Origin of the sequence: Variovorax sp. PAMC28562 (genome assembly GCF_014303735.1) — a bacterium.
Classification (GTDB): domain Bacteria; phylum Pseudomonadota; class Gammaproteobacteria; order Burkholderiales; family Burkholderiaceae_C; genus Variovorax.
Genome location: NZ_CP060296.1, coordinates 1422781 through 1533547 on the forward strand (window position 1 = coordinate 1422781; position 110767 = coordinate 1533547).

General features: G+C 63.7%; 113 protein-coding genes, 1 tRNA gene and 2 riboswitches (2 of these 116 running past the window's edge). Of the genes, 74 read left to right on the forward strand and 40 right to left on the reverse strand.

Features of this window, described 5'->3' with window-relative positions:
- Positions 1-129, reverse strand: the 5' portion of a protein-coding gene (gene gatC, locus H7F36_RS06695; RefSeq protein WP_187053949.1) for an Asp-tRNA(Asn)/Glu-tRNA(Gln) amidotransferase subunit GatC. The gene continues 171 nt to the left of window position 1, outside the view; the window shows 129 of its 300 coding nt (coding positions 1-129); the start codon lies at positions 127-129; its stop codon lies beyond the left edge, outside the window.
- Between the two features lie 214 nt (positions 130-343).
- Between gatC and H7F36_RS06700 the strand changes: the two genes are divergently transcribed.
- The 4 genes from H7F36_RS06700 (at position 344) to mrdA (ending at position 5071) form a co-directional block, all read left to right on the forward strand.
- Entirely contained in the window at positions 344-1387 is a 1044-nt protein-coding gene (locus H7F36_RS06700; RefSeq protein ID WP_187053950.1) for a rod shape-determining protein, read from the forward strand.
- A 130-nt stretch (positions 1388-1517) separates the two neighbouring features.
- Positions 1518-2510: a rod shape-determining protein MreC gene (gene mreC / locus H7F36_RS06705; RefSeq protein ID WP_187053951.1), complete on the forward strand. Its 993-nt coding sequence runs from the start codon at positions 1518-1520 to the stop codon at positions 2508-2510.
- Positions 2507-3028, forward strand: coding sequence for a rod shape-determining protein MreD (mreD, locus tag H7F36_RS06710; RefSeq protein ID WP_187053952.1), 522 nt, complete (start codon positions 2507-2509; stop codon positions 3026-3028). Before mreC ends, mreD begins: the two co-directional genes overlap by 4 nt.
- A gap of 72 nt (positions 3029-3100) precedes the next feature.
- A complete protein-coding gene (gene mrdA / locus H7F36_RS06715) occupies positions 3101-5071 on the forward strand; it encodes a penicillin-binding protein 2 (protein WP_187053953.1) in 1971 nt (656 codons plus the stop codon).
- Positions 5072-5105: 34 nt separating this feature from the next.
- Here the strand turns inward: mrdA and H7F36_RS06720 are convergent, their stop codons facing one another.
- Complete coding sequence (locus H7F36_RS06720; protein WP_187053954.1) at positions 5106-6560, reverse strand: Dyp-type peroxidase; 1455 nt, start codon at positions 6558-6560, stop codon at positions 5106-5108.
- A 506-nt stretch (positions 6561-7066) separates the two neighbouring features.
- Between H7F36_RS06720 and H7F36_RS06725 the strand changes: the two genes are divergently transcribed.
- A complete protein-coding gene (locus H7F36_RS06725) occupies positions 7067-8302 on the forward strand; it encodes an ammonium transporter (RefSeq protein WP_187053955.1) in 1236 nt (411 codons plus the stop codon).
- A 14-nt stretch (positions 8303-8316) separates the two neighbouring features.
- A complete protein-coding gene (locus tag H7F36_RS06730) occupies positions 8317-8577 on the forward strand; it encodes a hypothetical protein (protein ID WP_187053956.1) in 261 nt (86 codons plus the stop codon).
- 7 nt (positions 8578-8584) lie between these two features.
- On the opposite strand, the gene H7F36_RS06735 is transcribed toward H7F36_RS06730, so the two are convergent.
- Both H7F36_RS06735 and H7F36_RS06740 read right to left on the reverse strand, forming a co-directional pair.
- On the reverse strand, positions 8585-10201 hold the full coding sequence (locus H7F36_RS06735; RefSeq protein WP_187054833.1) for a GMC family oxidoreductase: 1617 nt from the start codon (positions 10199-10201) through the stop codon (positions 8585-8587).
- A gap of 127 nt (positions 10202-10328) precedes the next feature.
- Positions 10329-11846 (reverse strand): CoA-acylating methylmalonate-semialdehyde dehydrogenase, encoded by a 1518-nt coding sequence (locus H7F36_RS06740; protein ID WP_187053957.1) that lies wholly within the window; start codon positions 11844-11846, stop codon positions 10329-10331.
- A gap of 140 nt (positions 11847-11986) precedes the next feature.
- Between H7F36_RS06740 and H7F36_RS06745 the strand changes: the two genes are divergently transcribed.
- The 5 genes from H7F36_RS06745 (at position 11987) to H7F36_RS06765 (ending at position 16683) form a co-directional block, all read left to right on the forward strand.
- Complete coding sequence (locus tag H7F36_RS06745; RefSeq protein ID WP_187053958.1) at positions 11987-12946, forward strand: LysR family transcriptional regulator; 960 nt, start codon at positions 11987-11989, stop codon at positions 12944-12946.
- 63 nt (positions 12947-13009) lie between these two features.
- Positions 13010-14176, forward strand: a complete 1167-nt coding sequence (locus tag H7F36_RS06750; protein WP_187053959.1) for an MlaE family ABC transporter permease — start codon at positions 13010-13012, stop codon at positions 14174-14176.
- Positions 14173-15003, forward strand: coding sequence for an ABC transporter ATP-binding protein (locus H7F36_RS06755; RefSeq protein ID WP_187053960.1), 831 nt, complete (start codon positions 14173-14175; stop codon positions 15001-15003). The genes H7F36_RS06750 and H7F36_RS06755 overlap by 4 nt, the downstream gene beginning before the upstream one ends.
- Before the next feature lie 20 nt (positions 15004-15023).
- Positions 15024-16010: an MlaD family protein gene (locus H7F36_RS06760; RefSeq protein WP_187053961.1), complete on the forward strand. Its 987-nt coding sequence runs from the start codon at positions 15024-15026 to the stop codon at positions 16008-16010.
- A gap of 10 nt (positions 16011-16020) precedes the next feature.
- Positions 16021-16683: an ABC-type transport auxiliary lipoprotein family protein gene (locus tag H7F36_RS06765; protein WP_187053962.1), complete on the forward strand. Its 663-nt coding sequence runs from the start codon at positions 16021-16023 to the stop codon at positions 16681-16683.
- Positions 16684-16713: 30 nt separating this feature from the next.
- Here the strand turns inward: H7F36_RS06765 and H7F36_RS06770 are convergent, their stop codons facing one another.
- Both H7F36_RS06770 and H7F36_RS06775 read right to left on the reverse strand, forming a co-directional pair.
- Entirely contained in the window at positions 16714-17358 is a 645-nt protein-coding gene (locus H7F36_RS06770) for a MarC family protein (protein ID WP_187054834.1), read from the reverse strand.
- Between the two features lie 14 nt (positions 17359-17372).
- On the reverse strand, positions 17373-18119 hold the full coding sequence (locus tag H7F36_RS06775) for an SDR family oxidoreductase (protein ID WP_187053963.1): 747 nt from the start codon (positions 18117-18119) through the stop codon (positions 17373-17375).
- A 75-nt stretch (positions 18120-18194) separates the two neighbouring features.
- Here H7F36_RS06775 and H7F36_RS06780 point away from each other — a divergent pair, with 75 nt between their 5' ends.
- Positions 18195-18818 (forward strand): 2-hydroxychromene-2-carboxylate isomerase, encoded by a 624-nt coding sequence (locus tag H7F36_RS06780; RefSeq protein ID WP_187053964.1) that lies wholly within the window; start codon positions 18195-18197, stop codon positions 18816-18818.
- Positions 18819-18820: 2 nt separating this feature from the next.
- Entirely contained in the window at positions 18821-19504 is a 684-nt protein-coding gene (locus H7F36_RS06785; protein WP_187053965.1) for a dienelactone hydrolase family protein, read from the forward strand.
- Between the two features lie 19 nt (positions 19505-19523).
- On the opposite strand, the gene H7F36_RS06790 is transcribed toward H7F36_RS06785, so the two are convergent.
- Positions 19524-20429, reverse strand: a complete 906-nt coding sequence (locus H7F36_RS06790; protein WP_187053966.1) for a LysR family transcriptional regulator — start codon at positions 20427-20429, stop codon at positions 19524-19526.
- Between the two features lie 222 nt (positions 20430-20651).
- On the opposite strand from H7F36_RS06790, the gene H7F36_RS06795 reads away from it, so the two are divergent.
- Positions 20652-21002, forward strand: coding sequence for an alpha/beta hydrolase (locus H7F36_RS06795; RefSeq protein WP_187053967.1), 351 nt, complete (start codon positions 20652-20654; stop codon positions 21000-21002).
- An 88-nt stretch (positions 21003-21090) separates the two neighbouring features.
- Here the strand turns inward: H7F36_RS06795 and H7F36_RS06800 are convergent, their stop codons facing one another.
- Both H7F36_RS06800 and hemB read right to left on the reverse strand, forming a co-directional pair.
- A complete protein-coding gene (locus H7F36_RS06800; RefSeq protein ID WP_187053968.1) occupies positions 21091-22275 on the reverse strand; it encodes a magnesium transporter CorA family protein in 1185 nt (394 codons plus the stop codon).
- Between the two features lie 4 nt (positions 22276-22279).
- On the reverse strand, positions 22280-23296 hold the full coding sequence (gene hemB, locus H7F36_RS06805; protein WP_187053969.1) for a porphobilinogen synthase: 1017 nt from the start codon (positions 23294-23296) through the stop codon (positions 22280-22282).
- A gap of 336 nt (positions 23297-23632) precedes the next feature.
- Here hemB and H7F36_RS06810 point away from each other — a divergent pair, with 336 nt between their 5' ends.
- From H7F36_RS06810 to H7F36_RS06920, 23 genes are all read left to right on the forward strand, one after another.
- Positions 23633-24061, forward strand: coding sequence for a CopD family protein (locus tag H7F36_RS06810; protein ID WP_187053970.1), 429 nt, complete (start codon positions 23633-23635; stop codon positions 24059-24061).
- Between the two features lie 2 nt (positions 24062-24063).
- Positions 24064-25176 carry a VanZ family protein gene (locus tag H7F36_RS06815; RefSeq protein ID WP_187053971.1) on the forward strand — a complete coding sequence of 371 codons (1113 nt, stop codon included), beginning with the start codon at positions 24064-24066 and terminating at the stop codon, positions 25174-25176.
- Between the two features lie 9 nt (positions 25177-25185).
- Entirely contained in the window at positions 25186-25545 is a 360-nt protein-coding gene (locus H7F36_RS06820; RefSeq protein ID WP_187053972.1) for a (2Fe-2S) ferredoxin domain-containing protein, read from the forward strand.
- A gap of 3 nt (positions 25546-25548) precedes the next feature.
- The gene (locus tag H7F36_RS06825; RefSeq protein WP_187053973.1) at positions 25549-26181 is read left to right on the forward strand and encodes an alpha/beta hydrolase; all 633 of its coding nucleotides are present in this window, start codon (positions 25549-25551) and stop codon (positions 26179-26181) included.
- Positions 26182-26206: 25 nt separating this feature from the next.
- Positions 26207-27376, forward strand: a complete 1170-nt coding sequence (locus H7F36_RS06830) for a D-alanyl-D-alanine carboxypeptidase family protein (protein WP_187053974.1) — start codon at positions 26207-26209, stop codon at positions 27374-27376.
- A gap of 177 nt (positions 27377-27553) precedes the next feature.
- Entirely contained in the window at positions 27554-27931 is a 378-nt protein-coding gene (gene rpsL / locus H7F36_RS06835) for a 30S ribosomal protein S12 (protein WP_013543948.1), read from the forward strand.
- A 145-nt stretch (positions 27932-28076) separates the two neighbouring features.
- Positions 28077-28550: a 30S ribosomal protein S7 gene (rpsG, locus tag H7F36_RS06840; RefSeq protein ID WP_068630557.1), complete on the forward strand. Its 474-nt coding sequence runs from the start codon at positions 28077-28079 to the stop codon at positions 28548-28550.
- Positions 28551-28633: 83 nt separating this feature from the next.
- Positions 28634-30733 carry an elongation factor G gene (fusA, locus tag H7F36_RS06845; RefSeq protein ID WP_187053975.1) on the forward strand — a complete coding sequence of 700 codons (2100 nt, stop codon included), beginning with the start codon at positions 28634-28636 and terminating at the stop codon, positions 30731-30733.
- 121 nt (positions 30734-30854) lie between these two features.
- The gene (gene tuf / locus H7F36_RS06850) at positions 30855-32045 is read left to right on the forward strand and encodes an elongation factor Tu (RefSeq protein ID WP_187053275.1); all 1191 of its coding nucleotides are present in this window, start codon (positions 30855-30857) and stop codon (positions 32043-32045) included.
- Between the two features lie 24 nt (positions 32046-32069).
- Positions 32070-32384: a 30S ribosomal protein S10 gene (gene rpsJ, locus H7F36_RS06855; protein WP_028250951.1), complete on the forward strand. Its 315-nt coding sequence runs from the start codon at positions 32070-32072 to the stop codon at positions 32382-32384.
- 128 nt (positions 32385-32512) lie between these two features.
- Complete coding sequence (locus tag H7F36_RS06860) at positions 32513-34150, forward strand: hypothetical protein (RefSeq protein ID WP_187053976.1); 1638 nt, start codon at positions 32513-32515, stop codon at positions 34148-34150.
- Between the two features lie 10 nt (positions 34151-34160).
- Positions 34161-34697, forward strand: coding sequence for a hypothetical protein (locus H7F36_RS06865; RefSeq protein WP_187053977.1), 537 nt, complete (start codon positions 34161-34163; stop codon positions 34695-34697).
- Positions 34698-34922: 225 nt separating this feature from the next.
- Complete coding sequence (gene rplC / locus H7F36_RS06870) at positions 34923-35600, forward strand: 50S ribosomal protein L3 (protein ID WP_187054835.1); 678 nt, start codon at positions 34923-34925, stop codon at positions 35598-35600.
- Positions 35600-36220 (forward strand): 50S ribosomal protein L4, encoded by a 621-nt coding sequence (gene rplD / locus H7F36_RS06875; protein ID WP_187053978.1) that lies wholly within the window; start codon positions 35600-35602, stop codon positions 36218-36220. The genes rplC and rplD overlap by 1 nt, the downstream gene beginning before the upstream one ends.
- Positions 36217-36555 (forward strand): 50S ribosomal protein L23, encoded by a 339-nt coding sequence (rplW, locus tag H7F36_RS06880; protein WP_187053979.1) that lies wholly within the window; start codon positions 36217-36219, stop codon positions 36553-36555. Before rplD ends, rplW begins: the two co-directional genes overlap by 4 nt.
- Positions 36556-36557: 2 nt before the next feature.
- The gene (gene rplB, locus H7F36_RS06885) at positions 36558-37382 is read left to right on the forward strand and encodes a 50S ribosomal protein L2 (RefSeq protein ID WP_187053980.1); all 825 of its coding nucleotides are present in this window, start codon (positions 36558-36560) and stop codon (positions 37380-37382) included.
- A gap of 10 nt (positions 37383-37392) precedes the next feature.
- Positions 37393-37671 carry a 30S ribosomal protein S19 gene (rpsS, locus tag H7F36_RS06890; protein WP_007838132.1) on the forward strand — a complete coding sequence of 93 codons (279 nt, stop codon included), beginning with the start codon at positions 37393-37395 and terminating at the stop codon, positions 37669-37671.
- A gap of 9 nt (positions 37672-37680) precedes the next feature.
- Positions 37681-38013, forward strand: a complete 333-nt coding sequence (gene rplV, locus H7F36_RS06895) for a 50S ribosomal protein L22 (protein ID WP_187053981.1) — start codon at positions 37681-37683, stop codon at positions 38011-38013.
- Positions 38014-38030: 17 nt separating this feature from the next.
- Positions 38031-38963: a 30S ribosomal protein S3 gene (gene rpsC / locus H7F36_RS06900; RefSeq protein ID WP_187053982.1), complete on the forward strand. Its 933-nt coding sequence runs from the start codon at positions 38031-38033 to the stop codon at positions 38961-38963.
- 55 nt (positions 38964-39018) lie between these two features.
- On the forward strand, positions 39019-39435 hold the full coding sequence (rplP, locus tag H7F36_RS06905) for a 50S ribosomal protein L16 (protein WP_028250943.1): 417 nt from the start codon (positions 39019-39021) through the stop codon (positions 39433-39435).
- A gap of 56 nt (positions 39436-39491) precedes the next feature.
- Positions 39492-39701 (forward strand): 50S ribosomal protein L29, encoded by a 210-nt coding sequence (rpmC, locus tag H7F36_RS06910; protein ID WP_187054836.1) that lies wholly within the window; start codon positions 39492-39494, stop codon positions 39699-39701.
- A 9-nt stretch (positions 39702-39710) separates the two neighbouring features.
- A complete protein-coding gene (gene rpsQ / locus H7F36_RS06915; RefSeq protein WP_187053983.1) occupies positions 39711-39980 on the forward strand; it encodes a 30S ribosomal protein S17 in 270 nt (89 codons plus the stop codon).
- An 82-nt stretch (positions 39981-40062) separates the two neighbouring features.
- Positions 40063-40569, forward strand: a complete 507-nt coding sequence (locus H7F36_RS06920) for a peroxiredoxin (RefSeq protein ID WP_187053984.1) — start codon at positions 40063-40065, stop codon at positions 40567-40569.
- A gap of 75 nt (positions 40570-40644) precedes the next feature.
- On the opposite strand, the gene H7F36_RS06925 is transcribed toward H7F36_RS06920, so the two are convergent.
- On the reverse strand, positions 40645-41229 hold the full coding sequence (locus tag H7F36_RS06925) for a GNAT family N-acetyltransferase (RefSeq protein WP_187053985.1): 585 nt from the start codon (positions 41227-41229) through the stop codon (positions 40645-40647).
- 71 nt (positions 41230-41300) lie between these two features.
- Positions 41301-41798 (reverse strand): TlpA disulfide reductase family protein, encoded by a 498-nt coding sequence (locus H7F36_RS06930; protein WP_187053986.1) that lies wholly within the window; start codon positions 41796-41798, stop codon positions 41301-41303.
- A gap of 146 nt (positions 41799-41944) precedes the next feature.
- Here H7F36_RS06930 and H7F36_RS06935 point away from each other — a divergent pair, with 146 nt between their 5' ends.
- Genes H7F36_RS06935 through ptsP form a run of 4 tightly spaced genes read left to right on the forward strand, consistent with a single transcriptional unit; the run spans position 41945 to position 45058 of the window.
- Positions 41945-42532 carry a hypothetical protein gene (locus H7F36_RS06935; RefSeq protein ID WP_187053987.1) on the forward strand — a complete coding sequence of 196 codons (588 nt, stop codon included), beginning with the start codon at positions 41945-41947 and terminating at the stop codon, positions 42530-42532.
- Between the two features lie 25 nt (positions 42533-42557).
- Positions 42558-43013, forward strand: a complete 456-nt coding sequence (locus H7F36_RS06940; protein WP_187053988.1) for a PTS sugar transporter subunit IIA — start codon at positions 42558-42560, stop codon at positions 43011-43013.
- Entirely contained in the window at positions 42982-43251 is a 270-nt protein-coding gene (locus tag H7F36_RS06945) for an HPr family phosphocarrier protein (RefSeq protein ID WP_187053989.1), read from the forward strand. The genes H7F36_RS06940 and H7F36_RS06945 overlap by 32 nt, the downstream gene beginning before the upstream one ends.
- 10 nt (positions 43252-43261) lie before the next feature.
- Entirely contained in the window at positions 43262-45058 is a 1797-nt protein-coding gene (ptsP, locus tag H7F36_RS06950; RefSeq protein WP_187053990.1) for a phosphoenolpyruvate--protein phosphotransferase, read from the forward strand.
- Here the strand turns inward: ptsP and H7F36_RS06955 are convergent.
- Together H7F36_RS06955 and H7F36_RS06960 are read right to left on the reverse strand one after the other, a co-directional pair.
- On the reverse strand, positions 45055-46698 hold the full coding sequence (locus H7F36_RS06955; protein ID WP_187054837.1) for a SulP family inorganic anion transporter: 1644 nt from the start codon (positions 46696-46698) through the stop codon (positions 45055-45057). The genes ptsP and H7F36_RS06955 overlap by 4 nt on opposite strands.
- A complete protein-coding gene (locus H7F36_RS06960; protein ID WP_261802516.1) occupies positions 46698-47393 on the reverse strand; it encodes a ParB-like protein in 696 nt (231 codons plus the stop codon). Before H7F36_RS06960 ends, H7F36_RS06955 begins: the two co-directional genes overlap by 1 nt.
- Positions 47394-47530: 137 nt before the next feature.
- Between H7F36_RS06960 and H7F36_RS06965 the strand changes: the two genes are divergently transcribed.
- The 6 genes from H7F36_RS06965 (at position 47531) to H7F36_RS06990 (ending at position 54654) form a co-directional block, all read left to right on the forward strand.
- Positions 47531-47986, forward strand: a complete 456-nt coding sequence (locus tag H7F36_RS06965; RefSeq protein ID WP_187053991.1) for a Spy/CpxP family protein refolding chaperone — start codon at positions 47531-47533, stop codon at positions 47984-47986.
- Positions 47987-48038: 52 nt separating this feature from the next.
- Positions 48039-48722, forward strand: a complete 684-nt coding sequence (locus tag H7F36_RS06970) for a response regulator transcription factor (protein WP_187053992.1) — start codon at positions 48039-48041, stop codon at positions 48720-48722.
- The gene (locus H7F36_RS06975; protein WP_187053993.1) at positions 48719-50017 is read left to right on the forward strand and encodes an ATP-binding protein; all 1299 of its coding nucleotides are present in this window, start codon (positions 48719-48721) and stop codon (positions 50015-50017) included. The genes H7F36_RS06970 and H7F36_RS06975 overlap by 4 nt, the downstream gene beginning before the upstream one ends.
- Positions 50018-50151: 134 nt before the next feature.
- Positions 50152-51192 carry an NADP-dependent oxidoreductase gene (locus tag H7F36_RS06980; protein WP_187053994.1) on the forward strand — a complete coding sequence of 347 codons (1041 nt, stop codon included), beginning with the start codon at positions 50152-50154 and terminating at the stop codon, positions 51190-51192.
- Between the two features lie 115 nt (positions 51193-51307).
- Complete coding sequence (locus tag H7F36_RS06985) at positions 51308-52282, forward strand: Bug family tripartite tricarboxylate transporter substrate binding protein (RefSeq protein ID WP_187053995.1); 975 nt, start codon at positions 51308-51310, stop codon at positions 52280-52282.
- Positions 52282-54654: a cytochrome P450/oxidoreductase gene (locus H7F36_RS06990; protein ID WP_187053996.1), complete on the forward strand. Its 2373-nt coding sequence runs from the start codon at positions 52282-52284 to the stop codon at positions 54652-54654. The genes H7F36_RS06985 and H7F36_RS06990 overlap by 1 nt, the downstream gene beginning before the upstream one ends.
- A 32-nt stretch (positions 54655-54686) precedes the next feature.
- Here H7F36_RS06990 and H7F36_RS06995 read toward each other — a convergent pair whose 3' ends face one another.
- The 7 genes from H7F36_RS06995 to H7F36_RS07025 form a co-directional block, all read right to left on the reverse strand.
- Positions 54687-55070, reverse strand: a complete 384-nt coding sequence (locus H7F36_RS06995; RefSeq protein WP_187053997.1) for a tautomerase family protein — start codon at positions 55068-55070, stop codon at positions 54687-54689.
- 91 nt (positions 55071-55161) lie between these two features.
- The gene (locus H7F36_RS07000) at positions 55162-56034 is read right to left on the reverse strand and encodes a DMT family transporter (RefSeq protein ID WP_187053998.1); all 873 of its coding nucleotides are present in this window, start codon (positions 56032-56034) and stop codon (positions 55162-55164) included.
- A gap of 75 nt (positions 56035-56109) precedes the next feature.
- A complete protein-coding gene (locus tag H7F36_RS07005) occupies positions 56110-57645 on the reverse strand; it encodes a class I adenylate-forming enzyme family protein (protein WP_187053999.1) in 1536 nt (511 codons plus the stop codon).
- A gap of 426 nt (positions 57646-58071) precedes the next feature.
- Positions 58072-59052, reverse strand: a complete 981-nt coding sequence (gene lipA, locus H7F36_RS07010; protein ID WP_187054000.1) for a lipoyl synthase — start codon at positions 59050-59052, stop codon at positions 58072-58074.
- 20 nt (positions 59053-59072) lie between these two features.
- Positions 59073-59792: a lipoyl(octanoyl) transferase LipB gene (gene lipB, locus H7F36_RS07015; RefSeq protein WP_187054839.1), complete on the reverse strand. Its 720-nt coding sequence runs from the start codon at positions 59790-59792 to the stop codon at positions 59073-59075.
- Positions 59793-59925: 133 nt separating this feature from the next.
- Entirely contained in the window at positions 59926-60207 is a 282-nt protein-coding gene (locus H7F36_RS07020; RefSeq protein ID WP_187054001.1) for a YbeD family protein, read from the reverse strand.
- A 24-nt stretch (positions 60208-60231) separates the two neighbouring features.
- Positions 60232-61104 carry a D-amino acid aminotransferase gene (locus H7F36_RS07025; protein WP_187054002.1) on the reverse strand — a complete coding sequence of 291 codons (873 nt, stop codon included), beginning with the start codon at positions 61102-61104 and terminating at the stop codon, positions 60232-60234.
- 176 nt (positions 61105-61280) lie between these two features.
- Here H7F36_RS07025 and H7F36_RS07030 point away from each other — a divergent pair, with 176 nt between their 5' ends.
- The 17 genes from H7F36_RS07030 to H7F36_RS07110 all read left to right on the forward strand — a co-directional run bounded on the left by H7F36_RS07030 (position 61281) and on the right by H7F36_RS07110 (position 78208).
- Entirely contained in the window at positions 61281-61766 is a 486-nt protein-coding gene (locus tag H7F36_RS07030) for an ATP synthase subunit I (protein WP_187054003.1), read from the forward strand.
- Between the two features lie 16 nt (positions 61767-61782).
- Positions 61783-62652, forward strand: coding sequence for a F0F1 ATP synthase subunit A (atpB, locus tag H7F36_RS07035; RefSeq protein WP_187054004.1), 870 nt, complete (start codon positions 61783-61785; stop codon positions 62650-62652).
- Between the two features lie 69 nt (positions 62653-62721).
- On the forward strand, positions 62722-62985 hold the full coding sequence (gene atpE, locus H7F36_RS07040) for a F0F1 ATP synthase subunit C (RefSeq protein ID WP_007830191.1): 264 nt from the start codon (positions 62722-62724) through the stop codon (positions 62983-62985).
- 86 nt (positions 62986-63071) lie between these two features.
- Positions 63072-63542 carry a F0F1 ATP synthase subunit B gene (locus tag H7F36_RS07045; RefSeq protein ID WP_187054005.1) on the forward strand — a complete coding sequence of 157 codons (471 nt, stop codon included), beginning with the start codon at positions 63072-63074 and terminating at the stop codon, positions 63540-63542.
- Between the two features lie 6 nt (positions 63543-63548).
- On the forward strand, positions 63549-64079 hold the full coding sequence (locus H7F36_RS07050; RefSeq protein WP_187054006.1) for a F0F1 ATP synthase subunit delta: 531 nt from the start codon (positions 63549-63551) through the stop codon (positions 64077-64079).
- A gap of 45 nt (positions 64080-64124) precedes the next feature.
- Positions 64125-65678 carry a F0F1 ATP synthase subunit alpha gene (atpA, locus tag H7F36_RS07055; protein WP_187054007.1) on the forward strand — a complete coding sequence of 518 codons (1554 nt, stop codon included), beginning with the start codon at positions 64125-64127 and terminating at the stop codon, positions 65676-65678.
- A gap of 33 nt (positions 65679-65711) precedes the next feature.
- A complete protein-coding gene (gene atpG, locus H7F36_RS07060) occupies positions 65712-66587 on the forward strand; it encodes a F0F1 ATP synthase subunit gamma (RefSeq protein ID WP_187054008.1) in 876 nt (291 codons plus the stop codon).
- 53 nt (positions 66588-66640) lie between these two features.
- Positions 66641-68053: a F0F1 ATP synthase subunit beta gene (gene atpD, locus H7F36_RS07065; RefSeq protein ID WP_187054009.1), complete on the forward strand. Its 1413-nt coding sequence runs from the start codon at positions 66641-66643 to the stop codon at positions 68051-68053.
- 12 nt (positions 68054-68065) lie between these two features.
- Complete coding sequence (locus H7F36_RS07070; RefSeq protein ID WP_187054010.1) at positions 68066-68485, forward strand: F0F1 ATP synthase subunit epsilon; 420 nt, start codon at positions 68066-68068, stop codon at positions 68483-68485.
- Positions 68486-68706: 221 nt separating this feature from the next.
- Positions 68707-69876, forward strand: a complete 1170-nt coding sequence (locus H7F36_RS07075) for an ROK family protein (RefSeq protein ID WP_187054840.1) — start codon at positions 68707-68709, stop codon at positions 69874-69876.
- A complete protein-coding gene (locus H7F36_RS07080) occupies positions 69873-71402 on the forward strand; it encodes a sugar ABC transporter ATP-binding protein (protein ID WP_187054011.1) in 1530 nt (509 codons plus the stop codon). Before H7F36_RS07075 ends, H7F36_RS07080 begins: the two co-directional genes overlap by 4 nt.
- The gene (locus H7F36_RS07085; RefSeq protein WP_261802517.1) at positions 71380-72396 is read left to right on the forward strand and encodes an ABC transporter permease; all 1017 of its coding nucleotides are present in this window, start codon (positions 71380-71382) and stop codon (positions 72394-72396) included. The genes H7F36_RS07080 and H7F36_RS07085 overlap by 23 nt, the downstream gene beginning before the upstream one ends.
- A gap of 85 nt (positions 72397-72481) precedes the next feature.
- On the forward strand, positions 72482-73453 hold the full coding sequence (locus tag H7F36_RS07090) for a substrate-binding domain-containing protein (protein WP_187054841.1): 972 nt from the start codon (positions 72482-72484) through the stop codon (positions 73451-73453).
- A 36-nt stretch (positions 73454-73489) separates the two neighbouring features.
- The gene (locus H7F36_RS07095; protein WP_187054013.1) at positions 73490-74656 is read left to right on the forward strand and encodes a Gfo/Idh/MocA family protein; all 1167 of its coding nucleotides are present in this window, start codon (positions 73490-73492) and stop codon (positions 74654-74656) included.
- 96 nt (positions 74657-74752) lie between these two features.
- The gene (locus H7F36_RS07100; RefSeq protein ID WP_187054014.1) at positions 74753-75283 is read left to right on the forward strand and encodes a DUF3617 domain-containing protein; all 531 of its coding nucleotides are present in this window, start codon (positions 74753-74755) and stop codon (positions 75281-75283) included.
- Between the two features lie 122 nt (positions 75284-75405).
- Entirely contained in the window at positions 75406-76548 is a 1143-nt protein-coding gene (locus H7F36_RS07105; RefSeq protein ID WP_187054015.1) for a ligase-associated DNA damage response exonuclease, read from the forward strand.
- A gap of 7 nt (positions 76549-76555) precedes the next feature.
- Positions 76556-78208, forward strand: coding sequence for an ATP-dependent DNA ligase (locus H7F36_RS07110; protein ID WP_187054016.1), 1653 nt, complete (start codon positions 76556-76558; stop codon positions 78206-78208).
- A 28-nt stretch (positions 78209-78236) separates the two neighbouring features.
- Here H7F36_RS07110 and H7F36_RS07115 read toward each other — a convergent pair whose 3' ends face one another.
- Positions 78237-79028, reverse strand: a complete 792-nt coding sequence (locus tag H7F36_RS07115; protein ID WP_187054017.1) for an HTH domain-containing protein — start codon at positions 79026-79028, stop codon at positions 78237-78239.
- Between the two features lie 122 nt (positions 79029-79150).
- Between H7F36_RS07115 and H7F36_RS07120 the strand changes: the two genes are divergently transcribed.
- Positions 79151-81838 carry a ligase-associated DNA damage response DEXH box helicase gene (locus H7F36_RS07120; protein ID WP_187054018.1) on the forward strand — a complete coding sequence of 896 codons (2688 nt, stop codon included), beginning with the start codon at positions 79151-79153 and terminating at the stop codon, positions 81836-81838.
- A 42-nt stretch (positions 81839-81880) separates the two neighbouring features.
- Positions 81881-82432, forward strand: a complete 552-nt coding sequence (locus H7F36_RS07125; protein ID WP_187054019.1) for a hypothetical protein — start codon at positions 81881-81883, stop codon at positions 82430-82432.
- On the opposite strand, the gene H7F36_RS07130 is transcribed toward H7F36_RS07125, so the two are convergent.
- Positions 82419-83693, reverse strand: coding sequence for a D-amino acid dehydrogenase (locus H7F36_RS07130; RefSeq protein WP_187054020.1), 1275 nt, complete (start codon positions 83691-83693; stop codon positions 82419-82421). The genes H7F36_RS07125 and H7F36_RS07130 overlap by 14 nt on opposite strands.
- 28 nt (positions 83694-83721) lie before the next feature.
- Positions 83722-83830, reverse strand: a riboswitch (glycine riboswitch).
- 13 nt (positions 83831-83843) lie between these two features.
- A riboswitch (glycine riboswitch) is annotated at positions 83844-83936 on the reverse strand.
- 122 nt (positions 83937-84058) lie between these two features.
- On the opposite strand from H7F36_RS07130, the gene pdeM reads away from it, so the two are divergent.
- Both pdeM and H7F36_RS07140 read left to right on the forward strand, forming a co-directional pair.
- A complete protein-coding gene (gene pdeM / locus H7F36_RS07135) occupies positions 84059-84784 on the forward strand; it encodes a ligase-associated DNA damage response endonuclease PdeM (protein ID WP_187054021.1) in 726 nt (241 codons plus the stop codon).
- A complete protein-coding gene (locus H7F36_RS07140; RefSeq protein ID WP_187054022.1) occupies positions 84781-85383 on the forward strand; it encodes a cyclic nucleotide-binding domain-containing protein in 603 nt (200 codons plus the stop codon). The genes pdeM and H7F36_RS07140 overlap by 4 nt, the downstream gene beginning before the upstream one ends.
- A gap of 35 nt (positions 85384-85418) precedes the next feature.
- Here H7F36_RS07140 and H7F36_RS07145 read toward each other — a convergent pair whose 3' ends face one another.
- From H7F36_RS07145 to H7F36_RS07160, 4 genes are all read right to left on the reverse strand, one after another.
- Positions 85419-85595: a DUF3606 domain-containing protein gene (locus H7F36_RS07145; protein ID WP_187054023.1), complete on the reverse strand. Its 177-nt coding sequence runs from the start codon at positions 85593-85595 to the stop codon at positions 85419-85421.
- Positions 85596-85702: 107 nt separating this feature from the next.
- Positions 85703-86233 (reverse strand): TPM domain-containing protein, encoded by a 531-nt coding sequence (locus tag H7F36_RS07150; protein WP_187054024.1) that lies wholly within the window; start codon positions 86231-86233, stop codon positions 85703-85705.
- 14 nt (positions 86234-86247) lie between these two features.
- Entirely contained in the window at positions 86248-87198 is a 951-nt protein-coding gene (locus tag H7F36_RS07155) for a TPM domain-containing protein (protein ID WP_187054025.1), read from the reverse strand.
- Positions 87199-87216: 18 nt separating this feature from the next.
- Positions 87217-87819, reverse strand: coding sequence for a LemA family protein (locus H7F36_RS07160; RefSeq protein ID WP_187054842.1), 603 nt, complete (start codon positions 87817-87819; stop codon positions 87217-87219).
- Between the two features lie 56 nt (positions 87820-87875).
- Between H7F36_RS07160 and H7F36_RS07165 the strand changes: the two genes are divergently transcribed.
- The 4 genes from H7F36_RS07165 to H7F36_RS07180 all read left to right on the forward strand — a co-directional run bounded on the left by H7F36_RS07165 (position 87876) and on the right by H7F36_RS07180 (position 90794).
- Positions 87876-88664: a hypothetical protein gene (locus H7F36_RS07165; protein WP_187054026.1), complete on the forward strand. Its 789-nt coding sequence runs from the start codon at positions 87876-87878 to the stop codon at positions 88662-88664.
- 84 nt (positions 88665-88748) lie between these two features.
- Positions 88749-89198 carry a YybH family protein gene (locus H7F36_RS07170; protein ID WP_187054027.1) on the forward strand — a complete coding sequence of 150 codons (450 nt, stop codon included), beginning with the start codon at positions 88749-88751 and terminating at the stop codon, positions 89196-89198.
- Positions 89199-89229: 31 nt separating this feature from the next.
- Positions 89230-90222, forward strand: a complete 993-nt coding sequence (locus H7F36_RS07175) for a YheT family hydrolase (RefSeq protein WP_187054028.1) — start codon at positions 89230-89232, stop codon at positions 90220-90222.
- A gap of 44 nt (positions 90223-90266) precedes the next feature.
- The gene (locus tag H7F36_RS07180) at positions 90267-90794 is read left to right on the forward strand and encodes a DUF2946 family protein (RefSeq protein ID WP_187054029.1); all 528 of its coding nucleotides are present in this window, start codon (positions 90267-90269) and stop codon (positions 90792-90794) included.
- Between the two features lie 63 nt (positions 90795-90857).
- On the opposite strand, the gene H7F36_RS07185 is transcribed toward H7F36_RS07180, so the two are convergent.
- From H7F36_RS07185 to H7F36_RS07200, 4 genes are all read right to left on the reverse strand, one after another.
- Complete coding sequence (locus tag H7F36_RS07185) at positions 90858-91505, reverse strand: c-type cytochrome (RefSeq protein ID WP_187054030.1); 648 nt, start codon at positions 91503-91505, stop codon at positions 90858-90860.
- Positions 91506-91570: 65 nt separating this feature from the next.
- Positions 91571-92986 carry an efflux transporter outer membrane subunit gene (locus H7F36_RS07190; RefSeq protein WP_187054031.1) on the reverse strand — a complete coding sequence of 472 codons (1416 nt, stop codon included), beginning with the start codon at positions 92984-92986 and terminating at the stop codon, positions 91571-91573.
- Positions 92979-96134 carry an efflux RND transporter permease subunit gene (locus H7F36_RS07195; RefSeq protein ID WP_187054032.1) on the reverse strand — a complete coding sequence of 1052 codons (3156 nt, stop codon included), beginning with the start codon at positions 96132-96134 and terminating at the stop codon, positions 92979-92981. Before H7F36_RS07195 ends, H7F36_RS07190 begins: the two co-directional genes overlap by 8 nt.
- A gap of 13 nt (positions 96135-96147) precedes the next feature.
- On the reverse strand, positions 96148-97437 hold the full coding sequence (locus H7F36_RS07200) for an efflux RND transporter periplasmic adaptor subunit (RefSeq protein ID WP_187054033.1): 1290 nt from the start codon (positions 97435-97437) through the stop codon (positions 96148-96150).
- 170 nt (positions 97438-97607) lie between these two features.
- Between H7F36_RS07200 and H7F36_RS07205 the strand changes: the two genes are divergently transcribed.
- Positions 97608-98282, forward strand: a complete 675-nt coding sequence (locus H7F36_RS07205; protein ID WP_187054034.1) for a TetR family transcriptional regulator — start codon at positions 97608-97610, stop codon at positions 98280-98282.
- 18 nt (positions 98283-98300) lie between these two features.
- Positions 98301-98375, forward strand: a tRNA-Arg gene (locus H7F36_RS07210).
- A gap of 193 nt (positions 98376-98568) precedes the next feature.
- On the opposite strand, the gene H7F36_RS07215 is transcribed toward H7F36_RS07210, so the two are convergent.
- The 10 genes from H7F36_RS07215 to H7F36_RS07260 form a co-directional block, all read right to left on the reverse strand.
- Complete coding sequence (locus H7F36_RS07215) at positions 98569-101724, reverse strand: efflux RND transporter permease subunit (RefSeq protein ID WP_187054035.1); 3156 nt, start codon at positions 101722-101724, stop codon at positions 98569-98571.
- A complete protein-coding gene (locus tag H7F36_RS07220) occupies positions 101721-103274 on the reverse strand; it encodes an efflux RND transporter periplasmic adaptor subunit (protein WP_187054036.1) in 1554 nt (517 codons plus the stop codon). The genes H7F36_RS07215 and H7F36_RS07220 overlap by 4 nt, the downstream gene beginning before the upstream one ends.
- Positions 103271-104503, reverse strand: coding sequence for a TolC family protein (locus H7F36_RS07225; RefSeq protein ID WP_187054037.1), 1233 nt, complete (start codon positions 104501-104503; stop codon positions 103271-103273). Before H7F36_RS07225 ends, H7F36_RS07220 begins: the two co-directional genes overlap by 4 nt.
- Before the next feature lie 77 nt (positions 104504-104580).
- On the reverse strand, positions 104581-104916 hold the full coding sequence (locus tag H7F36_RS07230; protein WP_261802621.1) for a hypothetical protein: 336 nt from the start codon (positions 104914-104916) through the stop codon (positions 104581-104583).
- Between the two features lie 66 nt (positions 104917-104982).
- Positions 104983-107199: a copper-transporting P-type ATPase gene (locus H7F36_RS07235; RefSeq protein WP_187054039.1), complete on the reverse strand. Its 2217-nt coding sequence runs from the start codon at positions 107197-107199 to the stop codon at positions 104983-104985.
- A gap of 72 nt (positions 107200-107271) precedes the next feature.
- Entirely contained in the window at positions 107272-107661 is a 390-nt protein-coding gene (locus H7F36_RS07240) for a DUF305 domain-containing protein (RefSeq protein ID WP_187054040.1), read from the reverse strand.
- A gap of 92 nt (positions 107662-107753) precedes the next feature.
- Positions 107754-108104 carry a copper-binding protein gene (locus tag H7F36_RS07245; protein WP_187054041.1) on the reverse strand — a complete coding sequence of 117 codons (351 nt, stop codon included), beginning with the start codon at positions 108102-108104 and terminating at the stop codon, positions 107754-107756.
- Between the two features lie 78 nt (positions 108105-108182).
- Positions 108183-108689, reverse strand: coding sequence for a plastocyanin/azurin family copper-binding protein (locus H7F36_RS07250; RefSeq protein WP_187054042.1), 507 nt, complete (start codon positions 108687-108689; stop codon positions 108183-108185).
- A gap of 45 nt (positions 108690-108734) precedes the next feature.
- Entirely contained in the window at positions 108735-110150 is a 1416-nt protein-coding gene (locus H7F36_RS07255; protein ID WP_187054043.1) for a multicopper oxidase family protein, read from the reverse strand.
- A 35-nt stretch (positions 110151-110185) separates the two neighbouring features.
- Positions 110186-110767, reverse strand: partial view of a TolC family protein gene (locus tag H7F36_RS07260; protein ID WP_187054044.1) — the final stretch only. Its footprint extends 846 nt past the window's final position; the window shows 582 of its 1428 coding nt (coding positions 847-1428); its start codon lies beyond the right edge, outside the window; it ends in the stop codon at positions 110186-110188.

Genomic DNA, 110767 nt, shown 5'->3' on the forward strand with positions numbered 1-110767 from the left:
GGCGCGCATCCGCTCGACCAGTTCGAAAAAGCCGTTGATCTGGCCTTGCAGGCGCTCGCTCTCGTCGGGGGCGAGTTGCAAGCGCGCCAGCGAAGCGATGCGCGCAATATCGGAAGCGGAAAGTGACATCGGGAGAGTGGCTTGGTCCGGTGAAAGCACCGGTGGCATTGCATCCTTCGGGGGCGTGCAAACGTGAAAAAGACAGGGGATTCGGTTATTATCCCGCCTTTGCCGCAACCCCCGCGAACGCGCCGGCATTTGCCGCAAAAGCCCTCAATTTCACCTGTCAAAACAAGGGCGATGCCATGCCGAAGCGCATGCCGTGCCCGCAGAGGACCCCTTCATGTTCGGTACTTTTCGTCGGTATTTTTCTACCGACCTCGCAATTGACCTCGGTACGGCCAACACCCTGATCTTCGCGCGGGGCAAGGGGATCGTGCTCGACGAGCCATCGGTAGTCGCCATCCGCCACGAAGGCGGCCCGCATGGCAAGAAGGTCATTCAAGCGGTCGGGCGAGAGGCCAAGGCCATGCTCGGCAAGGTGCCGGGCAACATCGAGGCGATCCGCCCGATGAAAGACGGCGTCATCGCGGACTTCGTGATCACCGAACAGATGATCAAGCAGTTCATCAAGATGGTGCATCCGCGCACGCTGTTCACGCCGAGTCCGCGCATCATCATCTGCGTGCCCTGCGGTTCGACCCAGGTCGAGCGCCGCGCCATCAAGGACGCGGCAGAAGCGGCCGGCGCCACGTCGGTCTACCTGATCGAAGAGCCGATGGCCGCGGCGATCGGTGCTGGCCTTCCGGTGTCGGAAGCGTCGGGCTCGATGGTCGTCGACATCGGCGGCGGCACCACCGAAGTCGGTGTGATTTCGCTCGGCGGCATGGTCTACAAGGGCAGCGTGCGCGTCGGTGGCGACCGCTTCGACGAGGCCATCATCAATTACATCCGCCGCAACTACGGCATGCTGATCGGCGAGCCGACGGCCGAAGTGATCAAGAAGACCATCGGGTCGGCCTTCCCGGGCTCCGAAGTCAAGGAGATGGAAGTCAAGGGCCGCAACCTGTCCGAAGGCGTGCCGCGCAGCTTCACCATCAGCAGCAACGAAGTGCTGGAAGCGCTGACCGATCCGCTCAACAACATCGTTTCGGCCGTGAAGAACGCGCTGGAACAGACCCCGCCCGAACTGGGCGCTGACATCGCCGAGCGCGGCATGATGTTGACCGGCGGCGGTGCGCTGCTGCGCGATCTTGATCGCCTGCTGGCCGAGGAAACCGGTCTGCCTGTGCTCGTCGCCGAAGACCCGTTGACTTGCGTGGTGCGCGGTTGCGGCATCGCCCTGGAGCGCATGGACCGTCTTGGAAGCATCTTCACGTCGGAGTGAGGTCGCTCGCGCCCAGGTCGCGCGCACTTCGTGTCGCGCTCCCACCCCCGGCCGGGGACGCTGCCAGCGTCACGGCAAAGCCGGTTCCACGGCAGCCCTGAAACCAGCCACTCGTGTGGCATAAAGCGCCATGCCGCTCGGTACCCTTGACCGCACCGCCCCGCCCCTCTTCAACCAGGGGCCGTCGGCACTCAGCAAGCTGGTCTTTTTCAGCGCGCTGTCGCTGTTCCTGATGGTGGCCGATGCCCGGTTCCACATCGTGCAACCGCTGCGCGCGGCCATCGGTGCCGTGCTGTATCCGGTGCAGTGGCTGGCACTGAAACCGGTGCAAGCGATGGTTGGCGGTGGTCGTTACCTCGAAGATCTGCAAACGGCGCAGAGCGGCGAATCCGATGCGCGTAAGGCGCTGGCGGTGCAGTCTGAGCGCGCCAGCCAGTCCGACACCCTGCTGCAAGAAAACTCGCGGCTGCGGTCGTTGCTCGAACTGCGCACGAGCACGCCGACGCCATCGCGTGCGGCCGAGGTTCTCTATGACGCAGCCGACCCCTACACCCGCAAAGTCGTGATCGACCAGGGCATGACGCACGGCATTGCCGCGGGCTCGCCGGTCATCGACGAGCACGGGGTGCTGGGTCAGGTCACGCAGGTGCAGCCCTTCACCAGCGAGATCACGCTGGTGATCGATCGCGACCTGGCGATTCCGGTGCAGAACACCCGTACCGGCGCACGCAGCGTGGCGTTCGGCGATGCCAATGCGCACGGCGGCGGGCTCGAGCTGCGCTTCATGGCCGCGAACTCGGACTTGCAAGAGGGCGATCTGCTGTCGACCAGCGGCGTCGACGGCGTCTATCCGGCGGGCTTGCCTGTCGCAAAGATCGACCGTATCGAGCGCCGCGCCGACTCCGCTTTCGCGCGCATCCATTGCCTGCCACTGGCCCATGTGAGCTCGGCGCGCTATGTGCTGGTGCTGGCGCCGACCGGTGCCAACACGCCGCCGAAGCCGGCACCGTCCGCCGCGCCGGCGGCTGCGGCGGCCGCGAAGAAAAAGGCCGACAAGGCAGCGGAAAAAGCAGCTGAGAAGAAGCCCGCCGCCAAGCCGAAACCCAAGGAACGCCAACCATGATCATGCGACCCGGCCAGCAGCAGTTGCTGCTCCCCCTCAGTCCGCTTTTCATGTGGACCAGCCTGTTCGTGGCGCTGCTGCTCAACATGATCCCGATTGGGCGCGCAGCCTGGACGCCCGACCTGCTGGCGCTTGCCATCGTCTTCTGGAGCGTGCACCAGCCGACCCGCATCGGCATCGGCGTCGCGTTCGCTTTCGGTCTGGTGATGGACGTGCATCAATCGGCGATGCTCGGCCAGCATGCGTTGTCGTACACCACGCTGGGCTACTTCGCGATCGCGATTCATCGGCGGCTGCTCTGGTATCCGGTGGCCTCGCAGGCGCTGCAAGTGCTGCCGCTCTTCGCGCTGTCGCACGTCATCGAACTGGCCATTCGCATGATCGGTGGCGGCGTGTTCCCCGGGTGGAACCTGATGGTGTCGCCGGTCATCGAAACCGTCCTCTGGCCGTTGGCGAGCGTGCTGTTGCTGGCGCCCCAGCGTCGCACGCCCGAGCCCGACGCCAACCGTCCGCTGTGAGCAACGCTCGAGCCTGTTCGATCTGCCTTCGATTTGCCCTGACGCGGCATCCCGCCTAAGCTCGTTTGCCCCATGACTGAAATACGCAACGTCGCTGCCGAGGTCGCGCGCTTCAAGCGCCGCGTCATCGTCACCGGGCTCGCGGTGCTGGTGGCTTTCGGCCTGCTGTGCATGCGGCTCGTGTACCTGCAAGTCGTGCGGCACGAAGACCTGGCCGAACAGGCTGAAAATAACCGCACGGCCGTTGTGCCGGTGGTGCCCAACCGGGGCCTCATCCTCGACCGCAACGGCATCATCCTGGCGTCGAACTACTCGGCCTACACGCTGGAGATCACGCCGTCGAAGGCTGTCGATGTCGACGCGACGATCGATGGCCTGGCCGAGGTGGTCGATGTCACGCCGCGCGACCGACGCCGCTTCAAGCGCCTGCGCGAAGACTCGCGCAGCTTCGATTCGGTGCCGATTCGCACACGCCTGAGCGACGAAGAGGTGGCGCGATTCGCGGCGCAGCGCTATCGCTTTCCGGGTGTAGAGATCAAGGCGCGGCTCTTTCGAAACTACCCCAACGGCGAGATCGCGAGCCACGTGCTCGGCTATATCGGCCGCATCAACCAGACCGAAAAAGCGGCGATGGAAGATTGGGAAGACGAGGACTTCGCCAACTACAAAGGCACCGAATACATCGGCAAGCTCGGCGTCGAGCAAAGCTACGAGAAAGAGTTGCACGGCCTGACGGGCGTCGAGCAGATGGAAACCTCGGCTGGTGGCCGCGCTGTGCGGCGATTGGCGGGCCATCCAGCCACGCCCGGCAACACCGTCATGCTGGCGCTCGACATCAAGCTGCAGAAGATGGTCGAGGACATGTTCGGTGACCGGCGCGGCGCGCTGGTGGCGATCGACCCCAAGACCGGCGAAGTTCTGGCCTTCGTCAGCAAGCCGACCTTCGACCCCAATCTGTTCGTCGAAGGCATCGACACCGAGAGCTGGAAAGAACTGAGCGAGTCGCTCGACAAGCCGCTGTTGAACCGTGCGCTGCGCGGCACCTACCCGCCCGGCTCTACCTACAAGCCCTTCATGGCACTGGCTGCTCTGCAGACCGGCAAGCGCGGGCCGAACGTGATCGTGAACGACCCCGGCTACTACAACTTTGCCGGGCACCGCTTCGGCAGCCCCGAGGGCAACCTGGGCGGCGTCGACATGCGGCGCGCCATCCAGCTGTCGAGCAACATCTATTTCTATTCGCTCGCCAACGATATGGGCGTCGACCTGATTCACGACTTCATGAAGCCACTCGGCTTCGGGCAGATCACCGGCATCGATCTGAGTGGCGAATTGCGCGGCGTGCTGCCGAGCCAGGAATGGAAGCGCAACGCCTACAAGCGGCCCGAGGCCAAGAAGTGGTATGCCGGTGAAACCATTTCGCTCGGTATCGGCCAGGGCTACAACAGCTTCACGATGCTGCAGCTGGCGCAGGCGACGTCGATCGTGGCCGACGGCGGCATCAAGCACCAGCCGCATCTCGTGCTGGGCACGCGTGACACGGTCACCGGCCAGATGACGTCGGTGGTGCAGCCGCCGGCCATCAACCTCGGCTTCAGCGCGGCCAACGTGTCGGTGGTGCGCGATGGATTGATGGCGGTGATCTCGGCCGGCACGGCGCGCAGTGTGTTCGGCGGCGCAGGCTACGTTGCAGCAGGCAAGACCGGCACCGCACAGGCCGTGACGCAGGCACAAAACACGAAGTACAACGCCAAGTCCCTCGAAGAGCACCAGCGCGACCACGCTTTGTTCATGGCGTTCGCGCCGGCCAATGACCCGAAAATCGCGGTGGCGGTGGTGGTCGAAAACGCAGGTTGGGGCGCCGGTGCCGCAGCCCCCATCGCGCGCCGGGTGTTCGACTACTGGTTGATGGACCAGTACCCGAGCGAAGCCGACATGGAAGCCATCAAGACCGGCAAGGCAGCGGCGCCCATGGGCAAGCCACGCGTCGCCAGCGAAGTCGCCTGGCCGACTGTGGCCGCGACGCCGGCGACTGCGCCCTGATCCACCGCTCCCTGCCACGTACCCAGAGGACCGCCTAGAGGTTCTTCAGGAAGGTCAGGCTGGGCGAAAAAAAGTACTCGCCGCCTTTCATTTTCACGAAACCTGCGAACGGCGCATTGTTGGCAAAGCCTTCCGCTGTGTCGTCCCAGGTCTTGGGCAGCTTTTGGTCGCCCGGATTGTTGGTTCCTTGGCCGATGACCGGATCGATACCGTGCGGGCTGCCGGGCTGCAGCGGAAACTGCGTGAGGTTGACCCAGGTTTGCTGGGTGAATTTGAACTGGTCGCCAATCTTGTGGTTGTAGGCCATGAACAGGAGGCCCACGCCACCTGTCGGCAACGAGGGCGCCACGTCGGCGGTGAACTCGGCCAGGCTGCCGGAATCGGGCAGCTCCGACGGATGCACATCGCGTTTGACGTCTTCGTACGGAATGCCGCGTCGCGCCATCAGGTGCATGCGTTCGAGCGCCGGCGTCTCGGCGTTGCCGCTGCCGCGCGGGTTGGTCTTGCGGATGTGACCATGAAACGGGCAACGCGCGCCGGCATCGCCGTCGTAGTTGAAGTTATTCGGCGGGTCGTCGCCCCGTGCGTCTTTGGAGAGCGTCACTGGCGTGCCGTCTTCGAAGCGGCCGACGATCATCGCGCCGGCGAGTTCACGGTCCTCGCCTTCGAGCTCCAGCACGTCCGCAATCTCCTGCTCTCGCGTCTTGAATCCGCGCACGTCCTGTTCGAGTTTGCGGAATACGAAGAAGCTGCCGAAGGAGAACGTGTCGGTCACGCCGGGGTCGTCGACCAGCGCCAGCTTGAGCGGAAAGCCCGGGTCCCAGCGCGATGAGCCGGTGGCGGAGGTCTCGGCGTCGATGTCTTCCTGCAGCATCAGGGGTTGGCTGCGGCCGTCGACGTACCCGAAGTTTTCAATGCCGTCCCCGCGCGCATTCTTCAGGGCGCGGCCATGCTGGACGTGGACGATGGTGCCGCCCGCGTCTTCGATGAGCCCTTTGACCTTTGCGGCCAGTGCGGCCGTCTTGCCCTCCGTTTCGTCGGCTGCGAGCACCATGCCATGGATATCGCCCTGGAACGGCGTTTCCCAAGTGGTGACGGCCGGGTCGGCAAGCGCTGAAATGCTGCCGGCAGCCTTCATGCCGCCGCGGAAATCTGTGTCGGTCGGGGCGCTCGCGGCAAGGCCGAGCGCCTGGTAGCCGGTAAAGCTCAGCGCCAGGTGCACGAACGGACCACCGCCGTCGCACTTCTTGCTCGCCTTGAATTTTTCCGCGTCGAGCAATTGCCGATGGGCGCTGACGACATGAAAGTTCGCGAGGTCGCGCAGCATGCGTTTCGAGTCTTTTGCTGCCGGGCCGAACTTGAAGAAGATATCGGCAGTCGACTCTCGTCCGTGGCCCTTGAGGATATTGCCCTGCAGGGCCTGCAGCAACTTGAGCTCGTCCGAGTCGGCCTTTTTCCAGGCGAGCGGTTTGGTCAGATGAATCGGCATGACGAAATCTCCTGTGAGTGGGGGATTTCAGTCTAGGAAGCCGTCTTGCCGTCCACATCCGCCGGATGGTGGAACCATCGCGACGGCCTCGAAGGCAGATGGTCTAGCACCGTCGGAAAGGTAGAAGGCCGTTTGTTGGTGAGTGCTGACCATCTGGCCAGGACCTGCGGTAGCTATATGCCGCCATGCAAGCGTTTGTTGAACGCGCAAAAAAAAGCGCCGACCAGCGGCGCTTCGAAAAGGTATTCAGGCGTCTCGAATGGAGCCTTGAATATTTATTGTTCAACAGTCGGAAGCTTTGTCTCCTCAGACCCTCGACAGCCGGGACGTGCCCGCTTGCGAGTGGCGAGACTTTAGGTTGTCGCACCGAGGTAGTGCATTAGGAGTAACCCGCTCTAAAGCGTGCACGGCGTCACGTTGGTGACGTGAGTTTGTTTCTGGAAGTTAACAAATGGCACGACTCGTGCAGGCGAAGAGTGTCCCAAATCCCCGATTGGCTTTTTCCGATGGCACTGGTTCCCCAAGCGTCCCTCAATGGTGCCGACACCGCCTGGCTCATGACATCGACCGCGCTGGTCCTGCTCATGACACTGCCCGGCATCGCGTTGTTCTACGCGGGCATGGTGCGGCGCAAGAGCGTTCTGAACACGATGGCCAGTGTGCTGGTCGTCGCCGCCGCCGTGTCGATCACCTGGTTTGCGATGGGCTACTCGCTGGCGTTTACTGCGGGCTCGTCATGGCTCGGCGGCACGAGCCGCTTCTGGTTTGCCGGCTTCGACTACCTGAAAGAAGCGGGCACCGTCGCGGTGAGCCATGTCGCGCCGAATGTCCCTGAGTCCGTGTATGCGATGTTCCAGCTGACCTTTGCCATCATCACCTGTGCGCTCGTCGTCGGCTCGTTTGTGGAGCGCATGCGGCTGTCGGCGGTGCTCTGGTTCGCCCTGCTCTGGAGCGTCCTCGTCTATGCGCCGATCGCGCACTGGGTCTGGGAGCCGGGTGGCTGGCTCGCCCAAATGGGGGTGCTCGACTTCGCCGGCGGCTCGGTGGTGCACGTGAACGCGGGCGTGGCAGGGCTGGTGTGTGCCTATGCGGTCGGCCCGCGCCGCGGCTACGGGCGCGAGTCTTTCGAGCCCTACAGCCTGGCGTTGACGATGGTCGGTGCCGGCCTGTTGTGGGTGGGCTGGTTCGGATTCAACGCTGGATCTGCCGTGGCGGCCGATGGCCGAGCCGGGCTTGCGATGCTCGCGACGCACCTTGCCGCGGCGGCGGGCGCGCTGAGCTGGATGATCGCCGAGTGGACGACACGGCGCAGCCCGTCGTTGCTCGGCCTGTGTTCTGGCCTGGTGGCAGGCCTGGTGGCGATCACGCCTGCTGCGGGCTTCGTGACGCCGCCCGCCGCGGTGGCCATCGGTCTGATCGCCGGGCTGGCCTGCTACTGGGGTGCAACCGCGCTCAAGCGCGTGCTGCGGGCCGACGATTCGCTCGACGTCTTCGGCGTGCATGGCATCGGTGGCATCGTCGGCGCGCTGTTGACGGGGGTCTTCGCAGACAGCCGCATCTCCGGCGGAACCGGCCACCTGGGCGTACAGGCGCTTGCCATCGGCGCGGTCGCGCTGTACAGCGCCATCGGCACGGGGCTGGTGCTGCTGGTGGTCCACATCGTGGTCGGCCTGCGCGTCAGCGACGAGACCGAAGCGGTTGGCCTCGACCTCGGCCAGCAGCGCGAGCGCATCGGCACCTGAATGAACACAACGACATGACCGAAGAGGATCGCATAGCCGCAGCGGCCCGACTGCACGTGGCGCTGCGCCGGAAGACCGGCCGCGTGACCGACACAGAGTGGATGTCCGTCAACGTCGAGTACGCGACAGCGATAGTGCGCATTGCGCGGGCGCACGCCACGGCGACGAGCGATCTCGATCTGGCGGCCATCGCCACGGGGCTCGAATTTGCGATGGCGCCGCTGGCGCCGGTAATCTCGAAAGGCGCCCCGCGCTATGTGGGTGGATTGCGGTGAGCCCCAGCTAAATTGCGGCGCTCCTCGACTTGGCGCCGGCCACGGCATCTTCGTGCATCCAGCCTGCGGCCTTCTCCGCCATCATCAACGTCGGGCTGTTGGTGTTGCCGCTGGTGATCGTGGGCATGGCACTGGCGTCGACCACCCGCAGGCCATGGATCAAATTGCCGCGCCCATCGCGCACGCGCATGCGGGAGTCGAGCACGGCCATCGAATCGCTGTCGGCGCCCATCTTGGCGGTGCCGACCGGATGGAAGATGGTGGTTGCGATGTCGCCCGCCAGCCGTGCGAGCTCGTCGTCGGTCTGGTACTGCACGCCGGGCTTCCACTCTTCGGGCTTGTACTTGGCCAACGCCGGTTGGGCCGCGATGCGACGCGTGACGCGCAGCGAATCGGCCGCGACCTTGCGGTCTTCATCGGTGCTCAGGTAGTTGGGCGAAATCGCCGGCGCGTCCTGGTAGCGCGGGCTCTTGATGCGCACGGTGCCCCGACTGGTCGGGTTCAGGTTGCACACGCTCGCGGTAAAGGCCGGGAAACTGTGCAGCGGCTCGCCGAAAGCATCGAGCGACAGTGGCTGCACGTGATACTCGAGATTCGGCCATTCGTGCTCGGGCGAACTGCGCGTGAAGGCGCCGAGCTGCGACGGCGCCATGCTCATCGGGCCGCTGCGCTTCATCACGTATTCGAGGCCGATCTTCGCCTTGCCGAAGAGCGACGAGGCCAGCACGTTGAGTGTCGGTGCGCCTTCGATCTTGAACACCGCACGAATCTGCAAGTGGTCTTGCAGGTTGCCGCCGACGCCGGGCAGGTCGGCCACGACCGGAATCCCATGTTCCTGCGAGAGCGCCGCGGGTCCAATGCCCGAGAGCTGCAGGATCTGTGGCGAGCCGATGGCGCCGCCGCACAGCACCACTTCTTGCGTGGCGTGGGCGATCACCATCTCGTGCCCGTCCCACACCTGCACGCCGGTGCAGCGCTGACTGCCGTCGGACTGCTTCTCGACGATGAGCTTGGTCACATGCGCGCTGACCCACATCTCGAAGTTGGGCCGCCCGTAGCAAACCGGCCGCAAGAAGGCCTTGGCCGTATTCCAGCGCCAGCCGTCCTTTTGGTTGACCTGGAAGTAGCCGACGCCTTCGTTGCTGCCGCGATTGAAGTCGCTGCTGTGCGGAATGCCGGCCTCTTGCGCCGCCAGTGCAAAAGCATCGAGGATGTCCCACCTCAGCCGCTGCTTTTCGATGCGCCATTCACCGCCGACACCGTGCATCTCGTCGGCACCGAGGTAGTAGTCCTCGTGCTGCTTGAAAGCGGGCAGCACGTTCTCCCAGCGCCAAGCGTCGTCGCCGGTGAGCGTGGCCCATTGGTCGTAGTCGCGTGATTGCCCGCGCATGTAGATCATCCCGTTGATGGACGATGAACCACCGAGCGTCTTGCCGCGCGGATAGCGCAGCGTGCGGCCGTTGAGGCCCGCATCCGGTTCAGTGTTGTAGAGCCAGTCGGTGCGCGGGTTGCCGATGCAATACAGATAGCCCACAGGGATGTGAATCCAGTGGTAGTCGTCCTTGCGCCCCGCCTCGATCAGCAGCGTGCGCTTTTGCGACTGCCGCGTGAGCCGGTTGCACATCAGCGCGCCGGCCGTGCCGCCGCCGATGACGATGTAGTCGAAAGTGGTGTCGTTGCTCAAGCCGTTGTCTCCAGATCAAACAAAAAAGCCCGGGACGGTGTGCCGTGCCTCGGGCTGTATTCGGAGCTTACTTTGCCGTGGGCATGACGAACTCTGCACCCTTGCCGATGCTCTCAGGCCAGCGCTGCATGATGCTCTTCTGCTTCGTATAGAAGCGCACGCCCTCTTCGCCATAGGCGTGCATGTCGCCGAACAGGCTCTTCTTCCAGCCGCCGAAGCCGTGCCATGCCATCGGCACCGGAATCGGCACGTTGATGCCGACCATGCCCACCTGGATGCGTCGCGAAAACTCGCGCGCCACGTTGCCGTCGCGGGTGAAGCAGCTCACGCCGTTGCCGAACTCATGCGCGTTGATGAGGTCGACCGCTTCTTTCAAATCGCCGACACGGACGCACGAGAGCACCGGACCGAAGATCTCTTCCTTGTAGATGCGCATCTCGGGCGTGACGTGGTCGAACAACGTGCCGCCCATCCAGAAGCCGTCGGCGCAACCTTTGCCGGCCTTGGCGCCGTCGAATTGGCGGCCGTCGATGACGAGCTTGGCGCCTTCTTTCTCGCCCAGGTCGATGTAGCCGGTGATGCGTTCGTGCGCGGCGCGCGTGACGATCGGGCCCATCTCGGCTTCGAGGTTCTCGCCGTCGAGTACCTTCAGCGTCTTGGTGCGCTCGATCAGCTTGGGCATCAGCTTGTCGGCCACGTCGCCCACCAGCACCGCCACGCTGATCGCCATGCAGCGCTCGCCCGCCGAGCCGAAGCCGGCGCCGATGAGCGCATCGACCGCCTGGTCGATGTCCGCATCAGGCATCACGACCATGTGGTTCTTGGCACCGCCCAAGGCCTGCACGCGCTTGCCATGGTGCGCGCCGGTTTCGTAGATGTAGTTGGCGATGGGGGTCGAGCCGACGAAGCTGATCGCCTTGACGTCCGGGTGCTCCAGCAACGCATCGACCGCGACTTTGTCGCCCTGCACCACGTTGAAGACGCCGTCGGGCAAGCCGGCTTGTTTCAGCAACTGGGCCATGCGCAGCGAGGCGCTCGGGTCGGTCGGGCTCGGCTTCAAGATGAAAGTGTTTCCAGCGGCGATGGCGACCGGGAACATCCACATCGGCACCATCACCGGAAAGTTGAAAGGCGTGATACCGGCGACCACGCCGAGCGGCTGGCGCAGCGTCCAGTTGTCGATGCCGGTCGACACCTGGTCAGTGAAGTCGCCTTTGAGCAATTGCGGGATGCCGCAGGCGAACTCGACGACGTCGATGCCGCGAGAGACCTCGCCCTGCGCATCGGTGAACACCTTGCCGTGCTCGGCGGTGATGAGGTGGGCGAGCTCGTCCTTGTTCTGATTGAGCAGGTCCAGGAACTTGAAGAGCACGCGCGCGCGGCGAATGGGCGGCGTGTCGGCCCAGGCGGGGAACGCGGCTTGCGCGGCCGCCACTGCGGCATTCACTTCGATCGCGCTGGCCAGGCCGGTGGCGCCCGTCACCATGCCGGTGGCCGGGTTGGTCACATCCTGGCTGCGGCCGGATGCGTTGGCGACCCTGCGGCCGTTGATGAAGTGATCGATCGGTGTCTTGGTGATTTGCATCGGGTGTCTCGCTTGGGGCGGAAAAGGTTGATGGACAGCGTGCGCGGAGCCGCCAGGGGTAGTGGAGTTTAGGCAGCGCAAGCTCGGCCGCCAAGGCGTAAACGCTGAACGCATTGTTCGCTATGGTGAACAATGCATCCATGGAACCCCAAAAGATCGAAGCGCTCTGGATGCATCTGCACTGGCTCACCGTGCTGGCGCAGCAGGGCAGCTACACCGCGGCGGCGCAACGGCTCGGCGTGAGCAAGGCCGCGATGAGCCAGCGCATCGCCGAGCTGGAGCGCGCTGCCAATGTGCAACTGGTCCAGCGCACCACCCGCAGCGTGCGACTGACCGAAGCGGGGCAACGGCTGGTCGACGACATGCGCACGCCGTTCGAGCAGATCGCGCACAGCTTCGCCGGCGTGCGCGACCTGGCCGGCGTGCCGACCGGGCTGCTGCGCGTAACCGCGCCAGTCGCCTTTGCGCGGCAGCAACTGGTACCGCGCATCGCTGAGTTTTTGCGGGCGCATCCCGACGTGCGCATCGAGCTCGACCTGTCGGATCGGCTCAGCTCGCTGGCGATGGAAGGCTTCGATCTGGCGATCCGCCACACCGCTGCGCCACCCGACACGCACGTGGCCTGGACGCTCTGCGCCACACGATCGGTGCTGGTGGCGAGCCGCGCCTATCTGCGGCGCCGTGGCGTGCCCCGAGAACCGCATGACCTCGCCTCGCACGACTGCCTGCACTATCCCCGTGTGAAGGACGCACCGGCGTGGCACTTCGAGGCGAAGGCCACGGTGTCGACGATGGCGAAGCTCGCCGGCCAGCGCCTTACCGTGCCCGTGTCGGGGCCGTTTGCGGCAAACAACAGCGAGGCGTTGCGCGATGCCGCACTCTCGGGATTGGGCATCGCGCTCATGCCGGACTTCAGTGCGCAGTCGGCGCTGCAGGCGGGCAAGCTGGTCGAGGTGCTGGCGCAGTGGCGGCCGGTCGGTGCCTTCGGCGAGCAGCTCTACGCGATCCGGCCCTACGCGACGCATGTGCCCCGGGCAGTTGCGGCATTCGTCGAATGGTTGCGTGGCGCGCTGGCGCCGGGCTTTTCCGTGCAGCCCTGACGCACCCTGCGGTTAGGATGAAACCCGCCTTCAAACGAGCCGCCTCAGGAACCGACCGAACCCATGCCGCCAGCCGCTGCGCCGATCCCTGCGCCCGACGCCGAAAGCGTTTTGCCGCGTGTCGTGCGGCACGATGAGCAAGGGCGCCGGCTGACCGTCGCGAGTGGACGCTGGACGGCACTGGCCATGTCGCGAACGTCGACTTGGGAGGCGCTGTCGAAGAGCTTGGGAGCTGCCCCGGCCAGCGACGAAGCCGCTTGGGACCTCCGCCCGATCGAGCAACTCGACCACATCGGCGCGCAGCTCCTTTGGGGCCACTGGAACAACGCGTGGCCCGCATCGCTGGAAATGTCCGATCAGCAGAAGGCCGTGCTCGATCAGGTGGCGCGGTACACCTGCAGCACGCCCGACGAGCCGCCCAAGACGCTGGCCGATCGCCTCAAGGCTTTCGCGCTCAACGGCCCGCGCCTGATGATCGTAGCGGGCGAGTTCACCCGGATGATCGGACAGCTTGCGCTCGATATCGGCAAGCTCATTCGTGCGCCGCACCGGGGGCCGTGGCGCGACTTTTCCGGGCATCTGTACCAGTTCGGCGCTACTGCTTTGCCGATCACCGCGCTGGTCGGCTTGCTCATCGGCGTAGTGCTGGCTTACCTCACGTCGCAGCAACTTAGGCAGTACGGCGCTGAAACTTTCATCGTCAACATCCTCGGACTCTCTCTGGTGCGTGAACTCGGGCCTGTTCTTGCCGCGGTGCTGATCGCGGGGCGTTCCGGTTCGGCGATCACCGCGCAGATCGGCGTGATGCGGGTGACCGAAGAACTCGACGCAATGCGCGTGATGGGCATCCCGCATGGCTTCAGGCTCGTCATGCCGCGCGTGCTGGCACTGGCCATCGCCATGCCGCTCATCAGCCTCTGGACGTCGATGGCAGCATTGGCGGGAGGCATGCTGGCCGCCGAGGCTGCGCTCGATATTTCGCCCGCCTTCTTCTTGTCGGCGCTGCCGCGCGCGGTGCCCATCAGTAATCTTTATCTCGCGCTCGCCAAATCGGCGGTGTTCGGCATCCTGATCGCGCTGGTCGGCTGCTACTTCGGCATGAAGGTCAAACCCAACACCGAAAGTCTGGGCAAGGGCACGACGTCGTCGGTGGTGACGTCCATCACCATCGTGATTCTGGTCGATGCGTTGTTCGCGGTACTGTTCCGCGGCGTGGGGTTTTCGTCGTGACAGGCTTCGTCGATCCGAGCGTGCCGGTGGTCGAAATCCGCAAGCTCTGGACGGTGTTCAAGAGCCCGGAGGGCGACCAGGTGGTGCACCGCGACCTCGACCTCGTCATCCAGCGGGGCGAGGTCCTGTCGCTGGTCGGCGGGTCGGGCACCGGCAAGACCGTGCTGCTCCGGCAAATGCTCGGGCTCGAGCAACCGACGAAGGGCGATGTCAAGGTGCTGGGCGAAGCGCCCGGCAAGCTCAGCGCGACGGGTGCAGCCAACGTCGGCATGCTGTTTCAGCACGGCGCGCTGTTCTCTGCATTCAGCGTGTTGGAGAACATCGCGTTTCCGTTGCGCGAACTGAAGTTGCTGCCCGACGAACTCATCCGCGACGCCGCAATGGTCAAGTTGCAGATGGTCGGCCTGGGGCCCGAGAACGCAGGCCGCAGTCCGTCGGAGCTGTCAGGCGGCATGATCAAGCGGGTGGCGCTCGCGCGTGCGCTCATCATGGATCCTCCGCTGCTGTTGCTGGACGAACCGACGGCCGGCCTGGACCCTGAGAGCGCCGATGAGCTTTGTGATCTGCTGCGGGGCCTGCACCGCGAACTCGGCCTCACGGTGGTCATGGTCACGCACGATCTGGACACGCTGTTCGACCTCAGCACGCGCATCGCGGTGCTGGCGGACCATAAAGTGATCGTGACCGGAGAAGCGCGCGATGTGATCGCCTATCCCCACCCCTTCATCCACCAATATTTTCTCGGCGGACGCGGCCAGCGCGCCATGGAGGCATTGCACGAAAAACGTGCGGCCCCGCCGATTGCACGGCCCGCCAACGCGGGCTAGAAAGAAAGGGAACACTGCCCATGGAAAACAAGGCCCATGCCATTGCCGCCGGTGCTTTCGTGCTCGGACTTATCGCCTTGCTCGTGGGGCTGGTGGTCTGGTTCACGCGCGACAACACCGTGCGCAATATCTACGAACTGTCGACCAGCGATGCGGTGAGCGGTCTGCAGCCGCAGGCCATGGTGCGCTACCGCGGCATCGCGGTCGGCAAGGTCACGCTCATCGACTTCGACCCCAAGCGCAAGGGCAACGTGCGGGTGCGCATCAGTGTCGACGAGCGCGTGCCGCTCACAAAATCGAGCTACGCGACGCTGAGCTACCAAGGCGTCACCGGCCTGGCGTTTATCGCGCTGGACGACAAGGGCGGATCGACCGTGGCGCTGGTGCCCGACAACGACGATCCGCCGCGCCTTCCGCTCAAGCAATCGGCCCTTGCGCAGTTGCAGGACCGCGGCGAAGCCATCATCAACCAGGTCGAGGAAGTGACGAAGCGCGCCAACACCTTGCTCGGCGATACCAACCAAAAGCGCTTCGCCGACGCGCTCGAAAATATCGCGCAGGCGGCTGGCAGCGCGAACGATCTGACCAAGCGACTCGACAACACCGTCAAGACCTCGCTCGACCCGGCGCTCAAGGCCATGCCCGATGCGTTGACGCGCGTGAAGACGGCGGCCACCGATGTGTCGCGGGTGGCCAACAACCTTAATTCGACGGTGAGCCGCGTCAACGAGAAAGACGGTGCGCTCGACCGGTTGGCGAGCGGCACGCAGGCGCTGGGCCAGGCAGTGGATTCTTTCAATACCGCGACGCTGCCGCGCGTCAATCGCGTGGCCGACGACACCTCGCGCGCGGTACGCCGGCTCGGCCGCGCGGCCGACGGCATCAACGACAACCCGCAATCGCTCTTGTTCGGCAACGGCGGTGCTGCAGCCGGACCGGGCGAGCCCGGCTTCGCACTGCCTCCGGCTTCCGCACTGCCGGCCGCCAACAGCGCAGCGCGCCCTTGAAGGGGACCACATGAAATTAATCGATTCAGTCGCTCGCCTTGCACGGCCGTCTGCCTTCGGGCCGGCTCTGCTCACGCTCTTGATCGCAGGTTGCGGCGCATTGCCCGACAAGCCACAGCGCGCGGCGCTCTACGACTTCGGGCCGGGGCTCGGTACGCCATCGGCCACGACGAGCACCGTGATGCCGCCCATCTCTTTGCCGGAGATCGATGCCAACACGAGGCTCGACGGCACCCAGCTGAACTATCGATTGGGCTATGCCGATGCCAACGAACTCAAGCCGTACGGTCAGTCGCGCTGGAGCGTCGCGCCGACGCAGTTGCTGCGGCAGCGTTTGCGTGAAGCGCTGTCGGCACGTCGCACTGTGCTCGGGCCGGAAGAGAGCGCGACCATCGCGCGTCGCGACGGCAAGGTGCCGGACACGCTGCGGATCTCGCTCGACGAATTCAGCCAGTACTTCGAATCGCAAGGCTCGAGCGTGGGGTTGGTGCGGCTCCGCGCGACGCTGGTTCAGAGCACGGCGGGCGGTGACAGGGTGCTCGGGCAGCGCAGCTTCAACGCGCAGCGCCCGGCACCGACCGGCGATGCCGCAGGCGGCGTGAAGGCGCTGGCGGCAGCGAGCGATGCGGCGATTGCAGAGATGGTCGCGTGGGTCGATCAGCTGCCGCGTTAACCCCGCGCCGCCGAGCGCTGAATGACGGCCTCAGGCGCCGCGCGACAACAGCACGGGGAACAACTTGCCCAGGCCGTCGGCCATCACTTCGACAGCCAAAGCCGCGAGGATCAGTCCCATCAGCCGCGTCATGATGTTGATGCCGGTGCGGCCCAGCACCTTGGCAATCGGCTCCGCCAGCGAGAACGCAGCAGCGGTCGCCAGTGCGATGACCGCGCCATAACCGACCAGCACGAAAAGCTCCCAGAGGTGCTTCGCCTTCTCGGCGTAGATCACCACCGTCGACATGGTCGCCGGACCGGTCAGCAGCGGGATCGTCAAGGGCACGACAGCGATCGATGCACCGAGCGACGCCTTCACCTCTGTCGCCCGGATTTCCTCGTTGGTCGTCTTGTCTTCCGCCGGTTTGGCGTTGAGCATCGACAGCGAACTCATCATCAGCAGCAGACCGCCGCCGACTTGAAAGCTGGCGATCGAAATGCCGAAGAACCCGAGCAGTTGCAACCCGAGCAGTGCGCTGACCGCGATCACCACGAACGCGCTGAACGACGCCACGATGACCGTGCGTCGCTTTTGCGCCTCGTTGAACTCCTGCGTGTAGTGAATGAAAAACGGAACGATGGCGAGCGGGTTGACGATGGCCAGCAGCGTGATCATCGGCTTGATGAGATCCATCGTCGGGCTGGCCATCAGCGTCCTCCCGCGACGTCCAGTACCGTCGCGGTGGTGTAGCTCGACTCGGGCGACAGCAACCACACGATCGCTTCGGCAACTTCCTGCGCGCTGCCGACGCGCTTCATCGGCACGCCGGGCGCCAGTTCTGCGGCGCGGCCGGGCTGCCCACCGGAGGCGTGGATGTCTGTGTCGATCAAGCCCGGCCGCACTGCGTTGACGCGAATGCCTTCGTCGGCCACCTCTTTCGCCAAGCCGAGGGTGAAGGTGTCGATGGCGCCTTTGCTCGCGGCGTAGTCGACGTACTGGCCCGGGCCACCGAGCCGCGCTGCAGCGCTCGACAAATTGACGATCACGCCGCCTGCGCCGCCGTGCCGGGTGCTCATGCGTCGCACCGCCTCGCGCGCGCAGACAAAGCTGCCGATCACGTTGATGCGCAGCATGCGTTCGAGCCGCGCGACCGACATCTGGTCGACGCGCGCCTGCACGTCGACCACGCCTGCGTTGTTGACCAGCGCGGTGAGCCGACCGAGCTCGGCATCGACCTTCGCGAACATTGCCACGACCTGCGCTTCGTCGCCGACATCGGCCTGCACGGTGATCGCCGTGCCGCCCTCGGCGCGAATGGCGCGCACCACTTCGTCGGCAGCGAGCGGCTGGCTGGCGTAGTTGACGGCGACGGCATAGCCGCGGCGCGCCGCGAGCAGGGCGGTGGCGGCGCCGATGCCGCGACTGCCACCGGTGATCAAGAGCACTTGTTCCAAATCCTGCCTCCTGCACAAAAGTTGCGCGTCAGTTAAAAATTGATTACATCACCGCGACATCACGAGGAAACGCCCTTGACACGCACGATCGATTACTACTTTGCGCCGCAGAGCCCTTGGACCTACCTTGGTCACGCGCGCTTCGTCGCTATCGCCAAATCAGCTGGCGCTACGGTGCGTGTGCGGCCGGTCGACCTGGGCAGCGTCTACCCCGTGTCGGGCGGCTTGCCGCTCGGCAAACGGGCACCGCAACGCCAGACTTATCGACTGCTCGAACTCGCGCGCTACTCGAGCCATCTCGATGTGCCGCTGCATCCCAAGCCCAAGTTCTTTCCGGTGGCCAGCGACGACGCGGCCAAAGTCATCATCGCGGTCGATATCAAGGACGGCACCGAGGCGGCCATGCGTCTGTGCGCTGCCGTGTTCGGCGCGGTGTGGGCGCAAGAGCGCAACATCGCCGACCCCAAGGTGCTTGCCGAGCTGGTCGCTGAATGCGACCTGCCGGAACAACGCAACGACCAATCGCAAAGCCAAGCCGTGCAGGAACGCTACGAGGCCTACACGCAGGAAGCGATCGACATCGGGATCTTCGGTGCGCCGAGCTACGTGGTCGACGGCGAAATCTTCTGGGGCCAGGACCGGCTCGACTTCGTCGAGCGGGCACTGAGCCTAAAAAATCCAACTAACCAAGGAGCATGACCATGGGTCAATTCATCGATCTCAGCGCCAAAGACGGTTTTACCTTTCCGGCCTACGTGGCAGAACCCAAGGGCACGCCGAAGGGCGCAGTCGTGGTGTTGCAGGAAATTTTCGGCGTCAACTCGCACATTCGTTCGGTGGCCGACGGCTATGCGGCCGAGGGCTATCTGGCCGTGGCTCCATCGACCTTTCAGCGCACGAAGCCGGGCGTCGAGCTGGGCTACTCGGATGAAGACATGAAGGCGGGCTCAGCCTTGAAGGCCGCGGCCGAAGCACTCCCCAAGCCGGGCGTGTTGCAGGACATTCAAGCGGCGGTCGATTACGCAGCGCGTGCCGGAAAGGTCGGCATCGTCGGTTATTGCTGGGGCGGCTTGCTGACCTGGCGTGCTGCCGCCGAAGTGTCGGGCCTTTCGGCTGCTGCGCCTTACTACGGCGGCGGCATGACGACGCCGGAAGAAAGCGCGCTGGCGCCGCAGGTGCCGGTACTCGCGCACTTCGGCGACAACGACCATTGGATTCCGCTGGACACCGTCGACGCCTTCAAGAAGGCGCATCCCGATGTCGACGTGCACGTGTACGCGTGCGGCCATGGCTTCAACTGCGAGCAGCGCGGGTCGTACAACGCCGAAGCTGCCAAGCTTGCGAAAGAGCGCACGCTGGCATTCTTCGCCAAGCACTTGACCTGAGTCGAGGCGAAGGCCGCACTCAATGCTTTCTGGTTGGGCTGCGCGTGCCTATGCGCGTCTCCAGAAAGTCCAGAAACGCCCGCAGCGCCGCGCTGTTGTGGCGCCGCTGCAGGTAGGCGGCTGACAGCCACATGTCGTCCCGAACGAATTCTTCGAGTGCTGGCACCAGCTCGCCATGGTCGAGGTGCGGCTGGATGATCAGCGCCGGCAGATAGGTCACGCCGAAGCCCTGCACCGCGACCTCGACGAGTGGCCCCGCCTCGGTCGCGTCCATCCGCGTCTTGAGCGGCACATCGAGCGGCTTGCCGTCGACCTGAAAACGCCAGTGCGGATGCAGCCCGAGGCGCGAGTGCGTCAGTGCATCGTGTTGCGTCAACTCCGACGGATGCGTCGGCTTGCCGTGCTTCTTCCAGTAGCGCGGCGAGGCGCACAGCACGAGCTTCATCAGCATGAGCCGCCGCACGATCAAGTTGTCGTCTTCGATAGGGCCGAAGCGCAGCGCCACGTCGATGGCTTCTTCCGCCATGTCGACCGTGCGGTTGCTCAGGTGCAGGCTGATGCTCACATCGGGGTAGTAGCCCATGAACTGCCCGATGAGCTTGGGCAGATCGCCCTGGCCCATGCCGTGTGGGGCCGACACGCGCAGCCGGCCGCGGGGCTTGCTGGCGTGCTCCTGCAACTCGGCGGTCGTCAGCGCCACCATCTCCATGACCGGCTTGCTGCGCTCTAGCAGCAGCTGGCCGGCATCGGTGAGGCTGACGGATCTGGTCGAGCGGTTGAGCAAGCGCACGCCGAATCGCGTTTCGAGTTCCGCCACGTATTTGCTCACTGTCGCTTTCGACATGTCTAGCGCTATCGCGGCGCGGGAAAAGCTGCCGCGCGCAGCCACTTCATGGAAGGTTTTGATGAGGTCGAAGCTGTCCATTGAAGGTCCGAAGTGGTGTCGATTGTTTCCAGGCCGTGAACACGGAGGTTCATTTTTCGAGGGTTTTCCCGACCATTCTCGACGCAAACTTACTCTCACAGACCAGCCATCAAGTTGATCTGGGTGAACAGGGCCCCGAGCGAGGAGGTCGCATGCAAAGCAGGAAGCGACACCCACCCAAGACCGGTTCGAAATCATCCACACCGTTGAAAGAAATTTGAAATGAAGACCTCGAAAATCATCGTTGCCGCCGCACTCACTTTGTTGGCTACTGCCGGCGCTCAAGCCGAAACCTATGAAGGCGTTCATGCGCCGACATCGGTTGCCAGCCGCGCTGAAGTGCAATCGCAAGCTGTAGTGGCGGCCCATGGCGACAACCCGTACGCTGAAGGCGCCAACTCCGGCGTGCAGGCAGTCGCTTCGACGGCCGACCGCGCGGTGGTTCGCTCGGAGGCAGTCGCCACGGCGCACAACCCGCTGCAGAGCCTCGATCGCCGCGCGTTCTATCGCGATCAGGTGCCGGCCCAATACCGCAAGCCGACGGTGTCTTTTACCCGTCAAGCCGGGCTGTAATCAAGGCGGTTCGGCGGCCTGACCGACTGAAAGAGCGGACCTTCGGGTCCGCTTTTTTTTATGGGCTGAGAAGACGCGCGTCGGACGATCAGCGGGCGCTGCGCGTCAGATAGCGTTTGCGCCAGAACACGAGCACGAGCACCACCGCCACGACCAGCATCGAGCCCATCGCGACCCAGAAGCCATCTGACTTGTGGACCAGCGGGATGAATTCGAAGTTCATACCGAAGATGCCAGCGATCAGGTTGAGCGGCAGGAATATCGCGGTCAGCACCGTCAGCACTCGCATGATGTCGTTGGTGCGATGGCTCTGGATGCTGAAGTGCATCTGGACAGCCGTCTCTATGTTCTGCTCGAGCCGCCGCACATGGTTGACCACGCGCTCGATGTGTTCCAGCGCATCCCGGCTGCGCACCATCAGCAGGTCTCGCTCGCGTTGTGCCGGCTTTGTTTCCGGCTCAGGCAGCGTCTCTTGCGAGTCGATCCAGTCTTGAACCGCCGAGCGCTGATCTTCGCAAATATTGCCGAGGTGACGCAGCGACTGACGCGCCTCCATCAGCGCGCCCCAATTGGTGAAGCGACTCTTCGGCTCGATCAGTTCGGCTTGCCAATGGTCGAGCTGCGTTGTCAGGTCGCGCCGCAGATCGAGATAGCCGTCGACGATCTGGTTGACGACGCGCAGCATCAGGTCAGCGGGGCTGGTCGGCATGCGTGCACTGACGGCGCGGACATCGAGCGCGGGGTCGGCGTTGTGCTGTGCGGTTGACCCATTGATGCCGTCGGATGCAGCGGCCAGCAGCTTGGCCGCATAGGCGTCGCGCATGGCTGCATCGAACGGATGCACCGACAGCAGGACGCGGTCGAACACCGCGAACCCGACCGGTCGCGTGTCGATGCGCCGCAGCACTGGAGGTCCGCCGCGCGTTGCGGGCGCGGATGTTGGCGCGGGCTCTACGTCAGCCTGGTTCGCTGCGCCGGGCATCGCGCCGTCGCGTGCGGCCAGCCGACGAAACACGAGCACGTCGTACAGCGAGGTGTAGTCGTAGTGCGAGGGCAACTGATCGTTCAGCAGATCCGCGACATGCAGATCGACCAGCTGGGTGCCGCATACCGTCTGCAGGATGCCCTGTACCGCGACGAGCGCCGCACGAAATTCATCGCGCGTAAGCGATAGCCACAAATAGCTGTCGTCCCCACAGGCGCCAGGCGCGGCCAGTGGCGCCAGTGCGTCGTGCTCTTCGACCCGCGAGCCGGTGATCTTGAAGATGCGCATCGCGCTATTGTTTTTGCAGTAAGCGGGCAGCGTCCAGCGCGAAATACGTCAGCACGCCATCGGCGCCAGCGCGTTTGAACGCGAGCAAGCTTTCGAGCACGACAGCGTCGTGGTCGAGCCAGCCGTTTTGCGCCGCTGCCTTCAGCATCGCGTATTCGCCACTCACCTGGTAGGCGAAGGTCGGCACGCGGAACTCTTCCTTCACGCGGCGCACGATGTCCAGATACGGCATGCCGGGCTTGACCATCACCATGTCGGCGCCTTCGGCGATGTCGATGGCCACTTCGCGCAGCGCTTCGTCACTGTTGCCGGGGTCCATCTGATAGACCTTCTTGTTGCTCTTGCCCAGGTTTGCCGCGGAGCCGACGGCGTCGCGGAACGGCCCGTAGAAGGCGCTTGCGTACTTGGCGCTGTAGGCCATGATTCGCGTGTGAATGTCGCCTCGCGCTTCCAGTGCGGAGCGGATGGCACCGATGCGACCGTCCATCATGTCGCTAGGTGCAACGATATCGACACCGGCTTGCGATTGCGCGAGCGCCTGCTTGACCAGCACTTCGACGGTGGGGTCGTTGAGGATGTAGCCGGTATCGTCGAGCAAACCATCCTGGCCGTGGCTGGTGTAGGGGTCGAGCGCCACATCGGTCATTACACCCAGCTCCGGAAAGCGTGCTTTCAGCGCCGACACCACGCGCGGAATAAGTCCGTCTGGATTGAAAGCTTCGTCGCCGGTGGGCGTCTTGAGCTTGGCGTCGATGACCGGGAACAGCGCCATCACCGGAATGCCTAGGGCGACGCACTGCTCGGCCACCGGGAGCAACAGATCGAGGCTCAGGCGTTCGACGCCCGGCATCGAAGCCACGGCATCCCGACGCTGCGTTCCTTCCTGCACAAAGACGGGATAGATCAGATCGTGGGATGTGAGCGCATGCTCCCGAACTAGATTCCTCGAGAAGGCGTCGCGGCGCAACCTGCGTGGCCGACCGGCCGGAAATGCGGCAAATGAAGAAGCGTGAGAATTCATGCGGGAAATTTTGCCCGATCTCAAAGATCGCAGCGATTGTCGTTTGGGCGACTATTCAGCCCGTAAAATCGCAGATTTGAAGGCTTTCGTATTGGCTTTCCCGCACAAAACGTCAAAAAATAGTTAACTCAAAGCTTGATAGGTTGTTTGCGCTTTGTTAAATTCCGTCCCGGGCGGCTTGCCGCTCCCCGCTTTTCCTCCCTGAGCGGGTGCCTCGATGTGTGACAGCAAAAAGGCTTCCCAGCCCGGCGTTTTGACGCCGGGCTTTTTTTTGCCTGCTGTGCCGGGCAAAACCTCGGTCAGTCAGTTGCCGGCCGGCGCCACTAAACTGCGGCGATGCTCTGGGTCAAATCGCTGCACATCGTGTTCATCGCCAGCTGGTTCGCCGGCTTGTTCTATCTCCCGCGGATCTTCGTGAACCTCGCGATGGTGCCGCCGGAATCGGTCGCAGAACGCGCCCGGTTGTTGCTGATGGCCCGCAAATTATTGCGTTTCACGACGCTTCTCGCTGTTCCGGCGCTCGCCTTCGGACTGTGGCTTTGGCTGGGCTACGGCATCGGTCTCGGACCAGGCAACGGATGGATGCATGCCAAGCTGGTGCTGGTGCTCGCCACCGTCGGTTATCACCACGCTTGCGGTGTACTGCTGCGTCGCATCGATGCGGGCACAGCGCGGCATACCCACAAGTGGTATCGCTGGTTCAACGAAGCACCGGTTTTGCTGCTGACGGCCATCGTGATCCTCGTCGTCGTCAAACCCTTTTGAACGTGGCGGCTTCGCACAAGACCGCCGCGCTACCGCTTTCCCTGGCCTACGCGGCGCTGATCGTCTACGCCAGTCTTTATCCGTTCGCAGATTGGCGAGACCAGGGCATCGCGCCGTGGGCGTACCTGACGGCGCCGTGGCCGAAGTACTGGACCGGTTTCGATTTGGGCATCAACGTGATTGGCTACGCGCCGCTTGGCTTCCTGATGGCGGTGGCCGTGCTGCGTGCGCGTTCTGACACCCGCGGTTTCAACGCCGTGCTTCGCGCCACGCTGGCGGGTGGTGCGATCTCTTTCGCCATGGAAACATTGCAGAGCTACCTGCCTGCGCGCATCCCTTCGAACGTCGACTTCGGACTCAACACCGTAGGCGCGCTCGTGGGCGCAACCTTGGCCGCAGGGCTGGAGCGCTTCGGCGCGGTGGCGCACTGGAGCCGGGCCCGCTCCGCCTGGTTTGTCGAAGACTCGCGTGGCGCACTGGTGCTGCTTGCGTTGTGGCCGGCCGCGCTGCTGTTTCCGGCAGCTGTGACGTTTGGGTTGGGCCAGGTGTTCGAGCGCATGGAGACGGGCATTGCCGATTGGCTGCAAGACACGCCGTTCATCGACTGGATGCCGGTTCGCCAGTTCGAACTCGAACCGCTGGTGCCCGGCGTCGAGCTGCTGTGCGTCATGCTCGGCGCATTGGTGCCGTGCCTGTTGGCCTTCGTGGTGACGCGCTCGGTGGTGCGACGCGCCATGTTGCTGCCATTGACTCTCGGCATGGGGATGGCGACCACCGCGCTGTCGGCGGCGCTGAGCTATGGCCCTGAGCACGCGTGGGCCTGGTTGAGTTTGCCGGTGCAAATCGGCATTGCCGCGGCGGTTTTCGCCGGTGCCCTTCTGCTCGCGGCGCCGCGTCGCTTTCTGGCCGCGCTGCTCCTGATTGCGCTGGTGCTGCACTTGAGCTTGCTGAACCAGGCGCCGGAGAGCGCGTACTTCGCGCAGACGCTGGCAACGTGGGAGCAGGGGCGCTTCATCCGCTTTCACGGACTGTCGCAGTGGCTCGGTTGGCTCTGGCCTTTCGTGACGCTGGGTTACGTGCTGCTGGTGCTGTCTCGACGGCCGCGGCAATCCTAGAATCTGCGGATGTCCAGTTTTTCATCTACGCCACCCGCTGTTGGCGGCTACTACGAGCGCCACATCTTCTTCTGCCTCAACGAACGCAAGAACGGAGAGGACTCGTGCGCCATGCACGATGCCCAACAAGGCTTTGATCGCTGCAAGTCGAAGGTCAAGGAGGCCGGGTTGTCCGGTGTTGGCAAAGTGCGCGTGAACAAGTCGGGCTGCCTCGACCGTTGTGCCGGCGGCCCGGTGGCGGTCGTGTATCCCGAGGCGGTCTGGTACACATTTGTCGACAACGAAGACATCGACGAAATCGTCGATTCGCATCTCAAGAATGGCCGGGTCGTCGATCGCCTGTTGCTCCCGCCTGACGTGGGCCGTTGAGCCGTGAACTCGCAAACCGAAAAGCTCAGCTTGCACGGCGGCGCGGGCGCGATTGAGGCGGAGCGCGACGCTGCCGCGGCGGGCACACAGGCGCGCGGTGTAGTGGTCATTGCGCATCCGCATCCGCTCTTCGGCGGCACTATGGACAACAAGGTCGTGCAGACACTGGCCCGCGCGTTCATCGCGTCGGGCTGGACGGCAGTCCGATTCAATTTTCGCGGCGTCGGTGCCAGCGAAGGCGTGCATGACGAAGGACGTGGCGAGGCAGACGATATGCGTGCCGTGATCGAGCAAGTCGCGCCGCATGGGGCGTTGGCCATCGCGGGCTTTTCGTTCGGCGCCTTCGTGGCGATGAACGCGCTGAGTGCGCTGTGGGAGGTGCGCGATATTCAGCGCGTGGCACTGGTTGGTGCGAGCGTTGCACGGGTGCCACCGGGACCGTTGCCGGAGGCGGCGCACGAACGCACGCTGGTCGTGCACGGAGAACAGGACGACACCGTTCCGTTGGCAGCCATGCTGGACTGGGCGCGCCCGCAGTCACTTCCTGTCACGGTAGTTCCCGGGGGCGGTCATTTCTTTCACGGACAATTGCCGTTGCTCAAGCAGCTCGTCGCCCGCCACCTTCGCGTGGATTAGTTTCTCGTCTTTCTCCAACCCCCCAATGAATCGTTTCTTCATCGCGTTTCGCGCGCTGATGCTGGCGGCTGCCGCATCGTTCAGCCTGGTCGCGACCGCGCAGGTTCCGGCGCCGCCGGAAGTCGCCGCGCGCAGTTATTTGCTGCTCGATGTCACGGCAAATCAGTTGCTAGCCCAAAAAGACATCGACATGCCGGTCGAGCCCGCTTCGCTTACCAAGTTGATGTCGGCGTATCTGGTGTTCGACGCGCTGCGCGCAAAGAAGATCACGCTCGCGCAGACCATGCCGGTGTCGCTCCGTGCCTCGAAAATGCCGGGTTCTCGGATGTTTATCGATCCGAAAATGCAGGTGCCGGTCGACGACCTGATCAAGGGAATGATTGTTCAGTCGGCCAATGACGCGACCAACGTGCTCGCTGAAGGTATCGGGGGCACGCTGGAGCATTTCGTGGAATTGATGAACGAGCAGGCCAAGGCGCTCGGCATGAGGAACACGACATACAAGAACCCCGAAGGCTCGCCGGCACCGGGTCACATCACGACGGCGCGCGACTTGAGCATTCTGGCCACGCGATTGATCCACGACTTCCCCGAAGAAGGCAAGTACTACGCCATCAAGAAGTACCGCTACCCTGGCACGCCATCGACCAACGACACCAATCGCAACGTGCTGTTGTTTCGCGATCCGACGATCGACGGCCTGAACACCGGGCATACCGATGCCGCAGGTTTTTGCATGATCGCCACCGCCAAGCGCGACTTTCCGAACCTGCCGGGCGGACGCAGGCTGCTGTCGGTCATCCTCGGTGCGTCCAGCGAAACCGCGCGTGCCAACGAATCGCAAAAGCTGCTGAACTGGGGCTACACCGCCTATGACGACGTGCGGCTTTTCGATGCGGATCAGCCGGTTGCCACGCCCGCCATCTGGAAGGGCAAGGTCAACACTCTCAAGCTTGGCCGGCCTGAAGCCATCGTGGTGGCTGTGCCATCCGGTTCGGCCAGTAAAATCAAGACACAACTCGCCCGGCCTGACCCGCTGGTGGCGCCGATCACCAAGTTCCAGGCGGTCGGATCGTTGAAGGTGACGCTCGGCGACCAGTCGGTGGCCGACATTTCACTGGTTGCACTGGAGCCGGTCGAGCAAGCCGGCATCCTCGGCCGCGCCTGGGACGCTGTACGGCTCTGGATCAAGTAAGCGAGAGAGTTGGTTGGCGGCGGCTGGGCTGCTATACTCGTGGGCTTTTCGGAAATTCCCGAGGTGCCTTCGACGGCGCTCGGCGCTATTTCGAAGGGTTTCACGTTTTTGCATCTCAGGTCCCTCGCGTCACGACGAGGAATTCGCCGGGGATGCCGTTTTGGGACTAATTCATTCATGCCAACCATCAATCAACTGGTGCGTCAGGGTCGAACGGTCGAAAAGATCAATTCGAAAAGCCCTGCTATGCAGAACTCGCCGCAACGTCGCGGTGTCTGCACCCGGGTCTACACCACGACCCCCAAAAAGCCGAACTCGGCATTGCGTAAGGTTGCCAAAGTGCGCCTGACGAATGGTTTCGAGGTCATCTCTTACATCGGCGGCGAAGGCCACAACCTGCAGGAACACAGTGTCGTGCTGGTTCGCGGCGGTCGTGTCAAAGACTTGCCGGGCGTGCGTTATCACATCGTGCGCGGTTCGCTCGACTTGCAAGGCGTGAAAGACCGCAAGCAGTCGCGTTCCAAGTACGGCGCTAAGCGCCCCAAGAAGGCTTAAGCCTTCTGCGATAAAAAACGGTGTTCGACGTGCCTTGGCGGGCGCATCGAACGAAGTGGCCCGATTCTGGGTCGAGTAAGTGAGAGTTATTGTTGGCTCTCGCGGCGCTGGAAACGGTGCCAACTGAAGCAAAGAGGTTAGTAACATGCCACGTCGTCGCGAAGTCCCCAAACGTGAAATCCTGCCGGACCCAAAGTTCGGCAATGTCGAGCTGTCCAAATTCATGAACGTGATCATGGAAGGCGGCAAAAAAGCGATCGCCGAGCGCATCATTTATGGTGCACTCGAGCAAATTGAAAAGAAGAACCCGGGCAAAGATCCGGTCGAAGCTTTCACCATGGCCATCAACAACGTGAAGCCGATGGTTGAAGTGAAGTCGCGGCGCGTGGGCGGTGCGAACTACCAGGTGCCGGTCGAAGTTCGCCCGGTCCGTCGTCTGGCGCTGTCGATGCGCTGGATCAAGGAAGCCGCACGCAAGCGCGGCGAAAAGTCGATGGCCCTCCGTTTGGCCAACGAACTCATGGAAGCCACGGAAGGCCGTGGCGGCGCGATGAAGAAGCGCGACGAAGTGCACCGCATGGCCGAAGCCAACAAGGCTTTCAGCCACTTCCGCTTCTAAACGGTCCCCTCAAATCAGACTGGCTGGAAGCCCGACCCACCGCTTGGTGGGCGGGCTTTCATCCGTTAACGGAGTAATTTTTCATGGCACGCAAGACCCCCATCGAGCGCTACCGCAATATCGGTATCTCTGCGCACATCGACGCTGGCAAAACCACCACGACCGAGCGCATCCTGTTCTACACGGGCGTCAACCACAAGATCGGCGAAGTGCACGACGGCGCTGCGACGATGGACTGGATGGAGCAGGAGCAAGAGCGCGGCATCACGATCACCTCGGCTGCCACCACCTGCTTCTGGAAGGGCATGGCGGGTACTTTCGAAGAACACCGCATCAACATCATCGACACCCCCGGTCACGTCGACTTCACGATCGAAGTCGAGCGCTCGATGCGCGTGCTTGACGGTGCTGTCATGGTGTACGACGCGGTCGGCGGCGTGCAACCCCAGTCGGAAACTGTCTGGCGTCAAGCCAACAAGTACAAAGTTCCGCGCCTTGCGTTCGTCAACAAGATGGACCGCACCGGTGCCGACTTTCTCCGCGTGCGCCAGATGATGGTCGACCGACTGAAGGCCAACCCGGTCGTGATCCAGATCCCCATCGGTGCCGAAGAGCGCTTCCAGGGCATCGTCGACCTCGTCAAAATGAAGGCCATCATCTGGGATGACGACAAGGGCGTGACGTTCACGTACAGCGAGATTCCTGAAAACCTCGCTGAAGTCTGTAAGGAATACCGCGAAAAGCTCGTCGAAGCGGCTGCCGAGTCGAGCGAAGAGCTGATGAACAAGTACCTCGAAGGCGAGGAATTGACCGAAGTCGAAATCAAGGCCGGCATTCGCCAGCGCACGATCGCGGGCGAGATCCAGCCGATGCTGTGCGGCTCCGCGTTCAAGAACAAGGGCGTCCAAGCAATGCTCGACGCCGTCGTCGAATACATGCCTGCACCGACCGACATTCCCCCGGTCAAGGGCATGGACGAAGACGAAGTGCCGACAACGCGCAAAGCCGACGACAGCGAAAAGTTCTCGGCGCTCGCATTCAAGCTCATGACGGATCCATTCGTGGGCCAGCTGACCTTCGTGCGCGTTTATTCGGGCGTGCTGACCAAGGGTGACAGCGTTTACAACCCGATTCGGGGCAAGAAGGAGCGCATTGGCCGGATCGTGCAGATGCACGCCAACAACCGCGTGGAAGTGAGCGAAATTCGCGCCGGCGACATTGCGGCGTGCATCGGCCTCAAGGAAGTGACCACGGGCGAAACCCTGTGCGATCCGAATGCGATCCTGACGCTCGAGCGCATGATCTTTCCGGAATCCGTGATCTCGCAGGCCGTCGAGCCGAAGACCAAGGTGGACCAGGAAAAGATGGGTATCGCCCTGCAGCGCCTGGCTCAGGAAGACCCTTCGTTCCGTGTAAAGACGGACGAAGAATCGGGTCAGACGATCATTGCCGGCATGGGCGAGTTGCACCTGGAAATCATCGTTGACCGCATGCGTCGCGAATTCGGCGTGGAAGCTAACGTCGGCAAGCCGCAAGTTGCTTACCGCGAGACGATCCGCAAGACTGTCGAAGACGCCGAAGGGAAGTTCGTGCGCCAGTCCGGCGGCAAGGGTCAATACGGGCATGTCGTGCTCAAGATCGAGCCGCAAGAAGCGGGCAAGGGCTTCGAATTCGTCGATGCGATCAAGGGCGGTGTCGTGCCGCGCGAATACATTCCCGCAGTGGAAAAAGGTGTTGTCGAAGCGCTGACCCAAGGCGTGCTGGCCGGCTATCCGGTCGTCGACGTCAAGGTCACGCTGCACTTCGGCTCCTACCATGATGTGGACTCGAACGAAATGGCATTCAAGATGGCCGCGATCTTCGGTTTCAAGGAAGGCGCCCGCAAGGCCCAGCCGGTCATTCTCGAGCCGATGATGGCCGTGGAAGTCGAAACGCCTGAAGACTACGCCGGCAACGTGATGGGTGATCTGTCATCGCGTCGCGGTATGGTTCAAGGCATGGAAGACATGATGGGTGGCGGGAAGACGATCAAGGCCGAAGTGCCTTTGTCGGAAATGTTCGGCTACTCGACGACGCTGCGTTCGATGTCGCAAGGCCGCGCCACATACACGATGGAGTTCAAGCACTACGCTGAAGCTCCACGCAATGTGGCCGAAGCAATCGTCGCTGCCCGCGCCAAGTGATCTCCAGGTAATTCATCGATTTGTCTGCGACTGTGTGCCTCTCGTTGCCCGTGGCGAGAGATTCAGCAACATGGTGCAGACGTTAAACCTCACACGGGCCTGCTCTTTCAAGGATTGAAAAATGGCAAAAGGAAAATTCGCCCGTACCAAGCCCCACGTGAACGTGGGCACCATCGGTCACGTCGACCACGGCAAGACCACGTTGACGGCGGCCCTGGCCACCGTGCTGTCCGCTAAATTTGGCGGCGAAGCCAAGGCGTACGACCAGATCGACGCGGCGCCTGAAGAAAAGGCCCGCGGCATCACCATCAACACCGCCCACGTCGAATACGAAACGGCCAACCGCCACTACGCCCACGTCGACTGCCCCGGCCACGCTGACTATGTGAAGAACATGATCACCGGTGCCGCGCAAATGGACGGTGCGATCCTGGTCTGCTCCGCTGCTGACGGCCCCATGCCCCAGACCCGCGAGCACATCCTCCTGGCCCGCCAGGTCGGTGTCGGCTACATCATCGTCTTCCTGAACAAGTGCGACATGGTCGACGACGCCGAGCTGCTCGAACTCGTCGAAATGGAAGTACGCGAACTCCTGGACAAATACGATTTCCCAGGCGACGCCACCCCCATCATTCACGGCTCCGCCAAGCTCGCCCTCGAAGGCGACAAGGGTCCCCTGGGTGAAGAAGCCATCATGAAGCTGGCCGACGCCCTGGACACCTACATCCCCCAGCCGGAACGCGCCATCGACGGTGCCTTCCTGATGCCGGTGGAAGACGTGTTCTCCATCTCTGGCCGCGGCACCGTCGTCACCGGCGCTGTCGAGCGCGGTGTCATCAAGGTCGGCGAAGAAATCGAGATCGTCGGCATCTCGCCAACCCAGAAGACCACCTGCACCGGCGTGGAAATGTTCAGGAAACTGCTCGACCAAGGCCAGGCTGGCGACAACGTCGGCGTGCTCCTGCGCGGCACCAAGCGCGAAGACGTCCAGCGCGGCCAGGTGCTCTGCAAGCCCGGCTCCATCAAGCCGCACACCCACTTCACCGCCGAAGTCTATGTCCTGTCCAAGGACGAAGGCGGCCGTCACACGCCGTTCTTCAACAACTACCGCCCGCAGTTCTACTTCCGCACGACGGACGTGACCGGTGCGATCGAGTTGCCAGAAGGCAAGGAAATGGTCATGCCTGGCGACAACGTGAGCATCACCGTGAAGTTGATCAACCCGATCGCCATGGAAGAAGGCCTGCGCTTCGCCATCCGCGAAGGTGGCAAGACCGTCGGCTCTGGCGTCGTGGCCAAGGTCCTCGCTTAATTCATACGGCTAAGGACACACATCATGGCAACCAAGCAAAAGATCCGCATTCGCCTGAAGGCGTTCGATTACAAACTCATCGACCAGTCGGCCGCTGAAATTGTCGATACCGCGAAGCGTACAGGCGCCATCGTCAAGGGCCCTGTGCCTTTGCCGACGCGCATGAAGCGTTTCGACATCCTGCGCTCGCCGCACGTCAACAAGACGTCGCGCGACCAGTTTGAGATTCGCACGCATCAGCGTCTGATGGACATCGTCGACCCGACCGACAAGACGGTTGACGCGCTCATGAAGCTCGACCTGCCGGCTGGCGTCGACGTCGAAATCAAGTTGCAATAAAATCACGGCAACGCTGAAATAAAAACCCGCCGGCAGCGATGTCGGCGGGTTTTTTGCATTCTCGATATCAGCCGTGGCATGCTTCGCACGGCGCCGATCCGGCGTGCGATGCCGTTCTCGTTAAGGTCATGAACAACGTCAAACGTCTATTGCTCTCGGGGTGGTTTGCCGCTGCACTATTGGTTGACGCGTGCGGCGGAGGAGGCGGGGGCGGAGGAGGCGGATTTGCCTTTCTTCCCGTTGCATCTACGCCGGAATCCCCTGCAGCTCCGCCCGCCCCTGCGCCTGTCACAGCGGCCGTGCTGGTCAACGGCCTTGTCACTTTCGACTCCGTGCCCAACACCGCCGGATCGCTGGCTTACGCCGCCACGATTCAAAAGCCCGTTCGAGGCGCGACGGTCCAATTGGTGAGCACAACACAAGCCGTATTGGCTACGACCACGACAGACGCTTCGGGCAACTACGCCGCTTCCGTCCCGCAAGGCTCGACGTTCTTCGTGCGCGTGCGCGCGGCCTTGCTGAACACCGGGGCGTCGTCTTGGGATGTCACGGTGCGAGACAACACCCAAGGCGAGGGCGTGTACGCGCTGGAGTCGGGCTTGGTGGTTGCCGCGGGCGCGGCCATGCAAAAAGATGTCAACGCACCATCGGGCTGGAGCGGCACCTCGTACGGAACGTTGCGCGCGGCGGCTCCCTTTGCGATTTTGGACACGATTTATATGACGCAGCAAAAGGTGCTGTCGGTCGCGCCATCGACAGCTTTTCCGCCTCTGAAGGTTCTTTGGAGCGTCAACAACCTGCCTGCCTCTGGCAACCCTGCGCTGGGGCAAATCGGCACCACGTTCTTTACAGCGTCTACTACCGGTGCGGCTATCTATGTGCTCGGCAAGGCGGACGTCGACACAGACGAGTACGACGCGTCGGTGATTGCACATGAATGGGGTCATTACTATCAGTCGGTTTTCAGCAGAGATGATTCACCGGGCGGCGAGCATGGGTCGAATGACTTGCTCGACCGGCGAGTCGCCTTCTCTGAAGGCTGGGGCAATGCATGGTCAGGCATTGCGTTGAATCGCGCGAACTACACCGACTCTGCCGGCCCAGGACAGAGCATCGGTCTGAATGCTAATTTGGCAGTCGGCGCTGTCGTGGCGAAGGGATGGTTCAACGAAGACTCGATCCAGTACGTGCTTTGGACGCTCAATCAGGTTGCGGGTTTCAAGCCCATTCATGCGGCGATGGCCGGGCCGCTCAAAGCAAGCGCAGCGTTGACCTCCGTCCATTCATTCAACGCAGCACTCAAGACGGTTTCAAATTCGGCAAGTACCAGCCTTGCTCCTCTGCTGACGTCCGAATCCATCGATTCGAACTCCGACGCCTGGGGCTCGATTGAAAGTAACCGCGGCGGTTCTGCCGTCGCCCTCCCGATGTATCGCACGCTGACGGCCGGTGCGGCATTGCCGAACGTCTGTGTGTCGAACGCGTTGGGTTCGGCGGTCGGCGACAACAAACTCGGTAACTACGCATATGTGCGTCTCAGCGTGCTGGTGGCTAAGGCGTACCAGATCTCCGTGACAGGTGGCGGACCCGCAACCGATCCCGACTTTCGTGTCTATAACGCGAGCGGCGTCGTTGCGAAGGCCGAAGCCGTCGCACCAGGTTCCGAAAGTGCAAGCGTTGCGCTCACACCCGGCGAGTACGTACTGGCAGTCACTGACTATCAAAACAAGGCGTCGTCGACATGCTTCACGGTTTCGGCCAATTGAGGATCGCGTCATGACAAACCTTTTCAGATTTGATCACCTTGCTGCGCGAGCCTTTGGCGCTTGCGCGGCGGCTCTAACCTCAATGTCGTGCGCTGCAGCGCTCACGGGGTTGATCGCCATTCCAGGGCAGCCGATTTCCTCGGCTGGGTATGTCACAGCCGTACAGAAGTCGAATAGTTCCAAGGTGGTTGTTCGGTACAAGGTCGCTCCGCTCGCAAGCGCAGGACTTCCGGCTACGGTAAGCCTGACTTTCAGTGCAGTGACCGACGCAGCCGCGAACGTACGCTTTACTTCCGATGCAGGGTTAAAAATGCTCGCGTCGCAAGCATTGGTGCCTTTGCCGATGGGGTCCAGTGAACTCGACATCCAGGTCGTGCCCGAGGCAGACGGATTGCTCTACCTGAACGTCTTCACAACCCAAAACGGCGCTACCAGCGCAATATCGATCCCCATCGCAGCAGGCAGCGGAAAGCCAAAGCTCGACGCCATGGGTGAAGCCAAGCCGTCGTCGGCTGGCGAAAAAATCATCTCGATGCCCGTGCGCTGAGTCGCCGGTTGCTTGACGTCGCGCGACATTGCGCTAACAGCATCAGCAGGCTATAATCGCAGGCTCTGCCGCATTTGTGCGTGCCGCCTCCGGCATGCATCGTCGCTGCAGAGATTTATCAACCTTCTTTCGTGGGTCGAGTCTGGGTTTCCAGATTAGGCCAAACGCTGTCGCCAATTGAAGTGGCAGAGGCGAAAGAGGATTTCCATTTTTGGAGAAAACAAAATGAGTCTAAGTAACTCCCTCGGGTTGCTGGGCCGCAAGGTGGGGATGATGCGTCTCTTCACTGATGACGGGGATGCAGTTCCCGTCACGGTGGTGGATGTGTCCAACAACCGTGTGACCCAGATCAAGTCCGAAGAGACCGACGGATACGTCGCGCTTCAGGTGACTTTCGGGTCCCGCAAGGCATCACGCGTGACGAAGCCCCTGGCTGGGCACTTGGCCAAGGCCGGTGTCGAAGCGGGTGAAATCATCCAGGAATTCCGTGTAACTGCCGATACGGCCGGTCAGCACAAAGCGGGCGGCGTCATTGCCGCCAGCAGCGTGTTCGCTGTGGGTCAAAAGGTGGATGTGCAGGGCACGTCCATCGGCAAGGGCTTCGCTGGCACCATCAAGCGTCACAACATGAAGTCGCAACGTGCGTCGCACGGCAACAGCCGCTCGCACAACGTTCCGGGCTCCATCGGCATGGCGCAAGATCCGGGTCGTGTTTTTCCAGGCAAGCGCATGACGGGCCACCTCGGCGACGTCACCTGCACGACGCAAAATCTCGATGTCTATCGCATCGACGAAGCGCGCCAGCTGCTTCTTATCAGGGGTGCGATCCCGGGTTCGAAGGGTGGCTTCGTCACCGTTCGTCACGCCATCAAGACCAAGCCGCAAGCTGAAGGAGCGAAGTAATGCAACTCGAACTCCTGAACGAACAAGGCCAGGCCTCCTCGAAATTCGACGCGCCTGAGACCGTTTTTGGTCGTGACTACAACGAAGACCTGGTTCACCAGATCGTCGTCGCATTCCAGGCCAATGCTCGCCAAGGCACGCGCGCCCAGAAGGACCGCGAGCAAGTCAAGCATTCGACCAAGAAGCCATTCAAGCAAAAGGGAACGGGCCGCGCCCGCGCCGGTATGACTTCCTCGCCGTTGTGGCGCGGCGGCGGCCGGATCTTCCCGAACATGCCCGATGAAAACTTCTCGCAAAAGATCAATAAGAAGATGTATCGCGCCGGCATGGCGTCCATCTTCTCGCAGCTTGCGCGTGAAGGTCGTCTGGCTGTGATCGATTCGATCACTGTCGATTCGCCAAAGACCCAGCCGCTGGCTGCGCGCTTCAAGGCAATGAACCTCCAGTCGGTGCTGGTGATCGCTGAAGAAGTCGACGAAAACCTGTACCTCGCATCGCGCAACCTGGTCAACGTGCTCGTCGTTGAGCCACGTTACGCCGATCCGGTGTCGTTGGTGCACTACAAGAAGGTGCTCGTCACCAAGGGCGCCGTCGAAAAGCTCAAGGAGATGTTCGCATGAGCCGCATGAATCCTACGCCGGCCTTCCGAGGCCAGTTCGCCGAAGGCCGTCTTATGGCTGTGCTGGTCGCACCGATCGTGTCTGAAAAGGCAACGATGGTCGGCGAGAAGTCGAACGCAGTCACTTTCAAGGTGCTGCAGGACGCCACCAAGCCCGAAATCAAGGCCGCTGTTGAACTCATGTTCAAGGTCGAAGTCCAGGGTGTCTCGGTGCTCAACACCAAGGGCAAGGCCAAGCGCTTCGGTAAGTCGATGGGTCGTCGCGACAACATTCGCAAGGCTTACGTGACACTGAAGGCTGGGCAAGAGCTCAACCTCGTCGGGGAAGGCGCTTAATCATGGCCGTCATCAAGATGAAACCCACTTCGCCGGGCCAACGCGGCGCGGTGAAGATTTCAAGGGATCACCTGTTCAAGGGTGCTCCTCACGCTGCGCTGCTGGAGCCGCAATTCCAGAAGGCCGGCCGGAACAACAACGGTCACATCACCACCCGTCACAAGGGTGGTGGCCACAAGCATCACTACCGTGTGGTGGACTTCGTGCGCAACAAGGACGGCATCCCGGCCAAGGTCGAACGCATCGAGTACGACCCGAACCGCACCGCCCACATCGCGCTGGTGTGCTACGCCGATGGCGAGCGCCGTTACATCATCGCCCCGCGCGGTCTCGAAGCCGGCGCAACCTTGCTGAGCGGTGCCGAAGCACCGATCCGCGCTGGCAACACGCTGCCGATTCGGAACATTCCGGTCGGATCGACGATCCACTGCATCGAATTGCAGCCAGGCAAGGGTGCGCAAATCGCGCGTTCGGCTGGTACGTCGGCAACGCTGCTGGCACGTGAAGGTGTCTACGCCCAGGTGCGCATGCGCTCCGGCGAAGTCCGCCGCGTGCACGTCGAATGCCGCGCAACCATCGGTGAAGTCGCCAACGAAGAACACAGCCTGCGCCGTCTCGGCAAGGCCGGTGCGAAGCGTCACATGGGTATCCGTCCGACCGTTCGCGGTGTGGTCATGAACCCGGTCGACCATCCGCACGGTGGTGGCGAAGGTAAGACAGGCGAAGGCCGTCATCCAGTCGACCCATGGGGCAATCTGACCAAGGGCTATCGCACCCGTAACAACAAGCGCACGCAAGTCTTCATCGTGTCGCGTCGCAAGAAGTAAGGGTTAGCAAATGACTCGCTCACTCAAAAAAGGTCCGTTCGTCGACCATCACCTGGTGGCCAAGGCCGACAAGGCGGTGACGACCAAGGACAAAAAGCCGATCAAGACCTGGTCGCGTCGCTCTATGGTTCTGCCCGAGTTCATCGGTCTGACCATTGCCGTGCACAACGGCAAGCAGCACGTACCCGTGTACATCACTGACCAGATGGTCGGTCACAAGCTTGGAGAATTTGCGCTTACCCGCACGTTCAAGGGGCACCCCGCGGACAAAAAAGTCCAGAAGAAATAAGGAACGACCATGTCTGAAACACGTGCAGTCCTCCGCGGCGTCCGCCTCTCGGTCGACAAGGGCCGTCTGGTTGCTGACCTGATCCGCGGCAAGAAGGTTGATCAAGCGCTCAACGTTCTGCAGTTCACGCAGAAAAAGGCCGCTGTGATCATCAAGAAAGTGCTCGAGTCGGCGATTGCCAACGCCGAGCACAACGACGGTGCCGACATCGATGAGTTGCGAATCACGACCATCTACGTTGAACAGGGCGCCACGCTCAAGCGCTTCACGGCGCGGGCCAAGGGTCGCGGTAACCGCATCAGCAAGCCCACGTGCCATGTGTACGTGACGGTTGGCAATTAAGAAGGCCTGGAAGAACTATGGGACAGAAGATTCACCCCACCGGTTTCCGCCTTGCGGTCACCCGGAACTGGTCCAGCCGCTGGTACGCCAGCAACAAAGATTTCGCCGGCATGCTGGCTGAAGACATCAAGGTGCGCGAGTACCTGAAAAAGAAGCTCAAGAACGCATCCGTTTCGCGCGTGATGATCGAGCGTCCCGCCAAAAATGCACGCATCACCATCTACTCGGCTCGTCCGGGCGTAGTGATCGGCAAGAAGGGCGAAGACATCGAGAACTTGAAGCGCGAACTGAGTCGCCAACTTGGCGTCCCGGTCGCAGTGAACATCGAAGAAGTGCGCAAGCCCGAAATCGATGCCAAGCTGATCGCCGACAGCATCACTCAACAGCTCGAGAAGCGGATCATGTTCCGCCGCGCGATGAAGCGTGCGATGCAGAACGCGATGCGTCTCGGTGCCCAGGGCATCAAGATCATGTCGTCTGGTCGCCTCAACGGCATCGAAATCGCACGTTGCGAGTGGTACCGCGAAGGTCGCGTGCCGCTTCATACCTTGCGCGCCGACATCGACTACGGCACCTCGGAAGCCAAGACCACGTACGGCGTCATCGGCGTAAAGGTCTGGGTCTATAAGGGCGACACGCTGGGTCGTAACGACCTGCCAGCCGTTGAGACTCCACGCCCGGACGACGAACGTCGTCCGCGTGGTCCGCGTCGCGATGGCCGCCCGGGTGGTGACCGTCCGGGTGCCGATCGTCGTGGTCCCAGCTCCGGCCCGCGCGCCGGTGCCCGCGGCCCGATCGGTGGAAACACCGCACCGGCCGACGGAAGCGACAAGCCCGCGGAAGCGACCGGTGGTGCTCCCGCAGCACCGGGTGCAGACTCGAAACCCGCCGTTAAGCGCGTCCGCAAAGCCGCGCCAGCTGCAGCAGCTGACGGTGCCAAGACCGAGTAATCGGTCTTTCCTGGACGCGAAGGCGTCTGGGGCAGTCCTCACGGAGTAAGAAAACATGCTGCAACCTGCACGCAGAAAGTTCCGCAAGGAACAAAAGGGCCGCAACACCGGCATCGCGACACGCGGCAACGCTGTCTCGTTCGGTGATTTCGGTCTGAAGTCGATCGACCGCGGCCGCCTGACGGCCCGCCAGATCGAAGCCGCCCGTCGCGCTATTTCACGTCATGTGAAGCGCGGCGGCCGTATCTGGATTCGTGTGTTCCCTGACAAGCCGATCTCCCACAAGCCCGCAGAAGTGCGGATGGGTAACGGTAAGGGCAACCCCGAGTACTACGTCGCTGAAATTCAGCCCGGCAAGGTGATCTACGAGATCGTCGGTGTTCCCGAAGAACTCGCACGTGAAGCGTTCCGCCTGGCTGCCGCCAAGCTGCCGCTGCGCACGACCTTCGTCGCTCGCCAACTCGGCGCCTGAGGAGAACACTGATGGCAACACGTAAAAAGAAAGACGCCGCGGCCAAGCCGGTCAAGGTGTCGAAGGCCGCTACGCTGCGCGACAAGGATGTCGCGGGCCTGAAGACCGAAGTCAAGGATTTGCAAAAGGCCCATTTCGGTCTGCGCATGCAAAAAGCCACACAGCAGCTGACGAACTTGTCGACGCTGCGCGTAACACGTCGCGATATTGCGCGTGCCAAAACCATCCTTGCGCAAAAGCAGCAAGAAACATCAGCCGCGAAGTAAGGAGTGAACATGACGGAAGTTAAAAAATCCCTCAAGCGCACCTTGATCGGCAAGGTGGTCAGCGACAAGCGTGAGAAGACAGTGACGGTGCTGGTCGAGCGCCGCGTGAAGCACGAGCTCTACGGCAAGATTGTTGCCAAGACCAGCAAGTACCACGCACACGACGAAACCGGCCAGTACAAGTTGGGCGATACCATCGAAATCACCGAAAGCCGGCCGATTTCGAAGACCAAGAACTGGGTCGTGACCCGGTTGGTCGAGAAGGCTGCGGCAATCTGACTCCGACTTCGATGGCACGCGCTACGGCGCAATCAGAAACGGCCCACAATGTGGGCCGTTTTCATTTTCTGGAGTAGCTTGCATGATCAAAGTCGGTGACACCCTTCCCGCGACCACCCTGATGGAATTCTCCGAAGTGGAGGGCGAGGGCTGCAGCATTGGACCGAATCCGGTCGAGGTTGCCAAGGCCACCGCTGGCAAGACGATTGCGCTGTTCGCGCTGCCGGGTGCGTTCACCCCAACCTGCTCGGCGAAGCACGTGCCGGGCTACGTCGCACATGCCGCCGACTTCAAGGCCGCCGGTGTCGATGAGATCTGGTGCGTGAGCGTCAACGACGCATTCGTGATGGGTGCTTGGGCGCGTGACCAGAGCACCGGAACGAAGGTGCGCATGCTGGCAGACGGAAGTGGCGACTTTGCCAAGGCCACAGGACTGACGCTCGACCTCACAGGCCGGGGCATGGGCGTGCGCAGCAATCGCTATTCGGCGCTCATCAAAGACGGGAAAGTCGCAACGCTCAACGTCGAAGCACCCGGCAAGTTCGAGGTGAGTGATGCCGGCACGCTGTTGGCGCAAGCCCGCGGCTGACCCAGAATCACGTCGAGCGGCCACTTTCGCTGCCATGGCAGCCGGCTCGACATCCGATCCAAACCCGAAATTCGATCAATAAAGATCGGCTTTGAGGTAGTGCGCTCCTGCAATCGGATTGTGATAGTAGGGCGGCACCTCGACAAATCCGAGCTCTTCGTAGAGCGCGCGCGCTGACTCCATGTCGTCTAGCGTGTCGAGCAGCACGCATCCGTAGCCGGCACTGCGTGCGGCGTCGAGCATCGCTTCGGCCAACTGTCGGCCTAGCCCCAGTCCGCGAAAGCCTGGTCGCACGAACAATCGTTTCATCTCCGCCGCGTTGGCGTAATCGGTCGAATCAAGCGGCCGCAGCGCGCAGCACCCCGCCACATGCGCGCGCATGCCATTTGCGCGCTGCAGAGTCGGCGTTTGCGGCCTCGGGTGTGATGGGTTGACGTCGACCAGAGCCAGCAACAACGCACCCCGGGGCTCCGCGTAATCCCCCGGAAGCGCGACCAGCTCTTCATCAAAATTCTGGAAGCGAAGATCGATACCGAGTGCCGCTGCATATTCGCGAAACAGGGACCGTGCAGCATCGAATTCCAGCGCCCCGTCGGGCGTGACCAGCACGACCGCTGGCGTGTCGGTCAGCGGCAACGGGCGAGATACCGAAAAGCTCATGCGCTGAGCCGGAGAGGCGCGGTCATCGGGCGAAAAAATATGCCTATTGGCAAGACTGACAGATTGGCGAGTCACGCGTCAGCAAGCAACTTCTCGATCAGCTTATGCAGCGCTGCGAAGTCAGGCTCGCCGACGTAGCGCTTGACGACCTCACCACGTTTGTTCACGACGAAAGTCGTCGGCGTGAGCGCGATGTCGCCCCATGCTCTGGCGACAGCGCCGGTGTTGTCGATGGCCACCTTGAACGGCAACTTACGCGTCTCGGCATAGTTCACGACGTAGGCCGGCGGGTCGTAGCTCATGGCCACCGCCACGGTGTCATATCCCTGCGCCTTGTATTTCTCGTAGGTCGCGATCACCTTCGGCATTTCGGCGACGCAGGTTACGCAGCTCGTCGCCCAAAAATTGACCAGAGTGACCTTGCCTTTGAAATCAGCCGTGCTTTGCTTGCTGCCGTCGAGCAGAACAAACGTAGATGCAGGCGCTGCTTCGGTCCCCGTGTTCAGGTAAGCACCCGCGCCGACGGCCAAGGCAACAGCCACCGCGGCGGCGTAGACGACTTTTTTCATGGGTAACCCGAGGAAGAAGGACAGTAGGATTTTAGTTCCGAGACGCGAAAACCTGCTCGCGATGCCCGCGCAGCCGGGTCGCCAGAAGCTCCCGCGGCACATCGACGGCGGCCGTCTGCTCGATTTGGCACGATAAGCTCGGTTCAATGACTATGTATGTTGTTGGTTCGGCTCGGCGATGGTTCCCCGGCCTGCTGTTTTTGTTGCTCCTGCCCGGCTGCAGCCCTGTTTTCAACTGGCGCGACGTGACCGTGACCGACAACCTCCTCGCGCTACTCCCGTGCAAGCCCGACCGTGCGACGCGAAACCTCGAAGTGCCGGGCATCGAACGCATTTCGATCAGCATGACCGGCTGCCCGGCGGGCGATGCAACTTTTGCGATTGCGCAAGCCGAAGCCGGCAGCGCCGCGCAGGCGGCAATGTGGCTCGCCGCATGGAAGGCCTCGACGCGCGCACAGTGGCCGGATGCGCAGCTCACGGAAACAGTCGCCATGGTCGCTGGCGCCGAGGAGGCATCGGCATCCCGCTTCACCATCACACGGGCGGCGGAAGAAGCCGCCCGAAAGGCCTCAGTGCAATCCGGGAGTGCCGAAATCGTCTGGTTCACAAATGCGGTCGATGCGACTCATGTGACGGTCTATCAAGCCATGGTTCTCGGTAAGCCGTCGGCCGCCGATGCGACTGCCACGTTCTTCGAGGGCGTGCGCCTCTCGGCACGTCGCAGCCCCGCATAATCGTCGACCTGCATCGCCTCCATCCATGAACAGTATTTTCATCATTGCCCACTCCCCGCTCGCACAGGCGCTGCGGCAGTGCGCGCTGCATGTGTTTCCCGATTGCGAGAACGTCATCGTTGCACTCGACGTGTTGCCCAACGTATCGCCGGAAGAAACACTTGCCGCTGGGCGCATCACTCTGGCCCAGATGTTGAATCCGCCGCGCTCGCAGGTGCTCGTGCTGGCAGATGTGTTCGGCGCGACGCCGTGCAACGTGGCGCAAAAGCTTGTCGACGGCGTGCGATCGCGGCTCGTGGCCGGCGTCAATTTGCCGATGCTGTTGCGCGCCGTCACCTACCGGCACGAAACGCTCGATGCGCTGGTTCAGCGTGCAATCACAGGCGGCACCGCCGGCGTGATGCAAGTCGCAGTGTCGGCCCCCCAAAACCAGGCGAGAAGAAAACCAAGTGATCAAGACATCCGTGACCATCAGCAATAAGCTGGGCTTGCACGCACGCGCGTCGGCCAAGCTCACCAAGCTCGCCGGCAGCTATCCGTGCGAGGTCTGGCTCGCGCGTGGCGACCGCCGCGTCAATGCCAAAAGCATCATGGGCGTGATGATGCTGGCGGCCGGAATCGGCGTGTCGATCAATCTCGAAACCGATGGCGAGCGCGAGCAGGAAGCGATGGACGCGCTGGTGGCGCTGATGAACGACAAGTTCGGCGAAGGCGAGTGAGACCCTTGCCATGACCTTCGCGGTTCACGGTCTGCCGGTTGCCCGTGGCATTGCCATCGGGCGCGCGGTGCTGGTGGTGTCGAGCCGCATCGACGTGGCCCACTACTTCATCAAGCCGGCGGAGATCGAGTCCGAGATCGAGCGGGTGCGTACGGCGCGCAACGCGGTGTCCGAAGAGCTCACCAAGCTGCAAGCCAGCGTCGCGCTGATGGGCCCTAACGACGCGCCGCACGAACTGGTGGCGTTGCTCGAAGTGCACCAGATGCTGTTGCAAGACGAGGCCCTCACCAACGGCGTCAAGCACTGGATCACCGAGCGGCTCTACAACGCCGAATGGGCACTGACCACGCAGCTCGAAGTCATCGCGCGCCAGTTCGACGAGATGGAAGACGAGTACCTGCGAGAGCGCAAGGCCGACCTTGAGCAGGTGGTCGAACGCATGCTGCATCGCATGAAGGGAACCGCCGCGGTGCTCGCACCGACGCCGCCGCGCCGCAAGCGTCCCGCCGGGGCTGAAGACGACGATCTCACTGTCAACGACACCATCGACGTGCCGCTGGTGCTCATCGCGCACGATCTGTCGCCGGCCGACATGCTGCAGTTCAAGAAGAGCGTGTTCGCGGGTTTCGTCACCGATGTCGGCGGCCGCACTTCGCACACAGCGATCGTGGCGCGCAGCATGGACATTCCGGCGGTCGTCGGCGCGCGTACCGCCAGCCAACTGGTGCGGCAGGACGACTGGGTCATCATCGATGGCGATGCGGGTGTGGTCATCGTCGACCCGTCGCCGATCATCCTGGCTGAGTATGGTTTCAAGCAGCGCCAGGGCGACCTGGAACGCGGCCGACTGGCACGGCTGCGGCACAAGCCGGCGGTCACGCTCGACGGCCAGCGTGTCGATCTGCTCGCCAACATCGAGATGCCCGAAGACACGGCCGGTGCGGTCAAGGCCGGCGCCGTCGGCGTCGGGCTGTTTCGCAGCGAATTCCTCTTCATGGGCCGCGAGTCGCAGCGCCAGACCCGGTTGCCCGACGAAGAAGAGCAGTACCAGGCGTACAAGCGCGCGGTCGAGGGCATGCAGGGAATGCCGGTGACGATCCGCACCATCGACATCGGTGCCGACAAGCCTCTAGACAGCAAGGCCAGCAAGCAGGAGCACCTGAACCCGGCGCTCGGTTTGCGCGCGATCCGCTGGAGCCTGGCCGACCCCGCCATGTTCCTGACCCAGCTGCGCGCCATTCTGCGGGCGGCAGCGCATGGCGCAATCCACCTGCTGATTCCAATGCTGGCGCACGCGAGCGAGATTCGCCAGACCTTGTCGTTGATCGATTTCGCGCGGGCCGAACTCGACAACAAGGGCATGGTGTACGGCGCGGTGAAGCTCGGCGCGATGATCGAAATCCCCGCTGCGGCGCTCACGTTGAAGCTGTTCCTGAAGCACTTCGATTTTCTGTCGATCGGCACCAACGACCTGATCCAGTACACGCTGGCCATCGACCGCGCTGACGAGGCCGTCGCCCACTTGTACGACCCCGCGCACCCGGCCGTGCTCAAGCTCGTCGCCGACACCATCGCGGAATGCCGTCGGCAAGGCAAGGGCGTCAGCGTCTGCGGCGAAATGGCAGGCGACGTGACTTTCACCCGGTTGCTGCTGGGCCTGGGCCTGCGCAGTTTTTCGATGCACCCGTCGCAGATCCTCGCGGTCAAGCAAGAGGTGTTGCGCGCCGACGCCGGCAAGCTCGAGCCGTGGGCGCAGCGCGTGCTGGAGGCCGACGACCCGGCCCTGGCGATGACGTTGCCGATCTAGAACCTGTCGGATTTCTTCGGGGGCAGCAACGGAAGCTGCATCGCGTCGTCCACGCTCCACGGCGCATAGGCTGCCGCAGGCAAATCGGCCGACCTCACTTGTCCCAGCAAGTCCCGCACCGTGTCCTTGACCCGCGCCAGCACGAGCTGCGAACCGCGCTGCCGCGTCCATTGCGCGAAGTCGCACAGCGCCTCGATGCTGGTCGCATCGAGATCGGGCGACTCTTCCAGGCTGAGCACAATGCGCCGCAACGTCGTGGTTGCTTCCACGCGCGTGCGAAGAGTGGCGAACACGCCGTCGGCGTTGCCGAAAAACAGCGGCACATCGGGTCGGGCGATGAGCACGCCGGGCGTTGCCACGGCTTCGGGGTGCCGCGCCGTATCGACATAGTCGTGCCCGCCGTCCAGCCGGCCGAGCCAGCTGACACCGGCGCGCGACATGCCGCGCAAGAGCATCAGCAGACTGAGGCCGATCGCGGCCAGCAGGCCGTCCAGCACGCCGAGCAGCAGCACCGCTGCCACCGCCACCAGGGCAATCAGCCGGTCCCGGCGCCAGACGAAGAGCGGGCGCAGCGCCGCCGGGTTGAGCGAGTGACTGACGGCGTTGATCACGATCGCAGCCAGCAGTGGCTCGGGCGTGTGCGCGATCCATGGCAGCAGGGTCAGGACCGCGATCAGCACCACGGCGCCGGCCACCAGCCCGGCGGCGCGGCTCTGTGCGCCGGCCGATTCGTTGGCCGAGGTGGCCGAGTAGCCCGCGCCTACCGGCATGCCGTGGAACAGCGCGGATGCGATGTTGGCGACGCCGAGCGCAAACAGATCGCGATTCGCCGAGACGTTGTCGCCATGACGCAGCGCGAACGTGCGAATCGACCCGTACGACTCGGCATACAGGATCAACGCCATCGCGAAAGCGAGCTCCCCCAGCCGCAGCCAGTCGGCGCGCGCGAGCTGCGGCATCCCGGGGCTGGAAAAGTCCAGCGTGAACGTCCCGACCGGTGCCACGTTCCAGGCCTTGCAATAGCCGCCGACATCGAGCGCAATGCCGATGGCGATCACCAGCAGTGCCGCGGGTACCGCACGCCAGCGCCCCAGCCCGCGCAGCAGGGCCAGCGCCACCAGTGCCATGGCGCCACCCGCCCAGTTCCAGTGCGACCAGCCCGCCAGGAGCTCCCAGCCGAAGCGCAGAAAGTCGGTGTGCATCGGATGCACACCGAGCACCTTTGGCATCTGCTTGACCACGATGGTGATCGCGAGCCCCAGGGCAAAGCCACGCAGCACCGGCTTGGCGATCAGGCTCGACACCGCGCCCAGCCGCGCCAGCCCCGCGATGATGAAGAACACGCCTGTCAGCAGCACGATGCCGGCACCCAGCGCCACGCGCAAGGCCGCATCCGTGCCGGCGAGCGATCCGGTCGCGGCCAGCAGCACCGCGGCCGACGAGGAGGTTGCCGAAACAATTGCAAAGCGGCTGTTGCCGAGGAGGCCGTACACCAGCAGGCCGGCGAACAGCGCGAGTACGCCGCTCTGGGGTGGAAGGCCCGCGATGCTGGAATAGGCCACGGCCTCGGGCAGCAGCAGACCTGCGATCGAAAGCCCTGCCACCAGGTCGGCGACAGCCGGCAGGCCGCGCCGGGCGATCACTCCGCCGACACCGGGGCAGTGCCACCCAGACCGCTGCTGACCGCCGACAAGCTCGCGCTGACGCCGGTCCAGCCCGGCAGGTAGCGCGCGCCCGGGCCCCGCGCCAGCGCGACCGCCTGCTGCAGTGCCTCGACCGGCAGCGCCTGGGTACGGGACTTTTCCAGCGTCCGGCGGGGGATCAACGGGCGGAAGAAGTCGGCCCATAGAAATTCGGCAAACGGCGCCGCATCCTTGGCATAGCCGCCGGCGGACCGAACGAAGCCCGCAAGGCTGCGATAGGGGTCGTCATGCAGCTTCGAGATTTGGGACGGAATGGCCTCGTAGTCCTGTCGCTTGCCTTTTGCGTCGTACGGATGCGCCCAGCGATGGAATTCCATCAAACGCCAAAAGGCCTCGCCACGGATGGCCGACAGGTCGTCCAGTTGCATGACCCACACGGTGCCGACATCTTCCTGGTGCAGCGCCATGCCCAGATGGTGGTGGTCGACGATGTAGTAGCGCCCTTCGGGACCCTTCACCGCTGGGAACCAGTGCGCGGCGAGCGTGTGCTTGCGCGCCTTCCGCTTGAGGCCGGCCCACTGCTCCCGCTTGACTGCCACTTCCGCAGCGCCGACGGTGATCTGTGTGGGGTGCAGGTCGGCAAGCGCGACGGCGATGAGGTGTTGTTGGTGTGTGGACATGTTGATGGTCATGGTGCCGCAGCTTTGCTGAGCAGCGCCTGAGGCATCGGTCGACATAAAACGAAACACGCCGATACCGCCGCGAAAGGACTTCGGGGCGCGCCAAAAGCACCATCGGACTTCCCCTTTTCCACACTCAAGGAAGTCTCATGAAACCCTGGATCAAACGTTCACTCTTCGGCTTTGCCGGTGCCGCCATCGTGGCGGGAAGTCTCGGCGGCTGCGCCGCGCATCGCTGGGGCGGCGGCGACCCTGCGGAGTTCCGCGCCAAGATGGTCGAGCGCATTGGCGGCAAGCTCGACCTCGATACCGTACAAAAGCAGAAGCTCGCCACGCTCGCCGACAAGCTGGGCGCACAGCGCGCCGCCATGCGCGACGCGGGCGGTGCCGGTGGCACGCGTACCCAGTTCCAGTCGCTCTTCGCGGGCAACAAGCTCGACCAGTCCGCTGCATCAAAGATGGTCGACGAAAAGACGGCGGCGGTACGCACTGGCAGCCCGGACATCATCGTGGCCGCTGCCGATTTCTTCGACAACCTGAACCCCGCCCAGCAAGCCAAGGTGCGTGAGTTCATGCAACGCGGCGGTCGCCGCTGGAGAAGCTGAGACCTGCGCCCCGGCTTCGCTTGGCGCCGGGGCACTCATCCACAATCCGACCATGCCGCGCATCCTTCTGATCGACGACGACGAGCACCTGGGCGCGCCGCTCGCGAGTTACTTCGCGCGCTTCGACTGCACGCTCGACAGCGCCACGCGGCCGAGCGAAGGCCTCGCCAAGTTGCGCGCCACGCACTACGACGCCGCCATCCTCGATGTCATGCTGCCCGAGATGGACGGCTTTGCGCTGTGTCGCGAAATCCGCAAGGAAAGCGATATCCCGATCGTCATGCTGACGGCGCGCGGAGAGGTGATGGACCGCGTGGTCGGCCTCGAGCTTGGCGCCGACGACTACGTGCCCAAACCCTTCGAGCCGCGTGAGCTGGTCGCGCGCGTGCAAACCATCCTGCGGCGTCAACGCGCGGCAGCGCCCATGCCGACAACCCATGTATCGCGCCTCGTGTTCGAAGGCCTCGCCATCGATCTCGACAAGCGCGAAGTGCTGCGACAAGGCCGCGCCGTCGAACTGACAGGCACCGAATTCGATCTGCTCGCGTTGCTGGCGTCCGAGCCCGGCAAGGTCTTCAGCCGCGACGACATCCTCAACAGGCTGCGAGGCCACGAGGCCGAGCTCTTCACGCGCGCGGTCGACATCGTGGTGAGTCGCCTGCGCAAGAAGCTGGAGCCGCTCGACTGCATCAAGACCCTGCGCAACGCCGGCTACGCGCTGGCGGTCGGGCGATGAATCGCGCCGGGCACCTGGAGCGACGACGCTGGCGGCATCGCTGGCGTCACTCGTTACGCGCGCGCCTGCTCACCGTCTTTCTGCTGCTCGCCTTTGCAATGACGGCCGTCTTCATCGTCGGCATGCAGAGCACCTTTGCCAGCGGCTGGCGCGAAGCCGGCGTGCCGCTGGTGTCCGACTACGCGAACCGGCTGGCGGCCGAGATCGGCTCGCCGCCCGACGTGTCGCGGGCCGAGGCATTGGCTGCACGCCTGCCGCTCGCGATCCGCATTCAGGGGCCGACGGTCAACTGGGAATCGCATCCCGATCGCACCGAGCGCCGCGGCTTCGATTCACGCGCCGGCGAGATGCTCAGCCGCACCACCGTCGATGGTCACCGCATCAGCTTCGGCATAGGCACCTTGCCGTGGCAACGCGGGCCGCATCGTTTCGGTTGGGTCACGCTGGCCCTGCTGCTGTTGTCGATCGTGTTCGCCTACGGCTACGTGCGGCGACTGCTGCGCCCGCTCGACGACATCCGCGCCGGCGCCGAACGCTTCGGTGCCGGCGACTTCGACAAGCCGATTCCGCTGCGTCGCAAGGACGAGCTGGGCGACCTGGCGCGGCGCATCAACACGATGGCGCACGATATCCGCGGCATGCTCGATGCCAAGCGCGCGCTGCTGCTGGCGCTGAGCCACGAGCTGCGCTCGCCGTTGACCCGTGCGCGGCTGAACGCCGAGTTGCTGCCGGCGACGACCGAAGGGCTGCCCGAGCGCGATGCGCTGCTGCGCGACCTGAACGAGATGCGTGACCTCATCAGCGACCTGCTCGAAAGCGAACGGCTCGCGAATCCTCATGCCGCACTGCAACGCGAGCCGGTCGACCTTGCGGCGCTGGTGCGCGAAACCGTGGCAGAGATGCCGCACGCCGCTGCGGTCACCCTCTGTCTGGCGACCGATCTGGTGCCACGCCAACTCGACCGCACGCGCGTGCGACTGCTGGTTCGCAACCTGCTCGACAACGCCTTGCACTACGGCGTGGATGCAGCAGAGCCTCCGCGCGTGTCACTGCGCGCTGCCGAGAAAGGTGCGGGCGTCGTGCTGCAAGTGCGCGACTTCGGCCCCGGCGTCGACGAGGCGCAACTGGCGCACTTAACCGAACCTTTCTACCGGACGGATAGCGCGCGCCAGCGAACCACCGGCGGCGTCGGACTCGGCATGTATTTGTGCCGCCTCGTGGCAGAGGCTCATGGCGGCAGCTTCCAGGTGCACAACGCTCAGCCGGGATTGCAGGTCGACGTGCGGCTCGATTGATCGATCGCCGCCAGCGGCGGCGCGGCTCGCCACGGAAAGCCGAATTCAGTGCCGCCTCTTTGTCGCCTGCGCTACCGCCGCGGCCGCGGCGCGCGACTAGCATTCCGGCTCATCACAACGAAGGAGACAACACCATGACCGCTCTCGTCAACCACCAGGTTCGCCTTGCCAAACGCCCCGACGCCGCTGCCACGCGCGAGCATTGGAGCTTTACCGACGAGCCGGTCGGCGAGCCGGCCGACGGCGGCGTGCTGGTCAAGACCTTGTCGCTGTCGCTCGACCCCGCCATGCGCGGCTGGCTCAACGACGCCAGGAGCTACATCCCACCGGTCGCCATCGGCGAGGTGATGCGGGCCGGCGGTATCGGCAGGATCATCGCTTCGAAGAATCCGGCCTTCGCGGTCGGCGACACGGTCTACGGCACGCTCGGCGTGCAGGAGTACATCGTGATTGCGCAAGACGAGTTGAAGCGCAATGGCTTGGTCAAGATCGATCTCCGCGCCGGCAGCATCGGCCAGTGGCTCAACGTGCTCGGCATGCCGGGCATGACCGGCTACTTCGGCCTGATGGACGTGGGTCAGCCGAAGGAGGGCGAGACCGTCGTCGTCTCCGGCGCTGCCGGCGCGGTCGGACAGACCGTCGGCCAGCTCGCGAAGATCAAGGGTTGCCGCGTGGTTGGTATCGCCGGCGGCGAGGCCAAGTGCAAATGGGTGGTCGAAGAGTTGGGCTTCGACGCCTGCATCGACTACAAAGCTGGCGAGGGCGCGGTGCGCGCGGGCCTGAAAGAGCATTGCCCCAAGGGCGTGGACATCTACTTCGACAACGTCGGGGGCGAGATCCTCGACGCGGTCTTGGCCAAGCTCGCACGCAAGGCGCGCGTCATCATTTGCGGCGCCATCAGCCAGTACAACAACGCCAACAGCATGCCCGCTGCTGGCCCTCGCAACTACCTGAGCCTGCTGGTGAATCGCGCGCGCATGGAAGGCATCGTGGTCTTCGACTACGCCGACCGTTACCCGATCGCGATCAAGGAATTGGCCGGCTACCTGAAAGACGGTCGTATGAAGAGCAAGGAAGACGTGGTCAAGGGCATCGAGACTTTCCCCGAGTCGCTCAACAAGCTTTTTGCCGGCGAGAACTTCGGCAAGCTGGTGCTCGAAGTCGCGACCGACTGAGGCTGTCCGATCGAGGCAATTTTTGCCGTGTCGTCACGGTAAACACCCATGAAGAATCGGGCCCGGCATAGGACACTAAGCCGGGCTTTTTATCGATCACTGTTCGGAGACATGCATGAAGAAAATTTTGGCGAGCTGCCTGCTGGCACTGCCTTTGCTCGCCGCGTCGGGCGCCATGGCGCAAGCGCAAACCTTTCCCTCCAAGCCGATCCGCTGGGTCGTGCCTTACGCGGCCGGCGGCGGCTCCGACTTTCTGGCGCGCTCCATCAGCCAGGTGATGTCGACGCAGATTGGTCAGTCGATCCTGGTCGACAACAAGCCGGGCGGCAACACAGCGATCGGCGCTTCGGAAGTGGCACGCGCGGCGCCCGACGGCTACACGGTGCTGTCCGCCGACAACGGCACGCTGGTCTACAACCCGGTGCTCTACAAGACGCTGAGCTACAGCCCGACCAAAGACCTGGCGCCCGTCACGTTGATGGGTCGCTTCCCAATGATCCTGGTGGTCGGTCCGGGCATCTCGGTCAAAGACGCCAAGGACTTCATCGCGCAGGCCAAGGCCAAGCCCGGCGGGCTCAACTACGCATCGGCCGGCGCCGGCAGTCCGCACCATCTCGCGATGGAATTGCTCAAGTCGGAAGCCGGCCTCTTCATGGTCCACGCGCCGTACCGCGGTGCCGCGCCGGCGCTTGCCGATGTGGCCGGTGGACAGGTGCCGGCGATGATGGTCGACCTGGCGGCCGGTGCCGGCTTCATCAAGGGCGGCAAGGTCAAGGCGTTGGCGGTGGCCAACGCAACGCGCCTGCCGCAGTTGCCTGACGTGCCGACCTTCGCGGAGCTGGGCTACAAGAACGTCGAGGCCGCTGCGCTGGTCGGGATGGTGGTGCCCGCCGCGACACCGCCCGAGGTGATCGCTGCGCTCAACAAGCAGGTGGTCGCGGCCATCAACGACCCCGCAGTGCACAAGCGGCTCGAAGACTTCGGCGTGGAGCCGGTCGGCAACACGCCGGCACAGTTCGCCGAGCTGCTCAGAACGGAAACCGTGCGCTGGCAAAAGCTGATCCGCGACCTGAAAATCACGCTGGATTGATGAGCACGCTCGAACCCCCGGTCCGCGGTGCGGGCTGCCCGGTGGCGCACGGGCCGTTGTCTGCGGAGCGCACGCCCACCGGTTGCCCGGTGAGTCAGCGCGCGGCCGACTTCGATCCGTTCGAAGACGGCTACCAGCAAGACCCGCCGGAGTACGTGCGCTGGGCGCGTGAGCAAGAGCCGATCTTCTGGAGCCCCAAGCTCGGCTACTGGGTCGTCACGCGCTACGACGACATCAAGGCGATCTTTCGGGACAACATCACTTTCAGCCCGTCGATCGCGCTCGAAAAGATCACCCCGACCGGCGACGAAGCCAATGCGGTGCTGGCGTCTTACGGCTTCGCGCTGAACCGCACGCTGGTCAACGAAGACGAGCCCGCGCACATGCCGCGGCGCCGCGCGCTGATGCACTCGTTCACGCCTGAAGAACTGAAGCACCACGAGCCGATGGTGCGGCAACTTGCGCGTGAGTACGTCGATCGTTTCATCGACGACGGCAAGGCCGACCTGGTCGACCAGATGCTGTGGGAAATCCCGCTGACCGTGGCACTTCACTTCCTCGGCGTACCCGAAGAAGACATGGACACGCTGCGCAAGTACTCGATCGCGCACACCGTCAACACTTGGGGCCGGCCCAAGCCCGAAGAGCAGGTGGCGGTGGCCCACGCGGTCGGCAACTTCTGGCAGTTCGCTGGCAAAGTGCTCGACAAGATGCGCCAGGATCTCGATGGCCCCGGTGCCGCGGAAAGTGGTGGATGGATGCAATACGGTTTGCGCAAGCAACGCGAGCTGCCCGATGTCGTCACCGATTCGTACCTGCACTCGATGATGATGGCCGGCATCGTGGCCGCGCACGAAACCACGGCCAATGCGTCTGCCAATGCGATGAAGCTGCTGCTGCAGCATCCGGATGCGTGGCGCGAAGTGTGTGAAGACGCGAGCCTGATTCCTAATGCGGTCGAAGAGTGCCTGCGTCACAACGGATCGGTCGCGGCCTGGCGCCGCATGGTCACGAAAGATTCGCGCATTGACGGCGTCGATCTGCCGACGGGCTCCAAGCTGCTCATCGTGACCTCGTCGGCCAACCACGACGAGGCGCACTTCGCCGATGGCGATCTGTTCGACATCCGGCGCGACAACGCGAGCGACCATCTCACCTTCGGCTATGGCTCGCACCAGTGCATGGGCAAGAACCTGGCGCGCATGGAGATGCAGATTTTTCTGGAGGAGTTCAGTCGGCGCCTGCCGCACATGCGTCTCGCGCCGCAACAGTTCAGCTATGTGCCCAACACGTCGTTTCGCGGGCCCGAGCATTTGTGGGTCGAGTGGGACCCGTTGCACAACCCCGAGCGCGCACATCCCGCGTTGCGTCGTCCGAAAGGCGTCGAGCCGTTGCGACTAGGTGAACCGTCGAAGGGAGCGATCACTCGGCCGGTGGTGGTCGAGAGCGTCACGCCGGTGGCCGAAGGCATCGTCAAGCTGCGCGTGGTCGCACCCGATGGACGACCCATGCCGCGTTGGGCGCCGGGTTCGCACATCGACATCGAATGCGGACATCCCGATGTGTCGCGCCAGTACTCGCTGTGCGGCGATCCTGCAGATACGAGCGCGTTGGAGATCGCGGTGCTGCGTGACCCCGAGAGCCGCGGTGGATCGAGCTGGGTCCATACGTCGATTCAGGTCGGCGACAAGCTCAAGATTCGCGGCCCGCGCAATCACTTTCATCTCGACGAGTCCGCGCGCAAGCTCATCTTCATCGCGGGGGGCATCGGCATCACCCCGGTCAGTGCGATGGCGCGACGCGCCAAGGAACTCGGCATCGACTACGAGCTGCACTACAGCGGTCGGCGCCGCGCCACGATGGCATTTCTGGATGCGTTGCGCACGTTGCATGGAGACCGGTTGAAGGTCTACGCGCAGGACGAAGGCCGGCGCAACGATCTGGCGGCGCTGCTCGCCACACCCGAAATGGGCACGCAGGTCTACGCATGCGGTCCGCTGCGGATGCTGCAAGCGCTCGAAGCGCATTGCGCCGCGTGGCCCGAAGACACGCTGCACATCGAGCATTTCGAATCGACCTTGCGCACGCTCGACCCGTCACGCGAGCGTGCCTTCGATGTCGAGTTGAAAGACTCCGGCATCGTCGTGCATGTGGCCGCGGACCAGACGGTGCTGTCGGCCCTGCGCGCTGCCAACATCGACGTGCAGAGCGATTGCGAAGAAGGCCTGTGCGGCTCGTGCGAAGTGCGCGTGCTGTCAGGCAAGGTGGATCATCGCGACGTGGTGCTCACGCGCGCCGAGCGCGAGGCCGGTGTGAAGATGATGACCTGCTGCTCGCGTGCGTGCGGTGATCGACTGGTACTCGAGCTTTGACGCTTGCTCACCGCTGAGCACCTCGAATCGAGTCAGGTCACATACTGCGCCTCGCCATTACCGAACGACCAGTTCTCCTTGCGCACCTCGACAAGATTGATGAAGACGTCCTCGCGTCGCATGCCGAGTCGTTCGTGCAGCCCATCGACGATGGCCTTGTAGAAGGTTTGCTTCTGCTCGACCGTGCGCCCTTCGTTCAGCGTGATCTGGATCAGCACGCAGTCGGCGGTGCGCTGGATGCCCAGGTAGGTCTTGTCGACGATGAGGTCGTCCGGCGCGTGCTCGGTGATGATCTGGAATCGATCGTCCTTCGGCACGTTGATGGTCGCGATCATCGCGTTGTAGATGACGTCGCCGATGGTCTGGCGCTGCGCGACCGATTTGCCGCGTGCGAGGTCGATGCGAACGAGGGGCATGAGGATCTCCTTGGGGTCAATTGGGGTTGTGCCTTGGATCAAGATACTGCCTTGGCGAGCCGAATGCCACTGAATCGATAGCGAGCAGAGCCTATGCGGCTGGTGCGCGACCCGCGCGACCGCTTGCGCGCGAACCCATGAGCGCGGCGGCGATGATGAGCGCGGCCGCCAGCGCGATCGACCATGTGAGCGGGCGACCCGTCACCAGCAGGAGCAAAGCCGTCGAGGCCAGCGGTGTGAGGTAGCTCAGGATGCCGATCTGCCGCGCGTCGCCGCGCTTGAGCGCCATGTCCCAGACAAAGAAAGCCGCACCGAGTGGGCCGAGGCCGCACAGCACGATCAGCATCCAGTCCTTGCCGACGAGCGTTGCCGATGGTTCCAGCAGCGCATGACACACCAGAGCGAGCGCGCCCGACACGAGGCCGAACAGGCCGATGGCCGACGTCGGAAAGGCGGCGACCCGCTTGGTCCACAGCGAATAGCTGGCCCAGATAAGGGCCGATCCGAGCGCCGGAACGAAGCCCCAGTACTCGGTCACTGCAGACGGTGCCGTGCCGCTGCGTGCGCCGAGGATGGCAACGGCGGCACCCACGAAGCCGAGCAGTGCAGCGACGATGTGCAACGGCCGCAACGACACGCCCGGCAGCAGCAACGGTGCCAGCACCACCATGAACAACGGCCACAGGTAGTTCACCAGATTGGCCTCGATCGTTGGCGCGTGACGCAGTGCGATGAACAGCAGAAAGTGAAAGCCGAAGAGGCCGTAGATGCCGAGCGCGAGCGTCGTCTTCGGCACCTTCCAGGCCGCGCGGTCGCGCAGCACCAGTGGCCAGCTCGGCATGCTTCCGATGATGAGCGCGAGTCCCGTCAGGAGAAAAGGCGGAACGTGCGACAGCGCGCTACCGAGCGAAGCGAGCGTGGCCCAGATGGCGATGGCGGTGAGAGCGTAGAGAGTCGAAGACATGGCGCGCGAGCTTAGAGCACGTGCCGCGGGCGTCGATGCGCGGGCCTCGGTAGCGCATCGATATGCCCGGAAGACTTAACGCACCCGCTCGCGCAACTCGCGCTTCAGCACCTTGCCGATCGCACTGCGCGGCAGCTCGTCGATCCAATGCAAGGCCGACAGTCGCTGCGTCTTGCCGAGCTGCGCATTGGTCCATTGTAAGAGCGTGTCCTCCGGCGTGTCGTCGCCCGCGCGGCGTACCACGAACGCCACCGGCGTTTCGCCCCATTGTTCGGACGGAACACCGACCACGGCAACATCCGCGACGGCCGGATGCGCGCGCACCACGGCCTCGAGATCACTCGGGTAGATGTTGAAGCCGCCGCTGATCACCAAGTCCTTCTTTCGGTCGAACAGCGTGAGAAAGCCGTCGGCATCGAAGCGACCGACATCGCCGGTGCGGATGAACCGTTTGCCTGTTGCATCGAACCATTCGGCCTCGCGCGTCTTCTCGGGCTGACGGTGGTAGCCGGTCATCATGCCGGCCGAACTGCCGACGACCTCGCCATCGGCGCCCGGTGCGACCTCGCGGCCGTCTTCATCGATAAGGCGAATGTCGCTGCCTTCGGCCGCCTGCCCGACAGTGTGCAGTTTGGTCGGGTGCAGGTGCGCCTCGAGGATGCAGGTGCCGCCGCCTTCGGTCATGCCATAGAACTCGATCAGCCCGCCGGGCCAGCGCGCGAGCACGTCGGCCTTGAGGGCGGCACCGAACGGTGCGCTGGTGCTGAACTTGGCACGAAACGATGACAGGTCGTGGTCGCCGAAGGCCAAATTCGCCATCAGGCGCTGGTACTGAACCGGCACGAGCATCGTGTGCGTGACGCGATGCTGCTCGGCCAGTGTCAGGTAGCCGACCGCATCGAACTTTGGCATCAGGATCACGCAGCCGCCGAACGCCAGCGTCGGAAAAAAAACGACCAACGTGGTGTTGGAGTACAGCGGTGTCGAGAGCAGCGTGACGGTGTCGCGGCCGTAGCCGTATTTGGCGCCACGCTGAACGTGCGCCCAGCGCATGCCGTGACCTTGCACGATGCCTTTGGGCTCGCCGGTGGTGCCCGATGAATAGATGATGTTGAAAGGCCACGACGGCTGCACCGCGACCGCGGCGGGCCGGGCGCCGACGGGCATCAGCCAGTCATCGAATGTGCGGCCGGCGTTCGAGCCGTCAAGCGTGATGCGGGTCGGCGTGGTTGCGTTGCCGGTGCCGTCGGCAGTCGATGCATCGATGAACAGCAGGCGCGCTTCGGCGTCTTGCATCATTCGGGCCAGGCTGGTGGAAGTCGATCCGGGCGCCAGCGGTGCCACGGCGACTCCGGCACGCAACGCGCCCAGAAACACGGCTGCGTACGGCACCGAAGCCGCTGCGCAAATTGCGATAGCGTCACCGGCGCCCAGACCGTCGCGCTGCAGGCTCGCCGCAATGCGGTCCATCAGCGCGTCGAGTTCGGCGTAGTTCAGCTTGGTGCCGGCATCGCGCAAAGCGGTTCGCTCGGGGTTTTGCCGCGCGTGGAGCGCGATGAGGTCGGCAATCGCGCCGAAAGCGCGATCGATGGCGGTCTGGAAGGTGTCCATCAGGGTTTGTTCTCGCCGGAAATTGAGTGGTGGACGAAGGTAAAGCTCGGTTGAAGCTGTGTATCAGGGATTACCGGGAGGTTGCAGCCGTCAACCCGGGTCGAGGGCAGGGCGTTGTCTGATCATGACGAATACTTTCAACACGATCCCAATGATCAACGTGGTTCGCGCAGACGACAAGCGTTCAGGCCCGCCCACGCGACAGCCGCAGCCCCGCCGGTCCAGCTCTCATTGAGTCTTTCTTGACCGGAAGCAAGCGTTTGGTGCGCCGGGACCGGTTTACGTCAAGCCGCCAACCATTTCGGAAGCACCACCCTACGTGAGCCCCTGGCATTACTTCGTCTGGTTGCAGCATCCGCGCTATGGTTGTAACTGGCATCGACCATATGGCTGGCGTTGCGGCTGACGCTAACGCTTCAGGCTCGCTTAAAAGCCCGCGGCGTGCGCCTGCTGGTCGGCGTGGTAGCTGCTGCGCACCATCGCACCCACTGCGGCATGGCTGAAACCCATCTTGTAGGCCTCTTCTTCGAACATCTTGAAGGTGTCCGGGTGCACATAGCGGCGCACCGGCAGGTGTGAGGTCGATGGCGACAGGTACTGGCCAATGGTCAGCATGTCGATCTCGTTGTCGCGCATGTCGCGCATCACTTGCAAAATTTCTTCGTCGGTCTCGCCCAGGCCGACCATGATGCCGCTCTTGGTCGGTACTTTCGGATGCAACGCCTTGAACTTCTTCAGCAGGTTCAAGCTGAACTGGTAGTCGCTGCCGGGGCGTGCTTCCTTGTACAAACGCGGCGCGGTTTCCAGGTTGTGGTTCATCACGTCCGGCGGCGCGAGCTTCAAAATCTCCAGCGCGCGGTCGTCGCGGCCCCGGAAGTCGGGCACCAGGATTTCGATCTGCGTCATCGGCGAGAGTTCGCGGATGTTGCGGATGCAGTCGACGAAGTGCTGGCTGCCACCATCGCGCAAATCGTCCCTGTCGACGCTGGTGATCACCACGTACTTCAACTTCAGCTTGGCGATGGTCTTCGCCAAATTGAGCGGCTCGTCCTTGTCGAGGGGGTCGGGTCGTCCGTGGCCGACATCGCAGAACGGGCAGCGCCGCGTGCACTTGTCGCCCATGATCATGAAGGTCGCGGTGCCGTTGCCGAAGCATTCGCCGATGTTCGGGCACGACGCTTCTTCGCACACCGTGTGCAGATTGCTTTCCCGCAGGATCTGCTTGATCTCGTAGAAGCGCGTTGTCGGCGAACCGGCGCGCACCCGAATCCACTCCGGCTTCTTCAGCACCTCCCCCTGGATTACCTTGACCGGAATGCGCGACAGCTTGGCCGCGGCCTTCTGCTTGGCAAGAGGGTTGTAGGTTTCCTGGCTCTGGATGTCGCGGACGACTTCGGTGGTGCTCATATCGGACTGCTAGGGCGGGATCAGGGTGCAAGGGCGGTGATGAGCTTCTGGCTCAACACCCGGGCAGCGTCGTCCCAAGTGGTTTGGACACCAATTGTAGAAAGGTCGACTGTTTTCAGCCCCGCATAGCCGCAAGGGTTGATGCGCGAGAAGGGTTCGAGGTCCATCGCGACGTTGAGCGCAACACCGTGGTACGTGCAATGGCGGCTGACTTTGATGCCGAGCGCGGCGATCTTGCCGAGGCCGGCGAAGGTATCGATCGGCAGTGCACCCGCGGATGTGCTGGCTAACATTCCCATCGATGCAGGCATTGCCGATGAGGCCAGCCGCGCATGCGAAAACGGATCGTCCAGCCGAACGTAAATACCCGGCGCGCCAACGATGCGATGCCCTGTCACGCCGAAATGCGCCAACGTGCGGAGCACCGATTCTTCAATGCGATAGACGTACTCTTTGACGTAGTAGCCAGCGCGGCGCAGATCGAGCAATGGGTAGGCGACGACCTGGCCCGGTCCGTGATAGGTCACCTGACCGCCGCGGTCGGATTGCACGATCGGGATGTCGCCGGCGTCGAGGATATGGTCCCGCTTGCCCGCGAGACCCTGCGTGAAAACCGCGTCGTGTTCGCACAGCCACAGCATGTCGGGAGTTTCTGCGGTGCGTTCCTGCGTGAAATTTTTCATCTCGGCGAAGGTCGCTGCGTAGTCGGCAGGGCCAAGCAACTGCACTTCGATCGGCATCGGCTCTTGCGGTGCGTCGATGTGTGGCGAAGTCGCCGGAGCGGTCATTTCGCCTCCGCCCCTGCGTGCAGCGTGGGCGTCGCGGGCGTCGCACAGCGAAGTTGTCTTCGGTGCTCCAGCGAACGCGAAAGCCTCAAAGAACGACCTTGACTGAAGGGTGCGACGACAGCGCCCGATACAGCTCATCGAGCTGTTCACGACTGGTAGCGGTGACGGTGATCGTCACGCCCAGGTAGTTGCCGGCCTTGCTATCGCGCAGTTCGACCGTGGTCGCGTCGAAGCTCGGATCGAACCGTTCGGCGATCTGCGTGATGGCATGCACGAAACCGTCGGCCTTGACGCCCATCACCTTGATCGGGAACTGGGACGGGTATTCGATCAGCGATTCCTGCTTGATGGGATCAGGCGTGCTCATGACGGGCTCCGTAGGGTGTTTCGGTTAGCGATTGCGCTGCTTCACGTCCTGGTAAGCCGCGTACAGCTTTCGATAGATGGGGCCGGGTCGGCCGTTGCCAATGGGTTGGCCATCGAGCGTCACTACTGGCAACACTTCCTTGGTCGCGGACGACAGCAGCAATTCGTCGGCGCCGAACACTTCGTCCCGCTTGATGCGCCGCAAATCGAAGGGGGTGCCGCTGTTACCGCACAGTCGTTCGAGCAATCCGTAACGAATGCCGGCCAGCACGAGTTCGTCTTTGGGTGATCCACTCATGCGGCCGTCTTTGACGACCCATACGTTGCTGGACGACGCTTCGCTCAGGAACTCGCCGCGGAACATCACGGTCTCGGTGGCGCCGGCGTCGACGCTGATCTGCCGCGCCAGCACCGCGCCCAGCAGGCTCGTGGCCTTGATGTGCGCTTTTTGCCAGCGAAAGTCGGCGGCGGTGACGCAACTAACACCCGCAGCGCGCACCGCATCGGGCACCGGCTTCATAGGGTTGACCATCGCGAACACGGTGGGCACTAGGCCTTTCGGCATCGCGTGGTCTCGCAGCGCCACCCCACGCGTCACCTGGTAGTAGACGGTTTGTGGCGAGGCGCCGCCCGGTGCGGCGAGCCGCACCGTGATATCGCGCCACTGGTCTAGCGTGAGCGGGTTATCGATCTGCAACTCGGCCAGAGACCGACCGAGCCGCGCCATGTGTTCGTCGAAGCAAAAAGGTCGCCCTTCATAGACCGGGACGACTTCGTAAACACCGTCCCCGAAGATAAAACCCCGGTCGAGCACGCTCACTTTGGCGTCACGCAGCGGGGTGTACTCCCCATCGAGGTAGCAGAGCGTGTCGGGCAAGGCGTTGGCGATTGGGTGCATGAGGAATTATGGTCGGCCGGCCTTGGTGTGCTCTTGGTCGAGGCAAAGGTTCCGCTCTCGCTGCACGTTTTGCGCATTGGTGTGCGGTCATGCCTGGAAAGGCATTGGATTTACTTATAATCAATGGCTTTGTAGAAATTCCTGATCGCTCTGCGCTGTCCCCGGGCTTCACTTCAATGAAAAAAATTGCCCGGGACGACGTGGATACTTTGGATACGCAAGTAAACGACCAGGAAGCTGACTTCAAGCCGCTCACGGCCGAAGAGGCGCAGGCGTTGAGGGCTAAGAGCCCGTCGGTTTCCCTTTGGCGGGTGATCGCGGGCCAGTTGGTGGTCGGGGTGCTGGTGGCTTCAGCCGCCTGGGGCCTGACCGGGAGGCAAAATCTAGGTTGGTCGGCCGGGTACGGCGCGCTGGCAGTGGTCATTCCCGCTGCGGTGTTCGCGCGGGGGCTGACCGGCAAGTTTTCTTCCCTGAATCCGGGCACCGCGGTGTTTGGATTCTTTTTGTGGGAAATGGTCAAGATGGCCTTGTCGCTCGCGATGCTGATCGCGGCGCCAAGGCTGATTACGGCGCTGAGCTGGCCTGCAATGCTGGTCGGTTTGGTGGTCACAATGAAGGCGGCCTGGTTGGCGGTGGCGTTAACGCCCCGGCGCCGGCAATAACGAGACAAGTAACGGAATGGCTGCTGAAAACGCTGCGGAACACGGTCCAACAGCTGGTGAATACATCGTTCACCACTTGACGCATCTGCAAAGCTCCAGGCCGGGTGGCGTAGCCGATTTTTCGGTCTTCAATTTCGATTCATTGTTTTTCTCGATCGCGCTCGGCGCGCTCGGTTGCTTTTTCTTGTGGCTGGCTGCGCGCAAGGCGACGTCGGGCGTGCCCGGACGGTTCCAGGCCTTTGTCGAACTGCTCGTCGAAATGGTCGATCAGCAGGCCAAGGGCATCGTGCACAACGCCCAGAGCCGCAAGTTCGTCGCGCCGCTCGCGCTGACGATCTTCGTGTGGATTTTCATGCTCAACGCGATGGACCTGTTCCCGGTGGATCTGTTTCCGTTCATCTGGGAAAAGATCTATGGCGCGGCCGGTGGCGATCCGCATCACGCCTACCTTCGCGTAGTGCCGACCGCCGATCTGTCGATCAGCATGGGTATGTCGGTTGCAGTGCTGCTCATCTGCCTGTACTACAACATCAAGATCAAGGGCCTTGGCGGCTGGGTTCACGAGCTTTTCACTGCGCCCTTCGGCAATCATTGGGCGTTGTACCCGTTCAACTTCGCGATGCAGATCATCGAATTCGTCGCCAAGACGGTTTCGCATGGCATGCGGCTGTTCGGCAACATGTACGCCGGTGAGCTGATCTTTTTGCTGATCGCCCTGATGGGCGGCGCCTGGTCGCTGTCGGCGACCGGTATCCTGCTCGCGCTGGGCCACATAGTGGCTGGTACGGCGTGGGCCATCTTCCACATCCTGATCATCACGCTGCAAGCCTTCGTGTTCATGATGCTGGCGTTGGTCTACGTGGGCCAGGCCCACGATCAACATTGATCTTCGGATCGACCCAGTTTCGTTTTCTGTTTTCTGTTTCTCGTCAACCAAAGTCCTCTAGGAGTCATCATGGAAGTTATTAGCTTTGTTGCACTGGCCGCCGGCCTCATCATCGGTCTGGGCGCTGTCGGCGCATGCATCGGCATCGGCATCATGGGCAGCAAGTACCTCGAATCGGCTGCACGCCAACCCGAACTCATGGGCGAACTGCAAACCAAGATGTTCCTGCTGGCTGGTCTGATCGACGCCGCTTTCATTATTGGTACCGGTATTGCGTTGTGGTTCGCTACGGCCAACCCTTTCCTGGCGCAAATCGCCAACCTGCCCAAGTAAGTCCTTCTCGTCGGACCTTCGATGTCGTTTCCCTGTTTTCCACTGGTGAGATGGCCTCGGTTTCAATCCCATAGAGAGGGTAAAAAGTGAGCATTACCGGTACCCTGATCGTTCAGATGATCGTGTTCCTGATCCTGGTTGGGTTCACGATGAAATTCGTGTGGCCGCCGATCACGAAGGCGCTCGACGAGCGCGCCGCGAAAATCGCCGAAGGCCTTGCTGCTGCCGACAAGGCCAAGTCCGAACTGTCCGCCGCCAACAAGCGCGTGGAAGTCGAACTCGGCCAGGCGCGTAACGAGTCCGCGCAACGCGTGGCCGACGCCGAGCGTCGCGCACAGGCCATCATCGAAGAAGCCAAGTCGCGTGCGACCGAAGAGGGCAGCAAGATCGTTGCCGCCGCGCGCGTCGAAGCCGATCAGCAAGCGCTGAAGGCACGCGAAGCATTGCGCGAGCAAGTTGCAGCACTTGCCGTCAAGGGCGCAGAGCAGATCCTGCGCAAGGAAGTGAATCCGGCCGTGCACGCCGATTTGCTGGCCCGCCTGCAGACCGAGCTTTGAGGCACCATGGCTGAACTCGCCACCATCGCACGTCCTTACGCCGAGGCGCTGTTTAAAGCGTCTTCGTCGAACCTCGGTGCCACCAGCGCCTGGCTCGACAAGCTGGCCGTGATCTCGACCGACCCTGCCTTGCTGCAGTTCGCCAGCGGCCCGCGTACGACCACCGAGCAAATGCTCGGCATCGTAACGAGTGCCAACGGTGCGCCGCTGACGGCACCTGCGCAGAACTTTCTGGGCGCGTTGCTCGACAACGGCCGCTTCGCGGTGCTGCCGGAAATTGCGAAGCAGTTCCGGGCACTCGCGAATGCCCGAAGCGGTTCTTCGGACGCCATCGTGTACAGCGCTTTCCCAATCGACGACGCAGCCCTGGTCGGCGTGTCGGCCGCGCTCGAAAAGCGCTTCGGCCGCAAGCTGCAGGTGACGGTTCAGCAAGAGCCGGCGCTCATCGGCGGCATTCGTGTGGTGGTCGGCGACGAGGTGCTCGACACCTCTGTCAAAGCGCGCCTCGAACAAATGAAAGTTGCGCTGGCGGCCTGACGGCCCCCAGCCTCCAGCCCTTTACAAAGAAAGAAGGAAAGAGTCATGCAACTCAATTCCGCAGAAATTTCCGAGCTGATCAAGAGCCGTATCGAAGGCCTCGGCGTCAGCGCGAACATCCGCAATGAAGGCACTGTGGTGTCCGTTACCGACGGCATCGTGCGCGTGCATGGTCTGTCCGATGCGATGCAGGGCGAAATGCTCGAGTTTCCGCCGACAGCCGACGGCACTCCGACTTACGGGCTGGCACTGAATCTCGAGCGCGACTCCGTCGGTTCCGTGATTCTCGGCGAGTACGAGCACATCTCCGAAGGCGATACCGTGAAGTGCACGGGCCGCATTCTCGAGGTGCCCGTGGGCCCGGAACTGATTGGCCGCGTGGTGAATGCACTGGGTCAGCCGATCGACGGCAAGGGCCCGATCAACGCCAAGATGACCGACGTGATCGAAAAGGTCGCTCCGGGCGTGATCGCCCGCAAGTCTGTCGACCAGCCGTTGCAAACCGGTCTCAAGTCGATCGATTCGATGGTGCCGATCGGCCGCGGTCAGCGCGAGCTGATCATCGGTGACCGCCAGACCGGCAAGACCGCCGTCGCGATCGACGCGATCATCAACCAGAAGGGTCAGAACGTCACTTGCGTTTACGTCGCGATTGGCCAGAAGGCTTCCTCGATCAAGAACGTGGTGCGTGCGCTTGAGCAAGCGGGTGCTATGGACTACACCATCGTGGTCGCTGCTTCCGCATCGGAATCGGCCGCCATGCAGTACGTGTCGGCCTACTCGGGCTGCACCATGGGCGAGTATTTCCGCGACCGTGGAGAAGACGCGCTGATCGTGTACGACGACCTTTCCAAGCAGGCCGTGGCCTACCGCCAGGTGTCGCTGCTGCTGCGTCGGCCACCAGGTCGCGAAGCCTACCCAGGCGACGTGTTCTATCTCCACAGCCGCCTGCTCGAGCGCGCCGCCCGCGTGAACGAAAAATACGTCGAAGACTTCACCAAGGGTGCAGTCAAGGGTAAGACCGGTTCACTGACGGCGCTGCCAATCATCGAGACACAAGCCGGCGACGTGTCCGCGTTCGTGCCGACCAACGTGATCTCGATTACCGATGGCCAGATTTTTCTGGAGACCAATCTTTTCAACGCCGGTATACGTCCTGCCATCAATGCGGGCATCTCGGTGTCGCGCGTCGGTTCGGCTGCGCAGACAAAGATCATCAAAAGTCTGTCAGGCGGCATTCGTACCGACTTGGCGCAGTACCGTGAACTGGCCGCGTTCGCGCAGTTCGCGTCCGACCTCGACGAAGCCACCCGCAAGCAACTCGACCGTGGGGCCCGCGTGACCGAACTGCTCAAGCAGGCGCAATACAGCCCGCTGCCTGTCTCGTTGATGGGTGCGACGCTGTTCGCGGTGAACAAGGGCTTCATGGACGATCTCGAGATCAAGAAGGTGCTGCCGTTCGAACACGGTCTGCATCAATTCCTGAAGTCGAGTTACGCACCGCTCCTCGACAAGATCGAAAAAGCCAAGGCGCTCGACAAGGATGCGGAAGCCGAATTGACGGCCGCCGTCACCGCTTTCAAGAAGTCGTTCGCCTGATCGCCCCGATCGACCTGACGACAAGGAACTGACATGGCAGCAGGTAAGGAAATCCGCGGCAAGATCAAATCGGTGGAGAACACCAAGAAGATCACCAAGGCCATGGAAATGGTCTCGGTTTCCAAGATGCGCAAGGCGCAGGAACGCATGCGTGCCGCTCGCCCCTACAGCGAAAAAATCCGCAACATCGCGGCCAATCTCGGCAAGGCGAACCCGGAATACACGCACGCGTTCATGAAGACGAACGAGGCCAAGGCGGTCGGTTTCATCATCGTGACGAGCGACAAGGGCCTGTGTGGCGGGTTGAACACCAACCTGCTGCGTGCAGTGACCGTGAAGCTGCGCGAGGCGCAAAACGCCGGCATCGCCATCGAATCGGTCGCGATCGGCAGCAAGGGGCTCGGCTTCTTGAATCGCATCGGCGCGCGCGTCGTGGCGCACGTGACCCATCTGGGTGACGTGCCGCACCTCGACAAGCTGATCGGCCCGGTCAAGACGCTGCTCGACGCTTACGCCGAAGGCAAGATCTCGGCGGTGTACCTCTGCTACACGAAGTTCATCAACACCATCAAGCAAGAACCGCTGGTGGAACAGTTGCTGCCGTTGGCCGTCGATTCGCTTCAAACCGAGCCGGGCGCACATTCGTGGGACTACATCTACGAGCCCGATGCGCAAAGCGTCATCGACGAGTTGCTGGTGCGCTATGTCGAATCGCTGGTCTATCAGGCGGTTGCCGAGAACATGGCGTCGGAGCATTCGGCGCGCATGGTCGCGATGAAGGCAGCAACCGACAACGCGGGCAATGTGATCGGCGAGCTGAAGCTGATCTACAACAAGACGCGTCAGGCCGGCATTACCAAAGAACTGTCCGAGATCGTCGCAGGTGCGGCAGCCGCCGCCGGCGTTTAAGTCTCAGCGCTTCAGTCGACGTTCTCAAACAAACAACTTTTATCGGAGCACACATGGCTCAAGCAATCGCAGAAGGCAAGATCGTTCAATGCATCGGCGCCGTGGTCGACGTGGAATTCCCGCGTGACCAGATGCCGAAGATTTACGACGCGCTCAAGTTCGCCGGCAGCGCGCTGACGCTCGAAGTCCAGCAGCAGCTCGGCGACGGCATCGTGCGCACCATTGCGCTCGGTTCGTCCGACGGCCTGCGCCGCGGCCTGATCGTGACCAACACGAACGCGCCCATCACGGTGCCGGTCGGCAAGGCCACGCTCGGTCGCATCATGGACGTGCTCGGCGCGCCCATCGACGAACGCGGCCCGGTCAGCCAGGAACTTACCGCATCGATCCACCGCAAGGCCCCTGCCTACGACGAGCTTTCGCCGTCGCAGGACCTGCTGGAAACCGGCATCAAGGTGATCGACCTGATCTGCCCTTTCGCCAAGGGCGGCAAGGTGGGCCTGTTCGGTGGCGCCGGTGTGGGCAAGACCGTGAACATGATGGAACTCATCAACAACATCGCCAAGGCCCACTCGGGCGTGTCTGTGTTCGCAGGTGTGGGAGAGCGGACCCGTGAGGGCAACGACTTCTATCATGAGATGGCCGACTCCGGCGTCGTGAACCTCGAGAACCTCGAGGAGTCGAAAGTGGCCATGGTCTACGGCCAGATGAACGAGCCCCCGGGCAATCGCCTGCGCGTGGCGCTGACCGGTCTGACCATCGCAGAATCGTTCCGCGACGAAGGCCGCGACGTGCTCTTCTTCGTCGACAACATCTACCGCTACACGCTGGCCGGTACCGAAGTGTCGGCACTGCTGGGCCGTATGCCTTCCGCCGTGGGCTACCAGCCCACGCTGGCTGAAGAAATGGGCCGCCTGCAAGAGCGGATCACGTCGACCAAGGTCGGCTCGATCACCTCGATCCAGGCCGTCTACGTGCCAGCCGACGATTACACCGATCCGTCGCCTGCCACCACCTTCGCCCACCTGGATTCGACCGTCGCGCTGTCGCGTGACATCGCTTCGCTCGGCATCTACCCTGCTGTGGACCCGCTCGATTCGACATCACGCCAGCTCGACCCCAACGTGGTCGGCGAAGAGCACTACAACACGGCGCGCGCCGTGCAGGGCATGTTGCAGCGCTACAAGGAACTGCGCGACATCATCGCGATTCTGGGCATGGACGAACTCGCACCAGACGACAAGCTCGCCGTGGCCCGCGCCCGCAAGATCCAGCGCTTTTTCTCGCAACCGTTCCACGTGGCAGAAGTGTTCACCGGAACACCGGGCAAATACGTGCCACTGGCCGAGACCATCCGTGGTTTCAAGATGATCGTCAACGGCGAAGCCGACCACCTGCCGGAACAAGCGTTCTACATGGTGGGCGGTATCGACGAGGCGTTCGAAAAGGCCAAGAAGGTCGCTTAACAAGGAATCACCATGGCAGGCACTATTCATGTGGACGTGGTCAGCGCGGAAGAGTCGATCTTCTCGGGCGAAGCCAAGTTCGTCGCGCTGCCCGGTGAAGCCGGCGAGCTCGGCATCTTTCCGCGCCACACGCCGCTGATCACGCGCATCCGTCCGGGGGCCGTGCGAATCGAGATGGCCGACGGCGGCGAAGAGTTCGTCTTCGTGGCGGGCGGCATTCTCGAAGTGCAGCCGCACTCGGTCACCGTGCTCTCCGACACCGCCATCCGCGGGAAGGACCTCGACGACGAGAAGGCCAACGTTGCCAAGGCAGCTGCCGAAGAAGCGCTCAAGAACGCCAAGACCGACATCGACATCGCGATGGCGCAATCGGAGCTTGCGGTCATGGCGGCACAACTCGCGGCACTGCGCAAATACCGCGACAAGAAGTGATCGTCACGCGTACTTGAGATCAGGCCGCCTCCGGGCGGCTTTTTCGTGGCTGCACCAAAGCGGGCCCCATCGCAACACTTCGAACTAAACATATCCGAAGTTCAGCCTTGTCTGGCTGAAGCCGCGCCTCTAATATTCGCGTTCGCCCGGCATCAAGACCGGCGCAACGAGACATGGAGACACAACGCTTGGCACGTTGGAGCGCACTCACCGCTGACGAGATGCAACTGCTGGAGACGACCTTTTGGTCGACCGGCGGTTCGCGCCATGGCATGGCGGAGCGCCTTGGCTTTTCCAAAAGCAAAGCCAATGCGCTGATCGCCGGGCTCGTCGATCAAGGTCTGCTCGCCGAGTCGGGACTGCAAAAATCCTCCGGCGGTCGCCGCGCAGAGAACCTTCAACTGAACGTCGCGCTCGGCGTGCTCATCGGCATCGACATCGGCGCGACCAGCATCGACGTCGCCGTGCTGGGGCCCGACCTCACTGTGCTGGCGCACCACTCCGAGCCGGCCGATGTGCGCGACGGCCCCGGCGTCTTGCTGGCCCGCGTGCGCACCTTGATGCGCGAGTTGCTTACCCGATGCGGCAGCAGCGCCAAAGAGGTGATCGGCATCGGCATCGGTGTGCCTGGTCCGGTCAACTTCGAGAACGGTCAGCTGGTCAACCCGCCGTTGATGCCGGCATGGGACAGCTTCTCGATCCGCGACTACCTGCGCGAAGACTATGCCGCACCCGTCTTCGTCGACAACGACGTCAACCTGATGGCGCTCGGCGAACTCTGGCGCCTGCAACGCTCGCTCTCCAACTTTCTGGTGATCAAGGTCGGCACAGGCATCGGCTGCGGCATCGTGTGCCACGGCGAGGTGTACCGCGGTGCTGCCGGTGCGGCGGGCGACGTCGGCCACATCTGCGTCGACCAGGAAGGGCCGCGCTGTCATTGCGGCAACCTCGGGTGTGTCGAAGTGATGGCGGCGGGCCCGGCGATCACGCGCATGGCCGTGGCGGCGGCAGAAGCGGGCCAGAGCGCCGCGCTGGCCGAATGCCTGCGTGCCCACGGAACGATCGAAGCGCTCGACGTCGGCCACGCCAGCCGCGAAGGCGACGCTGCGGCCAACGCCATCATCCAGCGCGCCGGCAGTCTGATAGGCCAGATGCTGGCGTCGGTCGTCAACTTCTTCAATCCATCGCACGTGTTCATCGGCGGCGGCATCACGCGCATCGGCCCGCTCTTTCTGGCGTCGGTCCGTCAGAGCGTTTACCAGCGGTCGCTGGCGCTCTCGACGCGGCATCTCGAAATTCAGTACACGCCGCTGGGCACGCAGGGCGGTTTGATCGGCGCGGGCGTGCTTGCCATGCAAGAGACGCTCAGGGTGCGTGGAGTGGCGCCATGATCAGTGGCTCCGGCGTGTCGGTCGAGTTCGACAACGTTGTCAAGGCGTTCGGTGCGGTGCAGGTGCTGCACGGCGTGAGTTTCGCCCTGGCACCTGGTCGCGTCTATGGCCTGCTCGGTGAAAACGGCGCCGGCAAGTCGACGTTGATGAAGATCCTGGCCGGCTACGAGCCGTTGACCGGCGGCGCGTTGCGCGTCAACGGCACGCAGCAGGTATTCACAAGCTCGAGAGACGCCGAGGCGCTTGGCATCGTGCTGATTCACCAGGAGTTCAATCTCGCTGAAGATCTGAGCGTCGCGCAAAACATCTTCCTGGGGCACGAGAAAAAAAGAGGCTGGCTGCTCGACGACGCCTCGATGGAACGCGACGCTGCCGCTGCACTCGCGCAGGTCGGACTGCAGGTCGACCCGACGACCAAGGTGCGCCGCCTCATCGTCGCCGAGAAGCAACTGGTCGAGATCGCCAAGGCCGTCGCGCGTCGCGCCCGGCTCCTCATCATGGACGAGCCAACCGCCACGCTCACTCCAGGCGAGACCGAACGCCTCTTCAAGCTCATTGCGCAACTGCGTGCCGATGGCGTGACCATCGTCTACATCTCGCACAAGCTCGATGAAGTCGAGCGCGTGACCGACGAAGTGATCGTGATGCGCGATGGCCGATTCGTCGCGCGCTCGTTGACGGCCGACATCACACGCCATCAGATGGCGAACCTCATGGTCGGCCGCGAACTGTCGGACCTGTACCCTCCGCGCGACGTGGTCGTGACGGCCGATGCGCCCGCGATGACGGTGCGCAATTTCAGCGTGCCCGGTTGGGCGCAGGGCGCGAGCTTCGAAGTGCGCCCCGGCGAAATCCTCGGCTTCGCCGGCCTTGTCGGCGCTGGTCGAACCGAACTCTTCGAAGGTCTGCTCGGCTTGCGGCCCGCGAGCGGCAGCGTGGAGATGCTCGGCAAGCCGGTGCCCGGCGCCGCCGGATGGCGCAACCCGCGCGATGCTGCCAAGCATGGGCTGACCTACCTCAGCGAAGACCGCAAGGGGAAGGGCCTCCACGTCGATTTCGGACTGCGCCAGAACCTCACGCTGATGGCGCTCGAGCGCTACGCCCAGCCTTGGCTAAAGCCTGATGTGGAGCGCGCGGCGCTGACCGAGGCGATAAAGGACTTTGGCATTCGCACCGGCTCACCCGACGTCAAGGCGTCCTCGCTGTCGGGGGGCAATCAGCAGAAGCTGGCACTCGCCAAAGTGCTGCAGCCGCACCCGAAGGTCGTGGTGCTCGACGAGCCGACGCGTGGCGTCGACGTGGGCGCCAAGCGCGACATCTATTTCCTGATCCAGCGACTCGCCCGTGAAGGGCTCGCAGTGATCGTCATCTCGTCCGAGCTGATGGAACTGATCGGCCTGTGTCACCGCGTGGCGGTGATGCGTGCAGGCCGCATCGTCGCCACGCTGGACGCAGAGCATCTGACAGAAGAGGAGCTGATCGCTCATGCCACCGGAACCGCAAATGCCACCGCCCAAGCTGACTGAATCGACCGAGTCGACCCATCGCGCCGAGGCTCGGCCGCGCTGGACGGAGCGACTGCGCGCCGTCGGTCCGGTGCTCGGACTCGTGCTCCTTTGCATCGTCGGTACGGCGCTCAACAGCGATTTCGCGACCGTCGACAACGCGATGAACGTGCTCACGCGCACTGCCTTCATCGGCATCATCGCGGTGGGCATGTGCTTCGTCATCATCTCGGGCGGCATCGACTTGTCGGTGGGCTCGATGGCGGCGCTGATCGCGGGTAGCGTGATCATGTTCATCAACTGGGCCGGACCGGCATTCGGCTCGCCCTTGCTCGCGGTGGTCACGGGCGCGGTGCTGGCGGTCGCGCTGGGCGCCGTGTTCGGGCTGGCGCACGGCCTGCTCATCACCAAGGGGCGCATCGAGCCCTTCATCGTGACGCTCGGCACCCTTGGCATTTTTCGCGCCTATCTCACCTACTTCGCCGACGGCGGTGCACTCACGCTCGACAACAACCTGTCGGATCTCTACGCACCGGTGTACTACGCCAGTCTTTTCAGCATTCCGATCCCGGTGTGGGTCTTCGTGATCGTTGCCATCATCGGCGGCATCATCCTCAACCGCACCGCGTATGGCCGCTACGTGCAGGCGATCGGATCGAACGAACAAGTGGCGCGCTACGCCGCTGTCGATGTCGACCGCGTGAAGATCATGACTTACGTGCTGCTCGGCGTATGCGTCGGGATCGCGACGCTGTTGTACGTGCCTCGTCTCGGCTCCGCTTCGCCGACCACTGGCATCTTGTGGGAGCTCGAAGCCATCGCAGCCGTGATCGTCGGCGGCACGGCGTTGAAAGGCGGCGCGGGCAGCATCACCGGTACGGTCATCGGCGCCATCCTGCTCTCGGTCATCAGCAACATCCTGAACCTCACCAGCGTCATCAGCGTGTACCTCAATGCGGCGGTGCAGGGTTTCGTGATCATCAGCGTCGCGTTCCTGCAGCGCGGTCGTCGCTAGTTCGATTTTCGGTTTCGCTTCCGTTTTCCGTTCCCGTTTCATCAACCAAAAGGAGACATCCAGCATGACAAACACCACTCAACACATGACCCGAAATTTCAGTCGACGCATTGCGCTCACGGCCGTGGCCGCAGCCGCCATCGGGCTGGCCAGCGCATCCGCGTTCGCCGACGAAAAGGTCAACCTCGGCGTGTCCATTCCGGCAGCGACGCACAGCTTCATGGGCGGCATCAACTACTGGGCCAACCAGGCGAAGAAGGATCTGGAAAAGGCACACAAGGGCTTGAAGATCACGATCAAGACGGCGGCCAACGCGCCGGAGCAGGCCAACCAGCTGCAGGACTTGTCGACGGTCACCAAGATCAACGCGCTGGTCGTGTTCCCGTTCGAGTCTGCGGCCCTCACCAAGCCGGTCGCGCAGGTCAAGGCCAAGGGCGCCTACGTGACCGTGGTCGACCGCGGCCTGACCGACACCAGCGCGCAAGACGCCTACGTGGCGGGCGACAACACGGCCTTCGGCAAGATCCCGGCTGAGTACATCGTGAAGACGCTCGGCGGCAAGGGCAACGTGGTCGCACTGCGCGGCATCGCGACCACGCTCGACAACGAACGCATGGACGCCTTCAACGCGGTGCTCAAGGGCAGTCCGGATGTGAAGCTGCTCGATGCCAAGTACGCCAACTGGAACCGCGACGATGCCTTCAAGGTCACGCAGGACTACCTCACGCGTTTCAAGGAAATCGACGCCATCTGGGCTGCTGACGACGACATGGCGGTGGGCGTCGAAAAAGCCATTGCGCAGGCCAAGCGCACGGACATCAAGATCATCTTCGGCGGCGCCGGTGCCAAGGGCGCAGTCAAGACCATCATGGACGGCAGCGACCCGCGCATCAAGGCCGACGTGAGCTACTCGCCCAAGTTCATCTACGACGCGATCAAGCTCACGGCCGAAGCGCGGCTCAAGGGCGAGAAGCTGCCGGCGACGACGATCATTCCTTCGGTGCTCATCACCAAGGACAACGCCAAGGATTTCTACCATCCTGATTCGCCGTTCTGATCTTGGTCCGGTGCAGACTTTGCGCACTTTGCGAACATGATCTCTGAAAATTTTCGCAAGCTGCGCTACGCGATGGTCGGCGGTGGCCGCGATGCCTTCATCGGCGCGGTGCACCGCAAGGCCATCGCGCTCGATGGGCAAGTGGACCTCGTGGCGGGTGCGTTGTCGTCCAGCCCCGAGAAGGCCCACGCATCGGGTCGCGACCTGTTCCTGGCCGACGATCGCAATCATGGTGACTGGCAAAGCCTGCTCGCGGACGAACTCACGCGACCGATCGATGAGCGCATCGATTTCGTCTCGATCGTCACGCCCAATCACGTGCACTTTCCGGTGGCGCAGGCCTTCGTCGACGCCGGCTTTCACGTGGTGTGCGACAAGCCGCTGGTGCACACACGGGCGCAGGCCGACGCGTTGATTGCAGCGGTGCAGCGGCAGGGCACGGTGTTCGGCGTGACCTACAACTACACCGGCTATCCGATGGTCCGCCAGGCACGCGAGATGGTGCGCGCGGGTCAGCTCGGCACGCTGCGCAAGGTGGTCGTCGAATACAACCAGGGATGGCTTGCGACGCAGCTCGAAGCCGGCGGAACCAACAAACAGGCCGACTGGCGCACTGACCCGGCGCGGAGCGGGGCTGCAGGCGCCATCGGCGACATCGGCTCCCATGCGGAGAACCTGATCGCGACCGTCACCGGTCTCGACATCGAAGCCCTTTGTGCCGATCTTTCGGCACTGGTACCGGGCCGTGCACTCGACGACGACGGCAGTCTGCTGCTGCGGTTTGCCGGTGGCGCGCGCGGCGTGCTGATCGCGTCGCAGGTCAATACGGGCGTCGAAAACGACTTGCGGCTGCGCGTGTCGGGGACGCTCGGCACGATCGAGTGGCGGCAAGAGCAGCCGAGCCAGCTCGTGCATCTGCCGCACGACGGACCCAAGCAGATCCTGACGCGCGGCTCGCCGTGGTTATGCGAATCGGCACGGCGCGCAAGCCGGCTGCCGAGCGGCCATCCGGAAGGGTTCATCGAAGCCTTCGCCAATGTCTATGCGGGCATCGCAGCAGACATACGCGCCAGACTCGCGGGCACGACCGCCGACGCGATGACGGCCGACTACCCGCGCGTGGAAGACGGCGCACGCGGGGTGCGTTTCATCGAGCGCACCGTTGCGTCGGCCGCCAGCGACGCCAAGTGGACGGCTTGGTGACAATGGCTGTCGCGCCGAGCTAGGCCGATCGCACTATTTCGCGGCAGCGAGCAGCGCGGTACAAGCTCGGATTGTTTCCATCGTTCGGAGTCCTCCATGAAGATTCGTCTGCCCGTCGCTGCACTTTGCCTGTTGTCGTGCATCGCCGCGACACCTGCGTTTGCCATCGACTACCCCGCGCGCAAGCCCGGCCTTTGGGAAATGAAGGTCGGCGACGGCACTGCCGCTGCCGCGGACCAGACCATCCAGCAGTGCATCGACGCGAGCAGCGACCAGGCGATGCGCGACATGGCGCAAGGCTTGGGCGCGGGCACGGGCAAGGACGCTTGCTCGAAGCAGGACATGCGCAAAGCGGGCAGCACGACGGTCATCGATTCGGTGTGCAAGGTCGGTACGAGCATTGCAACCACGCACGCCGTTGTCACGGGCGACCTGAGCACCGGATACAGGATGGACAGCACCTCGACATACCAGCCGCCGTTCATGGGCAAGACCGACGGCAAGGCGGTGATGGACGCCAAGTGGGTGGGCCCGTGCAAGGCCGACCAGAAGCCTGGCGACATGATCATGTCGAACGGGATGAAGATGAACATCATGGACATGATGGGTGGCGCGAAGAAGAAGTAGCGGTTTCCCGGTAGCTGCGGGGAGCGCAGCGCACCGCGTCGCGGGCGTAGGCGGCTGCCCACAGCGCTTCGCGGCGCCCCAACGGCCAAGTTCGCGCTGCCTGCGCCTACGATCCGTTGCACATGCATGTGCCGCCGACCTCCGTCAGTTTTGCCTCGCGCCCCGACGATCTGGTCGTGGCGCGTCCTGAGGGGCTCTACTGCCCGGCGGGCGATTTCTACATCGACCCGTGGCGCGCGGTCGATCGCGCCGTCATCACGCATGCGCACTCCGACCACGCGCGCATCGGCCACGGCCACTACCTTGCGCAGACCGACAGCGAAGGCACGTTGCGAACGCGGCTGGGTGCCGACATCAACTTGCAGACCCTGCCTTACGGCGCTGCGATAGAGCACAACGGCGTGCGCATCTCGCTCCACCCTGCCGGCCACGTGCTCGGCTCCGCGCAGGTCCGCCTCGAGCATGGCGGTCGGGTGTGGGTCGCGTCGGGGGACTACAAGACCGAGCCCGACGGCACCTGTGCGCCCTTCGAGCCGGTGCCGTGCGACACCTTCATCACCGAGTCGACCTTCGGCTTGCCGATCTACCGCTGGCCGACGCAGGCGCAACTGAGCGCCGACATCAACGACTGGTGGCGCCGCAACGCCGACGACGGTCGCGCATCGGTGTTGCTCTGCTATGCCTTCGGCAAGGCGCAGCGCATCCTGCACGGTGCCGACCCGTCGATCGGGCCGATCGTGGTGCATGGTGCGGTCGAGCCGCTGAATGCGGTGTATCGCGCCGCCGGCGTCGCGCTGCCGCCGACGCTGCGCGTGAGCGACCCCGAAGTGAACCCGCAGATGCTCAAGCGCGCGCTGGTGCTGGCGCCGCCCTCGGCGCAGGGCACGCCGTGGATGCGCCGCTTCGGCAACTATTCGGATGCATTCGCGAGCGGCTGGATGCAATTGCGCGGCACGCGCCGCCGTCGCGGTGTCGACCGCGGCTTCGTCATGAGCGATCACGCCGACTGGCCGGGATTGCAGAAGGCCATCGCCGGCACCGGCGCCGAGCGCGTCTTCGTCACGCATGGCAGCGTCGCGGTGCTGGTGCGCTGGCTGACCGACAACGGGCTGGAGGCACAGGGGTTCAAGACCGAGTACGGCGATGAAGACGTGGCGGACAAGGCCGAGAGCCCCCATCCCAACCTTCCCCCGGAAGGGGAAGGAGTAACAGCCGAGGCTCCCTCCCCTTCCGGGGGAGGGCAGGGGTGGGGGCCAGCGGCGTGACCATCGCATGAAAGCCTTCGCCGCCCTCTACCGCGAACTCGACGCCACCACATCGAGCCTCGCCAAGCAGGCCGCGCTGCAGCGCTACTTGCATGGTGCGGCGCCTGAAGACGCTGCCTGGGCCGTCTACTTTCTGGCCGGCGGCAAGCCGCGGCAACTGGTGCCGACCAAGCTGCTGCGCCTGCTCGCGCAGGAGGCGGCCGGCCTGCCCGAATGGCTTTTCGATGAGAGCTACGAATCGGTCGGCGACCTGGCGGAAACCATCTCGCTGCTGTTGCCGCCACCGACCGAGGCGCACGACCTGGGCTTGGCCGTGTGGATCGAGCAGCGCTTGCTGCCGCTCAGAAAAACGCCGGCCGACGAACTCGCCGATACGCTGCGCGCGCAGTGGCGGCAGCTCGCGACCGACGAGCGCCTGGTCTACTTCAAGCTCATGACCGGCAGCTTCCGCGTCGGGGTGTCGCGGCTGCAAGTGACGCAGGCGCTGGCCGCGGTCGGCGCCATCGATGCCAAGCGCGTGGCGCAGCGCCTCATGGGCTACACCCACATCACCGGCCAACCCACGGCGCGCGACTACGCAACGCTGATCGCGCCCGAAAGCGATGGCGAACAGAACCAGCAGACCAGCGGCCAGCCGTACCCGTTCTTCCTCGCGCATCCCTTCAACGAACCGGTCGATCGATTCGATGCGCTGCTCGGCGCGCCCGCGAACTGGCTGGTCGAGTGGAAGTGGGACGGCATCCGTGCGCAGCTGGTCAAGCGCGCTGGCCAGGTGTGGCTGTGGTCACGCGGCGAAGAACTCGTGACCGATCGCTTCCCCGAGCTCGCGACCATGGGCGAGGCGCTGCCCGACGGCACCGTGCTCGACGGTGAGATCGTGGTCTGGCGAGACGACAAAGTGCAGCCCTTCGCCGAACTGCAACGCCGCATCGGCCGCAAGACGCTCGGCCCCAAGCTGCTGCGCGAAATCCCGGTCGTGCTGCTCGCCTACGACCTGCTCGAATGGCAAGGCAAGGATCTGCGCGCGCTGCCGCAGGAACAGCGTCGCATGACGATGGACGCGCTCCTGACCGAGGTACAGCACCCGCAACTCATCGCGAGCCCGATGCTCAACGGCGACGACTGGGCCCACCTCTCGCGCCAACGCGAAGCCGCGCGGTCGATGGGCGTGGAAGGGATGATGCTCAAGCAGCGCCATGGGGCCTATGGCTCGGGCCGCACCAAGGACGTCGGCACCTGGTGGAAGTGGAAGATCGATCCGCTCAGCATCGACGCCGTGCTGATCTACGCGCAACGTGGTCACGGGCGCCGCGCCAGCCTGTACAGCGACTACACCTTCGCCGTGTGGGATGGTCAGCCGGAGCAGGAAGACCGCAAGCTTGTGCCCTTCGCCAAGGCCTATTCAGGCCTCACCGATGCCGAGATGAACCGCGTCGACGCCGTCATCCGCAAGACCACTATTGAGAGCTTCGGCCCGGTGCGCAGCATCAAACCGACCCTCGTTTTTGAGCTGGGCTTCGAAGGCATCGCCCGCAGCACGCGGCACAAAAGCGGCATCGCGGTGCGCTTTCCGAGGATGTTGCGGTGGCGGGAGGACAAGCCGGTGGAGGAGGCGGACACGCTGGGGACGTTGGCGGCGTTGCTGCCCGATGACAAGTAGCGGAGTCGTCGTAGGGCCTCACGACCGACTACATTTTTTCCATAACCGCTTGGACAAAGGCTTTGGATTTTCTTTTCTGGATCTCAGGATCTTCTTTTTGTATGTATTCCACCGCCGACAGATCGTCTCCCCTCTTCCTGTTCTGTCGAGGTTCAAATGCTTCGATAAGAATTGCCTCGAGCGCAGGGATCATTTTTGCGGCGTCGTAGGTCGCGGGCATCTCTCCAAGCAGGCCCGTGTCTTTGACGGGTCGAAGTCCAAACCAGGAAAATCTATCCCATCGCGCACCCATGCGATCCGAGGTGTGCTCAAACAGCCGTCGACCCAAAGGCCTGTCAGTGGTGCGGCCTATGTAGATCACTTCGCGCCCGTCATAGAGCAAATAGATCCCAAGCTGCTTGTTGAAGTCAACCGGGATCGCTCCGAGTTGCTGCATCCCCAGAAGCTGTGGCGTAGCGACCCATTGAATCGCCTCTCTGCGCCAAAACATGCCGAAGGAGCTCACTATTTCATACTGCTCTTCGTCCTCGTCGGATGCGTCTGTCGTTGGCGTGAGCTTCTCTTTGTCCGGACTTGTTCCCATCACCGGTCTCTGCGCCAGCGTAAACGTACCTTTGTCGACACGCACGTACGGCGAAGCGTCGTCGTGCTTGATCGAGGTGCTGATTTGAGCGTTCACGGTAGCCGCAGGTGTTGCACCCAGATTGCTTCGCAGTCTGCTTGCAATGATCTTGTCCGTGATCTCCTTGTAGTGGAGCGGAGTGCCAGCAGCTCCTAATACCTTGTCTATGGCTTCGCGCCAAGTGAGATCCTTAGCCATGCTGTCGTCCGTTGGGTTGCGTGTGATGCACCTAATGTAAATGTCTGGGTTGGCACCTCGACATCACAGCCAGCCGTCTGTGCGACGCGGGGCCACGTGCTCAACTCACCGGAATGCTTTTCATGTCATCACCCGCTATCGAATGGTTTGAAGCTAGGAAGTGGAAACCCTTCAAGTTCCAACGCGTCGTCTGGAAAGCCATCGCCGCTGGCGAGTCCGGGCTGCTGCACGCCACCACCGGCGCTGGCAAGACCTACGCGGTATGGCTCGGTGCGCTGCTGGCTTTCGCGACCGTGCCGAAAACGACCAAGGGCCAAAAGGCGGAAACGCCGGCAGCGCTGCCCAGCGCCGCAACGACAAAGAAGAAGGTGGCTCCCCCGCTCGCGGTGCTGTGGTTGACCCCGATGCGCGCACTCGCGGCCGACACGCTGCGCGCGCTTCAGCAGCCGCTCGAGGCGCTCGCGCCCGACTGGTCCGCCGGCGCACGCAGTGGCGACACGACCTCGGCCGAGCGCGCAGCGCAGAACGCCCGCTTGCCCACGGTGCTCGTCACCACGCCCGAGAGCCTGTCGGTGCTGCTCTCCTGCGCGGACGCGAGCGAGGTACTGGGCAGCGTGAAGATGGTGGTGGTCGACGAATGGCACGAACTGCTCGGCAACAAGCGCGGGGTGCAGGTGCAGCTTGCGCTGGCGCGGCTCAAGCGCTGGAACCCGGCACTCATCGTGTGGGGCATGTCGGCCACGCTCGGCAATCTGCACGAGGCGATGGGCACGCTGCTCGGCAGTGGCAGCAGCGCGGGCACGATGGTGCAAGGAGAGGTCCCGAAGAAGCTGGTGATCGATTCCCTGCTGCCCGGCCGCGCCGAGCGCTTTCCATGGGGCGGGCATCTCGGGCTCACGATGCTGCCGCAGGTGATCGAGGAGATCGCATCGAGCAAGACGACGCTGGTCTTCACCAACACGCGCTCGCAGTCGGAGATCTGGTACCAGGCGATGCTCGAAGCGAAGCCGGAATGGGCGGGTTTGATCGCGCTGCACCACGGCTCGCTCGACCGCGCGGTGCGCGAGTGGGTCGAGGCAGGTTTGAAGAGCGGTGAGCTGCGCGCGGTGGTGTGCACGTCGAGCCTCGACCTCGGCGTCGATTTTTTGCCGGTCGAGCGCGTGCTGCAGATCGGCTCGCCCAAGGGCGTCGCGCGCTTGCTGCAGCGGGCCGGGCGCTCGGGCCATGCGCCCGGGCGGCCGTCGCGCATCACGCTGGTGCCGACGCACAGCATCGAGATGGTGGAGGGCGCTGCGGCACGCGCCGCGATCGCGGCCGGCCACATCGAGGCGCGCAGCACGCCGGAGCAACCGCTCGACGTGCTGGTGCAGCATCTGGTCACCGTCGCGTTGGGCGGTGGCTTCATGCCCGACGACCTGTACGACGAAGTGCGCAGCACCGCCGCCTACGCCCAGCTGTCGCGCGAGAGTTGGGACTGGTGCCTGGCGTTCGTGCGGCAGGGTGGCCCGTCGCTGGCTGCCTATCCGGACTACCAGCGCGCCGTACCCGATGCCGAAGGCGTGTGGCGCGTGCCCGATACGCGGCTGGCGCGCCGCCATCGCATGAACATCGGCACCATCGTGAGCGACGCGAGCATGACGGTCCAGTTCGTCGGCGGCGCCAAGCTCGGCAGTGTCGAAGAGAGTTTTGCGGCGCGCATGAAGCCGGGCGACTGCTTTCTTTTCGGTGGTCGGATGCTCGAACTCGTGCGCATTCACGAAATGACCGCATGGGTGCGCCGCGCCTCGGGCAAGCGTCCGGCGGTGCCGCGCTGGAACGGGGGCCGCATGCCGCTGTCGACCACGCTGGCCGATGCCGTCGTGCAGCAACTCGCGCTGGCCGGCGAGGGAAAGTACGACTCGCCCGAACTGCAATGCGTGCGCCCGCTGCTAGAAATCCAGCAGCAGTGGTCGGCGCTGCCGACACCGCAAACGCTGCTGGCCGAGGTGCTCACGACGCGCGAAGGTTCGCACCTTTTTCTCTACCCGTTCGCGGGGCGGCATGTGCATCTCGGGCTCGCCAACCTGATCGCCTGGCGCGTCGCGCAACAGGCGCCGCGGACCTTCTCGATTGCAGTCAACGACTACGGCTTCGAGCTGCTCTGCGCCACTGAGGTCGACTGGCCGGCGCTGCTGCCACAGGTGCTGGCGCCGGTGGACGAGGCGACGCTGTTGCACGAGGTGCTCGAAAGCCTGAATGCGGGCGAGCTGGCACAGCGTCGATTTCGCGAAATCGCGCGTGTGTCCGGACTGATCTTCCAGGGCTATCCGGGCGAGAAGCGCAGCAACAAGCAGCTGCAGGCCTCGTCGTCGCTGTTCTGGGAGGTGTTCCGCAAATACGATCCGCAGAACCGGCTGCTGCTGCAGGCCGAGCAGGAACTGCTCGCGCAGGAACTGGAGATCGGCCGCTTGCGTGCGAGCCTCGCGCGCTTGAATACGCAGCAGCTGGTCGTGCAAACGTTGGCGCGCCCGACGCCGTTCGCGTTCCCTTTGATGATCGAGCGCTTCCGCGAAAAGCTCACGAACGAAAGCGTGGCAGACCGCATCGCGCGCATGGTCGAGCAACTGGAGAAGGCAGCGGGTGGGGCGGTGCCGGTGGGCGGCGTGGAGGGCGTCAGGAGCACGCTGGCGTTCGGCAGCGAGCGTCGTCCGGCGAGGGTGAAAGGCAGCGGGATCGGCAACGACAGCGGCGACGAAAGTGCCGACGGCAAGAGCGCTCGGAAGCGACCCCGTCGCGAGCGCAAGCCTTCGCGACCATTGCCGCCGCTCTAGCCTCGATGATCCCCAACGGTCGAGGTACAAAATGCCGCACGCATGACCACCTCCATCCAGTTCCGCCGCCAGCTTATCGTCGCCATCCTGCTCGGTGCCGCGGTCGTTGGTGCATTCATCCGGCACTACGCCGAGCCGGGCGCGCTGCGCAACGTCGGCACGCTGATGATGTTGATCTGGGTGCCGATCGTCGGCAACATCGTGGGTTGGCTCATCGGCAGGATCAAGCGCAAGCCGCAGACCACGGTCGCCGGTACGCTGCCGCCGACTTTCGTTGCTGGCAGTGCGTTCAAGCCGCAGGCGCTGGTCGACATCACCTTGCGTCCGGCCAGCGTGCCGGCGGAAGACAAGGCCATCGCCGAGGGCGAGCATCACTGCGCATTCGTCGTCGACAACCAGGCTTTCTCGGCGCGCTGGCTGCTGCCGCAAGGAGCGGCGGTGCTGCGACGCGGGCAGTCGCGCGCAGTGCAGGTCGAGTTCCTGGCGCCGTCCGTTGCACTGCCACTGTTCGCCGCAGACACGCGCTTCCGGATGCTGGTCGGTCAGTCGTTCATCGGCGACGGCCGTGTGGTGGGACTGATCACGCCGTCGTGAAGGCGAAGTCCACTTCGGGCGTCAGGCCGCTGACGATGCGAGCGATCGATTTGCCGGAGCCGCAGGCATGCGTCCAGCCCAGGGTGCCGTGTCCGGTGTTCAGGAAAAAGTTCGGCAGCTTGGTCTTGCCGATCAGTGGCACGTTGCTCGGCGTGGCCGGACGCAGTCCCGTCCAGAACTGCGCCTGCGTGGCATCGCCGGCGCCGGGGAACAGGTCTTCGACGCGCTTCACGATGGCTTCGCAACGCACGCGGTTCAGGTCGCGGTCGTAGCCGTTGAGTTCGGCGGTGCCGGCGACGCGCAGACGGTCGCCGCGGCCGTCTTCGGCGGTGTAGCGCGAGAACACGAGCTTGAATTCGTCGTCGGTCAACGAGACCTGATGCGCCTTCGATGCGTCTTTCACCGGCATCGTCACCGAGTAGCCTTTGGCCGGATAGATCGGCAGTCGGATGCCGAGCGGCTTGGCGTAGATCGGGCTGAGCGAACCCATCGCCAGCACATACGAATCGGCGTGCAATTTCTGGAACCGGCCTTCGATATCGGTCGCTTCGACATGCTCGATCTTGCCGCCGGCTTGGCGGATCGCGGTCACCGTGTGGCTCATCAGAAACTTGACGCCGGCCACTTCGCAGAGCTTGACCAGTTCGCGTGCGAAGCGGTTGGCATCGCCCGATTCGTCTTCGGCCGTGTAGGTGGCGCCGGCCAGGCGTGACCGCACATGCGCCAGCGCAGGCTCGATCCTGATGGCCTCGTCGGCCGAGATCACCAGACGCTCGCAACCGAGGGCGCGCATCTGTTCGCTCGGTTTCAATGCGCCGTCGAACTCTTTTTCGTCGGTGTAGAAATGCAGGATGCCCTGTGTGCGCTCGTCGTAGGCGATGCCCGCGTCGCGCCGCAGCGCCTGCAGCATGCTGCGGCTGTAAGTTCCGAGCCGCACGATCTGCTCGATGTTGTGCCGGGTGCGCGCCGGCGTGCATTCGCGCAGGAACTCCAGGCCCCACAGCCATTGGCGCATGTCGGCGCGAATGCGAAAGAGCAGTGGCGCATCTTCCTTGCCTAGCCACTGCAGCACCTTGAGCGGTGCGCTCGGGTTGGCCCAGGGTTCGGCGTGGCTCACCGAGATCTGGCCGCCGTTGGCGAAGCTGGTTTCGGCGGCCGGCGTGGCTTGCCGGTCGATCACGGTCACTTCGTGGCCGAGCTGTTGGAGGTAGTAGGCAGAGGTGACGCCGAGCAAGCCGGCGCCGAGAACGATCACGCGCATGGGAGGACCTTTTGAAAGTATTTCAATGGCCGCTCCCCCTGTCCTTGGTACCTGAGAGATTCGTGCTGCAAGAGAGGCTTGCGGCAGTTGCTCCTTCGGTGCGTCACTTGGCGTGACGGCTCTCCAGACGGCTTTTCAAAAAGGTGCAGTACACAACCGGCGTGCGGTTTACCTGAGCGTTCATGGGAGTTTGCGCCTTCGGTGGGCCGTTCTGACGAACGCCCGCTCTCCTGCAGTGCGACGAGTTTAACCATGCGTGGTCACAAATTGCTGACAATTTGAGACACTGCACTCCCATCTGAGGTTCCATCGAGTCCTGCCTTTCCTCCACCGCTGCCATCGCCTCTGTCATCACCCCGCCGCTCGTGTCTCCTTCTCTTCCTTGCCAGGTCCAATGGGCCGACGAAACCCTGCAGTTGCTTCCTGAGCGCGCCATCTGGTGGCCAACCGAGCAAGTTCTCTTTGTCGCCGACTTGCATCTCGGCAAGGCCGCAACGTACCGCGCGCTCGGTCAGCCGGTGCCGGGCGGCACTACGCTCGAAAACCTCGCGCGACTCGACGCGCTGATCGAACGTCACGCGCCGCAGCGCATCGTTTTTCTCGGCGACTTCCTGCATGCCGCGCAGGCGCGCAGCGTGCTCACCACGCTGCAGGTCTGGCGCGACGGTCATGCAGATATCGACATGACGCTGGTGCGCGGCAACCACGACCGCCGCGCGGGCGATCCGCCGGCGTCGCTGCGCATCGACGTGGTCGACGAGCCCTGGCTCATCGGCCCGTTCGCCTGCTGCCACCATCCGCAAACGCACCCGACGCACTTCGTTCTGGCGGGCCATCTGCATCCGGCGTGCAAGCTGTACGGGCGCGGCAGGGACAGCTTGCGCATGCCGTGCTTCGTCAGCGAGGCGCGCCAGGCCATCCTGCCGGCGTTCGGCGAGTTCACTGGCGGCTGGCTGGTGGAGGCGGCACCGGGACGACGCTTTCACGGTGTCGGCGGTGCGGCGGTGTGGGCGTTACCCGTGGCCACCCTGTCCAACATGGCGGGGCAGGTTGCCCACGCTTCGATCACTTCTCCAGGTTTCGCCAAATGAACAATTCCGTGGTGAGGCCCGATCTTCGCGAGCGCGCCGCACGCCTGCTGATGCTCGCGGCGCCATTGGCCCAGCTCGAACTCGAAGACGCGCTCATCGTCATCGATGCAATGGAGCCGGCCTTCGTGCGCGCCGGGCTGATCCTGATGGAACAGGACGAGGCCGACGACACCGACTACATGGCGCTGGTGCTCGAAGGCGAGGTGCGTGCCGAAAGCGGGACCGGCGTGACCGGTGAAGAGATCGTGGTGTCGGTGATCGGCCCCGGCAGCCTGATCGGCGAGATGGGCTTGCTCGACGGCGCGCCGCGTTCAGCCACGTGCACCGCGTTGACCGACCTCAAGCTGGCGACGTTGTCGCGCGAGGCTCTGATGTCATTGATCGACGGCCATCCCACTGTGGCAGCACGCCTGCTACTGGCCATCTCGAAAGGCCTGTCCGACCGGCTGCGTGACAGCAACCGGCGCTTGCGTTTGCTGATGCAGGTCACGCGGGCGGTTCAACTGGAGCTGAACGCGGCGCATTCGATCAACATGAAGTTGCTGGTACCGGCCGTGGCGGCGGTGGCGGCATCGACGAGGCCAACCGAGGGCGCTTGATTCGCTGCGGGTGCCAGGCGGCTCGCTTGCCCCGATCACTTGCCCAAATAGTGCCGCACCTTCTCGGTGGAGACGCCGGCTGCAGCCACGGCCGACCTGAGCTTGGCTTCGGTCACGCTGAAGGTCTGCGTCCAATAGCGCAGCTCGTGCGCCTCGTTCACGTTGATGCGGCTGCGGTCTTGCGGGCCGCGATTGCTGAGGTTGTCTGCCATGGCTTTCTCCTGGAAAGCTAGGACATTGAGCCTGCCGCGCTATGTGGCGTAGCAGACATAGCGGACTTTTCGTGCAGGACCAGTCCGAGGCGGCGAGCTGTCGCGCGTTAAAGCACGACCGGTGCGTCCGGCAGCTCGTTGCGATTGGCCACGCCGTCGTCGAGCGGAAAGTGTTCGACCAGCAGCGCCGACACTTCCCCCAGCGCTTGCGTGAGCCCGTCTTCGAAGCGGCCCTCGCGAAACGCGGCGCCCATGCGTTGGGCCATCGCCGCCCAATCGTCGGCGCTCACACGGGCGTCGATACCGCGATCGGCCACGATCTCGATGGCGTGTTCCGCTAGCAGCAGATAGATCAGGACGCCGTTGTTGTGCTCGGTGTCCCATGTACGCAGCTTGCCGAAGAGCATGACGGCACGTTGCCGCGCCGGTGCGCTGCGCCACAGGTACGACAGCGGCAGCCCGGCCTCGACGCAGATGCGGATCTCGCCGCTGTGGCGGCGTTCGCTGGCAGCCACGCGTTGCGTGAGCCGCTCGAGCAGCTCGGGCGGCAGCACACGATGCACGGCCGCCTCGTCGAACCATCGATGGCGCCAGATGCGGCCGAGCCGGGCGAACAGGCCAGTCGAATGGGATTGCATTGCCACGGCCATCCTTACCAGCCGCCCGATGCGCCGCCGCCGCCGAAGCTGCCGCCACCGCCCGAGCTGAAGCCACCTCCGCCGCCGGACGAACCGCCGCCGAATCCGCCACCGAGGCCGCCCCCGAGTGCGCCACCCGCAACACCGCCCCACCCGCCCCCGCGTCGCCCGCCGCTGCCCATCGAAGGCAGCGGCATCGCGCCGGAGAACAACGTGAACAGCAGCGCGATAAAGCCCGCCGCGACAGCGAGCAGGATGCTCGATGTCACGACCATCGCGATCGCGCCGGCGCCGAGCCCGGTCACGACCGGGCCGAGCTTGCTACCGAAGATCGAGCGCGCAACGCGGCCGATCAGGAACACGCCGAAGAACAAAAAGATGCCGAGCTCGGGCCAGTCGAAACCACCTCCGCCGAGCCCGCCACGTTGTGAAGCAGGGCGCTGGACTTCAGGCAATGCCTCGCCGCCGATCACCGCCACCAGCTGATCGACCGCGGCACCGATGCCGCCGGCAAAGTCATTCTCGCGAAAGCGCGGTTTCATCTGTTCGTCGACGATGCGAGCCGCGGTGAGGTCGGGCACCGCGCCTTCGAGCGTGCGGGCCACCTCGATGCGCATCTTGCGATCGTCTTTGGCGACGATCACCAGCACGCCGTCACCGACCTCCTTGCGTCCGATTTTCCAGGAGGCGGCGACACGGTTCGCATAGCTCGCGATGTCTTCGGGCTGCGTGGTCGGCACCATCAGCACGACGATCTGCGAGCCCTTCTTTTGCTCGAAGGCGGCGAGCTTGGCGTCGAGCGACTGGCGCGCAGCGGCATCGAGCGTGCCGGTCTGGTCGATCACGCGGGCGTCGAGCGCGGGCACCGGCAGCACGCCTTGCGCCATTGCGGCACCGGCCATCAGGACGAAAAAGATTGCCGCCAGCAAGCGCTCGACACAACGCAGAACCGCGGCGACAGCCATGTGCAGCTTCAAAAGCCGTTACTTCTTCGGAGCGCCGAAGTCGACGGTAGGGGGCACGGAAATCTGCGATTCGTTCTGCACGCTGAAGGTGGGTTTGGGCGGGTAGCTGAATACCTTGGCCGTGATGTTGGTCGGAAAGCTCCGCGCCAGCACGTTGTATTCCTGGACCGTCTTGATATAGCTGTTGCGCGCTACGGTGATGCGGTTCTCGGTGCCTTCGAGCGTCACGCGCAAATCGCGGAAAGCCTGGTTCGCCTGCAATTGCGGGTACTGCTCCGACACGACCATCAGCCGCGACAGCGCGCCCGACAGTTCGCCTTGCGCCTTCTGGAACTTGTCGAAAGCCTCGGGGTTGTTCAATGTTTCGGGCGTGACCTGGATCGACGTCGCCTTGGCGCGCGCCTCGATCACCTTGGTCAGCGTGTCTTGCTCGAAATTGGCTTGGCCCTTGACCGATGCAACGATATTCGGCACCAGGTCGGCGCGCCGCTGGTACTGGTTGAGCACTTCGCTCCAGGCTGACTTGCTCGACTCGTCGAGTTTCTGGAAGTCGTTGTAGCCGCAGCCGGTGAGGGATGACAGCGACAGTGTCGCGACCAGAATCAAAAGCCAGCGTTGCATCGTTTGGGTCATGGGGTTCGCCCTTGAAGAGAAGTTCGGAAAGGTAGCATAGATGCATGCCTGTCGACCCTTTGCAAGTGCTCCGCGCAGCGCAGCGCCCGATGCCGACCGTACTGTCCGCTGCACCGCTGGGCACGCTGTTGATCGCGGGGGCGACGGGCGCGCTGGGCAACGAGCTGGTGCGCCGGCTGGCCGGCAGCCACCGCTACGCACACACACGCGTGCTGGCGCGCGAGCCGATGCGCGACGGACTGCGCGGTGTCGAGACGGTGCTCGTGCCGACGACGACGGGCGCGCTTGAGTCGTCTTCCAAAGCCCTGCCGATCGCCGAGTGGCCGCGCGTGTCGGCCGACACCGCCATCGTGGCGTTCGATCCCCCGCGGCTGTATCACGACCGCGAGCGGGCGCTATGGTTACCCGATCCGGCGCAGCTGCCCGATCTCGCGCGTTGGCTGCGTGCGGGCGGTGTGACCACGCTGGTCATCGTGCAGCCGCACACTCAAGGCGGTATGCCCGAGGCGCTCAAGCGCGGTCTCGCGAGCCTGGACGAGCAGGCGGTCGTCGCGCTGGGGTTCGATCGCGTCATCCTCTTGCGCTCGGCGCAGAAGCCGACCGCGCTGAAGCACGCGAACACAGGCGAGAAGCTGGCAGCGTGGATGCTGTCGATCACGCGCCTCATGGTGCCGAGCAGCGAGCAACCGGTGCGTGCGTCGAAGGTGGCCGAGCTGGTCGATGTAGCCTTGGTGCTCGCGCCACCTGGCGTGCACATCGCCGCGCCCGAGTTGGTGTGGCGGGCATCGCAAGGTGATCTGCGTGGCGTGGCGCGGAGTTGGTTGGGTGCCTGAAGGATCGGACGGCTGACCGCAGCGACAGAGGGCAACGGCAGACCGCCTGCAGCCTCTGGCCCATCGAGGCAAAATCATCCGTACATGCCCAAGACTTCATCCCCTGCCGCAACCGTCACCGGTTCCGCCGACGACATCGAGGCTGCGTTCTACGAAGCGCTGCAGCGCGGTGACATCGAGGCGCTGATGGGCTGCTGGTCGGACGACGACGAGGTGTTCTGCGTGCATCCGGGCGGCCCGCGTCTGGTCGGCCAGGTCGCTATCCGCGCTGCCTTCGAGCAGATGTTCGGCAACGGTGCGATCCACGCAACGCCGGCGCGTGTTCGCAAGGTCGAATCGATTGCCAGCGCCGTTCACAACGTGCTCGAGCGCATCGAGGTGCTCACGAGCGAAGGGCCACGCCATGCTTTCGTGTTGGCCACCAACGTCTATCACAAGACGCCGCACGGCTGGCGCATGGTCGCGCACCATGCGAGCCCTGGCAGTGCGCACGCGCCCGACGACGCCAACGAGTTTCCGCAAACGCTGCACTGATGCCGTACTGATATGCACTGATTCCGCTCCGATGCCTCTCGACTACATTGCGCCGCGCTGGCTGCCCGGCGGCAACCTGCAAACCATCTGGCCCGCGCTGTTCGGCCGGCGCAGCGACGGGCCGTTGCCGCCCTATCGCCGCGAGCGCTGGAGCGCTCCGGACGGTGACTTCATCGATGTCGATTTCGTCGATTCGCTGGGCTTGGCGCCGCGTCCGTTGCTGGTGCTGTTCCACGGTCTCGAAGGCTCTTCACACAGCCACTACTCCGAGGCCTTCGCCGCCTTTGCCGCGACGCACGGCATGGCCTTTGCCGTACCGCACTTTCGCGGTTGCAGCGGCGAGATCAACCTTGCGCCACGGGCCTACCACTCGGGCGACTACGAAGAGATCGGCTGGGTCTTGTCGCGGCTGCGCGCGCAGCACGATGCGAGCGGCGGCGGCCCGATGTTGGCGGCAGGCGTTTCGCTCGGCGGCAATGCGTTGCTGCGCTGGGCCGAAGAGGCGGGCGACGAGGCCTCGAAGGTTGCCAGCGCCATTGCATCGATCTCAGCACCACTCGATCTCGCCGCCGGAGGCCACGCGATCGGCCGCGGCTTCAACCGCGTGGTGTACACGCGCATGTTTTTGTCGAGCATGAAACCGAAGGCGCTGGCCAAACTAAAACAGCACCCTGGCCTGTTCGATCGCAATCGGCTTGTCGCGGCGCGTGACCTGTACGAATTCGACAACGTGTTCACCGCGCCGCTGCACGGCTTTCGCGATGCCGACGACTACTGGGAGCGAGGCTCGGCCAAGCCGCACCTGAGCGCGATCCGCATCCCGGCGCTGGTTGTCAATGCGACCAACGACCCGTTCGTGCCCGCGGTCAGTCTGCCGCGGCAAGAAGACGTCGGCAGCCACGTCACGCTGTGGCAGCCGCCGCACGGTGGCCACGTCGGCTTTCCGCTCGGGCCGCCGCCCGGCCATGTGCGCGGCATGCCCGAGCGCGTTGGCGGCTGGCTCTCCAAGCGTTCGGGGCTTTAGCCGACGAGCCGCCGCATCCTGTCCTGTTCGCGCAGAATCAAATCATGGATGACATCGTCAAGCAGGCTCTGGCCAAGTGGCCCAACGTACCGCATTGCTACGGCTGGCTCGGGCTCGACGCACGCGGCAACTGGTATATGCGCGACGACCGCACGCAGGCCGCCGGCGCCTTTCCAGAAGCCAAAGGGTCGCTGTTGCGGCACGACAAGCTGATCGACTTCATTCAGCGCAACTACGACCACGACGACGGCGGCCAATGGTTCTTTCAGAACGGGCCCCAGCGCGTCTATGTCGAACTCGAAGCCACCCCTTTTATCTGGCGCGTCATGGACGATTTCTCGGTGACGGCGCACACCGGCACGTCGGTCGAGCCCAGCGCGTGCCTTGTCGATGAAAGCGGCAAGCTTTATCTCGTCGCGCCGATCGGGCTGGGGCTGGTGCACACGCAAGACGTCGGACTGGCGGCCGACGCCATCGAAGCCGGGCGCTGGCAGCCTGAGACGGTGGTCGCTGCCGAACTGCCGACGCGGTTCGGATACGTGATGAGCCCGGCCACAAAAAAGCCGGCTTGACGCCGGCTGGTTTGCAAGAGCGTGGAGTGCAGCCTTGCGCGCCGCACGGTCGCTCGCTTCGAATTACTTGACGGCTGCAGGTGCAGCAGGCATTGCGGGCGCGGCGGCTGCAGGTGGTGTAGCCGCATCGGCAGCTGGCGCGGCGCCATCGGCTGGTGTTGCTGCGGGCCGGTCCGGGATCGGGAACGTGGCACCACCGGCATTCGCCATGTAGACCACCGCGCGGCCCACTTCAACATCCTCGTAGTCTCCGCCTCCTTGCGCTGGCATCACGCCCTTGCCGTGCAGCGCGTGGTCGAGCAACGTGGCGTAACCCTGGCCAATGCGCGGGCCCCAGGCAGCTGCGTCGCTGAAGTGCGGTGCGCCGGCAATGCCGGGTGCACCGTGGCAGGTGACGCATTGCGCCTTGAACACCGCCTCGCCGGTAGCGAGCTCGCGGTTGGCATCGCGGATTTCGATGGAGCCGACCCGCTTCAGGCGGTCTGCCAGATCGCGATCACGGTTGTCTTTCGACACGCCGTAAAGCGCCATGCTGTCGCCTTCTGCCGTGCCTGAAGGATGCGTACCTGACACGACGTATGAGACGAGTCCCACGATGATCAGGATGGGCGCAATGAACGAGAAAAAGACCGCCAGCAGCAACTGCTTCGGGTTCTTGATCGGTCCGGTGTGGGCGTCTTCTGTGGCCTGGGGATGCGGGTCTGCGCTCATTGCGTCCTCAATATCGGGGGCTCGTCGGGGGGCTTTTCAAATCAACCGGCGATTATAAGGAGCCCTTATTCCTTCCAGCCCCCGCCGAGCGCTTTGTAGAGCACCACCTGGTTTTGCAACTGGAGCAAATGTGCCTGCACCGTCGCCTGCTGCGCCGCGAATTGCGAGCGCTGCGCATCGAGCAGGTCGAGCGCGCTGGCAATGCCGTTGCGGTAGCGCAGGTCCGACAGCTTGAAGCGAATGCCTTCGGCGTCTGCTTGCGCGCGCTGTGCCCGCAATTGCTCGGTGAGCGTGGCGCGTCCGGCAAGTGCATCCGCCACGTCGCGAAAGGCCGACTGGATGCTCTTCTCGTACTGCGCCACGGCGATGTCACGGCCGGCCTTGGCCGAATCGAGGCCCGCGATGTTGGCGCCGGCATTGAAGATCGGCAACGAGAGCTGCGGTGCGAACGACCATGCCTTCGAGCCGCTGTCGAACAACCCCGAGAACTGGCTGCTGACCGTGCCGATCGACGTGGTCAGAGAGATCCGCGGAAAGAACGCCGCGCGTGCCGCACCGATGTTGGCGTTGGCTGCGAGCAGTTGTTGCTCGGCCGCGCGGATGTCGGGCCGCTCCGCAAGGAGGTCGGATGGCAGGCCTGCCGGCACATCCGGAATCGACTTCACGCTGTCGAGCTTGTTGGCGCCGGCACCGGTCATCGCTTCGGGTGGCATCGGCGCGCCGAGCAACAGCACCAGCGCGTTCTCGTCCTGCATGCGCAGGCGTTGCTGCTGTGCGTACGAAGCCTTGGCGGTTTCTGCCAGCGAGTTGGCCAGCTGGAAGTCGATTTCAGACGACACGCCGTTGTCGAAGCGCAGCTTGGTCAGCCGCACCGATTCGTCGCGCGTGCCGAGCGTCTGGCGTGTGAGCTCCAGCAGTTCGTCGTCGGCCAGCAGCGTGAGCCAGCCCTGAGCAACCGCGCCGATCAGGCTGATCTGTGCTGCCTTGCGCGATTCTTCGGTGGCGAGGTATTGCGCTAGCGCCGCATCTTTCAGGCTGGTGATGCGGCCGAAGAAATCGATCTCCCAGGCGGTGATGCCGAGATTGACCGCATAGCTGGACGAGACGCTCGGGGCGCTCGCGCTGATCGCGCCAAACGGATTGGGCCGCGAGCGCGAGCCGCTGGCAGACACGCCCACCGCAGGAAACAACGCCGCGCGCTGGATGCGGAACTGCGCACGGGCCTGCTCGATGTTCAACGCCGACACGCGCAGATCACGGTTGTTGGCCAGCGCCAGATCGATGAGTTTCGTCAGCCGCGGGTCGGTGAAGAACTCCTGCCACGGCACGGAGGCGGCCGACAACCCTGACGGTTGCGACGGATCGCCCGGGAACACGGTTGCCACCGGCGCTGCCGGGCGTTCGTACTTGGGTGCCAGCGAGCAGCCCGCCAGTAGCATCGCCACCGTCGCGATGCCTGTCAGAAGCAATTTTTTATTCATGGGTTTCTGCTCCGCCGACGGGTGCGGCAATGCGCGCCTGGAGTTCTTGCTGTCGTTTGCTGCCCTTGAAGAAACCGCGCACGATCACGAAAAAGAGGGGTACGAAGAACACCGCCAAGCCGGTGCCGGTGATCATGCCGCCGAGCACTCCGGTGCCGATGGCGCGCTGGCTCGCCGAGCCCGCGCCGGTCGCCAGAAACAGTGGCAGCACGCCGAGGCCGAAGGCCAGCGAGGTCATGATGATGGGCCGGAACCGCAGGTGCGCTGCAGCCAGTGCTGACTCGACGACGCCCTTGCCCTGGGCCTGAAGATCCTTGGCGAACTCGATGATCAGAATCGCGTTCTTGGCCGACAAACCGATGATGGTGATCAAGCCGACCTGGAAGTACACGTCGTTCGAATACGAGCGGAACATGGTGGCCAGCAGCACGCCCAGCACGCCGCACGGCACCACCAGAATCACCGCCAGCGGAATCGACCAGCTTTCGTACAGCGCGGCCAGGCACAGGAACACCGCCAGGATCGCGAAGCCGTACAGGACGATGGCTTGCGAGCCGGCGAGTTTTTCTTCACGCGACTGGCCGGTCCACTCGTAGCCGAAGCCTGGCGGCAATTTCGCGGCCATCTTTTCCATCTCTTCCATCGCCGCGCCCGAACTGCTGCCCGGGGCCGCCGAGCCCGAAATGCGCACCGCCGGATAGCCGTTGTAGCGCACCGTTTGCTGCGCACCGTTGACCCAGCGCGTCGTCGCGAAGGTCGACAGCGGCACCGGGTTGCCCTGAGCGTTGCTCGCGTTGAGCTTGAGCAGGTCTTGCGGCTGCATCCGTGCCGGCGCGTCGGCTTGCACCACCACGCGCTGCAGGCGACCCCGGTTCGGGAAGTCGTTGATGTAGCTTGAACCGAGCGCGGTCGACAAGGTCGTGTTGATCGCGTCGAAGCTCACGCCCAGCGCGCTCGCCTTGTCGCGGTCGATGTCGATCTGCAACTGCGGCGCGTCTTCGAGGCCGTCGGGCCGTACCTGCGACAGCAGCTTGTTCTGCGACGCCATGCCGAGCATCTGGTTGCGGGCGTTGATGAGCGCTTCGTGACCCGCGCCACTGCGATCTTGCAGCCGGAAGGTGAAGCCACTGGCATTCCCCAACTCGGGGATGGGCGGCGGGCTCAACGGGTAGATGAAGGCGTCGCGAATCTTCGACAGCGCACCGAAGGCGCGACCGGCGAGCGCATCCGCCGACTGGCCGGCTTCCTTGCGCTGGTCCCAGTCTTTCAGCGTGACGAAGGCGAGGCCGGCGTTTTGGCCCTGGCCCGAGAAGCTGAAGCCCAGCACGCCGACCATGCTCTGCACCTCAGGCTGCTTCAGGATATAGCCCTCGACCTGCTTCATGACGTCCAGCGTGCGGTCTTGCGTCGCGCCAGGCGGCAGCTGCACGTTCACGATGATGTTGCCTTGGTCTTCCTGCGGCAGGAATGAAGTCGGCAAACCGCGGAACACCACGATCACCGCAGCGACGATTGCCACGTAGATGACGAGGTAGCGCGCAGCGCGTTTCAGCATGCGCGCGACAACGCTCTCGTAGCCCTTTGCCGTGCGGTTGAAGCTGCGGTTGAACCAGCCGAAGAAGCCGCGCTTTTCATGGTGCCCTTCGTCGACCGGCTTGAGCAGCGTGGCGCAGAGCGCCGGTGTCAGCGACAACGCCATGAAGGCGGAGAAGCCGATCGACGCGACCATCACCGCAGCGAACTGGCGATAGATGTTGCCGGTCGAGCCGGCAAAAAATGCCAGCGGCACGAAGACCGAGATCAGCACCACGGTCACGCCGATGATGGCGCCCGAGATCTGCCCCATGGCCTTGCGTGTTGCTTCGAGCGGCGGCAGCCCCTCCTCGGTCATGATGCGTTCGACGTTCTCCACCACCACGATGGCATCGTCCACCACGATACCGATCACCAGCACCATGCCGAACATGGTCAGCACGTTGATCGAATAGCCCAGACCCAGCAGCGTGGCAAAGGTGCCGAGCAGCGCGATCGGCACGACGATCGTCGGAATGATCGTGTAGCGCCAGTTCTGCAGGAACAGGAACATCACGACGAACACCAGCGCGATGGCTTCGAGCAGCGTCTTGACCACTTCTGTGATGGAGATGCTGACGAAGCGCGAGCTGTCGTACGGGATGCTCCACTTCACACCCGGCGGAAAGTACTTGGCCAAGTCGGCCATCTTGGCGCGGATGGCCTTGGCAGATTGCAGCGCGTTGCCGCTGGGTGCCAGCTGGACGCCGATACCCACCGCAGGCTGACCGTTCAGCCGTGCCGAGGTCGAATAAGCCTGGCCGCCGAGCTCGATGCGGGCGACGTCTTTCAGGCGAACGGCCGAGCCATCTGTGTTGGCTCGCAGCACGATGTTGCCGAATTGCTCCACGGTGCTGAGCTGGCCGGTGACCAGCACAGTCGCGGCAATGCTCTGGCCGGTGATGTTCGGCAGGTCGCCGATCGAGCCAGAAGACACTTGCGCGTTCTGTGCGCGAATGGCCGCGTTGACGTCGGCCGCCGACAGCGAATAGCCCTGCAGCTTGGCCGGGTCGATCCACACGCGCATGGCGCGCTCGGTGCCGAACAACTGGGCCTGGCCGATGCCCGGAACGCGCTGCAATTCGGGCAGCACGTTGCGTGAGGCGTAGTCGCCCAGCGCGATCGGATCGACCTTGGGATCGTCAGACGACAGGATGGTGAACAGCAGGAAGTTGTTGCGCGACTTGTCGACGCGCACGCCTTGTTGCGTCACTGCGGCAGGCAGACGCGGCGTGGCACGCGACAAACGGTTCTGCACGTCGACCTGCGCCAGGTCGGCATTGGTGCCGGTCTCGAAGGTGATCGTGATGGTGCCGGTGCCATCGGCTTGCGCCACCGATTCCATGTAGATCAGCCCGGGCGAACCGTTCATTTCGCGTTCGATCACCGACAGCACGCTGTCTTCGAGCGTTTGTGCCGATGCGCCCGGATAGGCAGTGGTCACGACGATGGCGGGAGGCGCCACCGGCGGATATTGCGAGATCGGAAGCTGCGTGATCGCCACGCTGCCCATCACGATGACGAACAGCGCGATCACCCACGCGAAGATCGGGCGTTCGATAAAAAACTTGGCCATGCGGGCTCGCTCCTTACGACTTCGCGGCGGAAGCCGCAGAAGCCGGTGCAGCGGGTGCAGCGGGTGTGGCAGCCGGTGCACTGCCGCCCGCTGCAGCCGTTGGCGCCGTCCACGGCACCGCCTTCACCGGCGTGCCGGGCGGCAACATCTGCAGTTTCTGGAAACCGTCGACCATCACCTGCTCGCCTGCCTTGAGGCCATCGAGCACGATCCACTGGTTGTCTTTTGCCGCGCTGATCTTCACGGGACGCTTGGTGATCTTGCCTTCGGCATCGACGATCGACACGGTGTCGCCCGTCTGTGTGCGCGTCACGGCCTGCTGGGGAATGGCGATGGCGTTACTCATCTGGGCTTGCTCGATGCGCACGCGCACATACAAGCCGGGCAGCAGATCGCCCGTCGGGTTGGGGATTTCGGCGCGCAAGGTGACCTGGCCGCTGGTCGAGTCGACCGTCAAATCGGTGAACAGCAGCTTGCCGGGCAACGCGTATTCGGTGCCGTCTTCGAGCACCACGCGCACGCTGGCCGCGTTGGTGTCGCCGACACGCTTGAACTGCCCTTCCTGCATGGCGCGGCGCAGCTTCAGCACATCGGTGGCCGATTGCGTGAAGTTGACGTACATCGGATTGATCTGCTGGATCACCGCCAATTGCGTGGCATCGCCTTGCCCGACCAGCGCCCCTTCGGTGACGAGCGAACGGCCGATGCGGCCCGAGATCGGGGCCGTCACCGCGGCGTAGCCGAGGTTGATCTTCGCGGTCGCAACCGAAGCGCGACCGACGGCCACATCGGCTTCGGCAGTCTTTTGCGATGCGACTGCGTTGGCGTATTCCTGCTTGCTGACGGCGTTGGCTTCGACCAGCGGCTTGTAGCGATCGGCCAGCGCCTTGGCCTGCACCGCGTTGGCTTCAGCGCGCGCAAGACCTGCCTGCGCGCTCTGCGCTGCAGCCGTGTAGGGCGCTGCATCGATGCGGAACAAAGGCTGGCCGGCCTTCACATCGCTGCCTTCCTTGAACAGTCGCTCTTGCAGGATGCCGGCCGCGCGGGCCCGGACCTGGGCGATGCGCGAGGCTTCGAGCCGACCCGGAAGCTCGGTCACCAGGCCGACATTGCCGGGCGTCGCGATCACCACACCCACTTCAGGTGGCGGCGGCTTGGCGCCTCCGCCACCCGGCGTACCGCCAGCCGCGGGCGCATCGCCCTTGCCGCAGGCAGCGAGCGACAGAAGGGCCGCAGCGGCGGCGGCTGTGACAACAACGCGCCATGTGGATGACGGGCGGTGAGAAACATGCAAGACGGGCATGCGATTCCTTCGGAGGACGGCAGACAAAGAAGAGGAGGCCAAATGCAGGACTCGCGCAAAAACCATGCCGCCACTGCAACCGATCGGCAGCTGCGGAGTTTACATACATTCGTGGATGTATAGTCGGGAACCGGTTTCAGCCCCGAATCTACACACTTCAGGAGACAGTTTTGGCACGCCGTACCAAGGAAGAGGCCCTCGCTACCCGGCATCGACTGATCGATGCTGCCGAAATACTGTTTCAGTCGCAAGGGGTATCACGGACCTCCTTGCAACAGATCGCAGAGCAGGCGGGCGCCACGCGCGGCGCCGTGTACTGGCATTTCAAGGACAAGGCCGATCTGTTCAACGCCATGATGGAGCGCGTGAAACTTCCGATGGAAAACGCCACGCGCTTTTCTGCCGCGCCCGCGGTCGATCCGCTGGCTGTCATCGAGGCAGGAATGATCGTGGCTTTGCGGCTGGTAACGACCGACCCGCAGGCGCGTCGCGTCTTCGAAGTGGCAACGCAAAAAGTCGAGTACGTCGGCGAAATGGCATCGGTGCGATTGCGCCATCTCGAGGCGCGTAACAGTTGCGTGGCCGATTTCGAAAAGGCCTTGCGGCTTGCCGCGCGTCGCGCCCAAATCAAACTGTCGTTGCCGGCAAGCACAGCAGCCCAGGGCCTGCATGCGCTCATCAGCGGCTTGATTCACAACTGGTTGCTCGACCCAGAAGCCTTTGCGCTGATGAGCGTCGGCCGACGCACCTTCAACGTGTACCTGTCGGGGCTGGGCTTCGATCGCACCGGTGCGCGGATCGATCCGTCGGCCGATCCGATCGCTCTCGAATCGCTCGCCCGATAGGCGATAATCAGCGGCTCACTCGTCGTATTTCAACGGATAGAATTCGGCCCTCCGAAGGCTGAGATCCTGGTTCGATTCCAGGCGACGGGACCAAATGAAAGGTCGTTCGAGGGTTGCTGCGTCTGCTCCGCATCGGCCAATAGACCCACCGGCTTCGTCGCAAATTTCGTCGGCCCCGCTGGCATCGACATGCCCTCCATCGATTTCTGTGCGTTGGCCACTGAAGAAGCGACGAGCAGCGCGATGGCCAAAAGCAAATAGGTTTTCATTGCATAGCTCCGGTATCTCAACGGGGTGGATGAGTTGGGCGAGGTGCAGTGTTGACGCGCACCCGTCGATGCAACAGATACCAGGCAGCCGGCACGACCAGCATGCTGAGCAACGGTGCGGTCACCATGCCGCCGACCATCGGCGCGGCAATGCGCGTCATGACTTCGGAGCCGGTGCCGGTGCCCCACAGGATCGGCAGCAGGCCCGCCATGACGACCGCCACCGTCATCGCCTTGGGTCTCACGCGCAGTACGGCGCCCTCACGGATCGCGGCCAGGAGGGTTTCGTCGTTCATAGGTTCGCCTGCGTCGAGGCGACGCTGCAAGGCGTTCTTCAGATAGACCAGCATCACGACGCCGAACTCTGCGGCAACTCCTGCCAGGGCGATGAACCCCACCGCCGTCGCCACCGAGATCGAGTGGCCCAGTGCCCACACCAACCAGAAGCCGCCGATGAGCGAGAACGGCACCGCCGCCATGACCAGCGCCGCATCGCTGAACGACTTGAAGAGCAGATAGAGCAGCACGAAGATGACGGCCAGTGTGACCGGCACGACCAGCTTCAATCGCTCGGTGGCACGTTCGAGGTATTCGAATTGGCCGGACCACGACACCGCATAACCCGCTGGCGTTTTGACCGACTTGGCGACTGCCGCCTGCATGTCGTTGACGGCAGAGCGCAAGTCACGACCGCGAACGTCGACATACACCCAGCCCGACAGTCTCGCGTTTTCGCTGCGCAGCATCGGCGGTCCGTCGGCGATGCTGATCTTCGCCACATCGCGCAGCAACACCGTGGCACCCCGTGCCGTCACGAAGGGCAGATCACGCAGTCCCTCCAGCGAGTCGCGGATCTCCCGCGGGTAGCGCACGTTGATGGGGTAACGCTCGCGGCCCTGGACGACCTCGCCGACGTTGTCGCCGCCGATCGCCGTCGACACCACTGCCTGCACATCCGCCACCGACAGTCCGTAGCGCGCCGCAGCGGCTCGGTCCACATCGACGTCGATGTAGCGGCCGCCGGTCAGTCGCTCCGCCAGCGCCGACGATACGCCGGGCACGCCTTTGACGGCCGCCTCGATCTGCGTCGTCAACGAGTCGATGGTGGCGAGATCCGTGCCGGCGACCTTCACCCCCACGGGGCTCTTGATACCGGTGGCCAGCATGTCGATCCGGTTGCGGATGGGGGGCACCCAGACATTCGACAGGCCCGGTACCTTGACTGCGCGGTCCAGCGCTTCGACCAGCTTGTCGGGCGTCATGCCGGCGCGCCACTGGTCCTTCGGCTTGAACTGAATGGTGGTCTCGAACATCTCGAGTGGGGCAGGATCGGTGGCGGTGTCTGCACGACCGGCCTTGCCGAAGACGCGCGCCACTTCGGGCACCGTCTTGATGAGCCGATCGGTCTGCTGTAGCAACTCGCCCGCCTTGGAAACCGACAGTCCAGGAAGCGCGGAGGGCATGTACAGCAGGTCGCCTTCGTCCAGCGGCGGCATGAACTCGCCGCCCAAGCGCATCACTGGCAAGACGGTCAATGCGAGCAGCAGGGCGGCAAGGACAAGCGTCGCCTTCGGAAACCGCAGCACCAGCTCGAGCGCGGGCCGGTAAACCGCCATCAAAAAACGATTGACCGGGTTGGCCGACTCGTGCGGAATGCGACCGCGGATCAGGTAGCCCATCAGCACCGGGATCAGCGTGACCGACAGGCCCGCAGCCGCTGCCATGGCGTAGGTTTTGGTAAATGCAAGCGGTGCGAACAGTCGGCCCTCCTGCGCTTCGAGTGAAAACACCGGCACGAAAGACAGCGTGATCACCAGCAGCGAGAAGAACAACGCCGGTCCGACTTCGACCGAGGCTGCGGTGACCAACTGCCATCGCTCCGCAACAGTCGGCTGCCTGTCTCGCTGCGTCTCGAAAGCCTCCAGATGCTTGTGCACGTTTTCCACCATGACGATGGCGCCGTCCACCATGGCGCCGATGGCGATCGCGATGCCTCCGAGCGACATGATGTTGGCGTTGACGCCTTGCCAGTGCATGACGATGAAGGCGGCCAGCACCCCAACAGGCAGCGCGACCACGGCCACCAGCGCCGAGCGCAGATGGAACAAAAAGACGGCGCAAACCAACGCGACCACGATGAATTCCTCCATCAGCTTGAAGCGCAGGTTGTCGACTGCGCGATCGATCAGCAGCGAGCGGTCATAGGTCGGCACGATCTCGACGCCGGCCGGCAAGCTCGACTTCAACGCGGCCAGCTTGTCCTTGACGGCCTGGACCGTGGTGCGCGCGTTCTTGCCGGAACGCATGATCACCACGCCCCCGGCCACTTCGCCTTCGCCATCCAGTTCCGCAATGCCGCGGCGCATTTCCGGCCCGACCTGGACCGTCGCCACATCGCGCAACAGCACCGGCGTGGCGCCCGTCATTGCAAGCGGGATGGTCCGGAAATCTTCCATCGACTGAAGGAAGCCGCGCGAGCGCACCATGTACTCGGCTTCGGCCAACTCGACCACCGAGCCACCGCTGGCCTGGTTGGCATTGCGCAAGGCATCGACAACCGTGGCCTGCGTGATGCCCAGCGCGCGCATGCGGTCCGGATCGAGCACCACCTGGTACTGCCGAACCATGCCGCCGATGCTGGCGACCTCGGCCACGTCCGGCACCGTCTTCAGCTCGAACTTGAGAAACCAGTCGTTCAGCGCGCGAAGCTGGCCGAGGTCTCGCTGGCCCGTGCGGTCGACCAGCGCGTACTCGTAGACCCAGCCCACGCCCGTGGCATCCGGCCCCAAGGAAGCGTTGGCGCCTGAGGGCAGTTTGCTTTGCACCTGGTTGAGGTATTCGACGACGCGGGAACGTGCCCAATACGGATCGGTCTTGTCCTCGAACAGGACATAGACAAACGAGTCCCCGAAGAACGAGTAGCCGCGCACCGTCTTCGCGCCGGGCACGCTGAGCATGGTCGTGGTCAGCGGGTAAGTGACCAGGTCTTCGACCACCTGCGGCGCCTTGCCCGGGTAGGGGGTGCGGATGATCACCTGGGTGTCCGACAAATCGGGCAGTGCATCGAGCGGCGTGTGCACGACCGACCACAGACCCGCCGCGACCAGAAAGAGCGTCGCGATCAACACCAGGAAGCGGTTGTCGATCGACCAGCGGATGAGCGCTGCGATCATGGCTTGGATGCCGGCTGCAGGCGCTCCACCGACTCAAGCTCGTAGCCCGTCGGCCCGCCCTCCTTGAACTCGAAGCGAATCCGGTCGCCGGGTTGGATGTCCGGAAAGGCGGTCGGCGTCGGCTTGGCAAAGCCCATCGTCATCGCCGGCCACTTGAGCGTGGCAACCGGTCCGTGCGAAATGGTGATGCCGTCCGAGTCCACGCTCTCGACCTTGCCTTCCCCGCGATGGGTTGCGGCAACCGTCGCCGGTGAAGCTGCCGAAGACGTCGAAGCACTGGCAGTTGGCGCAGCCGCAGTGGCTGAAGCCGGTGACGCCATGCTGCCCAGCACCGAGCGCAAGCGCGCTTCCGAATCGATCAGGAACTGACCACTGGCGACGACCTGCTCGCCGTCGGACAGTCCTTGAAGCACCTCGATGTCGTCGCCCAGATCCATGCCCAGCGACACGTCCCTCGGCTCGAACGCACCCGTGTCCTTGCGCACGATGACGACGGCGCGCTTGCCTGTGCGAATGACAGCCTCAGACGCCACGACAATTCGCGTGCTGCTGCCGCCTGCGACCTGCAGACGCAGCAGCATGCCGGGTGTCAACTGGCCCTTGGCGTTGTCGACTTCAAAGCGGGCCTTCAGGGTGCGTGTGGCGGTGCTGACCTCGGGCAGGATCTCCTTCAGCTCGCCTTCGAACGACTGCGATGCATCGGCCTGCAGAACGGCTTTCACTTTCTGTCCTGGCTTCAGACGCCCGGCCTGCGTCTCCGGGATTTCCGCCACTGCCCAGACCTTTTCGAGGCCGGCGATCCTGAAGAGCGTCAGGCCCGGCGTGACGGCCACGCCCTCGCGCACGCCGAGTTCGGCAACCACGCCGCTGGCTGGCGCGGTCAGCACGTAGCGCGCTTGCGCGGTTCCGGCTTTCTCGCTCTGGCGGATCAGGTCCGCGGGAATGGACATTGCCTGCATCCGCTCCCGGGCTGCTGCGATGAGGTCCGGTGAAACGCCGGTGCGCTGGAGCGCGAGCAACTCGTTTTGCGGCCCCAGCCATTCAGGCGCGAAGAGGGTCGCGAGAGGTTGCCCCTTGCGCACGCGCTCCATCGGCGCACGCACCCACAGTCGCTCCACGAAGCCGGCGACACGGCTCTGCACCGACACGCTCAGGCGCTCGTCGAACTGCACTGCGCCGATGGCGTCGAACGACGAGGAGACGTCAGCGCGTCGTACTTTCGCGAGCCGGATGCCGAGGTTCTGTTGCACCGACGGGCTGATGCTCACGCCGCCGCCCGATGCGCCCGCCGCGCTGTCCGCGTACATCGGCACGAGTTGCATGTCCATGAACGGCGACTTGCCGGGCTTGTCGAAGCGGGGCCCGGGCACCATCGGGTCGTGCCAGTACAGAACCTTGCGTCCTTCAGAGCCCGTGGGCGCCATCGTGGAAGGCATGGCGTCTTCGTGACCCTGGCCAGTGCTGCGGCCCGCGTAGAAGGCGACCGCGGCGACTGCGACGAGCACCAAGGCACCGAGGATCGACAGCGTGATGAGGTTTGATTTTTTCATGGAGCCACCTCGTCGGTCAGCGGACGGAAGGCCAATTGAAGCTGCGACCGCGCGAGCTCTCGCTGCAGCGTGAGCAGCTTGCGCTGCACTTCGACTTCCGCATGGCGTGCCTCGAAGAGCGTTGCGAGCGGGGCCTGGTTGGAGCGATAGGCCGCGGTCGCAGCCGCCGTTCGTTGCCCGGCCGGAATCACGACGCTCACGCGGTAGCGCTCGATGCGTTGCTGCAGGCGCCCGGCGTCACTGCGCAGGGTCAGGTATTCGGCCGTTGCAGCGCGCCTGGCCTCGGCCAGTTCGGCTTCCGCTTTGTCCACCAACGCGAGCTTGGACGCCGTCTCCCGGTCCTGGCGTTCGCCGGGAGATACCTGGAGCGGGATGCTCACGCCGAACGACACCATGTCCGAGTACCCCGTACGCTGGCCGTAGGCGACTTCCCATGTCCAGTTCGGTTTGCGGTTGGCGCCGGCCACCGCAGCCGCTTGCGTCGCAACCTCGATCTCACGCTGCATCGCGACGACCGAAGGATGTCGGGCCACGTAGGCCTCTTCGCTGAGTGGCGGCTCGGCGGGTATCGGCGCCAGCGCCTCCGGCATCACGCCGACCCAGCGTTGCAGTGCGAGCCGTGCGGCGTTCTGCTGCTGCCTCGCATCGGCGGACTCGTCCTCGGAGCTTCCCTTTGCGCCGGTCAGCGAAAGCACTTCCTGGCTGCTGCCGGCGGCAGACGACAGCCGCGCACGCGACGCCTCGAGTTCCTCATGGGCGTGATGTTCCATCAGCGTGGTGAGGGTCAGCATCTGACCTGCATAGAAAGCATCCGCATAAGCCAGCGCCGTCTGGAGCCGTGTCGCGGCGATCGAGGCGCCTGCCATCGTCGTCTCGCGCGCGGTAGCCGCATTGGCTGCAGCCTCACGCACGGCACGCTTGTCGGCCGAAAGCCATTCCTGGCTGATGCCGATGCGCTTCATCGTCATGGAATCGCGTGTGGTGCTGAAGCGGTCCGGGCCTGTGAAGGGGAGGTTGTCGACGCCGACCCGAAGCACCGGGTCGGTCAGCTGGCTCGCCGTTCGCGCCGCTTCGGTGGCACTGAGGACGCCGGCACGGGACGCACGTGCGGCCTCCGAGCGTTCGACGGCCAACTGCAAGGCCGTGTCGAGAGACAGCGGCGCCGCTGCCGCCATGAAAGGAAGCGATGCGGCAAGCAGCAAGGCGGCGCGCAGAAAAGGAAGGGGCATGGAGACTCCGCAGACGAACGAGAAAGTCGCTGGCGCGCGAACGGGTCGCGCCAGCACCGGTCAGGTCGGCGGAGATGTCAGACGCGGAGTCTGCGTGTCGCGAGAAAGACGGGATCGGGAGGAGGCCGCGGCTCGAGCGCGCTCTGCAACGGCAGACCGTGGACGTCAGCGAGCAGAAGCGGCGGAACCACCAGCACCTGCACCACGGCAGGAAGAGACGGCGTGGCTGCCTTCGCCTTTTCGAAAGACTGGGAGGCGTCGGCGGCATGTTGATGGCAAAGCACGGGTTGCGCAGTGTCCATGCCTTCACACGGCGCGCCATCGGCCATTGCCTGTGCCATCGCTTCGGCATTGTCCAAGCCCGGGCAGACATAACCTGCGAGTGCCATTTGCGAAAACACCACCGAGACCATCACGAAGAACGCGATGGCGAAGCGATGAAGTGGGCGGAGGCGACGCATGTTCGGCGCAGTGTAGCGTCAGGACGCCCTTGCTGCAGAAGGCGCCGCCCGCCTCAGCCGCAGCGCATTGAAGATGACCGAGGCCGAACTCAGGCTCATCGCCAGCGCCGCGATCATCGGAGACAACAGCCATCCAGTGAACGGAAACAGAACACCCGCTGCCAGCGGCACGCCGAGCGCGTTGTAGACGAACGCGAAGCCCAGGTTCTGCTTCATGTTGGCAATGGTTTCGTCGGAGATGACGCGCGCTTGCGCGATGCCACGCAAGTCGCCCTTCACCAGCGTCACTTGCGCACTGTTCATCGCCACATCGGTCCCGGTTCCCATGGCAACGCCGACGTCGGCCTTGGCCAGTGCCGGTGCGTCGTTGATGCCGTCGCCGGCCATCGCGACGATGCGGCCTTCGCGCTGCAGTCTGTCGACCAGCGCCAGCTTGTCGGCGGGTTTGACCTCACCATGGACTTCGTCGATGCCCAGCCGGGCCGCAACCGCTTTGGCGGTGGTCAATCCGTCGCCGGTCGCCATGATCACGCGCAGGCCCGACGCCTTGAGTGCCGCCAGTGCTTCGACGGTCGTGGCCTTGATCGGGTCGGAAACGGCCAGCAAGCCTGCGGCCTTGCCGTCCACCGCGAGGAACATCACGCTGGCGCCTTCGACGCGCAACGATTCGGCCTGCGCTGACAAACCATCGACTGCCACGCCCAACTGCGTCATCAACGCCGTGTTGCCGAGTGCCAGCTTCTTCCCGCCGACGCTGCCGCTCACGCCGATGCCGCTCGCCGATTCGAAGCTGTCTGCCTTCTCCAGGTCCAGCTTTTGCGCCTTCGCCGCACGCACGATGGCGTCGGCCAGCGGGTGTTCGCTGCCCTGGTCGAGACTCGCAGCGAGTCGCAACACGTCTTCTTCGGTGAAGCCGGGTGCCGCGACCGCTCGCTCGAACGTCGGCTTGCCTTCGGTCAGCGTGCCGGTCTTGTCGACGATCAGCGTGTCGACCTTGCGGAAGTTCTCTATCGCCGCGGCATCGCGGAACAACACGCCCTGCGTCGCGGCCTTGCCGGTCGCCACCATGATGGACATCGGCGTGGCCAACCCCAGCGCGCAGGGGCAGGCGATGATGAGCACAGCGACCGCGTTGATCAGGCCATAGACCCAGCTCGGCTCGGGTCCGACCAGGCCCCAGACGACGAAGGTCAGCAGCGCGATGCTGATGACCGTGACGACGAAATATCGGGCGACCCGATCCGCCATCCGCTGCATCGGCGCCCTGGAGCGTTGTGCCTGCAGCACCATCTGCACGATGCTGGCCAGCACGGTCTGCGACCCGACGCGCTCGGAGCGCATCACGATCGCGCCGTTGGTGTTGAGCGTTGCGCCGATCAGCTTGTCGCCGGGCCGCTTTGTCACCGGCAGCGGTTCTCCTGTCAGCATCGATTCGTCTACCGCGCTCGACCCTTCGATCACGATGCCGTCGACCGGTACCTTCTCGCCGGGCCGCACGCGCAGCGTGTCGCCGACGTGGACGTGAGCCAGCGGGATGTCTTCTTCAGCCCCCGCGGCATCGATGCGGCGCGCGGTCTTGGGCGCGAGGCCGAGCAGGGACTTGATGGCCGCCGAGGTCTGCGAGCGCGCCTTGAGTTCGAGTATCTGGCCGAGCAGGGTCAGGGAAATGATGACGGCAGCCGCTTCGAAGTAGACCGCGACGCGGCCCATCGACACGAAGGCCGCCGGAAACACGCCCGGCGCCACGGTGGCCACGACGCTGTAGATGAAGGCCGCCGAAGTGCCGAGGCCGATGAGGGTCCACATGTTGGGACTGCGGTTGACGACGGACTGCACCGCGCGCACGAAGAACGGCCAGCCGGCCCACAGCACGATCGGCATGCTGAGTGCGAATTCGATCCAGCTTTGCGTGGCCATCTCGAACCACTGCAGGCGGTGGCCAGCCATGGCCAGCACCGTCACGACGATGGTCAGCGGCAGCGTCCAGGTGAATCGACGGGTGAAGTCGACCAGCTCCGGGTTCTCGCCCTCGTCCAGCGTCGGGGTTTCGGGCTCCAGCGTCATGCCGCACTTGGGGCAGTTGCCCGGGTGGCCCTGGCGAATCTCCGGATGCATGGGGCAGGTGTAGATCGTGTCTGCGCCGACAACCGTCGGCTCTTGAACAGGCGTCGTGGCCTTGCTCGCCGCTTCACCGAAGTTGGCTTCGCCGATGTGCTCAAGTACTGGATCGTTCATCTCTTCTCTCCTCAATGGATCGAGATGCGCAAAATCGCCACCCCGTACTTGGCCGCTACGCCGGAAGCAGGATTACTTTTGCTTCGCCAGCCAGCGGTCGAACTCGGCGATTTCCTTTTTCTGCGCGGCGATGATCTTTTTAGACATGGCCTTCATTTCAGGCGACTTGCCGTGCGCCAGTTCCATCTGCGCCATCTCGACAGCCTGCTGATGGTGCATCTTCATCATCGTGGCGAAGTCCTTGTCGGTGTCGCCCGACATCTGCATCTTCTGCATCCCGTCCATGCCGGACATCATGGATTGCTTCATGTCGGCCGAGCCGGCACCTGCGTGCTGCATGTGGTCCTTCGACATCGGCGCTGCAGCAGGTGCTGGCTGGGCCTGCGCAACACCGACTGAAGTCAGCGCGAGCGCCGCAGAGAAACAAAGCGACGCAGTGAGTTTGTGGTGGGAATTTTTCATAACGTTGTCCTTGGTGGGTCGATTGAATTTCAGTGCGCCGTTGCGCGGTATGTAGCGACGCAGCTTTGCAGGCTTTAGCACCGAGCGAGATTTCAGCGAGCCGCTTCGATCTTGGTGACGGTGATCTTTCCGTCGATTTTTTCCGCGAGGAAGCGGACCTTCTCGCCGGACTGCACCTGGTCCAGCACGGCTTCGTCCTTGACGCTGAAAACCATCGTCATGCCCGGCATGTCGAGGTTCTTGAGTGGACCGTGCTTGATGGTCAGCTTCTTGCCATCCTTGTCGACCTTGCGGATTTCGCCCTCGGACAGTTCGGACGTTGCAGCGGCAACGGACGTTCCTTGCACTGTGGTTTGAGAGGACGGGGCCGATTGGGCAGCAGCCATGCCGGAAAAAAGCATCGCGGCCGCAGAAGCGACGAGTGCGAGACGAATGTTTTTCATTTTGAGTTCCTTGAGCATCAATTGATTGTTGGGATGAGAGGGTCCGCAGCAGCAGGACAACAGACCCGGACGTTGTGCTTACTTGCTGACAGTTTTGCCGGTGGCGTTGGAGACGGTTACGGCGCCCTTCATGCCAGCGTCGTAGTGACCCGGCTGCAGGCAAGCGAAGTCGACCTCTCCGGCCTTGGTGAACTGCCAGACTATTTCGCCGCTCTTGCCGGGTGCCAACGTGATCATGTTCGCGTCAGCGTGTTCCATCTCGGGGTTCTTCTTCATCACCTCGGAATGCTCCCTGAGCTCCTTCTCCGTGCCGAGCACGAGCTCGTGCTTGATCTGGCCGGAATTCCTGATGACAAAGCGCACGGTCTCCCCTTGCTTGACGCTGATGTCGGCCGGTGTGAAGCGCATGTTGTCGGCCATGTCGACGTTGATCGTGCGTGTCGACTTGGTAGCCACCCCGGGCTTACCGATCGCGTCGTCGGCATCGTGACTGTGACCTCCGGTGTGGTTACCCGAAGCTGAAGCGCCGGCTGCGGCCAGAGCGAGCGTTGCTGCGAAAGCGGTGTCGCGGAAGGTGTGTTTCATGGTTTTCCTTTGAGAGGTTGGAAGGTCTGAGGGAAGTGAAAAAAGTCAGTGGCCAGAATGGCCGCCAGCGGGCTTCCGGATCTGGACTTCGATGTTCTTGGCAGGCATGTTTTGCGCCGGCATCGCGGCCGCGCCGGCGCCGCGCTGGCGCGGCGTCTCCGGCGGTGGCCCATCCAGTTCGTAGGCGACGGTGCCCTTGGGATGTTTGAACCAGCCGGGGTTGGCGTAGTCGCCAGCCTTCTGGTTTTTGCGCACCTTGACCACGCTGAACATGCCGCCCATCTCGACCGAGCCGAACGGGCCTTCGCCGGTCATCATTCGCGCGGTGTTGTCCGGGATCGGCATCTCCATCTCTGCCATGTCGGCCATGCCGCGCTCGCCCATGACCATGTAGTCGGGGATCAGGTTCGAGATCTGTTTGGCAACGTCCTTGTGGTCCAGTCCGATCATCGTGGGCACCTCGTGGCCCATCGCGTTCATCGTGTGATGGCTCTTGTGGCAGTGAAAGGCCCAGTCGCCTTCTTCGTTGGCGAGGAACTCGAACTGGCGCATCTGGCCGACGGCCACGTCCGTCGTCACCTCGGGCCAGCGCGCACTCTTCGGTGTCGGGCCGCCATCGGTTCCGGTGACTTCGAACTCATGGCCATGCAGGTGCATCGGGTGGTTCGTCATCGTCAGATTGCCGACGCGGATGCGCACCTTGTCGTTGAGCCGGACGTTGAGCGAATCGATGCCCGGGAAGATCCGGCTGTTCCAGGACCACAGATTGAAGTCCAGCATCGTCATGATCTTTGGCGTCGCGCTGCCCGGCTCGACGTCGTACGCGTTGAGCAGGAACACGAAGTCGCGGTCGACCTTCTCGATCAGCGGATGCTCGGCCTTGGGGTGCGTCACCCAGAAGCCCATCATTCCCATCGCCATCTGCGTCATTTCGTCCGCATGCGGGTGGTACATGAAGGTGCCGGGGCGGCGCGCCACGAATTCGTAGACGAAGGTCTTGCCCGGGCGGATCGGCGGTTGGGTCAACCCCGCGACACCGTCCATGCCGTTGGGCAAGCGTTGCCCATGCCAGTGCACGCTGGTGTGCTCGGGCAGCTTGTTGGTCACGAAGATCCGCACCCGGTCGCCTTCCACCACTTCGATGGTCGGTCCAGGCGACTGGCCGTTATAGCCCCAGAGATTGGCCTTGAATCCGGGGGCCATCTCGCGCATCACAGGCTCGGCCACGAGGTGGAACTCCTTGACGCCGTTGTTCATGCGCCAGGGCAATGTCCAGCCGTTGAGCGTGACCACGGGGTTGTAGGGGCGTCCGGTCGTTGGCATCAGCGGTGCCATGGTGTCGGGTGTGGTTTGGAACACGGGCTCGGGAAGAGCGGCCATCGCCACCTTGCTCACGCCTGCCGCTGCAAGGGCGCCCGTGATGGCACTCGCACCGCTCAAGAAATTGCGTCTGTTTGTCATGTCGGTCAATTCGGTTAGAGAGCGAAGCAGTGCGCTCAATGAGCAGCGCCGCCAGCGGATGCGCCTTCGCCACTCGCACTGGCCATCGAGGCGCCCATGGAGGTCGGCTTGCCGATCACCGAAGCCGCGAGCGCGGCATCGGCCAACCAGAACTGCTGCTGGGCGTTGATCGCGTTGGTCACGCTGGAGATCTGGTCGCGTGCTTCGGCAAGCAGCTCGAAGACGCCGATCAGCATGCCGTTGTAGCGAAGCACGTTTTCATCCGCCATCGCCTGACGCAACGGCACGACTTCGTCTCGGTAGTGCCGCGCGATGTCGTAAGCCGTGCGGTAGGCCGAGTACCCCTCGCGCAATTGCGAAGAGGCGCCGCGCACAGTGGCGTCGTAGCGGTTGGCCGCAGCCAGCGACTGCGCGTTCAATGCGTCGCGTTGAGCTGAACCCCAGTCGAAGAGCGGCAGCCGGATGTCGATCTCGAAGCCGCGCCGCGTGCTCTTGGTGCCTTGCGCGTTGTCGAAGACCGTGTCTCGGCGGCCACCCACTTCCACGTCGATGAAGGTCGACAGCAGGTTGAGGCCTTGCGATCGTCCCGCCACGTCCAGCTGGGCGCGGGCAAGCTG

What these genes read in the sequence shown, in the direction of transcription:
- H7F36_RS06990 (WP_187053996.1), top strand. Translation starts at nt 52,282, where the DNA reads ATGAGCACGCTCGAACCCCCGGTCCGCGGTGCGGGCTGCCCGGTGGCG.
- H7F36_RS06810 (WP_187053970.1), top strand. Translation starts at nt 23,633, where the DNA reads ATGCTCTGGGTCAAATCGCTGCACATCGTGTTCATCGCCAGCTGGTTC.
- H7F36_RS07175 (WP_187054028.1), top strand. Translation starts at nt 89,230, where the DNA reads ATGCCTCTCGACTACATTGCGCCGCGCTGGCTGCCCGGCGGCAACCTG.
- atpD (WP_187054009.1), top strand. Translation starts at nt 66,641, where the DNA reads ATGGCTCAAGCAATCGCAGAAGGCAAGATCGTTCAATGCATCGGCGCC.
- H7F36_RS06745 (WP_187053958.1), top strand. Translation starts at nt 11,987, where the DNA reads ATGGAACCCCAAAAGATCGAAGCGCTCTGGATGCATCTGCACTGGCTC.
- H7F36_RS07220 (WP_187054036.1), bottom strand. Translation starts at nt 103,274, where the DNA reads ATGAAAAAATCAAACCTCATCACGCTGTCGATCCTCGGTGCCTTGGTG.
- H7F36_RS07180 (WP_187054029.1), top strand. Translation starts at nt 90,267, where the DNA reads ATGGATGACATCGTCAAGCAGGCTCTGGCCAAGTGGCCCAACGTACCG.
- H7F36_RS07150 (WP_187054024.1), bottom strand. Translation starts at nt 86,233, where the DNA reads ATGCAATCCCATTCGACTGGCCTGTTCGCCCGGCTCGGCCGCATCTGG.
- H7F36_RS06765 (WP_187053962.1), top strand. Translation starts at nt 16,021, where the DNA reads ATGAAATTAATCGATTCAGTCGCTCGCCTTGCACGGCCGTCTGCCTTC.
- H7F36_RS07145 (WP_187054023.1), bottom strand. Translation starts at nt 85,595, where the DNA reads ATGGCAGACAACCTCAGCAATCGCGGCCCGCAAGACCGCAGCCGCATC.
- rpsJ (WP_028250951.1), top strand. Translation starts at nt 32,070, where the DNA reads ATGGCAACCAAGCAAAAGATCCGCATTCGCCTGAAGGCGTTCGATTAC.
- H7F36_RS07100 (WP_187054014.1), top strand. Translation starts at nt 74,753, where the DNA reads ATGAAGATTCGTCTGCCCGTCGCTGCACTTTGCCTGTTGTCGTGCATC.
- rpsS (WP_007838132.1), top strand. Translation starts at nt 37,393, where the DNA reads ATGACTCGCTCACTCAAAAAAGGTCCGTTCGTCGACCATCACCTGGTG.
- H7F36_RS07140 (WP_187054022.1), top strand. Translation starts at nt 84,781, where the DNA reads ATGAACAATTCCGTGGTGAGGCCCGATCTTCGCGAGCGCGCCGCACGC.
- H7F36_RS07070 (WP_187054010.1), top strand. Translation starts at nt 68,066, where the DNA reads ATGGCAGGCACTATTCATGTGGACGTGGTCAGCGCGGAAGAGTCGATC.
- H7F36_RS07030 (WP_187054003.1), top strand. Translation starts at nt 61,281, where the DNA reads ATGAAAAAAATTGCCCGGGACGACGTGGATACTTTGGATACGCAAGTA.
- rplV (WP_187053981.1), top strand. Translation starts at nt 37,681, where the DNA reads ATGTCTGAAACACGTGCAGTCCTCCGCGGCGTCCGCCTCTCGGTCGAC.
- H7F36_RS06865 (WP_187053977.1), top strand. Translation starts at nt 34,161, where the DNA reads ATGACAAACCTTTTCAGATTTGATCACCTTGCTGCGCGAGCCTTTGGC.
- H7F36_RS07225 (WP_187054037.1), bottom strand. Translation starts at nt 104,503, where the DNA reads ATGCCCCTTCCTTTTCTGCGCGCCGCCTTGCTGCTTGCCGCATCGCTT.
- fusA (WP_187053975.1), top strand. Translation starts at nt 28,634, where the DNA reads ATGGCACGCAAGACCCCCATCGAGCGCTACCGCAATATCGGTATCTCT.
- rplD (WP_187053978.1), top strand. Translation starts at nt 35,600, where the DNA reads ATGCAACTCGAACTCCTGAACGAACAAGGCCAGGCCTCCTCGAAATTC.
- H7F36_RS07250 (WP_187054042.1), bottom strand. Translation starts at nt 108,689, where the DNA reads ATGAAACACACCTTCCGCGACACCGCTTTCGCAGCAACGCTCGCTCTG.
- H7F36_RS07185 (WP_187054030.1), bottom strand. Translation starts at nt 91,505, where the DNA reads ATGAGCGCAGACCCGCATCCCCAGGCCACAGAAGACGCCCACACCGGA.
- H7F36_RS07190 (WP_187054031.1), bottom strand. Translation starts at nt 92,986, where the DNA reads ATGAATAAAAAATTGCTTCTGACAGGCATCGCGACGGTGGCGATGCTA.
- H7F36_RS06920 (WP_187053984.1), top strand. Translation starts at nt 40,063, where the DNA reads ATGATCAAAGTCGGTGACACCCTTCCCGCGACCACCCTGATGGAATTC.
- H7F36_RS07215 (WP_187054035.1), bottom strand. Translation starts at nt 101,724, where the DNA reads ATGATCGCAGCGCTCATCCGCTGGTCGATCGACAACCGCTTCCTGGTG.
- H7F36_RS06735 (WP_187054833.1), bottom strand. Translation starts at nt 10,201, where the DNA reads ATGTGCAACCGGCTCACGCGGCAGTCGCAAAAGCGCACGCTGCTGATC.
- H7F36_RS06860 (WP_187053976.1), top strand. Translation starts at nt 32,513, where the DNA reads ATGAACAACGTCAAACGTCTATTGCTCTCGGGGTGGTTTGCCGCTGCA.
- H7F36_RS07075 (WP_187054840.1), top strand. Translation starts at nt 68,707, where the DNA reads ATGCAACTGCTGGAGACGACCTTTTGGTCGACCGGCGGTTCGCGCCAT.
- atpB (WP_187054004.1), top strand. Translation starts at nt 61,783, where the DNA reads ATGGCTGCTGAAAACGCTGCGGAACACGGTCCAACAGCTGGTGAATAC.
- H7F36_RS07110 (WP_187054016.1), top strand. Translation starts at nt 76,556, where the DNA reads ATGAAAGCCTTCGCCGCCCTCTACCGCGAACTCGACGCCACCACATCG.
- H7F36_RS06800 (WP_187053968.1), bottom strand. Translation starts at nt 22,275, where the DNA reads ATGCGCATCTTCAAGATCACCGGCTCGCGGGTCGAAGAGCACGACGCA.
- rplC (WP_187054835.1), top strand. Translation starts at nt 34,923, where the DNA reads ATGAGTCTAAGTAACTCCCTCGGGTTGCTGGGCCGCAAGGTGGGGATG.
- H7F36_RS06750 (WP_187053959.1), top strand. Translation starts at nt 13,010, where the DNA reads ATGCCGCCAGCCGCTGCGCCGATCCCTGCGCCCGACGCCGAAAGCGTT.
- atpG (WP_187054008.1), top strand. Translation starts at nt 65,712, where the DNA reads ATGGCAGCAGGTAAGGAAATCCGCGGCAAGATCAAATCGGTGGAGAAC.
- H7F36_RS07115 (WP_187054017.1), bottom strand. Translation starts at nt 79,028, where the DNA reads ATGGCTAAGGATCTCACTTGGCGCGAAGCCATAGACAAGGTATTAGGA.
- H7F36_RS07195 (WP_187054032.1), bottom strand. Translation starts at nt 96,134, where the DNA reads ATGGCCAAGTTTTTTATCGAACGCCCGATCTTCGCGTGGGTGATCGCG.
- H7F36_RS07170 (WP_187054027.1), top strand. Translation starts at nt 88,749, where the DNA reads ATGCCCAAGACTTCATCCCCTGCCGCAACCGTCACCGGTTCCGCCGAC.
- rpsG (WP_068630557.1), top strand. Translation starts at nt 28,077, where the DNA reads ATGCCACGTCGTCGCGAAGTCCCCAAACGTGAAATCCTGCCGGACCCA.
- H7F36_RS06925 (WP_187053985.1), bottom strand. Translation starts at nt 41,229, where the DNA reads ATGAGCTTTTCGGTATCTCGCCCGTTGCCGCTGACCGACACGCCAGCG.
- H7F36_RS07240 (WP_187054040.1), bottom strand. Translation starts at nt 107,661, where the DNA reads ATGAAAAATTCCCACCACAAACTCACTGCGTCGCTTTGTTTCTCTGCG.
- H7F36_RS07155 (WP_187054025.1), bottom strand. Translation starts at nt 87,198, where the DNA reads ATGGCTGTCGCCGCGGTTCTGCGTTGTGTCGAGCGCTTGCTGGCGGCA.
- H7F36_RS06985 (WP_187053995.1), top strand. Translation starts at nt 51,308, where the DNA reads ATGAAGAAAATTTTGGCGAGCTGCCTGCTGGCACTGCCTTTGCTCGCC.
- rpsQ (WP_187053983.1), top strand. Translation starts at nt 39,711, where the DNA reads ATGACGGAAGTTAAAAAATCCCTCAAGCGCACCTTGATCGGCAAGGTG.
- mreC (WP_187053951.1), top strand. Translation starts at nt 1,518, where the DNA reads ATGCCGCTCGGTACCCTTGACCGCACCGCCCCGCCCCTCTTCAACCAG.
- H7F36_RS06785 (WP_187053965.1), top strand. Translation starts at nt 18,821, where the DNA reads ATGGGTCAATTCATCGATCTCAGCGCCAAAGACGGTTTTACCTTTCCG.
- H7F36_RS07050 (WP_187054006.1), top strand. Translation starts at nt 63,549, where the DNA reads ATGGCTGAACTCGCCACCATCGCACGTCCTTACGCCGAGGCGCTGTTT.
- mreD (WP_187053952.1), top strand. Translation starts at nt 2,507, where the DNA reads ATGATCATGCGACCCGGCCAGCAGCAGTTGCTGCTCCCCCTCAGTCCG.
- H7F36_RS06960 (WP_261802516.1), bottom strand. Translation starts at nt 47,393, where the DNA reads ATGACCATCAACATGTCCACACACCAACAACACCTCATCGCCGTCGCG.
- H7F36_RS07005 (WP_187053999.1), bottom strand. Translation starts at nt 57,645, where the DNA reads ATGGACACCTTCCAGACCGCCATCGATCGCGCTTTCGGCGCGATTGCC.
- H7F36_RS06830 (WP_187053974.1), top strand. Translation starts at nt 26,207, where the DNA reads ATGAATCGTTTCTTCATCGCGTTTCGCGCGCTGATGCTGGCGGCTGCC.
- H7F36_RS06700 (WP_187053950.1), top strand. Translation starts at nt 344, where the DNA reads ATGTTCGGTACTTTTCGTCGGTATTTTTCTACCGACCTCGCAATTGAC.
- H7F36_RS07120 (WP_187054018.1), top strand. Translation starts at nt 79,151, where the DNA reads ATGTCATCACCCGCTATCGAATGGTTTGAAGCTAGGAAGTGGAAACCC.
- H7F36_RS07125 (WP_187054019.1), top strand. Translation starts at nt 81,881, where the DNA reads ATGACCACCTCCATCCAGTTCCGCCGCCAGCTTATCGTCGCCATCCTG.
- rpsL (WP_013543948.1), top strand. Translation starts at nt 27,554, where the DNA reads ATGCCAACCATCAATCAACTGGTGCGTCAGGGTCGAACGGTCGAAAAG.
- ptsP (WP_187053990.1), top strand. Translation starts at nt 43,262, where the DNA reads ATGACCTTCGCGGTTCACGGTCTGCCGGTTGCCCGTGGCATTGCCATC.
- lipA (WP_187054000.1), bottom strand. Translation starts at nt 59,052, where the DNA reads ATGAGCACCACCGAAGTCGTCCGCGACATCCAGAGCCAGGAAACCTAC.
- H7F36_RS07160 (WP_187054842.1), bottom strand. Translation starts at nt 87,819, where the DNA reads ATGCAACGCTGGCTTTTGATTCTGGTCGCGACACTGTCGCTGTCATCC.
- H7F36_RS06980 (WP_187053994.1), top strand. Translation starts at nt 50,152, where the DNA reads ATGACCGCTCTCGTCAACCACCAGGTTCGCCTTGCCAAACGCCCCGAC.
- H7F36_RS07085 (WP_261802517.1), top strand. Translation starts at nt 71,380, where the DNA reads ATGCCACCGCCCAAGCTGACTGAATCGACCGAGTCGACCCATCGCGCC.
- H7F36_RS06730 (WP_187053956.1), top strand. Translation starts at nt 8,317, where the DNA reads ATGACCGAAGAGGATCGCATAGCCGCAGCGGCCCGACTGCACGTGGCG.
- rpsC (WP_187053982.1), top strand. Translation starts at nt 38,031, where the DNA reads ATGGGACAGAAGATTCACCCCACCGGTTTCCGCCTTGCGGTCACCCGG.
- mrdA (WP_187053953.1), top strand. Translation starts at nt 3,101, where the DNA reads ATGACTGAAATACGCAACGTCGCTGCCGAGGTCGCGCGCTTCAAGCGC.
- H7F36_RS06820 (WP_187053972.1), top strand. Translation starts at nt 25,186, where the DNA reads ATGTCCAGTTTTTCATCTACGCCACCCGCTGTTGGCGGCTACTACGAG.
- H7F36_RS07095 (WP_187054013.1), top strand. Translation starts at nt 73,490, where the DNA reads ATGATCTCTGAAAATTTTCGCAAGCTGCGCTACGCGATGGTCGGCGGT.
- tuf (WP_187053275.1), top strand. Translation starts at nt 30,855, where the DNA reads ATGGCAAAAGGAAAATTCGCCCGTACCAAGCCCCACGTGAACGTGGGC.
- H7F36_RS07255 (WP_187054043.1), bottom strand. Translation starts at nt 110,150, where the DNA reads ATGACAAACAGACGCAATTTCTTGAGCGGTGCGAGTGCCATCACGGGC.
- rplW (WP_187053979.1), top strand. Translation starts at nt 36,217, where the DNA reads ATGAGCCGCATGAATCCTACGCCGGCCTTCCGAGGCCAGTTCGCCGAA.
- H7F36_RS07000 (WP_187053998.1), bottom strand. Translation starts at nt 56,034, where the DNA reads ATGTCTTCGACTCTCTACGCTCTCACCGCCATCGCCATCTGGGCCACG.
- rplP (WP_028250943.1), top strand. Translation starts at nt 39,019, where the DNA reads ATGCTGCAACCTGCACGCAGAAAGTTCCGCAAGGAACAAAAGGGCCGC.
- H7F36_RS06795 (WP_187053967.1), top strand. Translation starts at nt 20,652, where the DNA reads ATGAAGACCTCGAAAATCATCGTTGCCGCCGCACTCACTTTGTTGGCT.
- H7F36_RS06975 (WP_187053993.1), top strand. Translation starts at nt 48,719, where the DNA reads ATGAATCGCGCCGGGCACCTGGAGCGACGACGCTGGCGGCATCGCTGG.
- H7F36_RS06935 (WP_187053987.1), top strand. Translation starts at nt 41,945, where the DNA reads ATGACTATGTATGTTGTTGGTTCGGCTCGGCGATGGTTCCCCGGCCTG.
- H7F36_RS07200 (WP_187054033.1), bottom strand. Translation starts at nt 97,437, where the DNA reads ATGCCCGTCTTGCATGTTTCTCACCGCCCGTCATCCACATGGCGCGTT.
- H7F36_RS06995 (WP_187053997.1), bottom strand. Translation starts at nt 55,070, where the DNA reads ATGCCCCTCGTTCGCATCGACCTCGCACGCGGCAAATCGGTCGCGCAG.
- rplB (WP_187053980.1), top strand. Translation starts at nt 36,558, where the DNA reads ATGGCCGTCATCAAGATGAAACCCACTTCGCCGGGCCAACGCGGCGCG.
- H7F36_RS07230 (WP_261802621.1), bottom strand. Translation starts at nt 104,916, where the DNA reads ATGGTCTCGGTGGTGTTTTCGCAAATGGCACTCGCAGGTTATGTCTGC.
- atpE (WP_007830191.1), top strand. Translation starts at nt 62,722, where the DNA reads ATGGAAGTTATTAGCTTTGTTGCACTGGCCGCCGGCCTCATCATCGGT.
- H7F36_RS06740 (WP_187053957.1), bottom strand. Translation starts at nt 11,846, where the DNA reads ATGCAAATCACCAAGACACCGATCGATCACTTCATCAACGGCCGCAGG.
- H7F36_RS07130 (WP_187054020.1), bottom strand. Translation starts at nt 83,693, where the DNA reads ATGCGCGTGATCGTTCTCGGCGCCGGCTTGCTCGGCGTCACCTCTGCC.
- H7F36_RS06965 (WP_187053991.1), top strand. Translation starts at nt 47,531, where the DNA reads ATGAAACCCTGGATCAAACGTTCACTCTTCGGCTTTGCCGGTGCCGCC.
- H7F36_RS07105 (WP_187054015.1), top strand. Translation starts at nt 75,406, where the DNA reads ATGCATGTGCCGCCGACCTCCGTCAGTTTTGCCTCGCGCCCCGACGAT.
- hemB (WP_187053969.1), bottom strand. Translation starts at nt 23,296, where the DNA reads ATGAATTCTCACGCTTCTTCATTTGCCGCATTTCCGGCCGGTCGGCCA.
- H7F36_RS07245 (WP_187054041.1), bottom strand. Translation starts at nt 108,104, where the DNA reads ATGAAAAACATTCGTCTCGCACTCGTCGCTTCTGCGGCCGCGATGCTT.
- H7F36_RS06930 (WP_187053986.1), bottom strand. Translation starts at nt 41,798, where the DNA reads ATGAAAAAAGTCGTCTACGCCGCCGCGGTGGCTGTTGCCTTGGCCGTC.
- H7F36_RS07165 (WP_187054026.1), top strand. Translation starts at nt 87,876, where the DNA reads ATGCCTGTCGACCCTTTGCAAGTGCTCCGCGCAGCGCAGCGCCCGATG.
- H7F36_RS06770 (WP_187054834.1), bottom strand. Translation starts at nt 17,358, where the DNA reads ATGGATCTCATCAAGCCGATGATCACGCTGCTGGCCATCGTCAACCCG.
- H7F36_RS07235 (WP_187054039.1), bottom strand. Translation starts at nt 107,199, where the DNA reads ATGAACGATCCAGTACTTGAGCACATCGGCGAAGCCAACTTCGGTGAA.
- H7F36_RS06720 (WP_187053954.1), bottom strand. Translation starts at nt 6,560, where the DNA reads ATGCCGATTCATCTGACCAAACCGCTCGCCTGGAAAAAGGCCGACTCG.
- H7F36_RS06970 (WP_187053992.1), top strand. Translation starts at nt 48,039, where the DNA reads ATGCCGCGCATCCTTCTGATCGACGACGACGAGCACCTGGGCGCGCCG.
- H7F36_RS06940 (WP_187053988.1), top strand. Translation starts at nt 42,558, where the DNA reads ATGAACAGTATTTTCATCATTGCCCACTCCCCGCTCGCACAGGCGCTG.
- H7F36_RS07090 (WP_187054841.1), top strand. Translation starts at nt 72,482, where the DNA reads ATGACCCGAAATTTCAGTCGACGCATTGCGCTCACGGCCGTGGCCGCA.
- H7F36_RS06760 (WP_187053961.1), top strand. Translation starts at nt 15,024, where the DNA reads ATGGAAAACAAGGCCCATGCCATTGCCGCCGGTGCTTTCGTGCTCGGA.
- H7F36_RS06790 (WP_187053966.1), bottom strand. Translation starts at nt 20,429, where the DNA reads ATGGACAGCTTCGACCTCATCAAAACCTTCCATGAAGTGGCTGCGCGC.
- H7F36_RS07020 (WP_187054001.1), bottom strand. Translation starts at nt 60,207, where the DNA reads ATGAGCACGCCTGATCCCATCAAGCAGGAATCGCTGATCGAATACCCG.
- H7F36_RS07025 (WP_187054002.1), bottom strand. Translation starts at nt 61,104, where the DNA reads ATGCACCCAATCGCCAACGCCTTGCCCGACACGCTCTGCTACCTCGAT.
- H7F36_RS06725 (WP_187053955.1), top strand. Translation starts at nt 7,067, where the DNA reads ATGGCACTGGTTCCCCAAGCGTCCCTCAATGGTGCCGACACCGCCTGG.
- lipB (WP_187054839.1), bottom strand. Translation starts at nt 59,792, where the DNA reads ATGCCGATCGAAGTGCAGTTGCTTGGCCCTGCCGACTACGCAGCGACC.
- atpA (WP_187054007.1), top strand. Translation starts at nt 64,125, where the DNA reads ATGCAACTCAATTCCGCAGAAATTTCCGAGCTGATCAAGAGCCGTATC.
- H7F36_RS07080 (WP_187054011.1), top strand. Translation starts at nt 69,873, where the DNA reads ATGATCAGTGGCTCCGGCGTGTCGGTCGAGTTCGACAACGTTGTCAAG.